This window comes from Microbacterium sp. NPDC091676, from assembly GCF_044756645.1.
Lineage (GTDB): Bacteria > Actinomycetota > Actinomycetes > Actinomycetales > Microbacteriaceae > Microbacterium > Microbacterium paraoxydans_D.
In genome coordinates, this window is the sequence record NZ_JBIVTI010000001.1 from 1,763,769 (window position 1) to 1,877,075 (window position 113,307).

Below are 113,307 nucleotides of genomic sequence, written 5' to 3' on the forward strand. Positions count from 1 at the left end.
CGGCACCCGTCCCGCCGATCCCGGTCTGCGCGACGGCGTCCGCGTCGGCGACGTCTCTCTCGACACCGGATTCACCGACCTCGAGCGCGACGCGGACGGCCGGGTGCGGCACACCCTCACCGCGCCCGACGGACGGACCGTCACGCTCTGGCAGGGCGAAGGCTTCGACTTCGTGCAGGTGTACACGGCGACGAACTATCCCGGCACCCCGCTCGCCGTCGCGATCGAGCCGATGACCGCCCCGGCTGATGCGCTCAACAGCGGCCGCGGCCTGCGTCGCCTGGCCCCCGGCGAGACCTGGACGCTGGAGTGGGGTCTGTCCTTCGCCTGACCGCGATCCGCACCGCCGGAGCACGCACACGGAAAGGCCCCGATCCTCGTCTCGCCGACGGGACCGGGGCCTTTCCCCTGCGTTCGGGACGCGCGACTACTCGCCCTGGTTCTCGCGCAGCTCCCGCCGGCTGACCGGCGTGCCGTCCGCGTGGGCCGCGACGAGGGCGGCGTCGTCGTGCTGCTCGCCCTTCCGCGCCCGGCGGCGTTCCCGCGCCCCCTCGACGAGGTTGTACAGAGTCGGCAGCACGATGAGCGTCAGCACCGTGGAGGAGACGAGTCCGCCGATCACCACGATGGCCAGCGGCTGCGAGATGAAGCCGCCGTGCCCGGTGATCCCCAGCGCCATCGGGGTGAGGGCGAGGATCGTGGCGAGCGCGGTCATGAGGATCGGACGCAGACGCTTCTCCCCTCCCGCCATCACGGCCTCCGCGGTCGACAGCCCCTTCTCCCGGTACTGGTTGACGAGGTCGACGAGCACGATCGCGTTCGTCACCACGATGCCGATGAGCATCAGCACGCCGATCAGCGAGGCCACGCCGAGCGGCACGCCCGTGACGATCTGCAGCAGGATGGCACCGGTCGCCGCGAACGGCACCGAGATCAGCAGCAGCAGGGGCTGGCGCAGCGACTTGAACGTCGCCACCATCACCACGTAGACGATGAGGATCGCGGCGAGCATGGCCAGGCCGAGCTGCGCGAACGAATCGGCCTGCTGCGAGGCGACGCCGCCGACCTCGGCCGAGGCGCCGTCCGGCAGGTCCGCCGCGGCGAGCGCCTCGGTGACCGACTGGGTGGCGACCGCGAGGTTGTCCGATGCGGGCGGCACGGTGACGGTCGCGGTGCGGCGTCCCTGCTCGGTGGTGATCGAGGTGGGACCGTTGCGCTGCTCGACCGTCGCGATGTCCTGCAGCGGCACGATGCCGGCCGCGGTGGGGATCGCGAGCTGCTGGAGGGCGGCGACGGTCGTCGGCGGCTCGGGGTTGACGAGGTACACGGTGAGGGCGGTGTCGTCGATCTCGACCGAGCCGATCTGCTGCGGACGCATCGTGTTCGACACGATCGACCCGACCGCGACCTCGGACAGCCCGACCTGGGCGGCGGCCTCGCGGTCCACGACCACGGCGATGTACGGCAGCGCCTCGGCGAGGTTGTCGGTCACCTGCCCGATGCCCTCGCGGCCGTCGAGCTCGTCCACCACGGCGGAGGTGGCGGTGGCGAGGTCGTCACCGCTCGCGGCCGACACGGTGATCTCGATGTCGCTGGAGCCGAAGCCGGCGGACGCCGCGACGGTGACCTCGCCGGCCTCGTCGCCGAGGCCGTCGATCGCGTCCTGCACCTCGGCGCGAAGCTTCTCCTGGTCGGCGTCGCCGTCGGTGAGGACGGAGTAGGTGATCCCGGCGCCGCCGGAGAACGCGTCGCGCAGCGCGGAGCCGCTCGACCCGATGGAGGCCTGCACGTGCTCGATGCCGTCGATGTCGAGGAGGGCCTCCTCGACGGGGACGGCGGCGTCGGACTTCGCCTGCAGGCTCGCCGTCGGCCCGAGGTCCTGCGTCACGGTCATGGTGTTCTGACCGGAGTCGCTGAGGAAGTTCACCTTCATCAGGGGGGCGGCGGCGAGCGTCCCGGCGAGGACCACCACCGCGAGCGCGACCGTGATGCCCGAGTGCTTCAGCGTCCAGCCGAGGATGGGGCGGTAGCCGCGCTGCAGCCTCGTCGGCGGGGCGGCCGGGTCCTCCGGGTCGATCGCGTTCCCCTGGTCGTCGAGGAGCGGCTTGCCGGGCTTGAGGAACCAGTACGCGAGCACCGGGACGATCGTCAGGGCCACGAAGAGCGACGCGACCATGGCGATGGTGACCGTCATCGCGAACGGACGGAACAGCTCGCCCACCATGTCGCCCACGAACACGATCGGCAGGAACACCGCCACGGTCGTGATGGTCGACGCGGTGATGGCGGCGGCGACCTCGCGCACGGCGAGACGGATCGCGTCGCCCTTGTCCGCGTCGCCCACGTAGTGGCGCTTGATGTTCTCGATCACCACGATGGAGTCGTCGACCACGCGGCCGATCGCGATCGTGAGCGCCCCGAGGGTCAGCACGTTGAGGGAGTAGCCGAACGCCTGCAGCCCGATGAAGGTGATGAGGACCGAGGTCGGGATCGAGATCGCGGTGACCAGGGTCGAGCGCACCGACATGAGGAACACGAGGATCACGAGCACGGCCATCACGAGGCCGAGCAGACCCTCCGTGGCGAGGGTGTCGATGGACTGCACGATGAACGGCGCCTGGTCGAACACGACCGTGAACTCCGCGTCCGGAAGCGCCTCCCCGATCTCGTCGAGGGCCGCGATGACCCCCTGCGAGACCTCGACCGTGTTGGCGGCGGGGAGCTTCGTGATGGAGATCGACAGGGCGTCCTCGCCGTCGACGCGGGAGATCGAGGTCACCGGGTCGGACACCTGCTCCACCGTCGCGACGTCGCCGATGGTGACCGCGGTGCCGACGAGCGGCAGGGCGGCGATCTCGTCGACCGAGGTGATCTTCGCTCCGGTCTGCACCGTGAGGGTCTCGTCGTCCTCGGTGATCTCGCCGCCGGGGAACAGGGTGCCGTTCTGCTGGAGTGCCGTGCTGATCGCCTCGCTGCTCTGTCCGGCGGCGGCGAGCTTCGCGAGGTCGGGGGTGATGGTGATGCGCTGTCCGACGCCGCCGACGATCTCGGCCGCGTTCACCCCGTCGACGTCCTCCAGATCGGGGATCGCGACGCTCTCGAGCTGCGCCTGGGCGTTGTCCGCGTCGTCGAAGCCGGTGACCGCCACCTGGATCACCGGGAAGTCGTCGATCGAGACCGAGAGCACCTGCGGCGTGACGTCCTCCGGGAGCTGCGAGGAGATGCGGTTGATCGCCTGCTGGATCTTCTGCTCCGCGGTCGCGAGGTTCGTGCCGTACGAGAACATCGCCTGCACGATGGACGCATTGGTCGTGCTCGTCGCGGTCGTGGACTCCAGGTCGGGCACGCCCTGGATGGCCGACTCGATCGGCGTCGAGACGTCGTTCTCGACCACCTCGGGCGAGGCGCCGGGGTACGTGGTCATGACCACGAGCGCCGGCAGCTCGAGGGACGGGATGAGCTCCTGCTTGAGGTTGGTCAGCGCGAGCCCGCCGAACACCGCGGCGACGATCGTCACGAGCGCGATGAGGGCGCGGTTCTTCAGGCTGAGGATGGCGAGTTTCGACAAGGCGGGGTCCTCGGTGTCAGGGGGTGGCGGTCGCTGCGGATGGGAGGGAGAGAGGTTCTCCGAGGATCCGCGCCAGTGCGAATTCGAGGAAGGACTGTTCGAGATCGACGTCGCGGATCTGCGTGCTCCACATGACGCCGTCGATGAAGATCATCGCCGCTCGGGCCCGGTCGGCGCCATAGGTCGGCTCCAGGAGGTCGACGAGGCGGTCGGACAGGTGACGCGCGAGCTCGCGCAGACGCGGATCGTGGACGGCTGCCGTGACGACGGCGCGATCCGCCTGCACGGCGTGTCCGTCGTGGATGCTGTCGTACACGAGCGCGGCGATGACGTCGGCCCCGGCCCCGCGCTCGGCGAGGGTCTGCCGCACCCCGTCGAGCCGGCATTCGATCTCGTCCGCGAGGGCCCGGAAGGCGGCGCCGCGCAGGTCGTCGAGGGTGTCGAAGTACTGGGTGGTCGCCCCGAGCGGCACTCCGGCGCGGGCGGCGACCATGCGGTGCGTGATGGCGTCGGCCCCGACCTCGACGATCAGCTCGGCGGTCGCGGTGACGATCTCCCGGCGGCGCGCTTCGGGATCACGTCGCCGACGCGCGCTCTCCGCCATCGCTCACCCCCTGGACATCCGTACATGTACGTTTGTACATTCGCTCCGATGTGAACTCCCTGGGAGCCCCGACGCTGTTCACCCTCTCTCCCGGGTGCGGGCTCGATTCCGCGCCCCGCGCGCCCACTCGCGGCCCCTTTTCGCACCCACACGGGGCCGGAGGAGCGGCATAGAGCTACAGCGCAGAGCCCAGCGCCAGACCCAGTCCCGCGGCGAGAAGACCGAGCACGAGCATGCCGACCGCGTCGAACACCGCGGCGCCGCGCTCGCCGTCCCGCCACAGCGCGACCGCATCGAGCATCGCGGTGCTGAAGGTCGTGTACCCCCCGAGCAGACCGGCCCCGAACACGAAGGCCGCGTCGGGCAGCGCCGTCGTCACGAGCCCCAACGCGAAGGAACCGGTGAGGTTGACGATGAGGATCCCCCACGGGAACCGTCGGCCGACGAGCCGGGCGACGCCGAGGTCGACGAGATAGCGCAGAACGGCGCCGACGCCCCCGGCGAGCGCGGCCGCGAGGAACAGCACCGGACTCACGACGCCCCTCCCCGGCGCGGGCGTCCCAGGCGGAGCCCTGCCGCGGCCGCGAGAAGACCGAGGACGAGGCTGCCCACGGCATACGCGGCGGCGAGGAGCGGAGCCGACCCCCACAGGGCCAGCGTCCCGGTCATGAAGGCGCTGTAGGTCGTGAAGCCGCCGAGGACGCCGGTGCCCAGCAGCAGCCGCAGCTCCGCGGAGGCCGGGAGCCGCGCCGCCACGACACCGATGAGCACGGCTCCGAGCACGTTCGCGAGCAGCACCGCGAGGGGGAACCCGCCCGGGTCGTCGACGACGAGCCCGAGGCCCAGACGCGCTGCGGTGCCGAGCGTGCCGCCGAGCGCGACGAGCAGGACACGACGGAGACTCACGCTGGCCACTGTAGTCGCCGCATGACAGCGCGATCGTCGGATGTCAAGGCGTTGGGGTGGGGGCGGGGAGAGGCGTTGACTGTCGGCATGAAGCCCCTCTGGAAGGTCGACCAGGACGCACCCCACGGCACTGCCTTCGATCCCGGCGCGCAGCACGACGTGCTGATCGTGGGGGCGGGCCTCACCGGCCTCTCCACCGCGGTGCTCCTGACCCGCGCCGGACTCGACGTCGTGGTCGTCGATGCGGGGGACGTGGCGGAGCTGTCGACGGGGGGCAACACCGGCAAGCTCTCCCTGCTCCAGGGGCAGCAGCTCGCCACGATCCGCGCGCACCATCCGGCGGCGCTCGTCCAGGCGTACGTCGATGCCAACCGGGCCGGCATGGAGTGGCTCACCGGTTTCGCCGACACCGCCGGCCTGAGTTACACCGAGCGCACGGACCACACCTACGCCCAGGGCCCGGACGGGCTCGAGGCGGTCAGGGACCAGCATGCCGCCGCGCGGGAGGCGGGACTGCCGACGCGTCTGCTCACCGCGGGAGAGCTGTCGACGCCGTTCCCCGTCGCGGGCGCGGTCGCGCTCGATTCCCAGGTGACGATCGACCCGGTCGCCGTCGCCGACGCGCTCGCGAAGGAGTTCCTCGCCGGCGGTGGCACGCTGCACACCGGCGTCCGCGTGATCGGCGCGCACGCCCTTCCGGAGCCCCGGGTGGAGACCACGGCCGGGCCGATGTTCGCCGAGCACATCGTCCTCGCGACCGGAACCCCGATCCTCGACCGCGGTCTGTACTTCTCCAAGGTCGCCGGGATGCGGTCGTACTGCGTCTCGTTCCGGGTCTCCGGCGGTGTGCCGGAGGGGACGTTCATCTCCGCCGACGGCCCCACCCGGTCGATCCGTCCGGTCTCCGCCGCCGACGGCCCGGCCGGCACGGCGCAGCTCGTCGTCGGCGGCAACGGTCATCCGGTCGGTCGCTCGGACGGCGAGAGCGCGGCGATCGACGACCTCGTCGCCTGGACCCGTCTGCACTTCCCGGACGCGGAGGAGACGCACCGCTGGTCTGCGCAGGACTACCAGTCGCACAACCTGATCCCCTTCGTCGGCGCTCTGCCGCGCGGCCTCGGGCGCATCCGCATCGCCACCGGGTACGCGAAGTGGGGGCTGTCGAACGCGCCTGCCGCGGCCCTGCGGCTCACGGAGGAGATCATCGGGACGAAGCGCCGCGAGCGTCCGTCCTGGATGCTGCGCCTCGGCACCCGACTCACCGTCCCCGCCGATCTCGCGCGCGGCGCCGTCGAGGGCGCGAAGGTGGCGGCCGCCGCCACGAAGGGCTGGGTCGAGGCCGAGACCACGCCGGTCCCCGTGCCGCAGCCCGCGGAGGGCGAGGGCGTCGTGGCGAATCGCGGCGGTCGCCCGGTCGCCATCTCCACGGTGGACGGCGTGACCCGAGCGGTCAGCGCGGTGTGCCCGCACCTCGGCGGCATCCTCGACTGGAACGACGCCGAGTGCACGTGGGACTGCCCGCTGCACGCGTCGCGGTTCGCCGCGGACGGTACCCGCATCGAGGGTCCGGCACTGAAGGACCTCCCTGAGATGCCGCGGACGGCCGGCGGCTCCTGACTCAGGACCGGGTCGGCGGCGCGTCCCAGCCCTGCTGCGGGCTGTCGCAGTCCTCGCGGAACACGTACTGCGACACGAGCTTGCGCTGACTGCTGGACCAGTCGATCGCCGGGCGACGCTGCTCCGGCGGCAGGTAGCCCAGCCGGTAGACGGCCATGAGCTCCAGGTCGTCGGGCACCCGCAGCAGCCGCACGATCTCGTCCCAGCGCCCCGGCACCTCCATCGGGAACGAGATGAACTGGATGCCCATGCCCAGCTCGACCGTGGTCAGCCAGACGTTCTCCATGGCCGCGCCCATGCTGAACACGGAGTAGAACGACGACAGCTGCCCTGGCCGGTACTCGCTGCGGTCGAGCATGACGCCCAGGAGCAGCGGCGATCCGGCGACGAGCTTGCGGTTCTCCGAGCCCAGGGTCTTCGGCACCCCGAACGTGTTCATCAGGGTCTGGCCGCGCTTGGTGAACACCTGCGACGTGAAGGGCCGAAGCGGCGCGGGGAGCTTGTCGAACAGCATGCCGCTGCGCTTCTCCTCCATCTCCTCCTGACTGAAGCGGAAGTACGGCTTGTACCGCTCGAAGAACGTGCCGTTCGACATGGCCTCCGTCATGCTCTCGCCGGAGATGCGCGCGATCTCGTCGATCGTGTCCCTGTTCTCGATCACGACGAAGCGCCACGGCTGGCTGTTGAGCTGCGAGGGTGCGCGACCGGCTGCTTCCAGGAGGATGCGCTGGTGCTCCTCGGAGACCGGGTCGGGCAGGAACGCTCCGTTGGTGGTCTTGCGGCGGCGGATGGCGTCAAGGAGTTCCATACGGTCACTTCCGGTCGGAGGGGAGGCGCGAGACCACGAGGCCCGCGAGGACGAAGGGGGCTGCCGTGAGGGCGACGAGCGGGTGCCGCCGGGTGTGCGTCCCGGCGTAGGGGATCGCGGCCAGGGGGACGGCGGCGGGGAGGAGGGCCAGGGCGGCGCGACGGGTGCGCGGCGTGCGGGTGGCGAGGCCCCCGATGACGGCGAGGGCGGTCGTCGCGCAGGTGAGGATGTAGAGGGCATGGTGCACCCAGCGGAAGCGGCGCGTGTCGATGAGCCGCGCGGCCACCGCGAGCCCGAGGGCGCAGTTCGCCGCATAGGCCGTCGCCGCCGCCGCGAAGGCTCCGGCTGCGGGGCGGTCGTCGGGCTCGCGCATGGCACGACCCTACGCCCTCCCCTCCTCCCCCGATCCACCCCCTTGCGTGCGAGCCACCCCCTTGAGTACGACCGCAGCGGGGTGGGTCGCACGCAAGGGGGTGGCTCGACGGATCAGAGGGAGGCTTCCGCGTAGATGCGGAGCGCGTCGCGGACGAACTCCGCGCCGTGCGTCCCACCCGCGGACGTCGCGTAGTTCGCGCCGAAACGGGGGTCCGCGACGTACATCTCGCCGAGTCCGATGACGTAGGCCTGGGCTACGGGGTCCGGCCCCTGCCGGAGCGCGGCGGCCGGAGTGCCGGGGATGCCCGTGAGCCAGGCCACGTGACGGCGCGCCAGCTCCTGCGCCTCGGCGGACGCGGGATCGATACCGCTCTCCGCCGCGGCGATCCAGTCGCGTCCGAGGTCGGACACGCGCTGCTGCCACTCGGCACGCTCGGCGTCGGTCATCCCTCGCCACCAGCGGTCGCCGTCGGCGTAGGCCTTCTTCCCCCAACGGTCCTCGACCTCCTGCTTGTACTGCGTGTGGTCGAAGCCGTCGAACATGTTCTCTGCCATGAGGTTCTCACCTCCTCTCAATGCCGTGATGGTGGATTCGACCGACGCGATCTGCCGCGCCAGCCTGGTCTGCTCCTCGCGCAGAAGCGCGAGGTGGGTCTCGAGCGCCGACGCCTCCGCCGCCCGGGTCCCTGAGCCTCCGCCCTGGGTCCCTGAGCCTGTCGAAGGGCCCAGCACCTCACCGATCTGCGGGAGTCCGAGCCCGAGCTCCCGCAGCAGGAGGATCCGCTGCAACCGCACGAGCGCCGCCGCGTCGTAGTGCCGGTACCCGTTGGCGGCGATCCGCGACGGCGGCAGCAGCCCGATGTCGTCGTAGTGCCGCAGCGTCCGGCTCGTCGTCCCCGCCAGTCGCGCGATCTCCTGGATCGACCAGTCCCGCTCACTCATCCCGCCTCCTTCCTGTCCTTCCCCTCCACGGTAGAAGTTGCCGTTACGTCAAGGTCAACCCCGTTCGAATCGCCCGATTGGCCCTATTTCCGGCCGAAACGGGACCAATCAGGCGATTCGAAGGAAAGGGGGGTGACGGGATCGAGATATATCGTGTTATCGTGACGGCAACACGATATATCGTGAATCCCTCGACACAGGAGAAGCAGACATGACCGAGAAGTGGCTCATCGCCCCCGGCGAGGAACGCGTCATCGACATCGCCTCCGCGACCCGGCTCAAGGTAGGCCTCGTCGGCGGACAGGTCGACGTCATCGCCCACGACGAACCCGGCATCCGGATCGAGGTGCACGGCGTCACCACGAAGGACCTCCGGATCGAGTCCCGCGACGGCGAGGTCGAGATCGACCACCCGCAGCTCGGCTGGGACAACTTCCTCGAGGTGTTCCGGAACTTCGGCTCCGGCGGCCCGCGCGCCGAGGTGAGCGTGGCCGTCCCGCGCAGCATCGCCCTGACCCTCGGCGTCGTGAGCGCCGGCGCCCTCGTCTCGGGCATCCGCAACGACACCCGTCTCAACACGGTGTCCGGCGACATCATCGTCGACACCCTCATCGGCGACCTCAGCGTGAACTCGGTCTCCGGCGACGTGCAGATCCGCAACCTCACCGGCTCGCTCAGCGCCAACAGCGTCTCCGGCGACGTGGCCGTCACGGGAGCCATCCGCAAGGCCACGGTCGACATCGTCTCCGGCGCGACGCTGGTGGACGCGGCGGGCGACGTCAACACGATCACCGTGAACTCGGTGTCCGGCGGCACCACGGTCCGGCTCGACGAGTCCCTCGCGGCGAACTACGTCATCCGTTCACTCAGCGGCCGTCTCCTCATCGACGGCGTCGAGCGCAGCTCGTCCGGTCCGAGCACCTACAACGGCACCACCGGTGAGCTCGCGGGACGCTTCGTCGACCTCCGTGCCAACTCCGTCTCCGGAGGGGTGACGGTCCTCCGCCGCGCTCCGCAGACGATCGAGAACGACCCGGAGTGGGAAGCATGAGTCCCGCGGTCTTCTCCCACGGCGACCTGCGGCTGTACCTGCTGTCGCTTCTCGCGGAGTCCCCGCAGCACGGCTACGGCATCATCCAGTCCCTCACGGATCGGACCGGCGGCACGTACACGCCGAGCGCCGGCACGATCTACCCGCGCCTGGCGAAGCTCGAGGAGGAGGGGCTCGTCACGAAGACCGTCGACGGACGCACGACGATCTACGCGATCACCGAGGCCGGACGCGCCGAGCTGGCCTCGCGCCAGAGCGACCTCGCCGACATCGAGGCGGGCATCACCGACACCGTCCGCCTCATCGCCAACGAGGTGCGCCAGAGCGTGCAGGAGGCGATGAAGAGCCTTCGCGCCGATCTGGCGACGGCCACCGAGGACGACAGAGCGGCGGCGAAGAACAAGCCGCGCACCGCGAGCGAGGATGCACGGCTGACCAGCCGCGAGGAGCTCCACCGGGCTGACGCGATCGTGAACGCCTTCCGCGCCCGCGTCCGCACCGCCCTGCGCACTCACGTCGCCCAGGGCGGCGTCCTCCCGTCGTCGGTGGTCACTGACCTCGAGAACGCGCTGGACCAGGCCGCCCGCAGCGTGACGGTGGCGCTGAGTCAGCCGGATTCCTGAGGCCCCCGAGGTACGGCACGAGGCCCCGTCGACATCCGTCGGCGGGGCCTCGTCGTGTGCGGATCACTCCGGCCAGATCTCCTTCTGCTCGTCCGGCACGGACTCCCCCAGAGGGACGACGAGCACGGAGCGATGCTGGCGATGCGCCAGCCGCGCGGCGACGGAGCCGGTGAAGAACTCCCGGATGGACTCGCCGATGCCGCGCTTGCGGGTGCCGACCACGATGAGCTGCGCGTCGAGCTTGTTGGCGAGCTGCTTGATGGCCAGCGCCGGGTCGCCGACGAGCTGCCGCGCCGTCCAGGTGACGCCCTTCCCGTCGAGCATGGTGGCCGCAGCCGCCTCGACGGCCTCGAACTCGGCGGCCCCCGCGTCGAAGTTGATGTCGATGGGAGCGGAGTGCACGTAGCCGTCCGGATCCTCATAGGTGACGAAGCGCGTGATGTCGACGTGGGCGACCACGAGCGGGGCGTTCAGCAGCCGGGCGAAGCGGACCGCCTCGTCGAGAACGTGCGGGTCCTGGTCGAGCTGCATCCCGACGATCACGGCCTTCTGCAGAGCGGCGTTCTGCGTGGCCTCATCGGACGGAGTGGAGGTGCTGTCGGTCATGGAGATCGCTCCCTTCGCCGGCCTGGCCGCGGCCAGGGTCTGTTCCCCGCGTGCTATCCTGAATGCTACTCTTACCGGCCTCGAGCCGGTGTCGTGAATGACTCGGGCGCCTGTCTGCCCGCAGCTTAACTCGTGAGGGGGTCTCAGGCATGGGCCGTGGCCGTCAGAAGGCGAAGCACACCAAGATCGCCCGCGAACTCAAGGCGTACAGTCCGTCGGTGAACTACTCGGCGCTGGAGCGCGAGCTCGCGCACTCGAGCGACTCCGACGAAGACGCCTACGTCGACAAGTGGGCCGACGAGTACGCGGACGAAGACGAAGACGAACTAGAGAAGGCGTAGCCCTTCGGTTCGGAACACCCGCACGGCTCGTGCGGGTGTTTCGTCGTTCCCGGGCGCCTGCGGGCGGGCCGCATCGCGCGCTGCCGCGACCACGCCTGCCGTCCGGAACCCGACGCCTCTGCGATGTCAGCGCTCCCTCGACACGAGTGGAATGCGTCACTATGCCGCTGATCCGCGTCTTGTGAGCGCAAACATTTTCTGATTTGATGTGCATGTGATCGACGGCGCACCCTCGCCGCGTCCCCGCTTCGGGCGATCCGCAGGAACATGACCTCAAAGAGGAGAACAGCATGGCACCCACCTCACGCACCCCCCGCGTCGCCGCGGTCGTCGCCCTCGGCGCGGTGTCGGCGTTCGGACTCGCGGCCTGCGCGCCGGCCGCATCCGGGGGCGGCGACGCCGGCGGTGAGCCCGTCACCATCGAGTACATGCACCGCCTCCCCGACGGCGAGGGCATGACCACGGTCGCGGAGATCGTCGACCGCTGGAACGAGGAGCACCCCGACATCCAGGTCAAGGCCACGAAGTTCGACGGCAAGGCCAGCGACATGATCCTCAAGCTCGAGACCGACATCAAGGCCGGGAACGGCCCGTGCCTCGCGCAGACCGGATACTCCGAGGTGCCGCAGCTCTACGTGAAGGGGCTGCTGGAGGACGTCGCCGCGGAGGCCGAGAAGTACGAGGACCACTACTCGGCCGGAGCGTTCAGCGGCATGCGGGTCGGCGACGCCATCGTGGGCCTCCCGCAGGACACCGGACCCCTCGTCTACTTCTACAACACCGCGGAGTTCGAGGCGCTCGGCCTCGACGCCCCGACCACGCTCGACGAGCTGACCGCCGCCTCCGCGACGGCCGCGGCCGCCGGCAAGTTCGTCACCGCCTTCACTCCGGACGAGGCGCAGAACTGGCTCTCCGGACAGGCCGCTGCCGCCGGAGACACCTGGTTCTCCACCGAGGGCGAGGAGTGGAAGGTGGACGCCGAAGGCGCCGGCTCGGAGCGGGTCGCCGCCTTCTGGCAGGGTCTGCTCGACGGCAAGCAGACGCTCGCGACCGAGCGCTGGGGCGAGGGCTTCACGGCGGCGCTGAACGACGGCAGCCTCATCGGCCACGTCGGCGCGGCGTGGGAGGCCGGCTTCCTCCTCGACTCCCTGGACGGCACTCCGGCCGAGGGGCAGTGGCGCGTCGCCCAGCTCCCCGACTTCGGCGCCGGGGCGATGACCGGCCCCGACGGCGGCTCCGGCGTCTCGGTCATGAAGGGCTGCGAGAACCCCGAGGCCGCCATGGAGTTCAACGACTGGTTCAACACGCAGGTCGACGACCTCGCCTCCCAGGGCCTCGTCGTCGCCGCGAAGGGTGAGGTGGAGACGCCCGAGAAGATGCTGCGTCAGTTCGGCGGTCAGGATGTGCTGGCCGAGCTCGGCACCGCCACCGGGAACCTCAACCCCGACTTCCCCTACGCCCCCGGCTTCTCGACCCTGGCGAACATGAACGAGACGGCCGCCGCGGCCGCCGCCGGCACGGCCTCGGTCGCCGACATCTTCACGACGGCGCAGGACACGGCGGTCGCGTCGCTCAAGGACCTCGGCCTCCCGGTCGCGGAATGACCGGACCGGACGGCATCATCGGATGAACGACGGCGGAGTGCACGGGCGATCGTGCACTCCGCCGTCGTCGTGAGAGCGAGAGGCACATCATGGCCACAGTGACCGAGACGAGGGCAGCGGCGCCGCTCCCTCCCGCGCGCCGCCCCGTCGCCCCGTCGACCAGGCGATCGCGGATCCGAAGGGAGGGGCTGACCGGGTGGCTGTTCATGGCGCCGTTCGCGCTGCTGTTCGCCATCGTCTTCCTCATCCCGATCATCGTGTCGGTCCGGTCGTCGTTCTTCGCGCAGGTGCCCGCCGGCGGCGGCCTGTACGGCGGCGGCGAGCTCGTCGACACCTTCGTCGGCCTCGACAACTTCGCCGCGGCGGCGACGGACGGCGCCTTCTGGGCCGGCATGGGACGGGTCGTGCTCTACGCGGCCTTCCAGATCCCGGTCATGATCATCGCGGCCCTCGCCCTGGCCCTGCTGCTGGACTCGTTCATCGTGCGGCGCCCCGCCCTGTTCCGCCTCGCCTTCTTCCTCCCGTACGCGGTCCCCGGCATCATCGCGGCGATGATGTGGCTCTACCTGTACACGCCCGAGGTGTCGCCCTTCCTGCCGTATCTGCCGGAGGGGACCGACCTCATGTCGCCGCAGACGATCCTCTTCTCGATGGCGAACATGACGACGTGGACGTACACGGGCTACAACATGCTCATCTTCCTCAGCGCCCTGCAGGCCATCCCCCGCGACCTCTACGAGGCCGCCCGCCTGGACGGCGCGACCGGATTCCAGATCGCGACCCGCATCAAGGTGCCGCTCGTGCGCGGTGCCGCCCTTCTGGCCGTGCTGCTGTCGATCATCGGCACGATCCAGCTGTTCAACGAGCCGGTCATCCTGGAAGCCGCGAACTCCTGGATGGGCAAGGACTTCACGCCGATGATGCTCACCTACAACACGATGATGGGCGAGCTGTCGCCGTCGGGCAGCGGTCCGGCGTCGGCGTACTCGCTGCTCATGGCCGGCATCGCGGGTGTGCTCGCGATCGTGTACGCACTGCTCCAGCGGCGGAAGGGCGACGCATGACCACCACACGACTCGTCACCGTGGCTCCGCCGGCGAAGCGGCGCTCAAGCAGGCCGCAGGCGGCGGACGCCCCTCCTCCTTCGATCGCCCCGGGCCCCGCCGCGCGCACGTTCGGCATCATCGCCCTCGTCGTCGCCACGCTGTACTTCCTCGTGCCGGTGTTCTGGCTCGTGGTCGCGTCGACGAAGAACAACACCGACCTCACGTCGACGTTCGGCTTCTGGTTTGCCGAGCCGAACCTCGCCGCCAACTACGACAGCCTCATGGGCTGGACGCAGGGCCTGTTCTGGCGCTGGGTCGGCAACTCCCTGTTCTACTCGCTCAGCGCCGGGGTCATCGGCACGCTGTTCGCCGTGATGGCCGGCTACGCGATCGCCAAGTTCGCCTTCCCCGGGAAGAAGCTCGCGGTCGGCATCATCATGGCGGGGCTCCTGCTGCCCGTCGCCCTGCTCACGGTGCCGCTGTACATCGAGTTCCAGGCGCTCGGCCTCACGAACACGGTGTGGGCGATCATCATCCCCTCGGCGGTCTCGCCGTTCGGCGTCTTCCTCGGCATGGTCTATGCACAGTCGTCGGTGCCGACGGAGCTGCTGGAGGCCGCCCGCATCGACGGCGCCGGTGAGGCCCGGATCTTCTTCACGATCGTGCTGCGGCTGCTGGGCCCCGCGATGGTGACGATCTTCCTGTTCATCTTCGTGGCCACGTGGAACAACTTCCTCCTCCCGCTCATGATGATCTCCAGCCCCGACCTCAAGCCGGTCACGCTCGGCCTCTACGGCATGATGAGCTATTTCTCCCCCGACAAGGGCGCCGTCATGCTCGGGGCGCTGCTCGGCGTGATCCCGCTCATCGCCCTGTTCTTCACGCTGCAGAAGTACTGGCGCTCCGGTCTCGCCGCCGGCGCCGTCAAAGGCTAGGCACCTCGACCGCGCACAGACCGGAGGCCGCCCGCGCGAGCCTCCGGTCGTGCGTGAGGAGCGGGCAGCCGAACACCGCGGCGAGCGCAACGTACGCGGCGTCGTAGGCGGTGAGGTTCGCCCGCAGCGCGAGGATCCGCGGCACCAGCGGGAGCGTCGGATGCAAATCGACCGGGAGGCAGGCGAGGTCGCCGGCCGCGGATTCGAGCGCCGCGGCGTCGAGGACACCGCCGCGTTCGAGCCCCCGCAGAGCGCTGGCCACCTCCACCGGCAACAGCTCCGGGGCAAGCAGAAACTCGTCCTCCAGCCGCGACCCCAGGACACCGGTCGACGTTCCGGCGCAGACCAGGTCGACGACGATCGAGGCGTCGACGACGATCACCGCCCGGCACGCCCCTCGTGCACGGCGGCGACGATGCTCTCCGGGGTGAGCGCGGTCATCTCCGGCTGCCGCGCTCGTCGGCTCAGGAACTCCGAAAGCGTCGGGCGCGAGGCGAGGCGGGCGAGCTCCGTCGACAGATACTGCTGAAGCGACTGTCCTCGCTCGCGCGCGCGTGCGGCGAGCACGGAATGCACGCCCGGATCGAGGTCGCGGATGAGGACGTTCGGCATGCTTACAGTATGCATTTACGGCTCCTTTCGTGACTACCCCTCGAGTATCGGGGACGGAGGCACGCTCTCCCGCCCCGGAACCGCGACCCGTGGGGAACCCGCGAAACGCCCCGCCGCGTGCAGAAGAGGCCCGGGGTGGAACCCCGGGCCTCTCGTGTGCAGAGGAACTCAGCTGCGTCGCCGTCGCCAGAGCCCCGCACCGAGGGCGCTCAGGGCGAGCGCGCCGACCGCGACCGCCAGCCACGTCATCCCCTCCGCGCCGGTCGTGGCCAGCGCCCCACCCGCGGCGGTCGCGGCCGCGGTGACCGTCAGATCCGCGCGGGCCAGCTCGGTGCCCTGGGTGTCCGTCGCGACGAGCGCATGGGCACCCGCGGGCGTGGCCGCCGGGATGAGGACGGTCGCGACCGCACTGCCGTCGGCGGCGATCGTCACCTCGCCCACCCTGACCGGCTCCGAGTGGAGCCAGAGCTGCACGACGGACTCGGGGTCGAAGCCGCGGAGCTGCACACGGAGGGAGTCTCCGGCCGCGGCGGTGCCGACCGACGGGGTGAGGACAGCGGCCTTCGCCGGCTTCGCCTTCTTGACCTTGAGGGCGGCGCCGGCCACCTCCGCGCCGGAGGCGTCCTTGACGAGGAACCGATGCTTCCCGACCGTCGCATCCGCGGGGATGAGCACGCGGGTGGTCAGCGCGCCGTGCGCATCGACCGTCGCGTCCGCGAGCCGCACGCCGTCCAGCCAGAACGAGACGGCGGCGCCGGGCGCGAAGCCCGAGAGCACGGCCTCGACCGTCTCCCCTGCGCGCACGGAATCCGCGCCGAGCGTGAGCACCGGATCGGTCTCCGGGGCGCATGCTCCGAGGTCGTCCCCTGGTCGCTTCTCCGGGGCGTGCCCCGCCTGCGGAGACGTGACGCCGTACACCGCCATCTCCGCCACGGCCGCGAACGGCGTGCCCGAGATCGACGAGGTCGCCGTCACCCGCACGTATCGCGCGGTCGTCGCCGCGAAGTCGACGTCCTGCCACTCCGCGACGTTCTTCCACTCGCCCGCCGCGACGTCGGTGAAGGTCTGCCCGTCGGCGGAGACGGCGACCTGGAAGCCCTTGATGGGGCCGTTCTGGTTCGCGCCCCGGCGCAGGTAGGAGATGCCGTCGACCGTCTCCTCGGAACCGAGGTCGAACGTGAGCACGTGCGGATACCCGGGGGCGTCGCTGCTCCAACGGCTGTGCCAGAACGTCCCGGCGTTGCCGTCGAGCATGTTCGCCGCCGTGCCGTCCTCACCCGCGGTCTCCTCGGAGCTCGCGGTCGCGGTGATCTGCGCGCTCGGGATGCGGGCGCGGGAGGCCACAACCGCCTCCTGCGCGGTCTGCACGGTCCGCACGTCGCAGTCGACGAGATAGGTGGCCGCGATCCCGATGCCGACGGTGGAACCCGCGGCCGACGCCGGTGCCGTCAGCAGCCAGTCGGTCGTCACGCTCTCGCCGGGGGCGACCTTCGCGAACAGGTTCGACGACCCGTCTGCGACCTCGACGGTGTAGCCCTCCGGGAGGTCGAGCTGCACACCGACGTTCTCCGCCAGGATGTCCTCGCTGTTGGTGAAGGTCGTGGTGAAGGGCGTCTGCGCCCCGGGACTCAGGGTCACGGCCTCACCGGACACCGTGGCGCAGGGGGTGCCGCCCTCCGTCGGACCGAGGTCGGTGACCGTGAAGTCGTCGAGGACGAAGTCGACGTCCGGGCCGCCGACGCGCTCCAGGCCGACCCACGTGTAGTCGCCGCAGCCCACGATCACGTCCTCCTGGAACGCGGAGGTCTCCAGGGCCTGCACGACGGGGGTGCGACGCAGGGTCGTCGAGGAGATCTCCCCGTCGAGCACGGCATCGGTGCCGGTCAGCCAGCGGTAGGCCCCGCTCGCGCCGGCCTGGTAGTCGAACCCGATGCGGTAGGTGTGCCCGGCCTGCAGCGGCACCAGTGTGGGGTCGGTCCGGTAGACGACGCCGGAGTTCTCGGAGTGGGACATCAGCGAGTGCTCCCCGGTGAGGGTGGAGTCCACCGCCAGGCCCGCGAGGGCTCCGCTGTCGAACGGCTTGGCCGTATTGCGCCAGTCGCTCGTCGTGTACGGGTCGTGCCGCCGCGAGATGCTCGTGCGCGGGTCGTCGATGCCGTTGGCGTCGCCCTTCACGAACGGGCCCCACCCGGGCTGATTGCCCTCGAAGTCGTTCGAGTACACGGTGCCGGCCGCGGCCGGAGCCGTCGTGTCCGCCATCACCCTGGCGTTGTCGATCCGCACCGCCGCGTCACCGGCGACCGCCGAGACCGACACGGTCACCTCGCCGGAGGCCGGCGCCAGGAACGACACCGATCCGCGCTGGTAGTACTGCCCGGCCTTCGAATCGGCGCGCATGTAGTTGTACGTCGGGGACAGGTTCCAGGTGCGGCTCACGACGCCGCCCCCGGTGTCGACCGCGACGCTCACGTCGCGTGTCGCCCTCGGATCGATCTGCACCTGCGCGGAGAACGCGTAGCGCTTCCCGGGGGTGAGCCCGGTGACGGTCTGCGAGATCCCGGAGGCGGACGAGCCGAACACCGCGACGTTGTCGCCCCGCGAGGCGTTCTTCGCCGCACCGAGGTCCGTGCGCTCGATGGTCACGTCTCCCCGCGGCTTCCAGCCGTCGAGCGTGCCCGAGTTGAAACCGGGATCGGTCAGACCCGCGTCGTGGTACTCGATCGGTGCCCGCTGCGCCCCGCCCTGGGGCACGACGACGTAGGCCGCCCCCTTCTCGCCGGAGAGTGTGAGCTCGCCGTCGACCGCGGTGACGGTGCGCACCTTCTCGCGGCCCTGGTCGCCCAGCGCGAACACGTCGAAGGTCGTGTTCCCGCGGAAGGCGTCCGTGAGGCCGAAGGTCTTCTCGCCGCCGGAAGCCGTGAAGAAGTACATCTTGTCCGCGTCGACGGGCGAGCCCGACTCGGCGCTCGATTCCAGCGACTGCCACGGCAGCAGGTAGGAGTCGCCCCGCAGGACGGTCGCGCCGTCCATCGTGACGACCCGGGTGCCGCCGTCGATCCGCGCCGCCACGTCGTCGGTGAACGTCGCCTCGACCCCCGACTCGTACGTCTGCAGGTCGAAGTGCTGCAGGAACTTCGTCGGCAGGCTCTGCGACCAGATGTTGCCGATGAAGCCGTCCCAGTTGCGGTTGCCCACCCAGCCCTCGGCATCGACGAGGCGCTGCTGGCCCAGCAGGACGTCGTCGTTCCAGACGTCCGCCTGCGCGTTCTGGATGAACCGCACCATGGTGGAGTTGATGCCCTTGTTGTCCTTGCCGCCGTAGGCGAGGTCGTTCGGCCAGTGCGACCAGACCGTGCTGTCGACGAACTTGTCGCCCCACTCGGTCGCGACCTCGAGGTCCATGGCGTTCAGCTCGTCCGCGAGCTCCTCGGCCACCCAGCCGTTGGAGTAGTACACGTCGATGTAGACGCCGCTGAGCCCCGGCACCTCGTCCCGCAACTGCTGGAAGCGGTCGAGCACGCGTCCGGTGCCGAGGTCGGTCTGCTGATTGATGTAGTACGACTGGTCGAGCCAGTTCCAGCCGGGCTTGTACGGCGGTGTGCCGTCGAGGATCGCCGCGTCGAACGCGTCCGCCTGCGGGTAGATCTCCGTGGCGTTGACGTGCACGCTCATGTCGGCGTTGAGCTTCGCCCCCTCGTCGACGAGGCGGTTGAGGTCGGCGAGGCCGCCGGCACGCTCGTTGTAGTTCCCGCCGTAGTCGGTGTTCGCGGAGTCGTGTCCCTCGCTGCCGAAGCCCTTGTTGAGCACCCACTGGCCGAGGCCGTCGGTCTGGTTCGCGATGCGCTTGGTGTTGTCGAGCACGAGGTCGAAGTAGTTCGTGGCGCTGGAGGCGAAGTTGAACGGGATACGGCTGACCACGCGGTCGGCCACCCGGTCGGCACCGAGGCGCGGGGCGTCGACCTCGCGGTAGCGGATCGCCGCGTCCTGCCAGTCCACGGTCTCGTCGCCGTTGCGGTCGGCGGTGAGGAGCACCGTGACCTTCGGCAGGGCGTAGGTCGTCACCCGGCTGTCGACGGCGGTGGTCGGATGGATGAGCCAGGTGTTCGAGCCGATCTCCGCGGTCCGGCCGTCGGCCGCGGTCACCCGCGTCGTGAGCCGTGTGTTCCATGAGGCGGTGCCGCCGGAGGCCTGCGTCGTCGCGTTCGTGATCACGCTGCCGGCGAGGGTCCCGTGGCCGAGGAACGCGAAGGCCGCGCCCTTCGTCCCGGTGGCCGTCGCCGCACCCACCGCGATGTGCTCATCGGCGTTCGTGGTGCTGTTCGGACTGATGACGGTGCGGTCGAGGACGGCGCCGTCCGCGGCCGTCGCGGAGAGGAACGCGTTGTCGGGGAGCGCCAGGGTGTTCACCGTGGCGGAGCCGTCGACTCCGGTGACGGCGAACTCGACCGTGCCGTCCGCCGCGACGCGGATGCTGCTGCGCACCGTGACGTCGATGCCGGTAAGGGTCGAGACGTAGTCGACGCCGGTTGCCGTCGCCGTGGAGGTGGTGGTCGACGCATAGGCGGTGCCGTTGATCGCCCAGGTGCGCGGGGAGCTCTTCTGCCCGCCGAGGCGCTCATCGCCCACGCGGTAGCCGAGGATCTGCGGGAACGCGGAGGAGACGGTGGCCGTGGTGCCGCCCGCGGCGATCTCGACGGTGTCCCCGGGCTCCGGCTGCTCCGGCGTCTCCGGCTCGGTCACGATCGGCGGGAGCTCCTCGTCGGAGAGTACCTGGATCTCGCCGGCGCCGCCGCCCGTGGTGCCCTGCGCGTCGATGATGAGGAGGGCGACGTACCGGCCGTCCTTCGCGGTCTCCAGCATGATGCGCTGCTTCTCGTCGTTCGCGGTGGGCGCGTGCAGCGTCGCCGCCGCGACGGCGGCGCCCCATCCCCCACCGGCCGGCGAGGTGCGCGCGGCGTCGGCGTCATCCGTGACGTACACCTCGACGGTCTTCGCCGCGACGCTCTGCCCGCGCTTGACCGAATAGTCCAGCGCCTTCACCGAGAGGGGCCGCTGCAGATCGAGCGCGATCCAGTGCGGGAAGGGGGCGTTGGCCGAGTACCGCGACGTCCACTGGGTCGAGTAGTCGCCGTCGAAGGCGCCGAGAGCCGTGCCGTCGAGCGCAGGCGGTGCCGGATACGGATCGGCTTCGCTGGACACCGCGTGCAGTCGGTAGTCCGCGTGCGGGACGGGGACGAGATCGGCGGCCTGCGCCGCGGTCGCAGGGAGGAGCGCTCCGCCGAGCGCGAGGGCCGTCGCCAGCAGGGAGCTGACGGCGACGGCGGTGCGCGGCGGTCGGGAAGGTGTCGACACGTCTTGCCTCTCGAACGGTGCGACGGCCGGAGGAAAGGACGCCCCGGTGCGTCGCAGATGGATCATCGATCCGAATCGATGTTTGCGCTATCACCGTAGAGCGAGCTTGCAGCTTAAGACAAGAGTCGCGCGTCAAGTCTGCGCAAACATTGGCCGAAGGTCACCACCCGATGCCCGAGGGCGGCTCAGGAGCCGATGAACTCCTCGGTCTCCCCGAAGGACGGCGCCTCCCGGATCTCCACGGTCGCACCGAGGCCGTCGGTGTCGAGTACCACGATCTCGTTGCGCCCGGTACGCCACAACGGCGCGGGGGCGTAGAGCGTCTCCTGCGGGCCCACGCTCCAGTAGCGTCCGAGCAGGAATCCGTTCAGCCACACCAGGCCCTTGCCGCCACCGGGGAAGGCGAGCCACGCGTCCAGAGGTTCGGCGACGTCCAGCGCGGCGACGGCGAGGCCGTCCGCCCCGCCCGCGGCAGCGGGGTCCGCCGCCGGCGCCGTCTGCGGCAGGAGGCGATGCGTCCAGCCGTTCACGAGACGGCGGCCGATCATCACCCCGCGCATGATGCCCTTGCCCTCGCCGGTGTACGGCCCGTAGTTGATGCGCCCGAGGCTCTCGACGACGAGCGCCAGCCGACCGGAGCCGCCGTCCACGGGGAGAGCGAGAGACGTCTCGCCGTCCCGCTCGAGCACACCGAGGCGGCGGTCGTCGAGGAAGACGACCGCACGATCGTGCAGGCCGTCGACCGTCAATGTCGCCTCGTCGGGGAACGACACGTCGGCCTCGTAGGCCACGAGGCCGTCCTCCGCTCCGAGCTGCTCGAAGGTCAGCGGGCGCGGCGAGAGCCCGCCCGCGGCAGGGGTCGCCCGGACCACGTCGAGCAGGCTCGCCCGCCGCTCCAGAGGCGCGGAGGACGCAGGCTGCCGCCGCGGCTGGTCGGGCACGGGCGGCAGTCCGTCCGCGTGGAAGGGGGCGAAGAGCGCGCGAAGCGCATGGAACTTCTCCCCGAGCGTGCCGTCCTCGCCGATCGGGGCGTCGGAGTCGTAGCTGGTCACCGTGGGCTGCAGCACGAGGTCGTGGTTCGCGCCGTTCCACAAGCCGAAGTTGGTGCCCCCGTGCGCCATGTAGAGGCTGACCGAGCCGCCCTCGTCGAGGAGCTCGCGGATCGTCCCGCCCATGCTGTCCGCCGACCGCACATGGTGCCGCTCGCCCCAGTGGTCGAACCAGCCACCCCAGAGCTCGCTGCACATGAGCGCCTCCCCGTGCCGACGCAGGGAGGCCGCCACCGGCACCCCGGTGCCGAACGTGAACGTCGTCATCGCGCCCGGCACGCTCCCGTGCGCGATCATGTCCGGGGTGATCCCGTCGGCCGTCGTCAGCATCTCCACCATGCCCCGTCGCCGGAGCCCGTCACGCAGGTGGGCGAGGTAGGCGGCGTCGCTGCCGAACGATCCGTACTCGTTCTCGATCTGGATCGCCACGATCGGCCCGCCGTACGCCGCCTGCAGGGGCACGAGCCGCGGGAGCAGCGCGTCGTACCAGGCGTCGACGGCGGTGAGGAACGCGGGATCGCTGGTCCGCAGCGCCGAGACCCTGCCGGTGAGCCAGAAGGGCAGCCCGCCGTTCGACCACTCCGCGCAGATGTAGGGACTCGGCCGGAGGAAGACGTCGAGGCCGACCTCTCCGGCCAGCCGCACGAAGCGCTCGACGTCCTGCCAGCCGTCGAAGCGGATGTCCCCTTCGACCCGCTCGTGGAAGTTCCAGGCGACGTAGGTGTCGACCGTGTTCGCGCCCATCGCGGCGAGCCGGCGCAGGCGGTCCTCCCACTGGTCGGGGTGCACGCGGAAGTAATGGATCGACCCCGACAGGATGCGATGCGGCGCACCGTCGCGGAGGATCTCTCCATCGCGCCAGGACAGGGCGGGAGCGCCGGAGACAGCGGCGTCTGTCGGCGCGGCGACGGCGGTGGAGGAGCCGTCGGAAGCCGCGGCGAGAAGGTCGGACATTGCACTCCCAGCTGAATTGTTTGCGTTCACATTATCGCATCGCCGAAGTCCGCGCTCCCTGGTTTTCCGCCGATGGATCGCTACCATTGGGCTATGTCCCCTCGCCGCCCGAAAGACGACCGCGCCCCCAGCCAGGTCGACGTCGCCCGCCTCGCCGGCGTCTCCACGCAGACCGTCTCGCGCGTGATGTCCGGGCAGGACAACGTGCGGCCGGAGACGGCGCGACGAGTGCTCGCCGCGGTCGAGGAGCTCGGCTACCGTGTGCACGCCGCCGCCGCCTCACTCGCGTCGGGGCGCACCCGTGTGCTCGGGGTGATCGTCGTCTCGACCGATCGCTACTCCTCCGCCGCGCTCGGCGTCGGCATCCAGCAGGCCGCGGCGGCGAACGGCTACACCGTGACCACGGCGGCGGTGGCCGACCACGCCTCGGACGACGCGTTCCTCGAGGCCTTCGATCGCCTGGAGCGGCAGGGTGCGGAGGGCATCATCCTCGGCGTGCCCATCGCCCTGGACACGCCGGCGATGCGGGCGCGCACCGAACGGACGCCCGCCACCCGCAGCGAGCGCACCTCCCTGGAGGAGGACGCCCCGCTCGCGGTCGACCAGCGCGCGATCGCCCGACTCGCCGTGGAGCACCTCCTCGACCTCGGCCACGAGACCGTGTGGCACGTCTCCGGCGACGACTACTGGACGGAGACGCAGCAGCGCAGCGAGGCCTGGGAGCAGACGCTCCGCGAGCGCGGCATCGTCCCGCCGCCGGTGATCCCGGCGGACTGGACCCCGGAGTCCGGATACCGGGCGGGGCGCACCATCGCCGCGATCCCCGAGGCTACCGCGGTCTTCGTCAGCAGCGACGAGATGGCGTTCGGCCTCATCCGCGCCCTGCACGAAGCGGGACGCAGCGTGCCGGAGGACATCTCCGTGGTGAGCGTCGACGACATCGCCCTCGCCGCCTACGCCTCCCCCGCCCTGACCACCGTCCGTCAGCCGTTCGAGGCGATGGGCCGCGCCGCCGCCCTGCGGCTCATCACCCAGATCGAGGGCCACGACCCGGTCGGCGAGATGCCCTCCACCGACCCCCAGCTCATCGTGCGCTCCTCGACCGCGCCGCCTCGCGTCACGACGCGAGAAAGCTCAAAGCCCCTGCGGCAACGATGAACATCGGTGCCGCAGCACCTGCGAGTCGGTCGGCACGTGTCCGCGGCCGAGCGATCAGCGTCACCAACAGCACGCCGAGCCATGCACTCCACAAGACAGAGAGACCCACGACGACGACTACCTCGTTTGTCGGTTTTGCCGGTCCGAGATAGTAGTACGTTGCGAACGCGATGTAAGCCAGTGCGAGCACGAGCATCGCCCATCTCCGCACCCTCGCTGGCGAGATTCTCACATCTTCACGCGTTGAAACCGCACCGGGCTCATGTACCGCAGCACGCATAAGTCCACCTCCGACAGTTCTGGGACGCGCAGACTGAGCACATGATGACGGCGCATGCCAACAGCATGACTGGGTTTCCACCAGCGAACGCACAGCCGCCGCAGCAGGCCAGAACTCCGCCCGTATTCAGATCGGAGCATGTACGACATGAGTGCTTGCCCGAAGGACATGCTTTTGCCGACGCCGCTCGCGCATCAAATTGCGCTCGACTAGCGACCGCTCCCCGCGCGTCGGGGCCGATCGAGTCGAGGGTCATGTTCTTCCCCTCCTCCGAGACCGCGAAGGTTGTCGTTGCGGACCGCACAACGATCCCGTCAGGCGAGAATTCCACGTGGCGGGCGTAAACGCGTGATGACATCAGTGCCGCCCCGAGCGCCACAATTGTTCCGTGGGCACTCGTAGCAATCGACATGCTCAAGGGGTCGCCGGGCATACGCTCCCCATAGGAAGCCTCGATTCGCTCCAGGTCGCGTTCGAAGAGCGGAAGGTACCGCGCACGCTCTTCGTCGGTCGCGGCACGCGCGTCCCTCGGGCGCCACTGCCACGGCACCTCGTCACCCACACTTCCCTGGACGGGAAGGCGTCTGTCAGCATTGGCAAGCTCAGGGAAAAGCACCGCCGCAGCAGCCCCAAGACCGATGCCGATGAATGATCGTCGCCTAACTTTCACCATTTCCTCCAATCGGGAACATCACTATCCAGTACGCAGACGCGAAGATTCCTCCATCGCATCGGGGAGCCGACGATGCCGCGGACCGACAAGCCGCGCAATACCGACGACAGTTCCGATGAGCATGATGACCACCCCCACCCACGCGTGCGGGATAAGGACCGTCGGAAAAATCAACGAAGGCACGAGAGCAACCAAGAAAGCGAGGTTGCGCGTCACCACGATCCCACTAGCCTGCGATTTGAGGACCGAGCCGAAGCACCCGCATTCAGTCGAGATACCCCGGACCATGACGCTGACCACCGATGCTGTGTAGATCGCGATTAACCCTGCAGACACGAAGGCCCAAGGCCCGACAACGCCGGCGACCAAGCACACACCGATGCCGACTTCCAAGGGCGGAAGAACCGCCGCAACCGGATGCACGAACGAAGCAGGAAGCACGCGAAATGCACCGATACTCTCGGCGAACTGGCCCCGGGGCTCTCGCAGCTTAATGATCCCCGTGACGATGAGCAGACCCCCAATGAGCGCCGAGAGGGTGAAGCCGAGTTGCGTCATGAGTTCTCCGTCGCCATCTAACGACTGACATTTCACATGTCACATTACGCTGTGTAGGACGGTACCGCTGTCCCCTCTTTGGGGGACAGCGCACCCTCGCTAGCGCACAGCCGCCCGAGGGCGCTGACGGCGATCGTCACCAGCGGCCGTGACGCCGCTCCCACTCGTCCTCGATCGTGCGGCGGCGACCGGCGATGATGCCCGCGGGCACCGAGACGACCAGCACCCCCGCCACCACGAGAAGCGGCACATGCCACCCGCCGCTGGTGTCGTGGAGAAGGCCGACGAGGAGCGGGAACACCGCCGCGATCGCGTAGCCGATGCTCTGCACGAAGCCGCTGAGGGCGACAGCGCTCTCCGGCGTACGCGCGCGGATGCTCAGGAGCACGAGGCTCAGCGGGAACATGATCGCGGTGAGCCCGAAGATCGCCACCCACAGCGGCAGCGCGACGGTCGGGAAGAGCAGCAGGCCGCCGAGCCCGACGAGACCGGCGACCACGGCCACGAAGAACAGGGGGCGGGTCGCCTGGAACCGCACGACGAGCACCGGCACGAGCATGGAGCACGGCAGCCCGACGAGAGCGAACAGCGAGAGCAGGAAGCCGGCGGTCGCCGGGGTCACGCCGCCGAGGTCGACGAGGATGGTCGGAAGCCAGGCGAAGGCGACGTAGGCCATGGTCGACGACGTGCCGAACACGAGGGCGAGCGCCCACGCCAGCGGCAGCCGCCAGAGCCGGCCGAAGACACGGGGACTCGCCGACTGGGTCGTGATCGGCCCTGTCGAGGCGGCGACCGCGTCGCGCACATCGTCCACGCCGTCGGTGGGGTCGGGGACCAGAAGCTCCGTCGGCACCGGGCGGTCGTCACCGCGGGAGCGCACCAGCAGCGTGACCCAGGGCACGAGCGCGAGGGCGGCCACCACGCCCCACATACCCAGCGAGATCCGCCAGCCGAGCGAGTCGGCGACGGGGACGGCGACCAGCGGCGGGAGGAAGGTCGAGACCGCGAGCGTCGTGGAGTACGCGGTCATCATGACGCCGAGCCGGTCGGCGAAGTACTTCTTGACCAGCGGCGGCAGCAGGACGTTGCCCGACCCCACGCCGGCGAACACGACCGCGGTCGCCGCGAGCAGACTCCAGGAGTCGGGGGCGAGGCCGCGCAGCAGCATGCCCGCCGCCATCAGCACGATGGCCACGACCGCCATCCGCTCCAGCCCGAACCGGCGCTCGAACAGGGGGGTCAGCAGCCCGAACAGCGCGAAGCACACGGGCGGAGCGGCGCCGATCAGACCCACGATCACGGGGGCCACCGGGAAGTCCTCGGCGACGTGATCGAGGACAGGAGAGAGCGAGGCGACGGCCGACCGCAGCGAGAACGCGACCAGCACGATCCCGATCAACGCGAGGGCGCGCCCCTGCCAGAGGGGTCGGCCCTGCGGCGCGCTCAGGGACCCGGACATCAAGAGGTCTGCGACCCCTCCACCCAGGCGAGGTATTCGTCGGTGACGGTGCCGGTGACGTAGCGGCCGTCGAAGCAGCTCATGTCGAGGTCTTCCAGCGCGGAGCCCTCGGTGATCGCGGCCTTCAGGTCGTCGACCTCCTGGTACACGAGGTGGTCGCAGCCCAGCTCCTCCGCGATCTCGGGGATCGTGCGGCCGTGGGCGATGAGCTCGTGCCGGGAGGGCATGTTGATGCCGTACACGTGCGGGTGCCGGACCGGCGGGGCGGCGGAGGCGAAGGTCACCGAGGCGGCACCGGCATCCCGGGCCATCTGGATGATCTCCTTCGAGGTGGTGCCGCGCACGATGGAGTCGTCGATCAGGAGCACATTCTTGCCCTGGAACTCCGTGGACATGGCATTGAGCTTCTGACGGACGCTCTTCTTGCGCACCGCCTGCCCCGGCATGATGAAGGTGCGGCCGACGTAGCGGTTCTTGTAGAAGCCCTCGCGGTACTCGATGCCGAGCTTGCGGGCGACCTCCATCGCGGCGGGGCGCGACGAGTCGGGGATCGGCATGACCACGTCGATCTTGTCCATCGGCACGTGCTTCGCGATCGTGTCGGCGAGCTTGTCGCCCATCCGCAGGCGCGACTCGTACACCGAGATGCCGTTCATGACGGAGTCCGGGCGGGCGAGGTAGACGTACTCGAAGGCGCAGGGGGCGAGGTGCGTCTCGGCGGCGCACTGCTTCGTGAACAGCTCGCCGTCGTTCGTGATGAACACGGCCTCGCCGGGCTCGACCTCGCGCACGACCTCGTAGTCGCCGTTCTCCAGCACGAGGGACTCGCTCGCCACGACCCACTCGTCCTTGCCCTCGGCCCCGGGGACGACCGACGGACGACGCCCGAGGATCAGCGGACGGATGCCGAACGGATCGCGGAACGCGAGCAGGCCGTAGTTGGCGATGACGGCGATCACGGCGTACGCGCCCTCGATGCGGTCATGCGTGCGGGCGACGGCCTCGAAGATCCGGTCGGGGTCGAGGTCGACGGTGGAGGTCGTGGCCTGCAGCTCACCGGCGAGCACGTTGAGCAGCAGCTCGGTGTCGCTCGACGAGTTCAGGTGCCGGCGGTCGCGCTGGGCCATGTCGGCGGCGAGCTCGCGCGTGTTCGTGAGGTTGCCGTTGTGGATGAGGATGATGCCGTAGGGCGCGTTCACGTAGAACGGCTGCATCTCCTCTTCACTGGACGCGGTGCCCTTGGTGGCGTAGCGGACGTGGCCGAGACCGACGTTGCCCAGCAGTCCGCGCATGTCGCGGGTGCGGAACGCCTCGCGCACCATCCCCTGAGCCTTGGCGTTGTGCATGACGCCGTTCGCCTCGGCGGTGGCGATGCCCGTCGCGTCCTGCCCGCGATGCTGCAGCAGCAGGAGGGCGTCGTAGATGTCCTGATTGACCGGGGCAGAGCCCACCATTCCGACGATGCCGCACATGGGCTCTTACTTCGCTCCGTCCGCGTAGGCGCCGACGAGGCGCACCGCTCCACCATCGACGCCCTTGGCGCCCTGTTCGAATTCGCCGGCCGGACGCGGGCCGAAGCCCACCGTGCCGACCTGCCAGGAGGGCATGCCCTCGGCGTTCAACGCCGCGATCGCGGCGTCCTTCCTGTCCGCCGCCACGACGGCGAGGAATCCGATGCCGAGGTTCCAGGTGCCCTCGGCGGACTCCAGCGTGGAACCGGCGATGTCGCTCAGCACGCGGAAGACCGGGCTCGGCGACCACGTGCTGCGGTCGACCTCGACCCAGCTCCCCTGCGGGAGCACGCGCGCGAGGTTGGCGGCGATGCCGCCGCCGGTGACGTGGCTCAGGGCGTGGACCCCGCCGGAGGCCTCGATCAGGCGCAGCAGCGGCAGCGTGTAGAGGCGCGTGGGCTCGAGCAGCGCCTCGCCCCAGGTCGCACCGAAGTCCTCGGCGTTGTCGCCGTAGGAGATCCCGGCACGGGTGATGATGTGCCGCACGAGCGAGTAGCCGTTGGAGTGCAGGCCGCTGGAGGCGACCGCGATGACCGCATCGCCGTCCTGCACACGCTCCGCACCGAGGATGGCGTCGGCCTCGACCACACCCGTCGCCGCGCCGGCGACGTCGTAGTCGCGAGGGCCCAGGAGACCGGGGTGCTCCGCCGTCTCGCCGCCGACGAGCGCGGTGCCGGTCGCGGCGCACGCCTCGGCGATGCCGCGCACGATGTCCGCGATCCGCTGGGGGACGACCTTGCCGCAGGCGATGTAGTCAGTCATGAACAGCGGCTTCGCACCCACCACGACGATGTCGTCGACGACCATGCCGACGAGGTCCTGGCCGATCGTGTCGTGCTTGTCGATGGCCTGCGCGATGGCGACCTTGGTGCCGACGCCGTCGGTGCTGGTCGCGAGCAGCGGACGCCGGAAGTCACGCAGGGCGCTGGCGTCGAAAAGACCGGCGAAACCGCCGACACCGCCGAGCACCTCGGGGCCGTGCGTCGCGCGCACGGACGACTTCATCAGTTCGACGGCGAGATCACCCGCCGCGGTGTCGACGCCGGCTTCGGAATAGGGGTTGGTGGGGGAGGCAGCCACCCGAACAGCCTACCGCCCGCGGGCGGCCACCCGGCCCGCCGCCCCCTTCCCGCCACACCGTCCGGAATCGATGATGGATCGTCCTCATACGTAGCGTAATCATCCGCGCATGTGAGAGTCTGTCGACGAAGCAGGCGGGTTTCGTCGTCCGGAGACCCCGGAGGGAACAGAGAGGTGGACAGTGCGCACGCAGAAGAGGAGAACGGAGCGACGACGCGGGAGGAGCCGCGGCATGGCGAGCAGCGCCATCGCCGTCCTGGCGCTGGTCGGACTCGCGGTGCCGCCGGCGGCGCACGCGGCGGAGCTGGACGCCATCACGGCGGTGACGGTGGTGGAGCCGACAGGCGACATCCATCTGTACGACACGCTCCGCCTCGAAGCGACCTGGGCCGTCCCCGACAGCGCGCAGCCCGGCGACACCTTCTCGCTGGCCTTCCCCTCGACGCCCCGCCTGGTCGGCGTCACCTCGTCGTTCCCGCTGCGGGATCCGGACGGTGCCGTCGTCGGCACCTGCACCGTCACGGCGAGCGCGATCACGTGCACGCTGAGCGACTACGTCCTCACCCACGACAACGTCCACGGGACCCTGTTCTTCCAGGCGAAGGCGGAGGAGACCACCGACGTCGACACCGTGACCTTCACCACCGGGGACGGGGATCCGATCACCGTGGAGATCCCCGGTGGCGGCGTCGGCCCGCAGCGCCCCGAGCCGGTGCCGACCGACGCGACCAAGTCGGGCGTGCAGACCACCGACGGGACCATCGAGTGGTACATCTGGGTGCCCGGACGCCTGCTCAGCGGAGAGCGCCCGACCCTCACCGACACCGCGACTCCCGGGCTGACCCTGCTGCCGGACACCGTGGCCCTCGGCTCGGTCGCCACCGACGCGTGGGCCGGCGGCCTGTTCGACCCGGCGGACTTCCACCCGCTCGCGGCGGGGTCGGACTTCGTCCTCACTCCGGGCACCGCGAGCTCGTCGTTCACCGTGGAGCTCACGGCGCCGGCGCAGGCCGACCGCCTGTATCGGCTGTCGTATCAGACCGAGCTGCCGACGGATGCGCACGACGGCCAGGTGTTCGCCAACACCGTCTCGGGGTCGAGCTTCACCACCACCACGGCGACCGTGACCGCGAGCGTGGCGGGCGGCGACGGCGGAGGGGACGGGCGCGGCGGGTTCTCGGTCGCGAAACGGATCGTCGGCGAGGGGGCATCCCTCGTCCCGGCCGATGCGACGTTCGCCGTCGACTACTCCTACCCCACCGCGGACGGTGCGGTGACCGGAACGCTCATGCTGCCCGCGGACGGCACCGCGCGCGACGTCGCGCAGATCCCGGTGGGCGCGGTCGTGACGCTGTCCGAGCACACCGCGGAGGCGGTGCCCGGTGTCGTGTGGGGACGCCCGCAGTTCCGCGGTGCCGGCGTGACCACGACCGAGGAAGGCGCACGGCTCACGATCGGCGCAGGGTCGGTCGTGGCCGTCGAGCTGACCAACCCGACCACGCTCTCCCCACCCTCCCCGAGCACGCCGCCGACCACCGCGGAGCCGCCGTCCCCGCCGACGCCGACGCCGCCGGCCGCTCCCCCCGCGGGGCTGGCCGCCACCGGCGGTGACGCGGGCGGTCTCATCGGGCTCACCGCGGGAGCGGTGCTCGCACTGCTGACGGGCGTCCTCCTCCACCGTCGTTCCGTCGCCCGCCGGACCTCCACGGCGACGCGCACCGGCGTCGACGGCTGACGCCCCGGTGACAGGAAGGGCCCAGTCCGACGGATCGGACCGGGCCCTCCCTCCAGGGATTCCGCGCCGCTCAGTTCCCGCCGGCGACGTTGTCGCGGGCGTCCTGCGCGCTGCTCTTCACCTCGTCGACGGCGTGGGTCGCGTCGTCGCGGACGTGCGCAGCGGCGCCGGCGGCCTCGTCCTTGACGGCGGCGAAGGCCTCCTGCGCCGGCTCCTTGAGGTCCTGCCCGATGGTCTTGGCGACGTCGGTCGCCTCATCGACGAGAGGCTGGGCCTTCTCCTTGATGTCCTCGGCCAGTTCCTTCTCCTTCGAGGAGGCGGGGATGACGGCCGCCACGACGAGTCCCGCGGCGAAGGCCATCAGACCCACCGCCAGCGGGTTGCCCTGCGCCTTGGCCACGGTGTGCCGTCCGGCGTCGGCGACCGAGGAGGAGGCATCCCCCAGTCGGTCCCCGGCGTCATCGGCGGCGCCCATGACCCGGTCGACCGCCGAGCGCACGGCGCCCTTCATCTTCTGCGTCTGCCGGTGCACGACCTTCGAGGGGGTGACCTTGTCGGCGAGGGCGTCGACATCCCTGCCGAACTCCGCTCGGGTCCGCTCGATGTCGGCGCGGATCGCGTCGGGTGAATCGCTCATTTGTTCTCCTCATTCCTCTTCACCGCATCGGGGATGCGCTTGAGGGTGTCCACGGTGCGCGGAGCCCCCTCGATGCTCTTCAACTGCTTGCGTCCCGTCACGAACAGGACGAGGGCGATCACCGCCCAGATGACGGCGACGATTACGGCCGACCAGCCGAGGCCGGTGACGTAGGCGCCGAGGGCCCACCAGAGGGCGACGGACAGGAAGAACACGGCCATGAGTGCGCCGTATCCCGCCCCGCCGAGCATCCCCGCCCCGCGGCCGGCACGCGTGGCCGACTGCTTGAGCTCGGCCTTGGCGAGCTCCAGCTCCTGCCGCATCAGCGTCGACAGGTCGGTCGTGACCTCGCTGAGCAGATCGCCGAGCGACGTGGTCTCGGCCTTCTGCTCCGAGGGTGTGGGGGCGGCGTCGGTCATGGTCGCCCCTCTTCATCGGATCCGCGGGTGGCGGCGTCGGTGCGGTCGTAGAGCGGGGTGTCCCCGTCGTCCACGGTCTCGCCGTGCGGCGTGACGCCCCACGGGGCGGTGCCGGCGTCGATCCCGCTCATGCCGTCCGGCGCGCCGGGCACGGTGCCGTCTGTGGGCAGCGGCGGCTGACCGAGGGTGGTGTTCTCTGCGGTTCCGGCACCTCCGACCAGGCCAGCCGCCCCCGCGCTCCCGGGGACTGCGCCGGGGGTGGTCGCCGCGGCGACGTCGGGACGCGGCGGGACCGCCGGTGCCGCCGCTCCCGCCACCGACGGAGAGCCGGAGCCCGATGCCGCGCCGGACGAGGCGGACTCCGCGGCACCCTCGGAGAGCGCCCTGGTCAGCCGGCCGGCGACGAGACCGGCGAGTGCGGCCACGGCGATGAACGTGCCGGGCTTCGCTCGCGCGTACGACTTCACCTCGGTGAGCAGCGACCCGGGGTCGCGGTCGCCGATCCAGCCGGCGATGCCCTGGATGCGCGTCGACGCCTGACGAACGAGATCGGCGGCGACACCGCCGTCGGAGCGCTCCGCCATCGTGCTCAGCTCCCCGCCCACGGACCGGAGTCCGTCCGCGACGCGGCGCTGCTGCACCGCCGCCTGCTCCGACAGCTCGGTCTTGGTCTGGTGGTACAGGTCGCGCACCTGATCCTTGGCCTCATGGGCGACGGCGCCCGCTTCGGCCTTCGCCGTCTCGACGACGTCCGCGGCCTGGCCCTTCGCCGTGTCGGCGACACCCGCGGCCTCGTGCGCGGCGGTCCGGACGGTGCCCGGAGACTCGGTCGTACCGCTACCCGCGGCACCTTCTGCATTGCTCTGCGACATCGTTCTTCCTCTCGACTCCCGCCGACGGCCGCCGACGTGTGAGCAGGTCTACCCCCGGCCTCGACGATCACCGTGAGGGTTGACGTGGCTCGCCGGGGGCATTACCGTGCCGGGGCTCCGCAGGGTCGCCGCACCCGCCTACGATGGGGGCCATGGCCGACAAGCCGCAGTGGCTCATCCGCGAAGACGCGAGCGTTCCGGTGCTCGTCGCGCTCGCGCTGCGCCAGCTGCTGGGCATCAGGGCGCCGCTGGATCTGCCGTCCCTGCGCGACCTCTCGGTGCGCGCCCCCGATGCGGCGGATGCCCCGCCCGAGGTCGAAGCGCAGTGGCGGGGGTACTGGGACATGACCGTGGAGCCCCGGGCTCATCACTCCGGTGTGCCGCTGGAGCTGATCGACGGCTTCGACACCCTGGTGGCCCTCCCGGCGAGCGGCGCCGAGGCGCTCTCCGCCGCGATCCGGCCGCATGCCGGAACCGCCCTCCGGTACGCCACCGCCGCGCACGACCGGTACGTCGGGTCGATGAAGAGCCACACCGGCGGGGACGCCTACCGGGCGTACGCGAGCGCGATCGCGGAGTTCGAGCGTGACATCGGACGCCGCGCGCACTCGTTCGAGCTGAACGTGCAGGTGTTGCCCCTGTCGCAGCGCGGGATCTGGTGGATCGGCGACCTCACGGTCGCGGTGACCGACGGGCTCCGCCGGGACGTCGTGGCGTTCGACTCCGCCATCCGTCCCGTGATCGCCGAGCTCGCCTAGGCGCGGTCGGTCGTCGTGTCATCCTCGTCGACCACGGTCTCCCGGTCGACCTTCACGACGCGGTCGTGGCGACGGGCGATCCGCTCGAGGATGAGTCCGGCCACGCCGCCGAGAGCCAGACCGATCGGCACGGTCCAGAGCAGCAGGAAGCCGAAGACCTGACCAGGCGGGTAGACGACATCGAGCGCCTGCGACTGCTCGAAGCTGCCGACCATCGTGAGGATGCCGGCGGCGATGACGCCCAGCACGACCCCGATGCCCATGAGAACGCCGTACCGCGGCACGCGGCGCACGGTCGCTTCGACGGTCTGGTGGGTGTCGTGGGAGGGCATGCCTCCATTGTCCCACCCTCTGCGGGCGTGCGCAGCCGCACGCGGAACCGCCCTCCCCGATCACCGGGGAGGGCGGTTCCGAAAGCCGCCGGACTCAGACCTCGGTCGTCGTCTCGGCCGGCTCCCCCCTCCGGGTGCGACGCACGATCAGCACCCCGCCCGTCGCGGCCAGCGCCACGACGACCAGCCCGCCCACGATCCAGGGCCACACCGGAGCTTCCTCCGTGGCGACCGGCGCGCTGATCGCGGTCACCGCCGCGTCCGCCGCGGCCTCCGGCTCGGACTCGTCCTCGGCGGGAGTGCCGCAGGCGCCGTCGACCGGGATCACGGCGGAGACCGGGTCGAGCTCCTCGCCCGCCTCATACGTGCCGAACGCGGAGGCACCGGCCGGGGTCAGCGTCGTAGGAACCGCATCGAGGGTCAGCGCGCCGTCGACGACGGCGGCGTCCGCGAGGGCGAACTCGGCGAGACGCACGCCCTCTTGCGCCACGGCCTCCCCGGCCTGAGTGGTCCCGGTCACGTCGAACACGAGGTAGCCGGTGTCGCCCGCGAGCTCGACGCGCGCGTTCGCCAGCGTCGTGTTCAGCGCCCCGTCGTGGCCCGTGAAGGCGATGCTGCCGCCGTAGGCGACCAGACCCGCGCGCGCCTCGTCGTCCAGGGAACCGGTGCCGTTCGACCACACGAAGGCGGGGTACTCGTAGGTCACGTCGGTGAGCGTCCAGCCGCCCCGCGCGATGCCCTCGATGTACGTGCGGAACGACTCCTTGTAGCCCCAGTGCAGGGTCGCCCCCTCGACCGTGCACACGCCGATCTCCGCGGTCGCTCTGGCGAGCGTGAACGCGAGACCGCGATCGACCGAGCCCTGGAAGGTGAGCGTGTGCTCGCCGTCTGCGAGCGTGGCCGGGAGGGCACCCGACCACGTCGCGACACCCGCCGCGTCGGCCGTCACGGTGCCGAGCAGCACGGGGGTCGAGTACACGACCACCTTGATGCCCTCCTCGTTCGCACGGAAGCCGGAGGCGGAGACCGTGGCCGTCTTCCCGGCGGCGAGCGCGGCGAGGTTCTCCTCGTCGACCTCGATGCCGGCCGCCGTCGGCGCGGTCGTCGGGAGCGTGGCCTTCGAAACGACCGCGGCGGCCGCGACCGTGCCCGTCGTGCCCGACGGAGCGGCGGCGACGGAGCCGATCGTGAACGAGACGGGGTTGAGCGTGGTGCCGTACCCCGAGAGGACGCGATCGCGTCCGGCGTCCGTGAGGGCGGCGGGTGCCGCCGTGTAGGTGACGGCGCCGCCGGCCGCCGTGCGGACGGCGCGGGAGAGGTCGAGGGTCGCGAACGGCACCTGCGCACCCCCGCTCGTCACGAACAGCGTGGCGGAGGACGCCGAGGTGATGCGGATCATCGGATCGGCGACCGTGACGTCGAGCACCCCGTGGTGGCCGGTGAAGCGCACGGCACCGCGGTAGACGACGCTGCCGCGTCCGGAAGCCGCATCGAAGTCGCCGCCCACGGTCTGCCCGAACTGGAACTGGCCGCCGGAACGCGTGGCGCCCCCGGAGACGGCGATCGTGCCCTGGGCGATCGGTCCGGTGATGTAGTTCGTGAACGAGGACGAGATGGCCCAGCGCAGCGACCCGCCGGGGACGCTCGCGGCCGGCTTCGTCGGAGTCACCGGGGGCTTCGGCGTGACCGGGGGCTTCGGCTCGGTCGGCTTCTCGCCGAGGAGTGCGCGCCACTGCGCGTCGGTGATCGTGACCGCTCCGCGCGCGTAGATGGTGTCGGCGGTCGGCGTCGTGTGCTGCTGCCACACGATCGCCTCGTACGTCTTCGACCGGTCGAGGTTCTTCGCCGCCGCGTTCAGGTCGACGGCGAAGGCTCCGAAGCCGATGTTCCGGACGTACTGCATGGCGAGGAAGCCGCCGTCTGCGGTCACGTCGGCCTCGGTCCCCGTCTCGATGAGCGCCACATAGGCGCCGGTGACCGCGCCGAGGTCGGCGGCGGTGACCTTCACCGTCAGCCCGTCCGCGGCGGTGGCGCCGGTGACGGCGGTCGTGACCGACGGTCCGGAGGAGGGCAGCAGGGCGTTCCACTGCGCGTCGGTGACGGTGACGGTGGAGCGTGCGTAGATCGTGTCCGCGCTGGGCATCGTGTGCTGCTGCCAGACGATCACCTCGTAGGCCTTGGATCGGTCCAGAGCACTCGCGGCCGCGGTCAGGTCGACGCTGAAGCCGCCGCCGGTGATGCCGCGCACGTACTGCATCGCGAGGAAGCCGCCTCCGGCGGTGACATCGGCCTCCGTGCCCTTCTCGATCAGCGCGGCGTAGGCACCGGTGACGGCACCGAGCTTCGTCGCCGCGGCCGTGACCGTGAGGCCGTCCGCGGCCGTCGCCGCCTTCACGGTGGTCGTCAGCCCCGAGGCGATGCGGTAGTCCAGAGCGACGCTGCGCTCCTGGTCAGCGTTGACGACACCGCCTGCCGGGTAGGTGTACACCCCGTAGGAGCCGGGCGTCGCCGGGGTGTCCTTCAGCGTCAGCGTGACCTGGAACGAGCCGTCGGCGGAGATGTCCACCCACTGCGCGCGGATCGCGCCCTGGTACTGCGTCGGGACCTGGGTCAGCACATCCTCGGCGAGCGCCCAGGCCTGTGCGCCGACCGAACGCGCCGAGGACGGCGCCCCCTGTGAGGGCTGCCACGTGGACGCGAAGTTGCCGAAGACCACGTAGGTGCCCTGGGGCAGGTTCGACGGGATCGGGACGCCGCGTCCGCCGACGTTCGCGGTCGGGTCGTACCCGGTGCCCTTGACGACGATCTCGTCGCCCGCCTGGAGGCGAGCGCCCGCAGCGGGCGTGGTGCCGTCGGCGAGGAACACCTCGATGGCGGCTTCGGCCGGCGCCGGCTCCGTCTCACCGGGCTCCGTCTCTCCGGGCTCCGTCTCCCCCGGAGTCGTCTCACCGGGCTCGGTCTCCCCGGGCTCGGTCTCCCCGGGCTCGGTCTCCCCCGGATCCGTCTCCCCCGGCTCCGTCTCGCCCGGCGCGGTGGGCGTCGTTCCGAAGACCGTGTCCCACTGCTCCGGCGTCACCGTGACGTCGCCGCGGCCGTAGATCGTGGCGGCTGTCGGCGCGGAGTGCTGCTGCCAGACGAGCACCTCGTACGTCTTCGTCCGGTCCAGGGACGCGACGGGCGCCTGCAGCGTGAAGGACGTGGCCCCCTGCTGCACGCTCGGGAAGGGCAGCGCGAACGCGGCGTACCCACCGCCGGCGGAGACGCCGCTCTCGGCACCCGACACGATCAGTGCGGCATAGACGCCCGACACGTCCGGCAGGCCCTCGGCCCGCACCTGCACGGTGAGGCCGGTGCTGTCGGCGGACGACACCGCCGCGGTGACGGTCGCCGCGGCAGCGTGCGCCGGCGGGCTCACCATCGCCCCGGCGGCGACGAGGACGAAGGAGACGAGGGCGGCGAGCAGGACACGCAGGCGTGTGCTCGCTGAGGGGGTATGTGCTGTGGCGTTCACGGTTCTCCGCGGCCCGCGGGGCGCGATCGATCGCGCACCCCTGCGGCGCCGCACGGCAGTCGGGCGAAGGTGGACTTTGGTTAGGCTCGGCTAAGCAAGCCGCCGATCCCGAGCGTAGAGGGGCGCCGGTGAAGGCGTCAAGTTTTAGGATAGCCTTGCCTAATGCGACGCGCTCCCGCCCTGCTTCTCGCCGCCGCCCTGGCTCTCGGACTGGCTGCCTGCGCCGGGTCGGACTCCGGTCCGGTGCAGACCCCTGCCGTCGACGACGCCTGCCCACAGGCCTCGATCCCTCTCGCGGATCTCGATCTGGTCGCCGACGTGCGCGGAGCCACGGGGCCCTCGACCGCATGCCTCGCGAGCCACGCGGTCGCCCCCGTCGACGACGACACCGCCCCGGCGCTCCCGGTCACCGTGACCGACAACGAAGGCCGCGAGGTCGAGATCACGGACACCGACCGCATCCTCCCGATCGACATCTCCGGCACGATCGCCGCCACGGTGTTCGCGCTCGGACTCGGCGATCAGGTCGTCGGGCGGGACGCGTCCACGCAGTTCCCCGGCACCGAGGACCTTCCGGTCGTCACCAAGACCGGGCACACGCTCAACCCGGAGGCGATCCTCGAACTGGCCCCGACCGTCGTGCTCACCGACACCACCATCGGCCCGAAAGAGGTCCGCCAGCAGCTACGGGATGCGGGCATCGCGGTCGTCGTCATCTCCAGCGACCGACGGATCGACACCACCGCCGCGCTCGTGACGGAGATCGCCACGGCCCTCGGCGTCCCGACGCGCGGCACGGCACTCATCGCCCGCCTCGACGCCGAGCTCGACGCCGCCATCGCGGAGATCGCCGAAGTCACCCCGTCCGCCGAGACGGACTGCGCACGCATGCTCTTCCTGTACGTGCGCGGGAGCGCCAACGTGTACTACATCTTCGGCGAGGACTCCGGGGCGGACTCCCTCATCGATGCGGTCGGCGGTGTCGACGTCGCGGAGGAGATCGGCTGGGAGGGCATGAAGCCGATGACCGCGGAGGCACTCGTCGCCGCGCAACCCGACGTGCTCGTGATGATGACGGACGGATTGGAATCGGTCGGCGGCGTCGACGGGCTCCTCGAACGCATCCCCGCCATCGCCGAGACCCCGGCCGGAGCGCATCGCCGCGTGATCGACATGGCCGACGCCGAGATCCTCAGCTTCGGCCCCCGGTCGGCCGACGTGATCAGCGCCCTCGCGCGAGCCCTGTACGCGCCGGAACCGGCCTCGTGACCGGCGAGGTCGTCACCCCGACGCCGACCCGGCATCGGGGACTGCGCTTCGCTACGGTCGTCGTCGCCCTCGTCATCGGCCTTCTCGTCACGGGCGTCGCGTCGATCACCAGCGGGCAGTACGACCTGTCCCCGACCGCTCTCGTCGGCGTCCTCCTGCGCGGCATCGGCATCGACACCGCCTGGGCACCGACCACGGCGACCGACTACGGCGTGATCTACAACCTCCGGCTCCCCCGCCTGGTCCTCGGCCTCCTCGTCGGCGCCGCGCTCGCGGTCTCCGGCGTGCTCATGCAGGCCATCTTCGGCAACCCCCTCGCGGACGCCGGCGTCGTCGGGGTGTCCTCCGGCGCGGCGCTCGGCGCGGCGGCCAGCATCACGTTCGGCCTGGCCACCTTCGGCATGTGGACCACGCCCGCCTTCGCCTTCCTCGGTGGCCTCGTGGCCGTCTTCTCCGTCTACCTCCTGAGCCGCTCCGGGGGCCGCACCGAGGTGGTCACGCTGCTGCTCACCGGCATCGCGATCAACGCCATCGCCGGCGCCGGCATGGCCTTCCTCACGTTCCTCGGCACGACCTCGACGCGCGAGCAGATCGTGTTCTGGCAGCTCGGCTCGCTGAACGGCGCCCTCTGGTCGAACATCCAGCTCGTCGCGCCGCTCGTGGCGATCGGGATCGTCGTCGCCCTGATCGTGGCGCCGGGTCTGGATCTCTTCGCCCTCGGCGAGCGCACCGCCCGGCATCTCGGTGTGCCGGTCGAGCTGCTGCGGATGGTCGTCATCGTCACGGTGACGCTGCTCGTCTGCGCCGCGGTGGCCTTCGCGGGGATCATCGGGTTCGCGGGTCTCGTGGTGCCCCACCTCATGCGCATGCTGATCGGCCCCGCACACCTCCCGCTCGTGATCGCCTCCGCCCTCGGCGGCGCCCTCCTCATCGCGGCCGCCGACCTCGTGGCGCGCACGGCCGTACCGCTCGCGGACCTCCCCATCGGCATGATCACGTCCCTCGTGGGCGGCCCGTTCTTCCTCTGGCTCCTCGTGCGGACGCGGCGGCGGTCGGGAGGATGGGCGTGAGCCCGCGCCTGCGGGGCCAGGGGCTCACGGTGCGCGTCGGCGACGGACGCGCCATCCTCGACGACGCGGCCATCGACATCCACGCCGGCGAGGTGCACGCCCTCGTCGGGCCGAACGGCGCGGGCAAGTCCACCCTGTTCGGCGTGCTCTCGGGAGACGTCGCTCCGGTGTCCGGCACCGTCCTCCTCGACGGCCGTGCCGTCGCGGGGACGCGCCCTCGCGATCTCGCCCGGCGACGGGCCGTGCTGCTGCAGGAGAACACCGTCACCTTCCCCTTCACGGTCGAGCAGGTCGTGCGGATGGGACGCACGCCGTGGGCGCGGAGCCCGGCCGCCGCGGAGGACGACAGCATCGTGGCGGCGGCGATGGCGACGACCGAGGTCACGGCGCTGCGGCAGCGCTCCGTCCCCTCGCTCTCCGGCGGTGAGCGCGCGCGGGTGGCGCTCGCCCGCGTGCTCGCCCAGGACACCGGGATCCTGCTGCTCGACGAGCCGACCGCGGCCCTGGACCTCAAGCATCACGAAGACGTCATGCGGGTGATCCGCAGGCGAGCGGAGGCCGGTGTCGCGGTCGCGGTCGTGCTGCACGACCTCAACGCCGCTCTCGCGCATGCCGACCGCGTCACTCTGCTCGCGTGCGGTCGGGTCGCCGCGACCGGTGCGCCGGAGGAGGTCCTCACGGCCGCACGGATCGAGGGGGTCTACGGGCAGCCCGTCGACGTCTTCCCGCACCCGCACACCGGGGTGCCGCTCGTCGTCGCCCGGCGCTAGGGGCGCAGCGGGAGGACTCCGGTGAGATCCGCGCGCGTGCCCGAGGCATGGATGCGTCCGGCCGTGGCGGCATCCGTCCACGCCTCCGCGCCGGTGGCGACCGCGATCCAGGTGGCGGCGTCCATCTCCACGACGTTCGGCGGCGTCCCGCGGGTGTGCCGCGGACCCTGGATCACCTGCACGGCTCCGAACGGCGGGACGCGCACCTCGACGCTGTTCCCCGGCGCCTTCTCGTCGAGCAGCTGCAGCAGGTAGCGCACGGCGGTGGCGAGCTCCGGCCGCGCCGGCTTCGTCCCTGCGGCCTCCGCCTCCCGCACGGCGCCGAGCGCCGCGCGCCCGTCGACGATGTCGATCTTCCTGGCCATCCCCCCACCCTAGATCCGCTGCAGGGGCCCCGGTCATAAGCTCGATGACATGAGCATGCATCCGCAGGGCGCCCGCGCCGACCTGCTCGCCGCCGCGGCCGACCACTCCTGGAGCGTGCCGATCCCTCCGCTCGCCGACCCGGGCAGCGCCCACGACGCCTCGGTGCTCATCCTCTTCGGCGTCCTCGACCGCATCCCCGCACCGACCGTCGATGCGGCCGTCGCCCGCGACCTCGACGTGCTGCTGCAACGCCGCGCGCCCACGCTCTCCTCGCACCCTGGTCAGGTCTCCTTCCCCGGTGGCCGCACCGAAGCGGCCGATGCCGACGCGGTCGCCACGGCGCTGCGCGAGGCCGAGGAGGAGACCGGTCTCGATCCCGCGGGGGTCGAGGTGCTCGCCACGCTCCCCGTGATCCCCCTCGCCGCCAGCAACCACCTCGTCACACCCGTCCTCGCTTGGTGGCAGTCGCCGTCCCGCGTCGTCGCGGTCGACCACGCGGAGACCGTCGAGGTGTTCCGCGTCCCCGTCGCCCAGCTCCTCGACCCGGCGACCCGTTTCACCTCGACCCTGTCCCGCGCCGGGCGCACGTTCCGCGGACCCGCGTTCGACGTCGACGGCACGATCGTGTGGGGTTTCACCGCCATGGTGCTCGACGCCCTGTTCGACGCCACCGGCTGGACCGTGCCCTGGGACGCCGCGGACGAGCGTCCCATCGCGCTCTGACCGGGACCCACCGAAACCCCGCGCACGGGCCTCGATAGGCTGGACGGGTGAAGATCCTCGTCCTCGGTTCCGGTGCCCGTGAGCACGCGATCATCCTGGCGCTGCGCGCCGAGTCCCCCGCGCACGAGATCCTCGTCGCCCCCGGCAACGCCGGCATCGCGCGGGACGCGACACCCGTCGCCCTCGACCCGCTGGACGGCGCCGCGGTCACGGCCTTCGCGAACGAGCACGCGATCGATCTCGTCGTCATCGGCCCGGAGGCTCCTCTCGTGGCGGGCGTCGCGGACGAGCTCCGCGGACGGGGCATCCCCGTCTTCGGGCCGGGCAAGGCAGCCGCGCAGCTCGAGGGCTCCAAAGCCTTCGCCAAGCGGGTCATGGACGCCGCCGGCGTGCCGACGGGCCGCGCGGTCCGCGCCGCCACGGTCGCCGAGGTCGAGGCCGCGTTCGACGGCCTCGGCGCCCCGTACGTCGTCAAGGCCGATGGGCTCGCCGCCGGCAAGGGCGTCATCGTCACCTCCGACCGCGCCGAGGCCCTGGCCCACGCGGAGCAGTACCTCCCGGCCGGCCCCGTGCTCGTCGAGGAATTCCTGTCCGGCCCCGAGGTCTCGCTGTTCTTCCTCAGCGACGGCGACACCGTGCGCGCGCTCAGCCCGGCACAGGACTTCAAGCGGGCTCTCGACGGCGACGCCGGCCCCAACACCGGCGGTATGGGGGCATACTCCCCGCTGCCCTGGCTCGCGGAGCAGTTCGGTAGCGAGCAGGCGTTCGTGGAAGAGGTCACCCGCGACGTCGCCCTCCCGGTCGTCCGGCAGCTCGACGCCGAGGGCACCCCGTTCATCGGACTCCTCTACGCCGGTCTCATCCTCACCCCGCAGGGCGTGCGCGTGATCGAGTTCAACGCGCGCTTCGGCGACCCGGAGACCCAGGTCGTGCTCCCGCGACTGGAGACCCCGCTGTCCCAGCTCCTCTTCGCCGCCGCCTCCGGGACCCTCGAGGACCAGCCGGAGCCCGTGTTCCGCGATGAGGTCGCGATCACCGTGGTCCTGGCGAGCGAGGGGTATCCGGAGGCGCCGCAGACCGGGCGTCCGATCGAGGGTCTGGACGATGCGGCCGCCGTGGAGGGAGTCCGCCTGGTGCACGCCGCGACCGCGAGCCCCGACGCACCGGGGGGTTCGCTCATCGCGACGGGTGGCCGTGTGCTGAACGTCGTCGCCGTGGCCCCGGACTTCCGCACCGCCCGCGATCGGGCCTACGACGCCCTCGGCCGCATCCGCCTCGAGGGCTCGCACCACCGCACCGACATCGCTGCCCGCGTCGCTCGCTGACCCACTTCAAGTAGCGCAAATGGCTGCATCCCGACCGGGAATGCAGCCATTTGAGCGACTCGAACGGGGTCAGAGAACCTTCGACAGGAAGTCCTGGAGGCGCTCGTTCTTGGGGGCGCCGAACAGGTCGGCGGGAGTGCCCTCCTCGACCACGACGCCGCCGTCCATGAAGACCGTGCGGTCGGACACCTCGCGCGCGAAGCCCATCTCGTGGGTCACGAGCACCATGGTCATGCCGCCATCGGCGAGGTCGCGGATGACCTGCAGCACCTCGCCGACCATCTCCGGGTCGAGGGCGCTGGTGGCCTCGTCGAACAGCATGATCTCCGGGTCCATCGCGAGTGCACGGGCGATGGCCACGCGCTGCTTCTGACCGCCGGAGAGCGATGCGGGCTTCGCGTCCGCCTTCTCCGACAGCCCGACGCGCTCGAGCAGCGAGCGGGCGCGGTCGCGGGCCTCGGCCTTCGTCATGCGGCCGAGCTCGACCGGCGCGAGCGTGATGTTCTCCAGCACGGTCATGTGCGGGAACAGGTTGAAGTGCTGGAACACCATGCCGATGCGCTGGCGCACCTCGTCCAGCTTCACGCTCTTGTCGGTGAGGTCGACACCGTCGATGATCACGTGCCCCGACGTCGGCTCCTCGAGCTTGTTGAGGCAGCGCAGCAGCGTCGACTTGCCCGAGCCGGAGGGCCCGATCACCGCGATGACCTCGCCGTCCTCCACCGCGAGATCGATGCCCTTGAGCACCTCGTTGTCGCCGAACGACTTGTGCAGGTCCCTGACCTCGATCTTGCTCATGCGTTGGCCTTCCTCTCCAGGCGGTTCGCGAGCAGCGTCAGCAGCGTGATCACGACGAAGTAGATGATGGCGACGATCGTCAGCACCTGCGCCGAGAGATACGTCGAGGCGATGATCTGGCGCGACACGAACGTCAGCTCGGCGAGACCGATGACGCTGATGAGCGAGGTGTCCTTCAGCGTGATGATGCCCTGGTTCACGAACGACGGGATCATGATCCGGAACGCCTGCGGCAGCACGACCTTGCGCATCGTCTTCCAGTGGCTGAGACCGAGCGAACGCGACGCCTCCGCCTGACCGGGGTCGACGGCCTGGATGCCGCCACGGATGATCTCCGTCATGTACGCACCGGTGTTCAGCGACAGGGTGATCGCACCGGCCACGAACGGGTCGAACTTGAGGTCGGGGATCAGCTGCGGGATGGCGAAGAACACGAAGAACGCCTGGATCAGGATCGGGGTCCCGCGGAAGACGTAGACATAGGCCGTCGCGATCCACCGGAACGGCGCGAACTTCGACAGGCGCCCGAAGCCGAAGATGATCCCGAGGATGAAGGCCGCGATGACCGCGACGATCGTGGCGAGGATGGTGAGCCACAGACCCTGCATCAGGGCCGGCCAGTACTTCACCGCGACCGAGATGATGTCGGTGGGCTGCGCCGCCTGCGCGTCGTCACCCGACGCGAGGTAGGTGTCCACGATCTCGTCGTACGCGCCGGAGTCCTGCAGGTTGGCGAGGCCGGCGTTGAACATCTCCAGGAGCTCGGCGTTCTCCCCCTTGTTGACCGCGAAGCCGTACTCGCCGCCGAGCGCGGGCTCGCCGACGAGACGGAAGCCCGACCCCTGCTGGATGCCGTAGGCGAGCACGGGGAAGTCCTCGAAGTAGCCGACGGCCTGCCCGGCCTTGACCGCATCGACCATGTCGGTCGTGTCCTGGTAGGGCGTGATGCGGAAGCCGTACTCGTCGGCGTTCTCCTCGGCGAAGGTCTGCCCCTGGGTGCCGGTCTTCACCGCGACGGTCTTGCCGTCGAGGTCGTCGAGGGACTCGATGTCGCTGGACTCGAGCACTCCGAGCTGCACGCCGCTGGTGAAGTACGGGTCGCTGAAGTCGAAGGTCTGCTGGCGCTCCTCGGTGATCGACATCCCGGCCATGACGGCGTCGACCTGGTTCGACTGCAGCGCCTGCACGGCGGCGTCGAAGCCGAGCTGGCGGATCTCCACGTCGAAGCCCTGGTCCTCCGCGATCGCGCGCAGGAGGTCCATGTCGATGCCGACCAGGTCGCCGGACTCGTTCGTGAACTCGAACGGCGCGAAGGTCGTGTCGGTGCCGATGACGTAGGTCTCGCCGTCGTCGGCCGCGGTGGCGGGCGCGGCTCCGGCGAGCAGCGCCCCGGCGGCGACGAGCGCGGCGAGAGCGGTCGCGCCGGCGGTGCGGCCGAACCGCCGCAGACGGCTCGGCGGAGAGGATGGATGGCGGCTCACGTCGAGTGCTCCTCGGGGTTCGGAAGGGCGGCCCGGCGGCCGCCGACCATCCACCCTAACCCTGCACCTCCCGCGCACCGGAATCTCGGCGGGACGCCCGACACCGCCGGAACCCGCGTGGATACCGGCGTGTCGGGGTCATCGCGGTCACGCCGGAGGGGTCGCGGCGACGACCTCGTCCTTCCGATCCTGCCCGCGGAGGAACAGCGAGGCGACCAGCGCGATCAGGATCACGCCGGCGGGCAGCAGCAGCGTCTCGGACATGCCGGCTGCGAAGCCCTCGGCGACCTGCGGCGGCAGCGCGCCGCTGCCCGTGCCGGCCGGAGCGTCGGCCAGACCGGGGAGGTTCGCCTCCAGCCGCGACTGCATGAACGCGGCGATCGAGGCGGAGCCGATGACCGAGCCGATGGTGCGGGTGGTGTTGTAGATGCCCGCGCCGGCACCGGCCTGCCGCGGCGGCAGCTTGCGCGTGGCCGTGGTCGCCAGCGGCCCCCACATGCCCGCATTGCCGATGCCCATCAGCGCGGACGGCAGCAGGAACATCAGGATCGGGGTGTCCATCGTGGTCAGGGCGGAGTACCAGACCAGGGCGCCCGCGACGCAGATCAGGCCGGGGACGAGGATGATGCGCGGGTCGACGCGGTCCAGGATCTTCCCGGCGACCGGGGCGAGCACGCCCGACAGCACGGCCATCGGGATGAGCAGCATCGCGGCCTCGGTGGGGGTGAGGCCGCGCGCCGTCTGCAGGAAGAACATCATCGGCAGCGACATGCTCGTGACGGTGAAGCCGACCGCGGCGATCGCCACGTTCGCGCCGGAGAAGTTCCGATCGCGGAAGAGCGCGAGCGGCACGAGGGGCTCGCTGCGGGTGCGCGCCTGCTGCACGATGAAGAGCGCGAGCACCACGACGCCGGCGATGATGAGGCCCCAGACCGAGATCGGCCCCACGATGGTCCCCCAGTCGTACTTCTCGCCCTCCTGCAGCCCGAAGACGATGAGGAAGAGCGCGACGGCGCTGAGCACGACGCCGACGACGTCGAACCGGTGCGGGTGCGTCTTCAGCTTCGGCACGAGGATCCAGGCGAGCACGAAGGCGACGACGCCGACCGGGAGGTTGACGAAGAAGATCCACTCCCACCCGAAGCCGTCGACGAGCAGACCGCCCGCGAGGGGACCGACGAGCGTGGCGACGCCGGCCGTGGCACCCCAGAGGCCCATCGCCGCGCCGCGCCGGTTCGGCGGGAACGTGCGGGTGATGACGGCCATGGTCTGCGGCGTCATGAACGCGGCGCCGAGCCCCTGGACCGCGCGGGCCGCGATCAGGCCCTCGAGCGTCTGCGACAGTCCGCACCAGAGCGAGGCGAGGGTGAAGACCGCGAGTCCGATGAGGTAGATGTTCTTCGGCCCGAAGCGGTCGCCGAGTCGTCCGGTGATGAGCAGCGGCACGGCGTAGGCGAGCAGGTAGGCGCTGGTGACCCACACGACGTTGTCGAGGTTGTTCGTGTCGGGGTCGAGGGCGGCCTTGATCGCCGGGTTCGCGACGGAGACGATCGTGGTGTCGACGAGGATCATGAAGAACCCGATGACGAGCGCCCAGAGCGCCGGCCACGGACTCTTCGGCGCGTGACCGGCGGCGAAGGGCCCCGTCTCGGGCCCCGAGGTCTGGCGGGAATCGGTCATTGCTGTGCAGCCTTTCGCTGAGCGCGGTAGCGGTCGGTGTCGTCGAAGGCGTCGGGGCCCCAGCGGAGCTCGTCGCCGTCGAGGCGGGTGAGGAGGGAGTCGAGCCAGCGGAGCTCCGCGTCGAGCAGCGCCTCCTGCCGTTCGATCTCGACGAGGACCTGCGGCGGGACGCCCTTGGTGCGGGCGGCGTCGAGGCCGTCGTGGTGCAGCGCGTACGAGGCGACGAGGGCCTCCCGTCGCTCCTGCAGCAGTGCGACGGCGTCGTCGCGGTGGAGGTTGTGCGACTCGGCGAGCGCTACGCGGGCGTCGGTCTCACGGTCGATGCGGGGGAGGGCACGACGCACCCACGCGACCACCGCCTCCCGACCGGCGTCGGTGAGGGTGTAGGTCGTCCGCTCCGGTCGGTTGCCCTCGCGATCCGTGCCGACCTCGTCGAGCAGACCGGCCCGCTGGAGCCGGGCGACCGTGTGGTACAGCGTGCCGTTGGTGACGGTGATGAGCCGGTCGTCGTGACGCGCGCGGAGCAGGCGCACCATCTCGTACGGATGCATGTCGCTCTCGCGGAGCAGCGCGAGCACCATCACCCCGAGGGGCGTGAGTCCCGCCACCACATCCCTGCTCTTCCCCACGCCGCTCCCAATCTGCTGTCGCCCCCGCTAAATAGTCCACATGGACTATACACCCGCCCCTCCTCCGCCGAGACCCCGATTTTCCGGCGAGACCCCGGGGTCCCGGCGCGCTCACCCCGGGGTCTCGACGCGAACGCGGGGTCTCGGCGCGGAAGAGCACGCATCACCGGGATAATGGGCGGGTGAGCACACCGTCCGCAGGAAACGCGCAGGCCATCCCCGGGTGGCGACACCTCTACTCCGGAAAGGTCCGCGACCTCTACGCCTCGGAGGACCCGGCGGACACCCGCATCCTCGTCGTCGCGTCCGACCGGGTGAGCGCCTTCGACGTCGTGCTCTCCCCCGGCATCACCGACAAGGGTGCCCTGCTGACCCGCCTCAGCCGCTGGTGGTTCGCCCAGCTCGACGCGCCGAACCACCTCACGGACGGCGACCTGCCGGAGGAGGTGGCCGATCGCGCCATGCTCGCCCAGTCGCTCGAGATGCTGCCGATCGAGTGCGTGGTGCGCGGGTACATCACCGGCTCCGGTTGGGCCGAGTACCAGGAGCACGGCACCGTGTGCGGCATCGCCCTGCCGGCAGGGCTGCAGAACGGCGACCGTCTGCCCGAGCCCCTGTTCACCCCGGCCTACAAGGCGCCGATGGGCGAACACGACGAGAACATCACGTTCGACCGCGTCGTCGAGCTCGTCGGGGCGGACCGGGCGGCCGAGCTCCGCGACGCCTCGCTCGCGATCTACCGTCGGGCCGCGGCCATCGCCGAGGAGAAGGGTCTCATCCTCGCCGACACGAAGTTCGAGTTCGGGACCGACGCCGACGGCACCCTGCGCCTCGCCGACGAGGTGCTCACGAGCGATTCCTCCCGGTACTGGGACGCCGAGGCCTGGCGCACGGGATCGACCCCGGCCGAGCGGATGGCGAGCTTCGACAAGCAGATCGTGCGCGACTGGCTCGCGGCGAACTGGGACAAGCAGGGCGAGCCCCCCGTGCTGCCCGAGGAGGTCGTGGCCCGGACGGCCGCCCGGTACCGGGAGCTCATCGACCGCCTCGGCGCCTGACGCCGCGCTCCCCGCGGCCGCGGGACGCACAGGGAAAACTCAGGAATCGGTAGTGTTGCTCCAGCACTCCGCCCCCGATCCCGAACCCTGAGGAGCCCGCATGGCTTTGTGGAAGCTGCACGGAAACGGCCGCACCGTCGAGCCCGGCGCCGTCGTCACCCCCGAGGAACGTCTGTCCTGGCCCGCGACCATCGCCATCGGTGCGCAGCACGTCGTCGCCATGTTCGGTGCCACGTTCCTCGTGCCGACGCTCACCGGCTTCCCGGTGTCGACGACCCTGCTCTTCAGCGGCATCGGCACGCTGCTCTTCCTCCTCATCACGAAGAACCAGCTGCCGAGCTACCTCGGCTCCTCGTTCGCCTTCATCGCCCCCATCACCGCGGCTGTCGCGGCGGGCGGCACCGGCTCGGCCCTCGCGGGCGTGGTCGCGGTGGGCGTGCTCCTCGCGGTCGTCGGCCTCGTCGTGCAGTTCGTCGGCCTGCGCTGGGTCGACGCGCTGATGCCCCCGGTCGTCGCCGGCGCCATCGTCGCGCTCATCGGCTTCAACCTCGCCCCCACCGCCTGGAGCAACTTCGCGCTCGACCCCGTGACGGCCACGATCACCCTCGTCGCGATCATCCTCTTCGCCGTGCTCTTCCGGGGCTTCCTCGGACGGATCTCGATCTTCCTCGGCGTCGCCGTCGGCTTCATCTGGGCCGCGTTCAACGGCTCGTTCGAGGTGCCCAACGCGCTCCGCGGCGACAAGACCCCCGCCGAGCTCATCGCGGACGCCCCGTGGATCGGCCTCCCGCACTTCCAGTTCCCGGACTTCGTCGAGCCGGGGACCTGGTCGACCATCGCGATGTTCCTGCCCGTCGTGCTCGTGCTCATCGCGGAGAACGTCGGTCACGTGCGCGGCGTCGCGACCATGACCGAAGACCCCGCGATCAACCGGCACACCGGTCGCGCCCTCATCGCCGACGGTGTCGCGACGACCATCGCCGGTGGCTTCGGCGGCTCGGGCACCACGACCTACGGCGAGAACATCGGCGTCATGGCCGCGACACGCGTGTACTCCACCGCCGTGTACTGGGTGGCGGGTCTGTTCGCGATCCTCCTGGCGTTCTCGCCCAAGGTCGGCGAGGTGTTCAACTCGATCCCCGCGGGCGTGCTCGGCGGGGCGACGACGGCGCTCTACGGCCTCATCGGCATCATCGGCATCAAGATCTGGGTGGACAGCCGGGTCGACTTCTCGCGTCCGGTCAACCAGTACACCGCAGCGGTGTCCCTCGTGATCGGCATCGCCGGGTTCACGATGCAGCTCGGCGACTTCGCCTTCGGCGGGATCGTGCTCGGGACGGTCGCGGCGCTGCTGATCTACCACCTGGGTAACCTCATCGCCCGCGCGCGCAAGACCGGTGCCGACGACCCGAGGCCTCTCGAGCCCGTCGGCCCTCTCGGCGGCGACCCCGCGTAGGTTCCCGCCCCGCGCGTCCGCGCGCTCCCGCCCCCGCTGCGTGCGGGACGGCTTTGGCCCCTCCCGCACCTCGCTGAGGCCCGTTTTCGCACTCGCACCGGGTGCCGGACGGGTGCGCGAGCCCGGGGTGTGCACGGTCCGGACGGAAAACGCCCCCTCCTCTCACGGGGAGGGGGCGTTTTCGCGCTCGCACCGGGCCTTGGGTCGCCGCGTCGCGTACGGGATCGAAATGGGGCCCTCCCGGGCTGCGGGAGGTGCACTTTTGCACTCTCCAGACAGGAACCGTCCCGGCCGGCGCGGTGCCCGCGGGTCCCCCCCGGTGCCGGGTCGAAAAGGGGCGCTCCCGACGGGCGGGAGGGACGTAATTGCACTCGCACGCGGGATGTTCCCGCGTCCGAGGGTGCGGGATCAAAAACGGGCGCTCCCGGCGGGCGGGAGGAGCGTTTTCGCACTCTGACGCGGGGGGCGCTCCCGGGATCAGAGCGTGCGGGATCAAAGACGGGCGCTCCCGACGGACGGGAGGAGCGTTTTCGCACTCGAACGCGGGATGTTCCCGCGTCCGAGGGTGCGGGATCAAAAACGGGCGCTCCCGGCGGGCGGGAGGACCGTATTCGCACTCTCACGCGGGGGGCGCTGCCGGGGTCAGAGCGTGCGGGATCGGAAAGGGGCGTCTGAGGAGTGCGGGAGGGGTGTTTTTGCACTCCGCACGCGGAGGGGCGGGGCGGAGGGGCGGGGCGGGGCGGGACGGGGGTCAGGCGATCGTGGCGAGGAGGGCGTCGGCGGAGAGGGTCGCGCCGGTGTCCGCGCGCGGGGTGAGGGTGCCGGCGCGGTGCGCGGCGACCGTGGTCTCCATCTTCATCGCGTCGAGCACGGCCACCGGGTCTCCCTCGGCCACCACGGCCCCGTCATCGACGAGCCAGCGGACGAGCGTGCCCGGCGCGGGGGCCCGGAGCTCGGACGGGTCCGCCGACGGCACGGGGGCCACGACCTCTCCCGCCGGACGACCGATGCCGGCCAGCAGCTCCGCGGGCAGACCGAGCATCACGCGGCGGCCGTCGATCTCCACCGGGAACCGCTGCAGCCCGGAGACCGGGGCGACCGCGGGGCGCGGCTGCGCCTCCAGCGTCGGGAGCAGCACGGTCTCGATCCACTGGGTGTGCACGGCGAAGGTCGCGGTCGCGAACGCGGGGTCGTCGATGGCAACGAGGTCGAACGGGATCACGGTCGCCGGACCCTCGACGGCGAGCTCCCGCAGCGCCCGACGCGCACGGACGAGAGCCGCGTCGCGGGTGTCCGCGTGAACGATGAGCTTCGCGATCATCGAGTCGAACGCGGGCTGCACGGTGTCTCCGGCCTCGATGCCGCTGTCCCACCGCACGCCGGGTCCCCCGGGGATGCGCAGGCCGTCCACCCGTCCGGGGCTGGGCAGGAACCCGCGGCCGGGGTCCTCGGCGTTGATGCGGAACTCGAACGCGTGCCCGGTCGGCGCCGGGGTCTCGGTGAAGGACGGCCCCTCGCCGAACGCGATGCGGAACTGCTCGCGGACGAGGTCGGTCCCGGTGACCTCCTCGGTCACCGGGTGCTCGACCTGCAGCCGGGTGTTCACCTCGAGGAAGGAGATCGTGCCGTCCGCGGCGAGGAGGAACTCGACCGTGCCGACGCCGCGGTACTGCACCTCGGCGCAGATCAACCGTGCCGCGTCGTGGAACGCCGTCCGCTGCGCCTCCGTGAGACCGGGCGCGGGCGCCTCCTCGATGAGCTTCTGGTTGCGGCGCTGCATCGAGCAGTCGCGGTCGCCCACGACGACCACGCCGCCGCGCCCGTCGCCGAGCACCTGCACCTCGATGTGCCGCGGGCTCTCCAGGAAGCGCTCCACGAAGCACTCCCCGCGACCGAACGCGGCGGTCGCCTCGCGGGTGGCCGCGTCGAACGCGTCGGCGACCTCCGCCAGCTCGCGGACGACCTTGAGCCCTCGACCTCCCCCACCGAACGCGGCCTTGATCGCGATGGGCAGGCCGTGCTCCTCGGCGAACGCCACCGCCTCCTGCGGCCCGGACAGCGGCTGATCCGTGCCCGCGGCGAGCGGAGCCCCCACGCGCTGCGCGATCCGGCGCGCGGTCATCTTGTCGCCCAGCGCGTCGATGCTCTCCGGCGAGGGTCCGATCCAGACGAGTCCGGCGTCCTCGACGGCGCGCGCGAACGCGGCGCTCTCGGAGAGGAAGCCGTAGCCCGGGTGCACGGCGTCGGCGCCGCTGCGGCGGGCCGCGTCGATCAGCGCCTCGACCGACAGATACGTCGTCGCCGCGGTGTCGCCGCCGAGGCCGATCGCCTCGTCCGCGAGCCGCACGTGCAGGGCATCCGCGTCCTGATCGGCGTAGACGGCGACCGACGTGTAGCCGGCCTCGGCGCACGCGCGGATCACGCGGACCGCGATCTCGCCACGGTTGGCGATCAGCACAGAGGTCATGAGGTCTCCTTGACGGTGAAGCGCACCCGCACGCCCGGCGGAAGCTGGGCGGCGAGGTCGAGGCTGCGATCGGTGAGGGCACCGATGATGGGATAGCCGCCGGTGAGCGGATGATCGGGGAGGAAGAGCACGGGCTGACCGTCCGGCGGCACCTGGATGGCCCCGGTCACGGCACCTTCGCTCGGCAGCTCGCCGCCGACCGCCCGTTCCAGGGGCACGTCGCCGTGCAGGCGGATGCCCACCCGGTCCGAGCGCGGCGTGACCGTCCACTCCTGCGCGGTGAGCGCCTCGACGCCGGCGGCCGTGAACCAGTCGTCGCGCGGGCCGAGCGTGATCTCCAGCGCGACCAGCTCCCCGGCCGCCGGAAGCGCGCGCGGCACCGGGTCCGGCTCGACGGCCGACACGGCGGCGTCTCCGAGGGGGAGAAGATCGCCGGCGGCCAACGGCGCGGGACCCAGCCCGGCGAGCGTGTCGGTCGCGCGGCTGTCGAGCGCCGCCGCCGGAGCGAAGCCGCCGCGGACGGCGATCACGGATCGGAGACCGCGCTCGGGATGGCCCAGCGTGAGCTCGTCGCCGTCGACGGTCGCGAACGGCACTCCGGGGAGGAGCGTGCGCTCGATGCCGTCGATGTCGGTGAGCGTGAGCGAGCCGGTGGCCCCGGTGACGGCGGCCACGCCCGCGCCGTGGAAGCGCAGGGCGACCCCGCCGACGCTCTCCAGCACGGCCGCCGTCGGCGTGTTGCCCACGGCCCGGTTCGCCGCGCGCATCGCGACGCGGTCGGCGACGCCGGAGGCCGAGACGCCCAGCGCCGCGAAGCCGGGGCGACCCGCGTCCTGCACGAGGAGCTGCAGCGAGGATCGCACGACCTCGACCGCCGGACCGTCCCCGCGATGGGCGACCCGCGTCGCGTCGGCCGATGCCGGCGACGCCGCGACCGACTCCCGCTCCGCACGCACGAAGCGCACGCGGCGGCCCGGGGCGAGCAGAGCCGGCGGGTCGCGGTCGATGTCCCACATCTCCAGGGCGGTCCGGCCGATGAGCTGCCAGCCGCCGGGGCTCTCCCGCGGATACACCCCGCTGAACGCCCCGGCGAGCGCGACGGAGCCGGCGGGCACCCGGGTGCGGGGCGACGACCGCCGCGGCACGTCGAAGAGGGGGTCGCCGCTCACGGCATAGCCGAAGCCGGGAGCGAAGCCGGAGAAGGCCACGCGCCAGTCGGCGGCGAGGTGACGGGCCACCAGTTCCTCCGCCGAGACGTCGAGGAGCGCGGCCGCCTCGTCCAGATCCTCCCCGTCGTAGCGGACCGGGATGGTGACCTCGCCCGCGTCGGGCAGCGCCGCGGCGTCGACCTCGGTCGCGGCGAGCGCCTCGGCCAGCGCGGCGGCGGAGGTGCAGTGCGGATCGAAGCGCACGAGCACCGTGCGGGCGCCGGGGATGCGCTCGAGCACACCGGGCGCGTCGCTCCACGCGAGGTTCAGCCGCATGGCCTGCTCGAGGTCGTCCGCCTCGACGAGCAGCGCGCTGTCGGAGGCCGTGAGGATGCGCATCAGACCCGGTACTCCGCATCCGGGACATCGGTGACGAACATGTGGCCCGGGGCGTGGGTGACGGCGAACGGCGGCTTCGACGCCATGATCGCCGCCTGCGGGGTCACGCCGCACGCCCAGAACACGGGGATCTCGCCGGGGCGGATCTCGGGGGCGTCGCCGAAGTCGGGCACCATCACGTCGGCGATGCCGAGGGCGGCAGGGTCGCCGACGTGCACGGGCGCGCCGTGCACGGCCGGGGTGCGCCCGGAGATCTGCACGGCATCGGCCACGCGGTCCGCGGGGATCGGTCGCATCGAGACCACCATCTCGCCGCGCAGCCGTCCGGCCGGGGTGCAGTCCACCGCCGTGCGGTACATCGGGACGTTGCGCCCGAGCTCCTGATGACGGATCGGGATCCCGGCCTCGACGAGCCCCGTCTCGAACGTGAAGCTGCAGCCGATGAGGAAGGCGACGAGGTCGGGATGCTCGTCCCACGCCGCCGTCGCGTCGGACACCTCCTCGACGAGCGCGCCGTCCCGCCAGATGCGGTACCGCCCGATGTCGGTCCGGATGTCGCTGCCCGGCGCGAGCCGCGACTCCACCTCCCCCTGCTCGATGACCTCGAGGACGGGGCAGGGCTTCGGGTTGCGCTGCGCGTAGAGGAGGGTCTCGAAGGCCCAGTCCGCGGGCACCGCGATGAGATTCGCCTGGGTCAGCCCCGGGGCGACGCCGCTGGTCGGCGCGGAGTGGCCGGCCCGGTGCGCCGCACGGGCGGCGCGGGCCTCGGCGAGCTGGGTGGGAGTCGCGAGCACGGTCATGTCAGGCTCCGGCGAACGGGGCGATGGTGATGCCCTCCGCCTGCAGCAGGCGCTTCGTCTCCGCGGCCATCGCCACCGAGCCCGGGCTGTCGCCGTGCACGCAGATCGACTGCGCGGACACGGCCACGTCGGTGCCGTCGATCGCCCGGATCACGCCGTCCGCGGCCAGGCGCACCATCCGCTCGGCCACCGCGGTGGGGTCGTGCAGCACGGCCCCCTCCTCGGTGCGCGAGACGAGCTGACCGTCGGGCTGGTACGCGCGGTCGGCGAAGGCCTCCGCGGCGACCGCGAGTCCGGCCCGTTCGGCGACGTCGAGCACGACGCCGCCGGCGAGGCCGAGCAGCACGAGCGAGGGGTCGATCGCCTTGATGGCCGCCACGACGTCCTTCGACTGCCGCTCGTCGCGGGCGATGGTGTTGTAGAGCGCCCCGTGCGGCTTGACGTAGGAGACCCGCCCGCCGACCGCCGCGGTGAGCCCGAGGAGCGCACCGAGCTGGTACTCCACGTGCGCCTGCAGCGTGGCCGAGTCGATGTCGACCTTCGTGCGCCCGAAGTTCTCGTAGTCGCGGTACCCGGGGTGGGCGCCGATCACGACGCCGCCGGCGACGGCTGCGGCCAGGGTCTCCCGGATGCCCTCCGGGCTGCCCGCGTGGAACCCGCACGACACGTTCGCGCTCGTGACGATCTCGAGCATGCTCGCGTCGTCGCTGACGATCCGGTCGGGGACGTTCTCGCCGAGGTCCGAGTTCAGGTCGATGGTCGCCATGTCACGCTCCGATTCCGAGGAAGGCGAAGATGGGGCCGATCGAGACGGCGCCCATGTACCAGGTGAGGGCGGTCACGACCGTGCCCGCGATGAGCAGCCACATCGGGTACTTCCGGTCGCCGAGCAGGTCGCGGCGGAACCAGCCGATGTACATGAACACCGTCAGGCCGATGGGCAGGATCAGGCCGTTGAAGCCGCCGACGAAGACGAGGATCGCGGCCGGGGCGGTGCCGATCGCCAGGTAGACCGCCAGCGACACGACGATGAACGCGACGGTGGCGAGCTGCAGCGGCCAGCCCCCGCGGAGCTTCGCGGTGAAGGTCGAGAGGAAGGTCGCCGACGTGTACGCGGCACCGATGACCGAGCTGATCGCGGCGGCCCAGAAGATCGCGCCGAAGATCCGCAGACCGGCGTCGCCGAGCACCGCACCGAACGCCTGCCCGGCCGGGTTGGCGGCCTGCGAGGAGAGGTCGAGCGCCACGCCGGAGGCCACCACGCCGAGGATCGCGAGGAACAGCACGTAGCGCATGATGCCGGTGACCAGGATGCCGTTGGCGGCGGCGCGCATGACGGGCTTCGCGTACTGCGGGCCCACGTGGCCGGAGTCGAGGTAGCGGTGGGCGCCGGAGTAGGTGATGTAGCCGCCGACCGTGCCGCCGACGATCGTCGTGATGGTGGCGAAGTTGAGCTGGTCGGGCACGAAGGTCTGCCGCAGCGCGTCGCCGACGGGCGGCTGGGCGATGAGGGCGACGACCAGGGTCATCACGATCATGCCGACGCCGAGGATGATGAGGACGACGTCCATCACCTTGCCGGCCTTCTTCACGAGGAAGATGATGATCGCGAGGGCCGCCGTGAGCGCGCCGCCGACCTTCGGATCGATGCCCAGGAGGGCGTTCAGGCCCAGGCCGCCACCGGCGATGTTGCCGATGTTGAACGCGAGCCCGCCGATGACGACGAGGACGGCGATGACGTGCCCGGAGTAGGGGATGGCGCTGTTGGCGAGCTCGCCGGCGCGCTTGCCGGACGAGGTGATCATGCGCCAGATGTTCAGCTGCACCGCGATGTCGACGAGGATCGACACGAGGATCGCGAACGCGAACGCGGCCCCCATCTGGGCGGTGAACGTCGCGGTCTGGGTGATGAAGCCGGGGCCGATGGCGCTCGTCGCCATGAGGAAGATGGCGCCGATGACGGCACTGCGGCCGGCGCGCTTCTTCGCGTGGGCGGCGCGGGCTTCGTCCTCGGGGGTGAGGGCGGGGGCGGACTGCTCGGACATAGGGGGGTCCCATCGTCGTTGGTGGGTGTCGGGTGACCCCCAGTGTAGAACGGACAGAACCCGATTGTTCAACAATCATGTTTCCGTCGTGCTACAGCGCGGTTGCTTTCGTGTGATCATCGGCACGATCTCCGGCGCCGACCGCCCCTACGATGAAGGCATGAACCAGCAGGGCCCGCTCGCCGACGTGCTCCGTCAGCGCATCATCGACGGCGACGTCGCCCCGGGCTCGCGGCTGTCGGAGTCATCGCTGGCCGAGAGCTTCGACGTGTCGCGCAACACCCTGCGTGAGGCGTTCCGGGTGCTCGCGGAACAGGGGCTCGTCGCGCACATCCCGCACCGCGGCGTCTCGGTGGCCTCTCCCTCGATCGCCGACGTCATCGACATCTACCGCGCCCGCCGGGTCATCGAATGCACGGCCCTCCGGCAGTCCGAGCCCGAGCATCCCGCCGTGCAGCGCATGACCGACGCGGTCGCCGCGGCCGAGGCCGCCGTCGCCGGCGTCTCGGCCGACGACGCCTCCGCGTGGCGCGCGGTCGGCAGCGCGAACATGGCGTTCCACGTCGCGCTGGTCGACCTCGCCGACAGCCCTCGTCTCGCCCGCACCTACCGGAACGTCGCGGCGGAGCTGCGGCTCGCGTTCCTCAAGATCGACGACCCCCGCGCCCTGCACGAGCCGTTCGTCCGGAAGAACCGCGCCGTCCTCGACACCTTCCTCACCCGCGGCGCGGAGGCCGGCGCGGCGGAGCTGGAACGGTACCTCGTGCAGTCGGAGCGGGTCGTGCTCGGCGCGTTCGCGCGGATGCAACTCGACTGAGCACGGCGGCTCAGGACGCGTCGGTCCGCAGTGCCGCCGTCGCCCGCGGCCGGGGTTCGCCCCCGTGCGGCGTCGGCACACCCGGGAGGGCGGCGGTCGGCTCCGGGAGATCGTACCGGCGGTGCAGCCAGCGCCGCGCGTCCTCGAGCGGATAGGTGTCGCCGAAGACGCAGTACTTCACGAACACCCCCTCCAGGGTGCTGCGGAGCATGACCTCCTCCAAGGCCGGATCCTCGGCGCCTCGAGCACGGAAGACGGCGCGCACGGCATCCTCCGCGGCCGTCGCGCCGTCCGCGTAGCGCTGCTCCGACTCCGCGAAGAGCCGGTGGGTGAGCGGCTGCTGCTGCATGGCGAGCACCGCGCGCTGCAGCGGCATCGCGAAGGCCGTCGCCCCGATCGCCCCGTCGATGATCGCGGCGAGCATCTCGTCGGGCGTCCCCTGCACCTGCGCGAACCCCAGCACCGTCTCGAACCACCGGTCGATCACGGCGGCGATGAGCTGGTCCTTGCCGCCGAAGTGGTAGTTCACCAGCCCCTGGGCGACGCCGGCGCGCCGCGTGATCTCGGCGATGCCCGCCCCGGCGACGCCGCGTTCGCTGAACACCTCGATCGCCGCCTGGAGGATGTTCTCCCTGGCACGCTCGCGCGCCAGACGGTTCTGCGCATCCGATCGCGCCATGCGGTGTCCACCTCCCGGGTCGTCCGGCGGAATTCCCTCACGGGCCGTCTCGGGATAGGTTAATCACTGAATGCTCGTTCAACCTATGGAGGGTGCGAGCACTCGCGGCGCGGGGGCTCGCCGCAGCAGGCCACGGACGCGTCTTCCTCCGAGGGAGGGGGTGGCGGAGACGCGTCCGTGGTCCTCATCGACATCCGGCGTACGACGACGGACCGACGACCAGGCCCGGTCGTCGATCCCCGGTGCCGACGTCCGACCGAGCGGCGACGGCACCTTCGACGTCGACCGGCGGGGACGGTTTCTGACCTGAGTGCAGAAAGCGCGTGAGGGGCCGTGTCGCGCCTTGACCCCGTCGAAACGGCGACGTTAGCGTGAGCGGGCTTCGGCCCCTCGGTGGCAGCGATGCTCACCGTTCCGGCCGGAGTCCGCACGCCCACCGGACGCGCGGCACTGCTCAGATCGAAGAGGATCTTCCATGCGATTCACCAGAAAACTCGCGCTCGCCGCCACCGCGGCGGCCGCGCTCAGCCTCAGCGCGGTCATCCCCGCCACGGCCGCATCCCCCGACGACTCCGCGCCCTCGTACCAGGAGTTCGCCGCGTCGACCTATCGGGACATCGACGGCGCCTACGTCGTCAACGGCGACGAGGTGATCTCGGGCAAGAAGGAGCTGCGCGCGTTCTACGACCGGCTGATCGGACCCGAGACCCGCAACGACGGCCTCATCGTCAACACGGTCAACAACATCGACGACAAGTGGTCGGCCTCGCAGGCGGCCAACCTCACCTACTGCGTGAGCACGAAGTTCGGCAGCCGTCACGCCGACGTCGTCCGGGCGATGGAGGGCGGCGCGGCGCTCTGGGAGTCCGCGTCGTCGAAGGTCGACTTCCGCTACGTGAGCAGCGCCGACGCCAACTGCACCACGCGGAACAACGCCGTCGTCTTCTCCGTCGAGCCCGTGGCCACGACGCAGTACATCGCCCGCGCCTTCTTCCCCAGCACGCCGGCCCGGCAGCAGAACGTCCTCATCGACGACTCGATCTGGAGCGCCGGAGCGTGGACCCCGACGAACGTGCTCGGCCATGAGCTGGGCCACGTGCTCGGCTTCCGCCACGAGCACACCCGCCCGGAGGCGGGCACCTGCTTCGAGGACAACAACTGGCGTCCGCTCACGCCGTACGACTCGTCGTCGATCATGCACTACCCGCAGTGCAACGGCAGCTCGGCCGATCTGTCGATGACCAGCGTCGACCGCAGCGGCGTCGTCTCGCTCTACGGGAACTGACGCCCTCGTCGCCGAGGTGCAGGACCCTCGAGGCCCGGTCGTCCGCGATCGGGCCTCACCCGTGCCCGCGGTCGGAGCGGTTCAGGCGGACCCGCGGACGACGAGCTCCGTCGGGAGGATGGTCGTGCGCGGCGGATCCTCCCCCGCGAGCCGGGAGAGCAGCACCTGCGTCATCGCCTCGCCCTGGGCGTACATCGGCTGGCGCATCGTCGTCAGGGGCGGGTCGGTGGTGAGGGCCACCGACGAGTCGTCGAACCCCACGAGGGCGATGTCCTCGGGCACCCGCACCCCGGCACCCCGCAGCGCCGTGAGCGCTCCGCGGGCCATGAGGTCGCTGGCGACGAAGATCGCGTCGGGCCGCCCTCCCGCGAGCAGGCGGCGGGCGGCGTCGGCACCGCTGGCCTCGCTGTAGTCGCCTTCCTCCTCGGCGACGGGTGCCAGGCCGGCCGCGGTCAGCGCGGCGCGGAACCCCTGCACGCGGTCGGTCGACGACGGCATCGTGAGGGGCCCGGTGATCGTGGCGATGCGGGTGCGTCCGATGTCGACGAGGCGCTGCGTGGCCGCGCGCGCTCCGGCGACGTTGTCGACGTCGACCACGTAGTCGCCCTCGGCCCGGCGCACCGGACGGCCGCCGTAGACGACGGGCACGGCATCGGCGATCCGGTCGACGAACGCGTCGCTCGTGTGGTGCGACACGATCAGCGCGCCGTCGACGCCGCCGTTGCGCACGAAGCTCGTCATCTTGTCGCCGGGGTCGTCGCTGGCGATCAGGAGGTTCAGCAGGTAGTCGGAGCTGCGGAGGGCACCGGTGATGCCGGCCACGATCGCCGCGAAGAACGGGTCGCCGAAGAAACGCGTCGTGTCCTCGGGGACGATGAGGGCGATGGCATGCGTCTGCCGGGAGGCGAGCGAGCGGGCGGCCCGGTTCGGCACGTAGTTGAGCTCGTCGATCGCGGCGCGCACGGCGGCGAGCGCTTCGGGGCTGACCGCCGTCGACCCGTTGACGACCCGCGACACGGTCGACCGGGACACGCCGGCGGCCGCCGCGACCTCCTCGATGGTCGCCCGGGGCGACATCACCGCATGCTCTCTTCCATCGCCCCATTCTCATCCACCCGGAGCCAGGCCGTGAAAATCCCCGCTTCGAATCGCCCGATTGGTCCCATTTCGGCCGCAGATGGGGCCAATCGGGCGATTCGAACGCTCAGAGGGAACGCGCGGCGATGATGCGGGCGTACTCGCGACCGGAGTCCTTGACCGTCCGCTCCTGGGTGTCGTAGTCCACGCGGACGATCCCGAAGCGCTTGTCGTACCCCCAGGCCCACTCGAAGTTGTCGAACAGGGACCAGTAGAAGTAGCCGCGGACGTCCACGCCACTGTCCCTGGCGTCCAGCACGGCGTCGAGGTGCGCGCGCAGGAACGCGGTGCGGTCGGCGTCGGGCACCCTGGTCTCCCCGCCCTCCCCCACGACGGTGTCGTCGTAAGCCGCGCCGTTCTCGGTCACCGAGAGCACCACGCCCGCGGGCTCGGCGTACTCGGTCCAGAGCCGCTGCAGGAGTCGCGTGAGTCCCTCCGGCTGGACCTCCCAGCCCTGGGCGGTCCGCGGCAGTCCGCGCTCGACGGCGTGGATGCCCTCGTGCGAGGGATACGGGCTCCGCGTCACGTGCGCCGTCTCCGGGCCGCTGGACACCGCCGCGTCGTCGGGACCCGTGCCGGACACGAGGTCGCCGTGGTAGTAGTTCACGCCCTGCGTGTCGATGGGCTGGGCGATGGTGTCGAGGTCGCCCTCGTGCACCGCCGCCTCGAACCGCGCCACGGCCTCGGGGTCCACCGCGCGGATGTCCTCCACGGTGTCGGCGGGGTAGGCGCCCCGGTAGATGGGGTCGAGGAACCACCGGTTGAACTGGCCGTCCAGCCGCCGGGCGGCGTCCACGTCCGCGGGGTTCTGCGGGTCGGCGGGATCGGCCACCGTGTGGTTCAGCGTGATGCCCAGGTTGAGGGAGGCGTCGCGGCCGCGGAGCTCCCGCACCGTCGCACCGTGCGCGAGCAGCAGGTGGTGCGAGGCCAGCAGCCCCTCGGCGACGTTGGTGTGCCCTGGCGCGTGCTCGCCTCCGGTGTAGGAGAGGAAGGACGAGCACCACGGCTCGTTGAGCGTCGTCCACACGTTCACGCGGTCGCCGAGGGCGTCGTGCATGGTGCCCGCGTACTCCAGGAAGCGGTCGACGGTGTCACGGTTCGTCCAGCCGCCGACCTCCTGCAGCGCCTGGGGCATGTCCCAGTGGTACAGCGTGAGCCAGGGCAGGATGTCGGCCGCGAGGAGCTCGTCGACGAGGCGGCTGTAGAAGTCGACCCCCGCCCGGTTGACCGCGCCGCCGTCGGGGCGCACCCGCGACCACGAGGTGGAGAAGCGGTACGTCTGGAGTCCGAGCTCCTTCATCAGCGCCACGTCCTGCGGATACCGGTGGTAGTGGTCGCACGCCACATCCCCGTCGTCGCCGCCGACCACGGCCCCCGGCACTCGGCAGAACGCGTCCCAGATGGAGGCTGTCCGTCCGTCCTCGAAGGCGGCGCCCTCGATCTGGTAGGCCGCGGTCGCCGCGCCGAAGAGGAAGTCCGAGGGGAAGGCACGCGTCATAGGGGTCATCCTTTCACCGCGCCCGCCATGATGCCACTGACCAGCTGCCGCCCTGCGATCACGAAGAGCACGAGGAGCGGAAGGGTCGCGAGCACCGCGCCGGTGAGCACGATCGAGTAGTCGATGTAGTAGCCGGACTGCAGCTGGCTGAGTGCCGTCTGCAGCGTCGGGTTCTGGGGGGAGAGCACGATCAGGGGCCAGAGGTAGTCGGTCCAGGCGGTCATGAACGTGAACAGTCCGAGGATCGCCATGGCCGGCCGCGCCGCGGGCACCCCGACGGTGAGGAAGGTGCGGAACTGGTTCGCGCCGTCGACCCTGGCGGCCTCGATGAGCTCGTCCGGGATCACGTCCACGAGGTACTGCCGCATGAAGAACACCCCGAACGCCGTGACGAGGGTCGGCACGATCACCGCCCCGATCGTCCCCGTCCACCCGAGTTCGCGCATCAGCATGAACAGCGGGATGATGCCGAGCTGTGTGGGGATGGCCATCGTCGCGATCACGAACACCATGAGGCCGTCCCGCCCGCGGAAGCGGAGCTTCGCGAACGCGTAGCCGGCCAGGGTCGAGAACGTGACGACGGAGATGGTGATGATCGTCGAGATGAGGAACGAGTTGCCCAGGGCGAGCCAGAACGGGATCGCGTCGAACACCTTCGCCGCGTTCGCGAGGAAGTTGCCGCCGGGGATGAGCGGCAGGGTCTCGCCGCGGGTCGCGTTCGTCCCGCTCGCGACGACGAACGACCACCACAGCGGGTAGGCGCCGCCGATGACGAAGGCCGCGAGGAGGCCGTAGGTGAGGAAGCCGGGGCGGCTGCCGAGACCGGCGCTCCCGCTCGCGGTGCCGCGCCGGCGGCGGATCCGCTCCGGCACGCTGAGGGCCTGGGTGGCGGTCATCGCGCCTCCTCCTTCCCGGTCGGGCGGATGCGGCGCCGGGCCGCGCGGTTCTTCGGGGCGTCTCCGGTGGCGATGCGCCGGGAGACCAGGAAGTTGATGAGGCCGATCGCGACGATCAGCAGGAAGAGCAGGATCGCGACGGCCGAGGCCTCGCCCAGGTTCCGGCGGAAGAACGCCAGCTCCCAGAGGAACAGCACGGTCGTCTGGAACTGCCGGTCGCTGCCGCCGATGCCGCCCGCGGTGGAGACGTCGAACAGCCGCGGTTCGGCGAAGATCTGCAGACCGCCGATGGTCGCCGTGATGATGACGAAGATCAGCGTGGGACGGATGGTGGGGATCGTGATGGCGAAGAACCGCCGCACCGCCCCGGCACCGTCGAGCGCGGCCGATTCGTAGAGGTCGCGGGGCACGGCCTGCATCGCGGCGAGGAGGATGAGGGCGTTGTAGCCGGTCCAGCGGAAGTTCACCATGACGGCGATCGCGATGTGCGACAGGAACGTGTCGTGCTTCCACTGCTGATCGGCGATGCCGACGAGGTTGAGCAGGTTGTTGGCCAGCCCGTCCGCCTCGTTGAAGATGCTGGAGAAGATGATCGCCACGGCCACCGGGGTGACCACGAACGGGATGAGGACGCTCATCCGCCAGAACGTGGGCGTCCGCAGTCCGCGGTCCAGCAGGTACGCGATCACCAGGGCGACGGCGAGCTGCGGGATGGCGGAGAGCAGGAAGATGCTCAGCGTGTTCCGGATGGAGTTCCAGAACATGCCGTCGCCGAGGATCGCCGCGAAGTTGCCGAAGCCGACGAACGGCCCCTCGCCCTTCAGCAGGTCCCACTCGTGCACCGCGACCCACACCGTGTACAGCAGCGGGAAGAGGCCGATGAGCCCGAAGAGGAGGAAGAACGGGGAGATGTAGAAGTACGGCGAGGCGCGGTGGTCGAAACGGGAGACGCGGGTGCGCCAGGAGCGTCGCGGCGGAGCGTCCGCCGCAGCGGGGGCGGCGGCCTGCGGCTCCGCCGGCGGGGCGGTGAGGGTCATGGGCGTGTCCTTAGCCGGGCTTCGACAGGCTCAGCCACCCACTCGGGGCGCTGCGCGTCCACACTGGGTCGCTGAGCCTGTCGAAGCGAGATGATCAGCCGACGAGGTCGTTCAGGAGGCCGATCGCCTGGTCCCAGGCGCCCTGCGTGTCGGTCTCGCCGCGGTCGAGCGCGCTCAGCGCCGGGCCGAAGACGTTCTCCTGGATCACCGAGTCATCGGCGCCCTTGAACTGCGCGACGACGCCCTTGGCGCGCTCGGCGAGGATGGCACCGGTCGGCGCGTCGTTGAAGAACTCGTTGGGCGTGGCCTCCTCGGCGAGGGACTCCTGCGCCTTGATGGTCGACGGGAAGTTGCCCGCGGCGGCGGACTGCTTCACCTGCTGCTCGGGCTGCGTCAGCCAGTCGGCGAGCTCGGCCGCGGCCTCCTTGTGCTCCGACGACTCCGGGATGGAGAGGAACGCGCCGCCCCAGTTGGCCGCACCACCGGGGAAGACGTCGGCGAAGTCCCAGCCCGTCGACGCGTCGCCGCCGCCGGCCTCGACCTGTCCCTGCACGACGCCGAGCATCCAGCCGGGGCAGACGAAGGTGGCGAAGGTGCCGTCGACGAACGACTTGCCGCCGTTCCAGTCCCATGCGGTCTGTGCCGCGGACTGGCCGCCCTCGGTCGCGGCGCCGAGGAGCTCGAAGCGCTCCTGGAGCTCGTCGTTGCCTTCGACGTTCAGCTCGCCGTCGGCGGTGTAGTAGCCCTCGTCGAGCTGGTTCACCATGGCGTTCCAGACGAAGCCGGAGTGGTCGTACCACGCCTTGCCGGTCTTGGCCGTGTAGTCGGCGCCGACCTGGAAGTAGTTCTCCCAGTCGCCGTTCAGAAGCTCGGCGACGGACTCGCGGTCGCTGGGCAGGCCGGCGGCCTCGAACGCGGCGCCGTTGTAGCAGATGCCGCTCGGGCCGATGTCGGTGCCGTAGCCGATGACGCGGCCCTCGGCGTCGGTCGCCTGGCCGTACTTCCAGTCGACCCAGTCGTCCTTGCGGTCCTCGATGCCGTAGTCGCGCAGGTCGACGAAGGTGTCCGAGACGTCCATGATGGCGCCGAGCCAGCCCTCCTCGATCGCGACGATGTCGCTGAGGCCGGAGCCGGCGGCGATCTTGGTGAAGGCGTCGGTGCGGGCGTTGCCGCCGGTGTCGATGTTGGTCGCCTCGATCGTCACGTTCGGGTGCGCCTTCTCGTACTCCTTGTAGAGGTCGTCGTAGCCGAAGGTGCCGAAGGTGGTGACGGTCAGTGTGACCTTCTCGTCGGCGCTGCCGCCGGTGTCGCCGTCGCCGCCGGTGCTGCCGGAGCAGCCGGCCAGGGCGAGGGCGGAGACGGATGCCACGGCTGCTGTCGCCAGGATCCGGGTGCGGGCACGTGAGTTCACGGTTCACTCCTTTGTGGGTTCGTGCGGATGGTGCTTCGGGAGGTCGTGGGAGCGCTCCCACGAACTGTCGTGAACTCTATGGGAGCGCTCCCACGATGTCAAGAGCTGCACCCTGGGGCTCGTCCCGGCGCAACCGGCGTACCCTTGTCCGGTGCCCGAAGCCACGCTCTCCCCTGCCCTCACCCGCGCCGAATCCCTGATCCGCAGCATCCCGGACTACCCGGAGCCCGGCATCATCTTCCGCGACATCACGCCGCTCCTCGCCGACGCCGAGGCCCTCCGCGTGACGACCGAGGCGATCATCGAGCCCTTCGCGGGGCAGTTCGACGTGGTGGCCGGCATCGAGGCACGGGGCTTCATCCTCGCCGGGGCCGCCGCCATCGCCGCAGGGGTCGGGCTGATCCCGATCCGCAAGGCCGGCAAGCTCCCCCGCCCCGCCGCCTCCGTCGACTACGCCCTCGAGTACGGCACGGCGACCATCGAGATGCACGACGACCTGCCCGCGGGCTCCCGGGTCCTCCTCATCGACGACGTGCTCGCCACCGGAGGAACCCTGGCCGCCGGTCGCCAGCTCGTGGAGCGTCTCGGCAGCCACGTCGCCGGCATCTCGGTGCTCTTCGAGATCGACGGCCTCGGTGGCCGCGAGGCGATCGGCGACCTCCACACCGTCTTCCACTCCTGACCCCCCTCACCCCCTCCCTGACCCCGAGACCCCGGTTCCTCGCCGACACCCCGGCGGAGCGGCGTGCACAGGACGGGGTCTGGGCGGGAGGCCGGGGTCTCGGCGGAGTATCGGCGGGGCGTAGACTGGGGGTGCCCGTCCGCCCGCGACTCTTGGAGCCGTCATGCCCACCATCGTCGTCGACGTCATGCCCAAGCCCGAACTGCTCGACCCGCAGGGGAAGGCCGTCTCCGGCGCCTTCGCCCGCCTGGGCGTCGAGGGCTTCAGCGACGTCCGCATCGGCAAGCGCTTCGAGCTCACGGTCGAGGGCGAGGTCACCGACGAGGTCCTCGCCGAGGCCCGCCGCCTCGCCGACGAGGTCCTGTCGAACGCCGTGATCGAGGACGTCGTGGGCGTCGAGGTGGCGGAGTGACCGTCCGCATCGGCGTCGTCACCTTCCCCGGCTCGCTGGACGACGTCGACGCGCAGCGCGCCGTCCGCATCGCCGGAGCCGAGCCGGTCGCCCTGTGGCACGGCTCGCACGACCTCGAGGGCGTCGACGCCCTCGTCCTCCCCGGCGGGTTCAGCTACGGCGACTACCTCCGCGCGGGCGCCATCGCCGCCCTCTCGCCCATCATGAGCGAGGTCAAGGACGCCGCCGCGAAGGGCATGCCCGTGCTCGGCATCTGCAACGGGTTCCAGATGCTCGTCGAGGCGCACCTGCTGCCCGGCGGCCTGATCCGCAACAACCACCAGCACTTCGTGCGCCGCGACCAGAAGCTCACGGTCGAGAACGCCGACACCGCCTGGACCAACGCCTTCCGCAGCGGCCAGGAGATCGTGATCCCGCTGAAGAACGCGGACGGCGGCTACATCGCCGACGAGCAGACGCTCGACCGCATCGAGGGCGAGGGTCTCGTGGCGTTCCGCTACGCCGGCGTGAACCCGAACGGCTCGCTGCGCGACATCGCGGGGCTGACGAACGAGGCGGGCAACGTCGTGGGGCTCATGCCGCACCCCGAGCACGCCACCGAGCCCGGTTTCGGTCCGGACACCGCGGTCGCGATGCGCAGCGGCGTCGACGGCCTCGACTTCTTCACGAGCGCGATCGCCGCCGTCGCCCGCGTCGCCGCCTGACCCCTCCGTCGACCCACCCCTCTGCGGGCGTCCCACCCCGTTGCGGGCGCGCGGAAGGGGCCGGGGCGACCGCAAGAGGCCGGGCCGACAGGCGAGGTCAGGGGAGACGGAACGGGTTGTCGCCCACGGCCGCGAGCAGATACCAGGCCGTCGTCCCGGTGTGCAGGCTCGCGTAGTAGAGGTCGCCGAAGCCGGAGTCGAGTCCGTCGGTCGAGGTCGCCACGATCCCCTTGCCGTCGCCGTTCGGTGCGTCCCGCTGCACCAGGCGGATGTCGGCCAGCAGCTCCTCCGCACGAGCCTGGTCGCCGGCGGCCGCACGCTCCTGCAGCGCCAGCGCGAGGTGCCCGCTGCCCTCGAACCAGACCTTGGACACGTCCGCGTCGCTGATCGACGGGCCCCGATACGGGCCGTCCTGGGCCACGAGGTGCGCGAGCGTCCAGTCGACGGCCCAGCCGTATCGGGCGTCCCCGGTGCCGAGCAGGCTCCACGTCTGCGCGTCGAGCGGGATGGGCCGGGTGTTGATCGTGCTGCCGTCGAGCAGCGTCCCGGTGTCCACGTGCCCGTCGGCGCTCTGCATCGCCGCGACGAATCCCGCGGCCACCGCCGCACGCTCCGCCCACACCTCGTCGCCCGTGAGCGGGGCGAGCTGCGTGAAGAACCCGGCGATGTCGCTGTTGTGCTCGGTGGACTTCCACTCCAGCGGCACCCCGGCATCGGTCTGCCCGCCGGTGTAGCCGTACGGCGCCCGCGTCATGTCGGCGGTGTTGTCCTGGATCCACTCCGCGATGCGCACCGCGCCGTCGAGGTAGGCCGTCTCGCCGGTGGCGTGGAAGAGCCGGGCGAGCGCCATGCCCACCCAGGCCTGGTTCCCGGTGAAGGTACCGGGTCCGGTGATCTCCATGCGCCCCTGCCGGATGCCGTGCGGCTCGTATGACGTGCGGACGCGGCCGTCCCCGACGGGGTCGTTCTCCTGCACGAAGAGGAGGGTGTCGGCGACGGCCCGCGCGCGGCGCAGGTCTTCCGGCAGACCGCGGGCCGTGTAGGCGATCACGACGAGGGCGTCGTCGTACACGAAGGAGGGGGTGAAGTCCCACGACGGCGTGGTGAAGAACCCGCCCTGGTAGCTGCGCGGCAGGCAGCGGCCCTCGCCGTCGCAGAACTCGTCGACCCGGGCGTCCAGGAACTCGTACGCGAGCGCCACCGAGGCAGCGGGGTCGTTCACCGGATCCGCCGGGGGCTGCGCACGGGCGCCGAACGCGTCCGACACGGCAGGGGCGGCGCCGGCGAGCACGGCACCGACGACGAGTGCGGCGACGACCGCCCAGGGCGCGGATCGGCGGGCGGAAGCGGACATCACGACCTCTCGACGACAGGACCCCCGGGGGACATGCCGCGAGCGACACGGGGGGATGCTCGCCACCCTGTCATGACAGGAGGCGCGGGGGAAGTGTCTTTCGGCCACATGCGCGTGTACCAAAGCGACCGGATGCGTGCAAGGCGTTTGCCGGACCCGGAGGGCGACGCGCACGATGGTCCTCCCGTCCCCGACCTCCCGGAAAGGACACCCATGTCCCGCGACCAGTACACCTTCACCGACCCGGTCGAGCTCTACGCCGACATCCAGCCGCAGAAGCAGCACATGCGCGAGCCCGGTCTCGACGCCGACCTCACCCCGAAGGCCGACCTCGGCGAGGAGTCGTACCGCGGCACCGGACGGCTGACCGGCCGCAAGGCGCTCATCACCGGCGGCGACTCGGGCATCGGCGCGGCCACCGCGATCGCGTTCGCGCGCGAGGGCGCCGACGTCGCGATCTCCTACCTCCCGGAAGAGGAGGAGGACGCGAGCCGCATCGCCGGCATCCTCCGCGAGGCGGGCGCCACCGTCGCCACGATCCCCGGAGACCTGCGCGACCCGGAGTACTGCCGCACCCTGGTGGCCGAGGCCGTCGCGGCGCTCGGCGGACTCGACATCCTCGTCAACAACGGCGGCAAGCAGGTCTTCCAGGAGTCCCTCACCGATGTGACGGACGAGCAGTTCGACGACACCTTCAAGACGAACGTGTACGCGATGTTCTGGATCACGAAGGCCGCCCTCCCGCACCTCCCCGCCGGCTCGACGATCATCAACACGACCTCGATCCAGGCCTACTCGCCGTCGGACATCCTCGTCGACTACGCCTCGACGAAGTCGACCATAAACGCGTTCACCAAGGGCCTCGCCCAGCAGCTCGCGCCGAAGGGCATCCGCGTGAACGCCGTGGCTCCGGGACCGATCTGGACCCCGCTGCAGCCGAGCGACGGGCAGCCGCAGGAGAAGATCGCCCAGTTCGGCCAGGACACCCCGCTCGGCCGGATGGGTCAGCCCGCCGAGCTCGCTCCCGCCTACGTCTTCCTCGCCTCCCCGGAGTCGAGCTACGTGCTCGGCGAGACCCTGAACGTCAACGGCGGCATGCCGACGCCCTGACCCTCATCCCCTGTCGACCCACCCCCTTCCGTTCCTCCCGGCCCGTTCCGGCCGTCGGCAAGGGGGTGGGTCGGACGGAAAGGGGGGGTCGGCGGGAGGGGCGAGAGAGGGTGCCGAACCGTTTCGATACCTGTGGTGGCGGGACTGTAAGCGTTTGCAGTAGCCTGATCGCATGGCACAGCTCGAACAGATCGCAGCCCCCGGTTCCGAGTGGTGGCGCAGCGCCGTCATCTACCAGATCTACCCCCGCTCCTTCGCGGACGCCTCGGGCGACGGCATCGGCGACCTGCCGGGCATCACGAGCCGCCTCGACGCGCTGCAGGAGCTCGGCGTCGACGCGATCTGGCTCAGCCCCTTCATGACGAGCCCGCAGCGCGACGCCGGCTACGACGTGGCCGACTACCGCGACGTCGACCCCCTGTTCGGCACGCTGGCCGACTTCGACGAGATGCTCGAGGCCGCGCACGCCCGCGGCATCCGCGTGATCGTCGACCTCGTCCCCAACCACTCGTCCGACCAGCACCCCTGGTTCCAGGAGGCGCTCAAGGCCGCCCCGGGCAGCCCGGAGCGCGCGCGCTACATCTTCCGCGACGGCCGTGGCGAGAACGGCGAACTGCCCCCGAACAACTGGGAGTCGGTGTTCGGCGGCGGCATGTGGCAGCGCGTCACCGAGGCCGACGGCACCCCCGGCCAGTGGTACCTGCACATCTTCGACGCCACGCAGCCGGACTTCGACTGGAACAACGAGGAAGTGCAGGAGGAGTTCCGCTCGATCCTGCGCTTCTGGCTCGACCGCGGCGTCGACGGTTTCCGGGTCGACGTGGCCCACGGCATGATCAAGACCGAGGGCCTGCCCGACTACACGCCGCCGACGGACGCCGACTCCATGGGCGGCGGCGAGTCGAACGTGCCGTACTGGGGTCAGGACGGCGTGCACGAGATCTACCGGGACTGGCACAAGGTGCTCGCCGAGTACGACGGCGACCGCGCCCTGTGCGGCGAGGCCTGGATGCCGACGCTGAAGGAGACCGCGCTCTGGGTGCGTCCGGACGAGATGCACCAGACCTTCAACTTCCCCTACCTGATGACGGCGTGGGACGCGAAGGCGCTCGGCGACGTGATCCGCGAGTCGCTGGACGCGTTCGGCGCGGTCGGCGCCCCCAGCACCTGGGTGCTGTCCAACCACGACGTCGTCCGGCACGCCACGCGCCTCGCCCTCACGATCGACAACCCCCAGGGCGAGGGCATCGGCCCGAACACTCCGGACAAGCCCGACACCGCCATCGGCCTCGCCCGCGCCCGCGCGGCCACCACACTGATGCTCGCACTCCCCGGCTCGGCCTACCTGTACCAGGGCGAGGAGCTCGGGCTGCCCGAGGCCATGGAGATCCCGGACGAGTACCGCCAGGACCCGACGTGGTTCCGCACGAACGGCGAGCGCTACGGCCGCGACGGCTGCCGCGTGCCGCTGCCGTGGGAGGCGGAGGCTCCCGCCTTCGGCTTCAACGACACCGGCCTCTCGTGGCTCCCGCAGCCCGCGGACTGGGCGGCCTACGCCCGGGATGTCGAGGAGGTCGACCCGGCGTCGACCCTCGCCCTGTACAAGCGCCTGCTCGCCGGCCGTCGCGAGTTCGGGTTCGGCACCGGGTCGCTGGTGTGGGAGGACGCCGGTCCCGATGCCGTCGCCTTCCGCCGCGGCGAGGTGCACGTGCTGGCGAACCTCGGCGCGGCTCCGCTCGACCTTCCGGAAGGCGCGGTCGTCCTGCTCCGCAGCCAGCCGTTCGACGGCCCCGAGGTGCCCGTCGACACCGCCGTCTGGTACACCAAGGCCTGACACCCGCTGCGCCCGTGGCGCGCTCCCCCGGGGCGCGCCACGGGCGTCTCCGATCCGAAGGACAGACGATGGCGAGCATCGACGAGGTCGCCCGGCTCGCCGGCGTCTCCACCGCGACGGTCTCCCGTGCGCTGAGCGGCCGGGGGCACGTCTCCGAGTCCGCGCGGGAGCGCGTGCAGGCGGCCGCCGCCTCCCTCGGGTACGTGGTGTCCTCCCGCGCCTCGAGCCTGGCGTCGGGGCGCACGCGCAACATCGGGGTCGTCGTGCCGTTCCTCGACCGCTGGTTCTTCAGCACGGTGCTGTCCGGGGTCTCCGCCGCACTCATGCGGGCGGGCTACGACATCACGCTCTACAACATCACCGCCGACAAGGACGTGCGCCGTCACGTCTTCGACACGTTCCTGCGCCGCCAGCGTGTGGACGCCGTGATCGCCGTGTCCATCGAGCTGGACGAGGACGAGACCCAGCAGCTCCTCGACCTCGGGCTCCCCGTGATCGCGATCGGCGGGCCCAACCCGAAGCTCGACACCCTCACCGTCGACGACGTCGCCGTGGCCCAGCTCGCGACGGAGCACCTGCTCGGGCTCGGACACACGGAGATCGCCCACATCGGCGCGAACCCCGAGTTCGACATCGACTTCCACATCCCCACCAACCGTCGGCTCGGCTTCGAGCGGGCGCTGGCCGCGGCCGGCATCCCCCTCAACCCGGCGTTCCTGGAGCCGGCGGACTTCACGGTCGAGGGCGGCTATCGCGCCGCGAAACAGCTCCTCGGGCGTCCGGGGCCGCGTCCCACCGCGGTGTTCGCCGCCTCGGACGAGATGGCGATCGGGGCGCTCCTCGCCGCCCGCGACCTCGGCTTCGCGGTGCCGGGCGACCTGTCCATCGTGGGCATCGACGGCCATGAGCTCGGCGAGTTCTTCCGCCTCACCACGGTCGACCAGTTCCCGCTCGGGCAGGGCGAGCGCGCGGCCGACGCGGTCCTCGCGAAGCTCACCGACCCCGACGCCGTGCGGCCGCCCGCCGCCCTGCCGTACGAGCTCAACGTCCGAGGCACGACGGCGCGACTCGTCTGAGCCGACCGGGGATCAGGCCGCGGTCGCGTCCTGCCAGGTGCGGTAGCCGCCGTCGAGATTGCGCACCTCGCGCCCGTGCTGCCGCAGCAGACGGGTGGCGATGTGACCGCGCAGGCCGACCTGGCAGTGCACCACGAGAGGGCCGTCCGGCAGTTCGTCGAGGCGGTCGCGCAGGTCGTCGAGCGGGATGTTCCGCGCGCCGGGGATGGCGCCGTTCGCATGCTCGGCCGCGGAGCGGACGTCGATGAGGGCGGCTCCCGCCTGCAGGACGTCGTCGAGCTCGTGCCACTGGAGGGTCGGCGTGGTGCCGCTGCGCGTGTTCTCGGCCACGTAGCCCAGGATGTTCACGGCATCCTTCGCGGAGCCGAACTGCGGAGCATACGCGAGCTCCAGGTGCGCAAGCCCCGAGGCGGTGACGCCCGCCTGCAGCGCCGTCGCGATGACGTCGATCCGCTTGTCCACGCCCTCACGCCCCACGATCTGCGCCCCGAGGATGCGGTCGGTGGCGGGGTCGGCGAGGAGCTTCATCGACAGGGTCTCCGCGCCCGGGTAGTAGCCGGCATGCGACGCCGGATGCACGTGCACGGCGAAGAACTCGCGGCCCGCGGCACGGAGCTGCTTCTCGCTCCATCCGGTCTTCGCGGCGGCGAGGCCGAACACCTGCACGATGCCGGTGCCGAGGGCGGGGCGCGCCGACTCCTCCCGACCCGCGATGACGTCGGCCACCATGCGGCCGTGGCGATTGGCGAGACCGGCCATGGTCACCAGCGCCGCACCGCCGCCGACGAGGTCGGTCTTCTCGACGCCGTCGCCGACCGCGAAGACGTCGGGCGCACTGGTGCGGCAGGCCTCGTCGACGGCGATCCCGCCCGTCTCGCCGAGACGGATCCCCGCGGCGCGGGCGAGTCCGGCCTCGGGCACGACCCCGGAGGCGTCGACGAGGAACTCCGCGGGGAGGGTGGCGCCGTCGCTCAGGGTCACGGAACCCGCGGCCGTGGCCACGACCTCGACGCCGAGCCGCACGTCGACTCCGCGGCGCCGGACCTCGGCGGCCAGAGGGGCGGCCATCTCCGGATCCAGCGGGGCGAGCAGCTGGGCACCGCGTTGCACCAGGGTGACCGCGGCGCCTCGGGCGACGAGGTTCTCCACGGCCTCGAGCCCCGTGTATCCGCCGCCCACGACGGCCACCGGGAGTCCGGGACGCAGGGCGGCGTCGATCGCATCGGCGTCGGCCACGGTCCGCAGGCTCCGCGTCGGGAGGGCTCCGGTGGCCTCGTCGCCGCGGGGCCGGGCCCCGGTGGCGAGCACGAGACGGTCGTACGGGTGGGTGCTCCGGCGGCCGCTGTCGAGATCGACGACCTCGACCGTCTTGCGCGCGGTGTCGATGCCGACGACGTCGTGCCGGACGCGGACGTCCAGCCGGAAGCGGCGGTGCAGCGACGCCGGGGTCTGCAGCAGGAGGGCGTCGCGCTCCTCGATCACACCGCCCACGTAGTAGGGCAGGCCGCAGTTGGCGTAGGAGACTTCGGGCCCGCGCTCGAAGACGACGATGTCCGCGGACTCATCGAGCCGCCGGAGCCGGGTCGCCGCCGACATGCCGCCGGCGACGCCACCGACGATGACGACGCGGAGCGGCGCGCTCATCGGCCGAACAGCCGGGACAGGAGACCGCCCTTGGCCTCGTCCTTCGGGTGGCCGGTGCACCAGTCCGACGCCGGCACGGTGCGGCGGACGGCGTCGACGTGCTGGCCGCACCCCGCCCAGGTGGTCTTCCCGCAGGTACGGCAACGGACTGCTCGACACATGTGTTCTCTCCTCACTCGATACCCCGGTGGGTATCCAGACACTATACCCCCGGGGGTATAGTGGAGCGCACAGCCGGCCTTCAGGGAGGGACCATGACCACCGTCGACACCGACACGCAGCGCAAGATCGCCAACCGCCTCAAGCGCGCACAGGGACAGCTCGGCGCCGTGATCGCCGCGGTCGAGAGCGGCGGCGACTGCCGAGCCGTCGTCACGCAGCTCGCCGCCGTGACCTCGGCCCTGGACAAGGCCGGGTTCCAGATCATCGCCTCCGCCATGAAGACCTGCCTGGAGGACCCCGCGCAGGACGACGCCGTCCCCCTCCCCGACCTGGAGAAGCTCTTCCTCACCCTCGCCTGAACGCGACCCGGCCCCGTGCGGCCACCCCGGCCCGCTGCGGACGATCGCAACGGGCCGGGGCGCACGCAAGGGGCCGGGTCGGCGAGGGATAGGGGGGGGTCAGGGGACGAGGAGACCCGTGGTGGCGGTGCGCGCCGTCTCGAAGCGGCGCTGCACGTCGGGCCAGTTCACGAGGTTCCAGAACGCCTTGACGTAGTCCGCCCGCACGTTGAGGTAGTCGAGGTAGTAGGCGTGCTCCCACACGTCGAGCTGCAGCAGCGGGATGACGCCGAGCGGCGCGTTGCCCTGCTGGTCGAAGAGCTGGAAGATCACCGGGCGAGCACCCACCGAGTCCCAGGCGAGCACCGCCCAGCCGGACCCCTGCACGCCGAGGGCCGTCGCGGTGAAGTGCGCGCGGAAGCCGTCGATGGACCCGAACGAGTCCGCGAGCGCCGCCGAGAGCTCGCCCTCCGGAGCCCCGCCACCCTCGGGCGAGAGGTTCTGCCAGAACACGGAGTGGTTGATGTGGCCGCCGAGGTTGAACGCGAGGTCCTTCTCGAGCTTGTTCACCGCTCCGAGGTCGCCGCTGTCGCGGGCCGCCGCGAGCTGCTCCAGCGCCGTGTTCGCGCCGGTCACGTAGGCCTGGTGGTGCTTGGAGTGGTGCAGCTCCATGATCTTGCCGGAGATGTGCGGCTCCAGTGCCGAGTAGTCGTAGGGCAGCTCGGGGAGCGTGTACGGAGTGGACATGGTGGTTCCTTTCGTGACGGGGTCAGAGGGCGGTGTCGGGGGACAGGGCGTGGAATCGGCGGTCGATGTAGACGAGCGGGCGGGCGGGGCGGCCGGTGAGGACCTCGAGCACCTCGGCGATCACCACGGTCGACGAGCCGACGGGCACGGTCTGGATCGCCCGGCAGCGCAGCGCCACACGGGCCTCCGCCAGGTGCGGCTCGCCGGTCGGCAGCGTCGTCCAGCCCTGCTCAGGCGTGAAGCGCTCGGAACCGCTCACCGCGAAGCTCTGGGCGAGCGCGGAGTGCTCGTCGTCGATGAGGTGCACGACGAAGGTCTCGGCGCCGAGGATGGCCCCGGCGCTGCCGGTCGCCCTGGTCACCGAGAACACGATCGCCGCCGGATCGACCGCGACCGACGACACGCTCGACGCCGTGAGGCCGACGGGGCCGTCCGGACCCTGCGCCGTGATGATGGCGACACCGGCGGGGTGGGTGCGGAACGCCGCCTTGAGCCCCTCCCCGACCGGCGTGGGCACCGGAGCGGCGGGGTGCGGGGTGGTGTTCGGGTCGCGGGTCATCGGGTGCTCTCCTCGAGAGGGATGGGGGTGGGGGTCGCGTGGGCGTGCATGGCCGCGCGGTCGACGAGCTTCGTGCGCTCCCGGCCGCGGACGGCTCCGGCGCGGCGCTCGGCCTCGTCGATGCGCAACCAACCCTCCCAGTCCACCACGCCGGGGAGGTCCAGGGGCGGGTCCCGGTCGATGCGGGCGGACGGCGTCGCGGCGAGGTCCTCCACGAGATGCTGCACGGTCTGCGCGGCGTCGGACTTGGTCGAGCCGATGAGCCCGATCGGCCCGCGCTTGATCCAGCCGGTCGCATAGAGGCCCGGCACGGGCGTGCCGTCGGCATCGAGCACCCGTCCCTCCGCATTCGGCACGACGCCCCGTGCCGCGTCGAACGGCACGCCGGGCACGGGCGAGGAGAGGTAGCCGATCGCCCGGTACACGGCGCCGACCTCGTACCGCACGAGCTCGCCGGTGCCGACCATGCGGCCGAGCGGATCGGAGGCCGTGCGCTCGAACTCGATGCCCTCCACGCGGTCCGTGCCGAGGACGCGGACGGGGCGATGCCGGAAGTGCAGGTGGATGCGCCGGGAGGCCCCGGCGGACGGACGCTGCGCCCATTCCGTGAGGGTGCGCACGATGATGCGGCGCTGCGAGAACTGCTCCAGCATGCGCGAGGCATGGTCGTCGAGCTCGAGGTCGGCGGGATCGACGATCACCTCCACGTCGTGCTGCTCCCCGAGCTCGCGCAGCTCCAGGGCCGAGAAGCGCGCATCCGCCGGACCGCGACGGGCGAAGAGGTGCACGTCGCGGACCCGGCTCGCGGCGAGCGCGTCGAGGATGTGATCGGGGGTGTCGGTCGACTCCAGAGCCGCGGCGTGCTTCGCGAGGATGCGCGTGACGTCGAGGGCCACGTTGCCTGCCCCGAGCACGGCCACGGACTCCGTCTCCAGGCTCCAGCCCCGCGCGACGTCGGGGTGCGCGTCGTACCAGGCCACGAACTCCGCGGCGCCGAACGATCCGGGCAGGTCGGCTCCCGGCACGTCGAACACCACGTCGCGGTCGGCTCCGGTCGCGATGACGACGCCGTCGTACGCCCGGCGGAGCTCGTCGACCGTCACATCGACGCCGACCTCGACGTTGGCGCGCAACCGGATGCCGGGCTGGAGGAGCACGTCGTGCAGCGCATCGATGATCTTGCGGATGCGCGGGTGGTCGGGGGCGACGCCGTAGCGGACGAGCCCGTACGGAGCGGGGAGCTTCTCGTACAGGTCGATGGCCGCCTCCGGCACCTGCGCCCGGAGGAGGTCGGCGGCGTAGATGCCCGCGGGGCCCGCGCCGACGATGGCGATGCGCGGGGTCACTCGTGCACCTCCTGCGGCGGGAGCGCGGCGATGAGGGGGTGGTCGTGACGGATGAGTCCGGTGCGGGCGGCACCGCCGGGCGAGCCGATCTCGTCGAAGAACTCGACGTTGGCCTTGTAGTAGTCCTGCCACTCGTCGGGCAGATCGTCCTCGTAGTAGATCGCCTCGACGGGGCACACCGGCTCGCACGCTCCGCAGTCCACGCACTCGTCGGGGTGGATGTAGAGCGACCGCTCCCCCTCATAGATGCAGTCGACGGGGCATTCGTCGATGCAGGCCTTGTCCTTGAGGTCGACGCACGGCAACGCGATCACGTACGTCATCGCGACTTCTTCTCTGTCCCACTCACGCCCTCCACCGTAAAACCTCAAGCGCACTTGAGGTCAAATCGAGGCCGAGACCCCGACCTCTCCCCGAGACCCCGCCTCCGCCGCGCGGATACGACGGGGTCTCGGCGGCGAAGCGGGGTCTCGGGGAATCAGGAAGGGGAGATCTCGAACGAGGCGGGGAGGAGGTGATCCTCGCGGGAGCTGGGGCCGACGAGGAGGGTGAAGGCGCCGGCCTCCACGGTGCGGACCCCGGCGGCGGTCACGATCGTGCAGTCCGCGACCGGGACCTCGATCCGCACGCGCGCACTCTCCCCCGGCGCGAGGTCGACCTGCCGGAAGGCCTTGAGCTCGCGATCGGTCCAGCTCACGCTCGTCACCTCGTCCCGCACGTAGGCCTGCACGGTCTCGCGGACGGGCCGGTCCCCCGTGTTCGTCACGGTCACGTGCCCCACGACGGTGTCGCCGAGGCGCAGCTCCGTCTGCTCCAGCTCCAGCTCCGCGTACGCCACGGTCGTGTACGACCGGCCCTCGCCGAAGGCCCACGCGGGCGCCTGGGTGAGGTCGGCGTAGCGGTCGCCGTGCTGACCGCGGATCTGGTTGTAGTAGGTGGGCTGCTGGCCGACGTGCCGCGCGAACGAGATCGGCAGCCGGCCCGAGGGCTCCACGGCACCCGTGACGATGTCGGCGAGCGCCCGCCCGCCCTGCATGCCCGGGCTGGCCGCCCAGACCACCGCCGCCGCGCGCTCCGCCGAGGGCGGGAGCACGAGGGGCTTCGAGGCCAGCAGCACCACGACGACGGGCTTCCCGGTCTCGATGAGCGCGTCGAGCAGGGCGTTCTGGCCGCCGATGAGCTCCAGGGTGGCCGTGGACCGCCCCTCGCCCACGAGCTCGATGCGATCGCCGACCACCGCGACCACGACGTCGGCGGACTCGGCGGCGGCCACCGCCTCCGCGATCAGCGCAGGATCCGGCGGGCACGGCTGCACCACGGGAGGACGCGGCTGGTTGTCCGGGAAGTGCGTGCCGCGGGGGTCATCGGCGAGCGTGAGGATGTCGGCGCCGCGCGCATGCGTGACCGTCCACGCGTCCACCGCACGGAGGCCGTCGAGCACGGTCGTGATCATCTCGCGGGGCTGTCCGTCGAGCCAGCCCGCCTGGCCCGAACCGCCGGCCCAGTCGCCGAGCTGCGTCTGCGCGTCGTCCGCGAGCGGCCCGGCCACCGCCACCCGCAGCGGCGCCGCGGCATCCAACGGCAGCAGTCCGTCGTTCTCCAGGAGCACGAGCGAACGGCGGGCGATCTCGAGGTTGAGGTCTGTGTGCGCGGCGCTGCCGACCACGGCGGACAGGTCCTCGCGCGGCAGCCGGGGGTCCTCGAAGAGCCCGAGCTCGAACTTCAGCGTGAGGATGCGGGAGACCGCGTCGTCGAACGCGTCCTCCGGCAGCAGCCCCCGGGCGACCGCGTCCAGCGCCCCCTCGAAGAACCCGGGGGTGGTCATCACCATGTCGTTCCCGGCGCGCACGGCCGCGGCCGCGGCATGGGTGAGGTCGGGCTGCACCCGCTGCTCCCACACCATCCGGCCCACGTTGTCCCAGTCGGTGATGAGGGTGCCGGTGTAGCCCCACTCGCCGCGGAGCACGTCGCTGAGCAGCCACTCGTTCAGCGTGATCGGCACCCCGTCTGTCGTCTGGTAGCCGAGCATGAACGTCCGGCAGCCCTCGCGGGCGACCCGCTCGAACGGCGGCAGGAACCAGGAGCGCAGCTTGCGCGGGGAGATGTCCGCCTCGCTCGCGTCGCGTCCGCCCTGCGTCTCCGAGTAGCCGGCGAAGTGCTTGGCCGTCGCGAGGATGGCCGTGGGGTCGTCGAGCCCGTCGCCCTGATAGCCGCGCACCATGGCCGAGGCCAGCTCGCCGATCAGGAACGGGTCCTCCCCGAACGTCTCCCCGACCCGCCCCCAGCGCAGATCGCGGGCGATGCACAGCACGGGCGAGAACGTCCAGTGGATGCCGGTCGCCGCGACCTCCTCGGCCGTCGCCCGCGCCACGCGCTCGACGAGCGCGGAGTCCCACGAGGCGGCCATGCCGAGCTGCGTGGGGTAGATCGTCGCCCCCGGCCAGAACGAGTGCCCGTGGATGCAGTCCTCGCCCACCAGGAGCGGGATGCGGAGCCGGGTCTGCGCCGTGAGCTCGTTCGCCCGCAGGATGCGCTCGGGAGAGGTGTGCAGGATCGATCCCGCGTGACGGCGGGCGATGTGGTCGTCGATGTCGTCGCGGGCGTCGAGCTGGAGCATCTGCCCGACCTTCTCCTCCACCGTCATGCGGCTGAGGAGGTCGGCCACGCGCTCGGGGATCGAGAGAGCGGGGTCCTGGTACGGGAGCTGCGTGGTCAGAGTCTGAGAGGTCATCACTTCTGGTTCTGGTTCTGGTTCGTGTTCTGGTTCGAGGAGTCGGCAGGGTCCGAGCGGTCGGACGAGGTCGCCGACGATACGGGATCCGGGGCCTTCTTCGGCAGGGGCACGCTGCGGACGGCCGTGACGGCGTCGTTCACGTTCAGCCCCTTCTTCTTCATCGCCCTGGCCCGCTCGCCCGCCGAGCGCAGCCTCGGATTGACGTACTCGTCGATGCCGAAGTTGATGAGCGAGAGCGCGACGCCGATGATCGCGATGCAGAGCCCGGCCGGCACGTACCACCACCACAGTCGCGGGAACGCGCCGTTCTGCTGCGCCCAGAACAGGATGGTCCCCCAGTTCAGGTTGCTGACCGGGATCACCCCGATGAAGGCCAGCGTCGTGAGACCGAGGATGGCTGCCGTCACGGTGCCGACGAAGCTCGAGGCGATGAGCGCCATGAGGTTCGGGAGCATCTCGACCGTGATGATGCGGCGCAGCGGCTCGCCGTTCGCGCGCGCGGCCTGGATGAAGTCGCGGTTGCGCAGCGACATGGTCTGGGCGCGCAGCACGCGGGCGCCCCACGCCCATCCGGTGATCCCGAGCACCGCGGCGATCACGATCAGCGGCGGGTTCTCGAACTGCGAGGCGATGATGATGATGAGCGGGATGCCGGGGATCACCAGGAACACGTTGGTCAGCGCCGAGAGCGATTCGCTCTTCCAGCCGCGCACGTAGCCGGCGATCACACCGATCGTGATCGCGATGATCGTGGCGATGAACGCCGCGAGGAAGCCGACGACGATCACGCCTCGGGTGCCGTAGATGATCTGGCTCAGGACGTCTTCGCCCATGTGCGTCGTGCCCAGCCAGTGCTCCCAGGAGGGCGGCTGACGCAGCGCCGTGCGGTCCTTCTGGGTCGGTCCGTACGGGGCGATCCACGGCGCGAAGACGGCGATGAGCACGAACGCCCCGAGGATGAGGAGCCCGGCGATCGACTTGGGGTTGCGGAACATCGCGAACGCCTGCGCGAGCTGCGACCAGAACGTCTTGCGCGGCGGCGCTCCCGCCGGCGGTGTGCGCAGCGTGGCGGTCTCTGGCATGCCGGAGACGACGGCCGATCCGTCCGGCGCCGTGTTCGCTGCGGTGGTGGGAACGGTCATGTCAGGACTCCATCTGGCGCGTGCGCGGGTCGAGGTAGGCGTAGACGACATCGGCGAGGATGTTGGCCACGAGCACCGACAGCGTGATCACGAGGAACACGCCCTGCATCAGGGCGAAGTCCTTGGCGTTGGTCGCGTCGAGCAGCAGCTTGCCGACACCCGGATAGCTGAAGACCATCTCCATCACGATCGTGCCGCCGACGATGAAGCCGATCGACAGCGCGAAGCTCTGGATCTGCGGCAGCACCGCGTTGCGGGCGGCATAGCCCCAGAGCACCCGCTTGTTGGGCATGCCCTTCGCCTGTGCGACCGTGATGTAGTCGTCGTCGAGCACCGTCAGCATCATGTTGCGCATGCCGAGCACCCATCCGCCGAGCGAGGCGACCACGATGGTGAGGGCCGGGAGAGTGCCGTGCATGATCACCTGGCCGATGAAGTCGAGACTCCATTCCGGCGACTGCCCCTTGTCGTAGGCGTGCGATGAGGGGAACCACTTCAGGGTCGAGGAGAAGATCGCGATCGCGATGAGTCCCAGCCAGAAGTACGGGATCGTGTTGAAGAACGTCGTCACCGGGATGATCGCGTCGAGCCTGCTGCCGCGCTTCCATCCGACGACGGCTCCGAGCAGCGTGCCGATCGCGAAGGAGATGATGGTCGCGATGCCGACCAGCCCGAGTGTCCAGGGCAGGGCGGCGGCGAGCACCTCGGCGACGGGCCGCAGACCGTGCAGGGTCGAGATGCCGAGGTCGCCGCGCAGCAGCATCCCCCAGTACTCGAGGTACTGCTGCCAGATGGACTTGTCGGTGTCGATGCCGAGGAGCACCCGCAGGGCCTCCGCCGCCTCGGGGCTCACGTTGCGGTTGCGCGCGAGGTACGAGCTGACCGCGTCGCCCTTCATGAGGCGGGGCAGGAAGAAGTTGATCGTGATCGCCGCCCACAGCGTGAACAGGTAGAACGCCGCGCGACCGGCGAAGAAACGCCAGGGCACCGGCCGCCTGGTGCGGTCCGCCATGGTCGCCGTGGTGCCGACCTCCAGGGCATCGCGGGCGACGAGGTCGTTGTCGTCGAGCTGGGGGAATGCGGTGCTCACAGCGCGCCTCCGTTCGATGCCGCTGCGGCGAAGTGCTTCTCCGGATCGGGAGAGGCCGCGCGCAGCTCGCGGGTGTACGGATCCTGCGGGTTGAGGATCACATCGTCGGCGGTGCCGTACTCGACCACGCGCCCCTGGTTGAGGACCATGATCTCGTCGCTGAAGTGCCGGGCGGTCGCCAGGTCGTGCGTGATGTAGAGCACACCGAGTCCTTCCTCGCGCTGCAGGTCGGCGAGCAGGTTCAGCACGCCGAGCCGGATGGAGACGTCGAGCATCGACACCGGCTCGTCGGCGACCAGGAGCGAGGGACGCGAGGCCAGGGCGCGCGCGATGGCCACACGCTGCCGCTGACCGCCCGACAGCTCGTGGGGGCGGCGGTCGATCACCGCGTCCGCATCGAGGCGCACCCGGTCGAGGAGCCGACGCACCTCGTTCTCGGTCTCCTTCTTCGGCACCACCTCGTCGAGGCGGATCGGACGCTCCAGGTGGTAGCGGATCGAGTGGTACGGGTTGAGTGAGGCGAACGGATCCTGGAACACCATCCGTAGCTGCTGGCGGTACTTTCGCAGGCCTTTGCCGCGGCGCGGGATGGGCGTGCCGTCGAGCAGCACCTCGCCGCTGGTCGGGGTCTCGAGCTGGGTGAGGATCTTCGCGATCGTGGACTTGCCGCTGCCGGACTGGCCGACCAGGCCGATCGTCTGGCCGGACGTCAGGGTGAAGCTCACGTCGTCGAGGGCTTTGATCTGCCCGGCACCTCGGACGTTATACGCCTTCGTGACGTGGCGGAACTCGAGGGTGGTCATCGCACCAGCACCCCTCTCTCCCCGGTGAGCCGGGGGAACGACGACAGCAGCGTCTTCGTGTACTCGTGCTCCGGCTGCGTCCAGATGCGCTCGGCCGTATCGAGCTCGATGATCTCGCCTTCGCGCATGATCGCGATCCGGTCGCTGATCTCCAACAGGAGCGGCAGGTCGTGGGTGATGAAGATCACCGAGAAGCCGAACTCGTGCCGCAGCTGGGAGATCTGCTTGAGGATCTCCCGCTGCACCAGCACGTCGAGCGCGGTCGTCGGCTCGTCCATGACCATCAGCTGCGGACGCAGCGCCAGGGCCATGGCGATCATGACGCGCTGACGCATGCCGCCGGAGAGCTCGTGCGGGAAGGAGCGCACGCGCTGGCGGCCGACCTTGACGATCTCGAGCAGCTCCTCGGCCTCGGCACGCCGCTGCCTGCGGTTCATGTCGGGGCGGTGGATCTCGAACACGTCCTCCAGCTGCGAGCCGATCGTCGCGACGGGGTTGAGGGCGTTCATCGCGCCCTGGAACACCATCGACACCTTGTCCCAGCGGAATCGCTGCATCGCGTCGACGTCCAGCGCGTTGATGTCGATGTCGGTGCCGGTCGCGTCGTGGAAGGTCACGCTGCCGCCGGTGATGACAGCCGGAGCGCGCAGCAGGCGCTGCACCCCGTAGGCGAGCGTGGTCTTGCCGCATCCGCTCTCCCCGGCGAGGCCGAGGATCTCGCCGCGCTGCAGTTCGAGGGTGACGTTCTTCACCGCCTCGACGGGCGGATCGACGTCGTACACGACGGAGAAGTCGCGCACGGTGAGCAGGGGGTCTGGCATGGGGGTGTCCTTCGTGGGGGGCGGGCCCTTCGACAGGCTCAGGGACCCAGAGGGGTGGCCCTTCGACAGGCTCAGGGACCCAGTGGGTGACTGAGCCTGTCGAAGTCCCGGCTGTGGGTGGCTGAGCCTGTCGAAGTCCTACTCGGCGGGCTTCAGCTTCGTGAGGATCTGCACGATGTTCGGCTGCGTCGGGTCGGCGGACGCGTAGGTGTCGTCCTCCGACGGCCAGCCGACGTAGTTGCGCGTGTTGAACTCACCCAGCAGCGGGTGGGCGCCCAGCGGGATGGCCGGCACCTGCTCGGAGAAGATCGTCTGCAGCGTGTCGATCGCGGTGGTGCGCTCCTCGTCGGACGAGGCGTTGGCGTAGGTGTTCAGCGCGGCGGTCGCCTCCGGGTCGTCGAAGCGGCCGAAGTTGAAGCCGGCCTTGCCCTCGGGCGAGATCCAGCGCGGGTCCATGGTCGACGTGTACAGGCCGTACGCCGTGCCGCTGTCCTCCAACCAGTGGATGATCGCGGAGAACGTGCCGTTGTCGCGGGGATCGGCCCAGCCGCCCCAGTCGGGCATGTCGATCTTGACCTCGGCGCCGATGCTGTCCTTCACGTCCTCGGCGATGAGCTCCTGCGCGGTGTTCCAGTCGCTCCAGCCGGAGGGGACGGAGAGCGTGAACGAGACGGGCGTGCCGTCGGGGTCGATCAGGGCGTCGTCCTTCCAGGTGTATCCGGCGGTCTCCAGCAGGTCACGCGCCTTCTCGGCGTCGACCTTGTAGTCGACGCCCTGGAACTCGGGCTGGATCTCGTCTTCGAGGATCGACGACAGGCCCGTGACCGACCAAACGGGCTCGCTGGCACCCTCGCGCGCGATGTCGACGTAGGCGTCGCGGTCGATCACCCAGGCGAGCGCCTGACGGAAGGCGGGGTCGTCGAACGGCTTCTGCTGCAGGTTCATGAACAGCGTGGCCGAGCCGGTGGTCGGCGAGGCGAGGAACTTGTTGTGCTCGGGGTCGGCCGAGAGGAACTGCTCCTCGATCTGCGGGATGAACGCCTGCGCCCAGTCGGCGTCGCCGTTCGCGAGGGCCGTGGTGAGGGCGGTGTTGTCGCCGTACGAGACGTAGTGCAGCTCCGGCACGGCGAGGTCGCCGCCCCAGTAGTCGTCGCGCGCGTCGAGCGTGACCGACTCGGTCGACCAGTTCGCCATCGCGTAGGGGCCGGTGCCGACGAGGTCGTCGCCCTTGACGGGGTCGGTGGCCGGGTCGTCGAAGTTCTCCCAGATGTGCTTCGGGACGATCGGCACGTGCAGCACGCGGGCCTGGTTGACGTACTTGGAGTCGCCGAAGCTCAGCACGACCTTGTCGCCGTCGACCTCGGCGCCCTCGAACTTGAGGCCGGCGGTGTCGAGGGCGGGGATCGAGGCGGTCTCGAAGGAGAAGACGATGTCGTCGGCCGTGAACGGCTCGCCGTCGCTCCAGGTGACGTCGGCGCGGGGGACGACCGTGAGCTGCGTGTAGTCGTCGTTCCACTCGAGGCTCTCGGCGAGCCACGGCGTGGTACCGCGGTCGCCCGTCTGGTTCACCAGGGCCAGGGTCTCGAACACGACCTTGGCGTAGCCGTACTTCGACGCGGCGGAGTCGCCGACGAACGGGTTGTTCGACTCGGTGGTGATCGCGCCGTCCGGCTTGGCGATGGTGAGGGATGCGGATCCGGCGCCGTCGCCGTCGCCGGATCCACCGCCTGCCGAGCATCCGGCAAGCGCCGAGACGCCGAGGACGGCGACGGCGCTGGCGGCGATCAGGGTTTTCGTGAGCTTCATTGCTTCTCCTTGGGCACGGGTCCTTGTGCGGCGTGGCGGCCGACGGATCGCCTCCGGCCGCTGTTTTGCTTACTGTCGAGAAAGTAAGCTGTGGAGAGGTTACCGAGGAGTAAGTTGGTTGGCAAGCAGAGCGGGACGACGGGAGGTGGGCTCATGACGGACGACGTGCACACGGTGCGGGTGCGCCCGGCGACGCGGGAGAAGCGCGAGCAGATCCTCAAGGCGGCGGTGGAGATCTTCGGCAACAAGGGCTCCACGAACGGCACGCTCGCCGACGTCGCCGAGCAGGTCGGCATCACGCACGCGGGCGTGCTGCACCACTTCGGGTCGAAGCAGAAGCTCCTCCTCGAGGTGCTCGCCTACCGCGACCAGGCCGACGTGGCCGACCTCGCCGAGAAGCACATCCCCGACGGCCCGGAGCTGTTCCTCCACCTCGTCCGCACGGCGTTCGCCAACGAGAAACGGCCGGGCATCGTGCAGGCCTACACGGTCCTCTCCTCCGAGTCGGTGACCGACGACCACCCCGGCCGCGAGTACTTCGAGGACCGCTACACGACCCTGCGCCGGGAGGTGACGGCGGCGTTCGGCGAGCTGTGCGCCCAGGAGGGTGTGACCGAACCCGCGACCATCGCCGCCGCCTCGGCCGCCATCCTCGCCGTGATGGACGGCCTGCAGCTCCAGTGGCTCCTGCATCCCGAGGTGATCGAACTCGGCGAGACGAGCGAGTTCGCGATCCAGGCGATCGTGAACGCCGTGCTGCATCCGGGACCGGCCCTGGAGTCCTACGCGCGCCCCTGACCCTCCCGGCTAGGCTCTGGCCATGACGATCGACCTCGAAGCGCTCTACATCGACCTGCATCAGCACCCCGAGCTCTCGTTCCAGGAGACGCGCACCGCCGGCATCGCCGCCCAGCACCTGCGCGACCTGGGCCTCGAGGTCGAAGAAGGCGTCGGGGTGACCGGCGTGGTCGGGGTTCTCCGCAACGGCGAGGGTCCGGTGGTGTGGGTGCGCGCCGACATGGACGCGCTCCCGGTCGAGGAGCAGACGGGCCTCGCCTATGCGAGCACCGCGAGAGGCGTCGACCCCGCAGGCACGACTGTTCCCGTCATGCACGCGTGCGGCCACGACATGCACGTCACCGCGATGATCGGCGCCGTGGAGAAGCTCGTGGCCACGCGCGCGGAGTGGTCGGGCACCCTCGTCGTGCTCATCCAGCCCGCCGAGGAGTACGGCGCCGGTGCGAGGGCCATGCTCGACGACGGTCTGCTCGCCCGCTATCCGAAGCCCGACGTGGTGCTCGGTCAGCACGTCACCCCGCTCCCCGCCGGGATCATCGGTGTGCGCAGCGGCACCCAGATGGCCGCGTCGGACGGTCTCACCGTCACCCTGCACGGCCGCGGCGGCCACGGCTCCCGACCGCACGCCACGATCGACCCGGTCGTGATGGCAGCCGCGACCGTGATGCGCCTGCAGACGATCACCTCGCGCGAGATCGACCCGCAGGGGGTGGCCGTGGTGACGGTCGGCTCGATCCACGCCGGGCTCAAGAACAACATCATCCCGGCCGAGGCGAAGCTGGAGCTCAGCCTCCGCTACCCGAACGAGGACGTGCGGGAGAAGGTGCTGTCGAGCGTCGAGCGGATCGTGCGCGCCGAGGCGATGGCCTCCGGCGCGGAGCGCGAGCCGGAGATCCACACGCAGCACACCCTGCCCGCCACGATCAACGACGAGGAGGCGACGGCGCGGGTCTCGTCGGCGCTGCGTCGGGCGCTCGGGGAGTCGGCCGTCGTCGACCCCGGCATGTTCACCGGCAGCGAGGACGTCTCCTGGTTCGCCCGCGACGCCGAGGTGCCGCTCGTGTTCTGGTTCTGGGGCGGCGTCGACCCCGCCCGGTTCGCCGAGGCCGTCGCGGCGGGGACCGTGGAGAAGGACATCCCCACGAACCACTCGCCGTTCTTCGCGCCGGAGATCCATCCGACGATCGAGGTCGGCGTCACGGCGATGTCCGCCGCCGCCCGCGAGTTCCTCGCCTGACGCGGGTCGGGCTGCTCAGACCTCGACGATCCCCGGCGCGGGCGGAGGCGGCGGTGCGAGCTGCCGCTGCGGCACGCCATGAGCTTCGCGGTGCAGCCGCTCCATGCGGGTGTCGAGTTCGGCAGCGGCATCGGCGGCATCGCTGAGGCTGTCGACGAGATGCGCCGGCACCTGGTTGGAGAACTTGTAGTAGATCTTGTGCTCCAGGCTCGCCCAGAAGTCCATCGCGATGGTGCGGAACTGCACCTCGACCGGCACGGACAGCGCGCCCGTCGAGAGGAAGACGGGGACCTCGATGATGGCGTGCAGGCTCTTGTACCCGTTCGGCTTCGGGGTCGCGATGTAGTCCTTCACCGTGCGGACGGTCACGTCGTCCTGCGCGGTCAGCAGATCGAACAGCCGGTAGACGTCGGCGACGAAGCTGCAGGTCACCCGCACTCCGGCGATGTCGGTGATCTCGGCACGGATGCGGTCGAAGTCCGGGTCGTCGATGCCCTTCCTGGCGATCTTCTCGACGATGCTGTCCGGCGACTTCAGACGGCTCTTCACGTGCTCGATGGGGTTGTACGCGTGATCGTGGGTGAACTCGTCGCGGAGGATCGAGATCTTCGTCTCCACCTCGCGCATCCCGAACTCGTACTCGCGGAGGAAGCGCTGCAGCTGGTCGCGGAGCTCCTTCGCCTCGGAGATCAGGTGCTCGTCGACGGGGATCACGCTCATGGGGACGACGTTATCGATCCGTGATCGGAAACCCCTGTGGATTCGAGTGCGTGACGCGGGCGTCCTCGAGGTGCTGGCCGGAGAGGAGACCGGGGAGGCCGCGCCCCTGGCGGGTGGTGAACAGCAGCACGATCGCGACGAGGATCAGCACCGAGGAGAGCGCGTCGAACACCCCGCCGAGCATCCCGAGAGCCGTGAGTCCGCCGATGCCGCCCGCCCAGCGCAGCAGCCGGGCGAGCGCGGCCGGCAGCCGCGACCCGGTGTAGCGCAGCTGCACGGCGAGGTCTCCCACCGAGCGGCCGGTGACGAGGATGATCACGAGCCACAGCGCACAGGCCGCCGCCGTGCTCACCGTGCCGGCGAGGGTGCCGTCGAGAACGGCCTGACGGTCCTGCACGACGTACTCGAGCCAGAGCTGCACCGCGACGCCCGCGGCGAGCACGACGAAGCCGTTCGCGAGTCCGTCGCACAGCATCGCCAGCGCGCGGCGACCACGGGTGACCGGGCGCGGCTCGTCGGCATCCGCCCGCGCCTGCAGGCCGCGCAGCGACCGGGGCACCACCAGCGCGAGCACCGAGCCGAGCACGGCTCCGGTGGTGTTCGTCATCAGGTCGCCGACGTCGAAGAAGCGGTAGGCGCACGGGTACAGACCCCAGACGCCGGTGAGCTGCGTGGTCTCCACGAGCAGCGAGAGGCCGAAGCCGGCGAGGAGCGCGGTCGGGAGGCCGCGTCCGCCCAGCACGCGGAGGAACGCCCCGAGCGGGACGAACAGCAGCACGTTGAACACGAGTTGGAGCAGGGCGGGCTGGCGCAGCGGGTTGCCCGGCGCCGCGAACGCCTTCTGCACGTCGCGCACCACGGACATCGGGTCGGTGATCGCCCCCACGCAGCGGATGGCGTCCGGGTCGGGCAACGGCAGCAGCGTGTACGTCCAGATGGCCCAGAAGTAGACGAGCGCCGCGAGCCAGAGCAGCGTGCGGCCGAGCGAGAGGCGTCCGCGGCGGCGGTAGCTGATCGCGACGAAGGGCACGAAGAGGACGACGCCCGCAGCCAGGCCGATCGCCACGGCGATGACCCCCAGAACCACCTGATCCCCCACTGACGCAAGGATACCGGCAGGCCGTGAGGATTCCGTGAGGGAGCGCCACCGGGCCGTAGGGATTCCGTGAGGATCGCGTGAGGGCGCCTCCGGTCGGCGTAGTGTCGCCGGACGTGTCAGAACAAACGAGGCCGACCCCGGACGCGCCGCCGCGCGCCAAGCGCATCCTGCTCGGCGACCCGCTGACGAGCGCCCAGGTCGACGACCAGCTCCTGCCCAAGCGGATGGCGCTGCCGATCTTCGCCTCGGACGCGCTGAGCTCGGTGGCCTACGCCCCGCAGGAGCTCGTGATGATCCTGCTCATCGGCGGCCTCACGTTCCTGTCGTTCACCCCGCTCGTCGCGGCGGCGGTCGTCGTGCTGCTGGTCGTGGTGGTGCTCAGCTACCGGCAGCTCATCAAGGCGTACCCCTCCGGCGGCGGCGACTACGAGGTGGCGTCGAAGAACCTCGGCGAGGTCCCCGGGGTGATCGTGGCCGCGGCCCTCCTCGTCGACTACGTGCTCACGGTGGCGGTGTCGGTCGCGTCGGGGGTGGACAACATCATCTCGGCGGTACCGGCGCTCGACCCGCTCCGCGTGGAGCTCGCGGTCGGCTTCGTCGTGCTCATCATCATCGTGAACCTCCGCGGGGTGCGGGAGGCGTCGCTCGTGTTCGCCATCCCCACGTACGTGTTCATCGGCTCGGTCGGCGTCATGATCGTCACCGGGCTCCTCCGGACCGCGCTCGGCGACGCCCCGATCGCGTCCAGTGCGGACTTCGCCGTGCAGGCCGAGAGCCTCAGCCAGGCGGCCGTGCTGCTGCTCATCCTCCGGGCCTTCTCCAGCGGCTGCTCCGCGCTGACCGGGGTCGAGGCCGTGTCGAACGGCGTCCCCGCGTTCCGGGCCCCGAAGGTGCGCAACGCCCAGTCGACCCTCGTGCTCATGGGGACGATCGCGATCTGCCTGTTCTCCGGCCTCACGGCCCTCGCCCTCATCGCCGGCGTGCACTACGCCGAGAACCCCTGCGACCTCATCGGCTTCGACTGCACGACCCCGCAGCCGAGCCTCATGGCGCAGATCGCCGCGGCCACGTTCGGCGGCGGCAGCATCCCGTTCTTCATCGTGCAGGCGGCCACGGCCTGCGTGCTGCTCCTCGCGGCGAACACCGCCTTCAACGGCTTCCCCCTGCTCGGCGCCGTGCTCGCCCGCGACGGCTACGCCCCGAAGTCGCTGAACACCCGCGGCGACCGGCTCGTGTTCTCCAACGGCATGATCCTCCTCGGGATCGCCGCGATCGCCGTGCTCGTGGTGTTCCAGGCCCGGTTGACGACGCTGATCCAGCTCTACATCATCGGCGTCTTCGTCTCCTTCTCCCTCGGTCAGATCGGGATGGTGCGGCACTGGCGACGGCTGCTCCGGGCCCCCGTCCCCCCGAACGGCGAGGGTGCCGCGGACCGGCGTTCCGCGCGGGTGGGGCTGCTCATCAACTCCGCCGGGGCGACGCTGACCGTGCTCGTGCTCGTGATCGTGACGATCACGAAGTTCACGCACGGCGCCTACCTCGTGTTCTTCGCCATCCCGGTGCTCGCGTTCCTCATGATCGGCGTCAAGCGGTACTACCGGGACGTCGAGCACGAGATCGCCATCGACGACACCACCCGCTTCGGCGCCTCCGGCGACGTCGCCATCGTCCTCGTGAACCATCTGCAGAAGCCGGTGATGAAGGCCATCGACTATGCCATCGCCGCCAAGCACGACAAGACCCTCGCCGTGCACGTGGCCGTGTCGCAGGACGACGCCGCCCGCCTGCAGCAGGAGTGGACCGACCACCTCGTGCCGGTGCCGCTCGTGATCGTCGAGTCCCCGTACCGCTCGTTCGCACAGCCCGTGACGCAGTTCATCCGGCAGTACCGCGAGAAGCACGGCTCCTCCGTCGTCACGGTCTACCTGCCGCAGTACATCGTGGGGCACTGGTGGGAGAACTTCCTGCACAACCGGCGCGCCCGCCGCCTCGCGAACCAGCTCATGCTCGTGCACGGGGTGTCGATCACCCTGGTGCCGTGGCTGCTCGATTCGTCCGAGCTCATCTACGGCCGGCGCTCCCGTCCGCTGCCCGGTCAGGAGAGGGCAGGACGACCCGTCGTGGTGGCCGGGCGCCGGGCGCACCGCCCCGCCGGGCCGCCATCCGAGTCCTGACGGCGGCGGTCAGGTTCCGGCGAGGACCGCGCCGAGGATCGTCGCGGCCTCGGGGAAGCGGGACGGGTCGGCGCTCGCGTAGTTGAGCCGCACGTAGGAACCGGACGGCTCCGCGGGGAACCACTCGCTCCCTGGGGCGATGACGAGGCCGCGGGCCGCGCACTCCCGGACGACGGCTGCGGCGTCGGTGCCGTCGGGCAGCCGCAGCCAGAGGTTCAGCCCGCCGACCGGTACGGCCTCCACCAGCGCGGTCGGCGCCTGCGCGGCCAGGCACGACAGCAGCAGGTCGCGCCGCGAGCGCAGCTGCTCCCGGAAGCCGCGGAGGTGTGTGCGCCACGCCGGCTGCGTCACCACGTCGAGGGCGGCGGCCTGCAGGAGCCCGCTGACGTACATCGACTCCGCCGCGCGATCGGCGAGGATGCGATCCCTGGCGGGACCGCGCGCGATCACCGCCGCCACCCGCAGCGACGGCGAAACGCTCTTCGTCAGCGAGCGCAGGTACACCACATGACCGTCGTGGTCGGAGGCGGCCACGGGGCGGGGGTCGGCGTCGATGCCGAGGTCGTGCGCCCAGTCGTCCTCGATGAGGAAGGCGCCGTGGCGACGGACCGCGTCGAGCACGGCCTCCCCGGTCGCCGCCGGCCACTGCGCGCCGGTGGGGTTCGCGAACGTGGGCTGCGCGTAGAACGCCCGGGCCCCCGTCTCGGCGAGCGCCCTGTCGACCGCGTCCGGATCCGGGCCCTGCGGACCGGAGGGGACGGGAACGAGCACGACCCCCGCCTGCTCCGCCGCGAGCAGGGCGCCCCAGTAGGTCGGCGACTCGATGAGCAGCGGCCGGCCGACGCCGACGACCGCCCGGAAGATCGAACTCAGCCCGCTCTGGCTCCCCGAGATGACGACGGCGTCGCGGGCGGTCGGCACCGTGATCCCCGCCGGGGCCGCCGCGGCCAGCTCCGCCGCGAACCATTCCTGCAGCCCGGGCTCGCCGGCCGCGGGCGAGCGGGTGAGGGCGGACGCGGTCCGGGAGGCGCGCACGAGGGCCTGGCGGACGAGCCGCTCGGGGAGGAGATCCGGAGCGGGATACCCGGAGTGCAGCCCGATCGCGTCCGGCGAGGTCGGGCGCTGTGCCGAGGAGAGACCGTCCAGGCGCACGGCGGCCGCTCCGAGCGCCCCGGCCTGCCAGCCGTAGTCCGCCGGCAGGACCGTGCGCGCCGCGCGGACGAAGGTGCCGACCCCGGGTCGCGCCTCGACGAGCCCGAGGCGGACGAGCTGCTGCACCGCCTTCTGCACGGTCACGGGGCTCGCGGCGTACGCGGCCGTGAGCGCGCGGTTGGAGGGGAGGCGGGCGCCGGGAGCGGCGGCGGCGATCCAGGTCCTGAGGCCGGAGACGATGCGCGCGGTGCTATCCTGACTCATGAAAGAACACAGTAGCGTTATCCGTCCGAACGGAACACTGCTATCCCGCGCCGCCGGTCCCGGTTGGGGGCTGCTGGGCGTCGTCGCCTTCTCGTTCACGCTCCCCTTCACGCGGATCGCGCTCGGCGGCGGACTCTCGCCGCTGTTCATCGGCTCCGCCCGCGCGGTCGTCGCCGCCGTGCTCGCCGCGGTCGTCCTCCTCGTCACGCGTCAACAGCCGCCGAACCCGATCCAGTGGGCCCGCCTGGCGGTCGTCGCGCTCGGCGTGGTCGCCGGCTTCCCGCTGCTGACCTCGTTCGCCATGACCACGACACCGGCGAGCCACGGCGCGGTGGTGATCGGCCTCCTCCCCGCCGCGACCGCCGTGGCCGTCGTGCTGCGCACCCGCGAGCGCCCGTACCCCTCGTTCTGGATCTTCGCGCTCCTCGGCGCCGCAGCGGCCCTCGTCTTCGCGACGCTGCAGAACGGCACGCCCGGCGCCCTCCGCCCCGCCGACCTCCAACTCTTCGGCGCCGTGATCGCCGCGGCCGTCGGCTACGCGGAGGGCGGCCTGCTCGCCCGCGAGCTCGGCGCCTGGCAGACGATCTCGTGGGCCCTGGTGCTCGCCGCCCCCGTGATGCTCGCGGTGGCCGTGGCCGCCGGGGTCGCCGCCCCGCCCGTCGCCACCCCCACCGCATGGCTCGCGTTCGCCTACCTGGCCGCGGTCAGCATGTTCCTCGGATTCTTCGCCTGGTACCGCGGCCTCGCCATCGGCCCGATGGCACAGGTGAGTCAGATCCAGCTCGTGCAGCCCGTCATGGGCATCACCTGGGCCTCCTTCCTCTTCCACGAGGACGTCGGCGGGGCCACGGTGCTCGGCGGGCTCGCCGTCGTCGTGTGCGCCGGGCTCGCCGTCCGCACCCGCAGCTCTCGTCCCACCCCCATCCCCACCCCCACCCGACAGGAGGCGCCGTGCGTCACACCCCCCGCTACCTCATGACCGACCCGGAGGAGGTCAAGCGCCTCATCCGCGCCCACCCGTGGGCGACGTTCGTCTCGCCGACCTCCGCCGGACTCGTCGCCTCGCACTATCCGGTGCTGCTCGACGAGGACGAGGACGACATCGTGCTCGTGAGCCACTTCGGGCGTCCGGACGACGAGCTGCACGAGCTCGGTCGGCACGAGGTCCTGGTGATCATCCAGGGACCGCACGACTACGTGTCCTCGAGCCTCTACGCACCCGGAGACCTCGTCCCGACGTGGAACCATGTCACCGCGCACCTCTCCGGCACCCCCGAGATCCTGACCGCGGAGGAGAACTACGCCATGCTCACGCGGCTCACCGACCACTTCGAGGGTGGGCAGCCGCACGGGCGGAGCCTCGCGGAGGACGAGCCCGGCACCCGGCGGGCGGCGAAGGGCACGGTGGGCCTTCGACTCCGGGTCACCCGGTTCGACGCGCGCGCCAAGCTCAGCCAGAACAAGGCTCCCGAGGTGCGCGAGCGCATCGCCGCCCGGTTCGACGCCGACCACCCCGCCCTGGCCGCCGAGATGCGTCGCGTCTGACCCCCGTTCGAATCGCGCACTTTGCTCCCTCTCGGCCGGATTTGCAGCAAAGTGAGCGATTCGAAACGGGGTCAGAGGACGAGCGTGGCGAGGACGACGGTGGGCACCGCGGCGACGGCCCCCCAGAGCGCGAAGCGACCCCAGCGGATCTCGACCCCGAGCGCCGTCACGCGATGGTGCCAGAGGAGTGTCGCGAGCGAGGCCCACGGCGTGACGAGGGGACCGAGGTTCACGCCGATCAGCAGGGCCATCAGGGCGACCGGGTCCCCTGCCGCGGGTTCGAGCACGAGGTAGGCGGGGAGGTTGTTGATCGCGTTCGCGCTCACGGCCCCGAGCGCGGCGAGCCGGAACAGGTCGCCGAGAGAGTCGCCGTCCGCGGTCGCCGAGGTCAGGAAGTCAAGCAGCCCCTGCGCGTGCGCGGTCTCGACCAGCACGAACAGCGACGCGGCGAGCGCGAGCGCCTGCCACGGGACGAGCGAGAGCCGCAGGGCCCGGCGACGACGGACGGCGAAGAGCACGATCAACGCGAGAGCCGCCACCGCGGCCGGGATCCACACGACGGGGGTGAGCGCGAGCAGCGGCATCAGCACGACGAGGATGCCGGTGGCGCTCCAGAACAGCGTCGGATCGGCGGGCCGCCGGGGCACGGGGGTCTCGTACGTGCCGAAGACCGTGCGCCGATGCAGGACGGTGAGGATCGCGACGGGCACCAGGATCCCCACGAGCGTGGGCGCCCAGCTCAGCGCGATGAACGCCCCGGGTCCTTCCCCCATGGCGGGCGCGGCGAGCAGGTTCGTGAGGTTCGACACCGGCAGCGCGAGCGACGCGGTGTTGGCGAGCCAGACGGTGGCCAGGGCGAACGGCAGCGGGGAGACGCCGATGCTCTGCGCCAGCACGACCACGACAGGGGTGACGATCACGGCGGTCGTGTCGAGCGAGAGGAACACGGTGCTCACCACGGCGAGCACGACCACCAGCGCCCACAGCACCACCACGCGGCCGCGACCCCAGCGCGCGAGGCGCTGCGAGACGACGTCGAACACCGCCGCGTCACGGGCGAGCTCGGCGACGATCGTGATCGCGACGACGAACCCCAGCACCGGCGCGATCCGTTCCCCGAGCGCACCGGCGTCCGTGCGCGGCAGGAACCCCGTGAGCACGCACCCGAGCGCGACCACCACGAGCCCGGCGACGATCCACGTCCCCGTCCCGATCCGCATCCTTCTGATCCCCACCTCGTGAGCATAGGGCCGGCACCGCCTTTCGAATCGCGCACCTGGCTGCATCGGCGGCGGGTTGGGGACCAGGTGCGCGATTCGAAGGCCGTCTCCGTGAGCAACCCGCATGCATCCGGGGGGTGGGCGTAGGGGAAACGTGAGGATCGGCGGATGCGGCGGGGCGGCGCAGTTGGATCGAGGACGTGCTCGACATCATCTACCTCGCGCTGACCCTGGCGCTGTTCGCCCTCGTGTCCCTCGTCGCCAAGGCGGTGGACCGCGCATGATCGTCTTCGAGATCCTCGCCGCCGTCCTCGCCGTCGCCGCGGTCGTCTATCTGGTCGTGGCGCTCGTCGCCCCGGAGCGCTTCTGATGGACGCGGCCCTCCTGTACGGCGTCCTCCAGATCACGGCCGTCGTGGTCGTGCTCGTGCTCCTCTACCGCCCCCTCGGCGACTACATCGCGCACGTCTACACCTCCGGGCGCGACCTGCGCGTCGAGCGGGGGCTCTACCGGGTGATCGGCGTCGACCCCCGCTCCGAGCAGACCTGGCGCGCCTACGCCCGCAGCGTGTTGCTGTTCTCGCTCGTCGGACTCCTGCTCGTCTACGGGCTGCAGCGGCTCCAGGCCTTCCTCCCCGCCGCGCTCGGGCTGCCGGCCGTGCCGGAGGGTCTCGCGTTCAACACGGCCGCGTCCTTCGTCGCGAACACCAACTGGCAGTCGTACTCGCCCGAGCAGACCATGGGCTACACGGTGCAGCTCGCGGGCCTCACGGTGCAGAACTTCGTCTCCGCCGCCGTCGGCCTCACCATCGCCATCGCTCTCGTCCGCGGGCTCGCGCGCCGGGGCTCCGCGACGATCGGCAACTTCTGGGTCGACCTCACCCGCGGCCTGGGGCGGCTGCTCCTCCCGCTCGCCCTGATCGGCGCGGTGGCCCTGCTCGCGGGCGGCGTGATCCAGAACGTGGACGGCTTCACCGATGTCGCCACGGTCTCCGGCGGCACGCAGACGATCCCCGGCGGTCCGGTCGCGTCACAGGAGGCCATCAAGCTGCTCGGCACCAACGGCGGCGGCTTCTTCAACGCCAACTCCGCCCATCCCTTCGAGAACCCGACCGGATGGACGAACCTCCTCGAGGTGCTGCTCATCCTGGTGATCCCGTTCGCCCTCCCCCGCACGTTCGGCCGACTGGTCGGCGACCACCGGCAGGGGTACGCGATCGTCGCGGTCATGGGCACCCTGTTCCTCGCCTCGCTCGCCGCGCTCTCGGCTCTGGAGCGGGCGGGACGCGGCGCCGCGCCCGAACTCGCCGGGGCGGCGATGGAAGGCAAGGAGCAGCGCTTCGGCATCCTCGGCTCGACCCTCTTCGGCAGCGCGAGCACCCTCACCTCGACGGGGGCCGTGAACTCGATGCACGACTCGTACACCGCACTCGGCGGCATGATGCCGATGCTGAACATGATGCTCGGCGAGGTCGCTCCGGGCGGCGTCGGCTCCGGTCTGTACGGGATGCTCGTGCTCGCGATCGTCGCGGTCTTCGTCGGCGGGCTGCTCGTCGGCCGCACCCCGGAGTGGCTCGGGAAGCGCATCGGACCGCGGGAGATGACCCTCGCGAGCCTCTACATCCTCGTGGTCCCGGTGCTCGTCCTCGGCGGTACGGCCCTGAGCTTCGCGATCCCCGGGATCCACGAGGACGTGGAGTCCACGAGCATCCTCAACCCCGGCGTGCACGGCATGAGCGAGGTGCTCTACGCGTTCACCTCCGCCGCGAACAACAACGGCTCCGCGTTCGCAGGGCTCAGCGCGAACACCCCGTGGTTCAACACCGCCCTGGGCGTGGCGATGCTGCTCGGGCGCTTCCTCCCGATCGTGCTCGTGCTCGCCCTCGCCGGGTCGTTCGCCGCGCAGGAGCGGGTGCCGGCCACGACCGGCACGCTCCCCACCCACCGGCCGCAGTTCGTCGGCCTGCTCCTCACCGTGAGCGTCGTCGTGACGGCCCTCACCTACTTCCCCGTGCTCGCACTGGGACCGCTCGCCGAAGGACTCTGACCATGACCCTCCTCACCACCCCTCCCGAACAGCAGGACGCCCCGGCGCCGCGCACCGCTCGCCGGGCGCGCTCCTTCGGCGGCGCCCAGCTCGCCGAGGCGCTCCCCGGCGCCCTCCGCAAGCTGAACCCCGCGACGCTCGTGCGCAACCCCGTGATGCTCCTCGTCTGGGTCGGCGCCGCGTTCACGACCGTCCTCGCGATCGCGGAGCCCTTCCTCGGCGGACCCGCTCCCTCCGGCGGCACCCCCGTCCCGGCGGCGTTCACCGGGGGCATCGCGATCTGGCTCTGGCTGACCGTGTTCTTCGCGAACGTCGCGGAGTCGGTCGCCGAGGGACGGGGCAAGGCCCAGGCCGCGAGCCTGCGGAACACCCGCACCCAGACGATGGCGCGGCGGGTGGTGGGCCCTTCGACAGGCTCAGGGACCCAGGGCCTTGGCTCAGGGACCCAGGGGGGCGCCGAGTGGGTCGCTGAGCTCGTCGAAGCGCCGACGGAGACGGTGTCGTCGGCCGAGCTGCAGCGCGACGACCTCGTGATCGTCACCGCGGGCGAGCTGATCCCGGGCGACGGCGACATCGTCGCGGGCATCGCGACGGTCGACGAGTCGGCCATCACCGGCGAGAGCGCCCCCGTGGTCCGCGAGTCCGGCGGCGACCGCAGCGCCGTCACCGGCGGCACCCGGGTGCTGTCGGACCGGATCGTCGTGCGCATCACGTCGAAGCCCGGCGAGACGTTCGTCGACCGCATGATCGCCCTCGTCGAGGGGGCGAGCCGACAGCGCACCCCGAACGAGATCGCCCTGAACATCCTCCTCGCGAGCCTGTCGATCGTGTTCGTCGTGGTGGTCCTCGCGCTGAACCCGATCGCGTCGTACGCGGCGTCGCCGGTGAGCATCCCCGTCCTCATCGCCCTGCTCGTCTGCCTCATCCCGACCACGATCGGCGCACTCCTCTCCGCCATCGGCATCGCGGGCATGGACCGACTCGTGCAGCGCAACGTGCTGGCGATGTCGGGGCGGGCGGTGGAGGCCGCGGGCGACGTCACCACGCTGCTCCTCGACAAGACCGGCACCATCACCCACGGCAACCGCCGCGCCCACGCCGTGCTGCCGCTCACCGGGGTGGACGCCGCGGAGCTGCTGCGCACCGCCGCCCTCTCCTCCCTCGCCGATCCGACTCCGGAGGGCGCGTCGATCGTCGAGCTCGCCGCCGCCCGCGGGATCCGGGTCGAGGCCCCGACGGACGCCGTCGTCGTCCCGTTCACCGCGCAGACGCGCATGAGCGGCCTCGACCTCGCCGACGGCACGCAGATCCGCAAGGGCGCCGCCTCGGCCGTGGCGGCATGGCTGGGTCAGGGGGCGGGCGACGAGCTCACGACCCTCACCGACGACGTCGCCTCGAGCGGCGGCACGCCCCTCGTCGTCGCGGTGCAGGGCCCTTCGACAGGCTCAGGGACCCAGCCGGACTCGGGCCCTTCAACAGGCTCAGGGACCCGTCCCGTGGAAGCGCGGATCCTCGGGGTCGTGCACCTCAAGGACATCGTCAAGGACGGCCTGCGCGAGCGGTTCGACGAGCTGCGCAGCATGGGCATCCGCACGGTCATGATCACCGGAGACAACCCCCTCACCGCCCAGGCCATCGCGGCCGAGGCGGGCGTCGACGACTACCTCGCCGAGGCCACCCCGGAGGACAAGCTCGACCTCATCCGCCGCGAGCAGGAGGGCGGGCGCCTCGTCGCGATGACCGGGGACGGCACGAACGACGCCCCCGCGCTCGCCCAGGCCGACGTCGGCGTCGCGATGAACACGGGCACCTCCGCCGCCAAGGAGGCGGGCAACATGGTCGACCTCGACTCCGACCCGACAAAGCTCATCGACATCGTCCGCATCGGGAAGCAGCTGCTCATCACCCGCGGCGCGCTGACGACGTTCTCGCTCGCGAACGACATCGCGAAGTACTTCGCCATCATCCCGGCGATGTTCATGGGGGTGTTCCCCGGACTCGCGGCGCTGAACGTCATGCAGCTGCACTCCCCGGCCTCCGCGGTCACGAGCGCGATCATCTTCAACGCCATCGTGATCGTGTTCCTCATCCCGCTCGCGCTGCGCGGCGTGAAGTACCGGCCGGCGAGCGCCTCGCAGATCCTGCAGCGGAACCTGCTCGTCTACGGCCTCGGCGGCGTCATCGCCCCGTTCGTGGGCATCAAGCTCATCGACCTCCTCGTCAGCCTCCTCCCCGGCTTCTGACCGGGCTCGAAAGGAACGCCATGTCGTCCACCACCCGCACCACGATGCGCACCGCCGGTGTCGCCGTCCGCGCGATGCTCGTCCTCACCCTCGTCCTCGGCGTCGGGTACACGCTGCTCGTCACCGGCATCGGCCAGCTCCTCCTCCCCGCACAGGCGAACGGCTCGATGCTCCCCGGCGACCGGGGCAGCGCGCTCATCGGGCAGTCCTTCACGGATGCCGAGGGCGAGGCCCTGCCGGAGTACTTCCAGTCCCGGCCCTCGGCAGCCGGCGAGGGGTACGACGGAGCAGCGTCCGGCGGCAGCAACCTCGGGCCGGAGAATACCGACCTCGTCGCCGCCATCGCCGCCCGGAAGGCCGAGATCGCCGCGAGGGAGGGCGTCGATCCGTCCGCGGTGCCCGCGGACGCCGTGACCGCGTCCGGCTCCGGTCTCGATCCTCACATCAGCGTCGCGTACGCCCTGCTCCAGGTGCCGCGGGTGGCCGCCGCCCGCGACCTGCCGGAAGACGAGGTCCGGGCGCTGGTGGAGTCTAGGATTCAAGGGCGGGACCTGGGGTTCCTCGGCGAGGAGCGCATCAACGTCGCGGAGCTGAATCTCGCACTCGACGACCGGGAGGGTGCATGAGCGCAGAGCGGCCGCCGTGCCCCGCGACGGACCGGAACCGCCGCGGGCGACTGCGCGTCCTCCTCGGCGCCGCGCCGGGCGTCGGGAAGACCTTCGAGATGCTCGCCGAGGGCCGGAGACTCCGTGACGAGGGCCGCGACGTGGTCATCGCGATCGTCGAGACCCATGGTCGTGCGGCCACGGCTGCCCTCACGTCCGGTCTGCCCGAGGTGCCGCGCCGGGAGGACGCCCACCGCGGGGTCGTCCTCTCCGAGCTCGACCTCGACGCGGTGCTCGCCCTCGGCCCGGAGATCGCGCTCGTGGACGAGTTCGCGCACACGAACGCCCCCGGCTCGCGGAATCCGAAGCGCTGGCAGGACGTCGAGGAGCTGCTCGACGCGGGGATCGACGTCGTCACCACCGTGAACGTGCAGCACATCGAGTCGCTGAACGCGGTCGTGGAGAAGATCACCGGCATCGCCCAGCGCGAGACCATCCCGGACGCGGTCGTCCGCGCCTCCGACGAGATCGAGGTCGTCGACCTCGCACCGCAGACGCTCCGCGACCGCCTCGCCGCCGGCCTGGTCTACCCTGCGGAGCGCATCGACGCCGCCCTCTCGCACTACTTCCGGCTCGGCAACCTCACCGCCCTGCGGGAGCTCGCCCTGCTGTGGCTCGCCGACGAGGTCGACAGCGCGCTCCGTAGCTATCGCGCCGAACAGGGCATCGCCGGGGCGTGGCAGGCACGCGAGCGCGTGGTCGTCGCCCTCACCGGCGGCCCGGAGGGAGAGACGCTGCTGCGCCGCGGGGCCCGCATCGCCGCCCGGTCCGCCGGCGGGGAGCTGCTGGCCGTGCACGTGACCGCCCAGGACGGGCTGCGCGACGAGACCCCCGGCGCCCTCGCCGCGCAGCGCTCCCTCGTCGAGTCGCTCGGCGGGACGTACCATCAGGTCGTCGGCGACGACATCCCGGCGACGCTGGTGGAGTTCGCCCAGGGCGCCGACGCCACGCAGCTCGTGATCGGCGTGAGCCGGCGCGGCCGCCTCGCCGCCGCGCTCACCGGGCCGGGCATCGGCGCCGAGGTCATCCGCCGCTCGGGCGACATCGACGTGCACATCGTGACCCATGCCGCGGCGGGCGGCCGGCTCGCCCTCCCCCGCATCACCGGCGGTGCGCTCGGCTGGCGGCGTCAGGCCCTGGGCTTCGGCGTGGCCCTGGTGTTCGGGCCGCTGCTCTCGTGGCTGATGTTCACGTTCCGCAGCCCGGAGTCGATCACCGCCGAGGTGCTCGCCTACCAGCTGCTCGTCGTGGTGGTCGCCCTCATCGGCGGCATCCGGCCCGCCGTGTTCGCGGCCGTGCTCTCCGGCATCACCCTCGACTTCCTCTTCGTCGCCCCGCTGTTCACGATCACGATCGCGCACCCCCTGCACGTGCTCGCGCTCACCCTCTACGTCATCATCGCGATCCTCGTGAGCCTCATCGTCGACCAGGCCGCCCGCCGGGCGCGGACCGCGCAGCGGGCGACCGCCGAGGCGGAACTCCTCGCGGCCGTCGCCGGGAACGTGCTCCGCGGCGACAACGCCGTGCTCGCCCTCGTCAGCCGCACGCGGGAGGCGTTCGGGCTGAGCGGGGTGCGGCTGCTCACCCCGTCCGGCGACGTGCTGGCGAGCGACGGCGAGCCCGTGCCGGACGGCCGCGCCACGACCATCCCGGTCGGGGTCGCGTCCGGTGGGGGCCCGCGGGCCGTGCTGGAGCTCAACGGCGAGCCGATCGCCGGTCCGGAGCGCCGCCTGCTCGACGCGATCGTCGCCCAGCTCGCCGCCGCCATCGAGCACACCGACCTCCGCGCGACCGCCCGGGAGGCGGAGGCCCTCGCCGAGACGGACCAGGTGCGCAGCGCCCTGCTCTCCGCCGTCAGTCACGACCTGCGACGGCCGCTGGCCTCGGCGGTCGCGGCGATCGGCGGCCTCCGCGGCGCGCACGGCCTGTCCGCCGAGGACCGCGCGGAGCTGCTGGAGACCGCGGACGAGAGCCTCGCGACCCTCTCCGCCCTCGTCACCGATCTCCTGGACGTGAGCCGCGTGGAGGCGGGGGTGCTCGCGGTCTCGGCTCAGCGGATCGACGCGGCCGGCCCCGTGCTCGCCGCGGTGGACGAGCTCGGCCTCGGTCCCGCCGCCGTCGAGCTCGCCCTCGACCCCGACCTCCCGCCGCTGCACGCCGACCCCGTGCTGCTGCAGCGGGTGCTCGTGAACGTGCTCGCGAACGCCCACCGGCACGCCCCCGCGGGCAGCCGCGTGCTCGTGTCGAGCAGCCGGCTGGGGGATCGGGCGGAGCTCCGGATCGTCGACCGCGGCGCGGGGATCGCCCCCGAGCGGCGCGATGCGATCTTCCAGCCGTTCCAGCGCTTCGGCGACACCGACAACACGACCGGGCTGGGGCTCGGACTCGCCCTCTCCCGCGGATTCACCGAGGGCATGGGCGGTAGCCTGACACCGGAGGACACCCCCGGGGGCGGACTCACCATGGTCATCTCCCTGCCGCTCGCCGCAGGGACCGCCGACACGGAGGGCACGCAGTGAAGCTCCTCATCGCCGACGACGACCCGCAGATGGTGCGGGCGCTGCGGATCACCCTCGCGGCGCACGGCTACGAGGTCGTCGTGGCCGCCGACGGCGCCGCCGCGATCGCCGCCGCGGCGCAGACCCATCCCGACCTCATCATGCTCGACCTCGGCATGCCCCGGCTCGACGGCATCGAGGTGATCCAGGCCCTCCGCGGCTGGACGAGCGTGCCCATCATCGTCGTGTCGGGGCGGACCGGGTCGGCCGACAAGGTGGAGGCGCTGGACGCCGGGGCGGACGACTTCGTCACGAAGCCCTTCCAGGTCGACGAGCTGCTGGCCCGGCTGCGGGCGCTCTCCCGCCGCGCGGTCGCCGCGAACGGGGAGTCCGTGGTCGCGTTCGGGGATGTCGTCGTCGACCTCGCGACGAAGACCGTGACCCGTGCCGGCACCCGTGTGCACCTCACGCCGACCGAGTGGCGGATGCTCGAGCACCTCGCGCGGCACCCGGGCGCGCTGGTGACCCGGCAGGATCTCCTCAAGGAGATCTGGGGCAGCGCGCAGGTGTCCGACTCCGGCTACCTCCGGCTGTACATGTCGCAGCTCCGCAAGAAGCTGGAGCAGGAGCCCTCGGCGCCCGTGCACCTGCTGACCGAGTCGGGCATGGGGTACCGGCTGGTCCTCTAGCGACCGAGCGGGGCGCGGTCGCGCGTGCCGGCGAGGCGACGCCGCCGGAGGACCGCCACGACGCCGACGACGACGAGCAGGACCGCGACGATGATCGCGGTGACGGCGGTGGCCGTGCTCTCCGGCTCACCCGTGAGCCGCCCGACCGCGAGCCAGCTCAGGCCCCAGGCGGTCGCGAGCGCCGGAGCGAGGCGGCCGGTGAACCAGGCCGACGCGACACCGATCACCAGCACGACCACGAGCACGGCGACGGCCCAGGCGTCGGGGGCGTCCGCCCCGAGGCCCGGGACGGTCTGCGTGAGCCAGGCGGCGGTGTTGGCGACCGTCGCGATCGTGACCCAGCCGAAGTGCAGGCCGTTCGCCCCGTCGGTGAGGAGGCGGTCGGCGAGGCCTCGGGCGGGGAACCGACCGAGGAGCACGATAACGCGGGCGAGCGTCGCGAGCAGCAGCGCGATCACGAGCACGGTGAGCCACAGCGTCAGATACCGTGCGGTCACGAGCCAGAGGCCGTTGAGGACCATCGAGAGGGCGATCCAGCCGCCGACCGCCTGCTGACGCTCGTCCTGGCGCTGGGCGGGGAGGGCCTGCCACACGGTGTAGGCGAGGAGTCCGAGGTAGATGAGCGACCAGATCGAGAAGGCAGGCCCGGCCGGGGCGAGGTACGAGCCCTCCGCCGAGAGCGCACCGTTCTGCAGCTCGTCGACGGAGTCCCCGCCGAATGCTCCGGCACCGATGGCCGCGGCGATCAGCATGAACACGGCGGCGGCGATCACGAGGCTCTGGCGGGCGATGCCCTTCGTCGAGGTCTCCATGCCCGCACCCTACGCGGGGCGGGTGCGGAAGGCAGTGGCCTTGACAGGACGTCCCGGTTTCGCTAACCAAGTTAGCGAGTCGGGGCGTCAGGCCGGAGCGAGAGCGGCGTCGATCAGGACCTCGGCGGCGCGGCGTGCGTGCACGGCGGCCTCCGGGTCCGCGCCGATCGCCGCCGTGCTCTGCGCCCCCTCGGCGAGGAGCGAGAGCTGGGCAGCCAGCCCCGCCGGGGCGCCGGTGGCCGCGACGAGCTCCGCCATGTACTGCTGGAACGACGCCTTGTGCGCGCGGACGATCGCGGCGACCTCGGGACTCGTCCCCCCGAGCTCGCCGAACGCGTTGATGAACGCGCAGCCCCGGAACCCGTCGCTGCAGAACCAGTCCTCCAGGTAGCCGTAGACCGCGAGGAGGCGGGACCGCGGGTCGTCGCCGCTCTGCGCGACGGCGGCGGTGAGCCCCTGCTCCCATTCGGCGTGCTTCCGGGTGAGCACCGCCGCGACGATGTCGGTCTTCGCCGGGAACAGCGAGTACACGCGCCGCAGCGACACGCCGGCGGCGGACCGGAGCTCATCCATGCCGACCGCCGCGTAGCCCTTGCGGTAGTAGAGCTCCTCCGCGGCGGAGAGGATGCGTTCGCGGGCCTCGTCTTCGGTCATGTCCAGAAGTCTACTTGACACGAGAACGTACGTTCTCTAGATTGATCACATCAGGCGAGAACGATCGTTCTCACCGACATCGAAGGGAACACATCATGGGTTACATCACCGTCGGCACCGAGAACACCACCCCGATCGAGCTCTACTACGAAGACCAGGGCAGCGGCCAGCCGGTCGTCCTGATCCACGGCTATCCGCTGAACGGCCACAGCTGGGAGCGCCAGACCCGCGAGCTCCTCGCCCAGGGGTACCGCGTCATCACCTACGACCGCCGCGGCTTCGGCCAGTCCTCCAAGGTCGGCTCCGGTTACGACTACGACACGTTCGCGGCCGACCTGAACACGGTGCTCGAGACCCTCGACCTCCGCGACGTCGTGCTCGTCGGCTTCTCCATGGGCACCGGCGAGCTCGCCCGCTACGTCGGCCGCTACGGTCACGAGCGCGTCGCGAAGCTCGCCTTCCTCGCGTCGCTCGAGCCCTTCCTCGTGCAGCGCGACGACAACCCCGAGGGCGTGCCGCAGGAGGTCTTCGACGGGATCGAGGCCGCCGCCAAGGACGACCGCTACGCCTGGTTCACCCAGTTCTACAAGGACTTCTACAACCTCGACGAGAACCTCGGCACGCGCATCAGCCAGCAGGTCGTCGACGCGAACTGGAACCTCTCGGTCACCAGCGCGCCGGTCGCCGCGTACGCCGTGGTCCCGACCTGGATCGAGGACTTCCGCGACGACGTGAAGGCCGTGGCCGCCGCCGCCAAGCCCACCCTGATCCTGCACGGCACGAAGGACAACATCCTGCCGATCGACGCGACCGCCCGCCGCTTCCGTCAGGCCGTCCCGGAGGCCGAGTACGTCGAGGTCGAGGGCGCCCCGCACGGCCTCCTCTGGACCCACGCCGACGAGGTCAACGCCGCGCTCACGCAGTTCCTGGCCCGGTAACCCCGTTCGAATCGCCCGAATCGCCCCATTTCCCCCGGAGATGGGGCCATTCGGGCGATTCGAAGCGGGTCAGCGGGAGCGCCAGAGCAGCCAGACGAAGTACGGGGCGCCGATCAGCGCGACCACGAGACCCGCCGGGAGCTGCGCGGGGGCGATCACCGTCCGGCCGATCGTGTCCGCGATGCCGACGAGCAGCCCGCCGAGGAGCACCGCCGTCGGGATCACCCGCGAGTGCCGTGCGCCCACCAACGCCCGCGCGGCGTGCGGCGCCACCAGCCCCACGAAGCCGATGACCCCGATCGCCGTCACGCTCAGCGCCGCGAGGACGGCCGCCACCAGCAGCAGCGTCAACCGGACGGGCTCCAGCCGGATGCCGACCAGTCGCGGGGTGTCCTCATCGAGCGACAGCACGTCGAGCTCTCGGCGACTCATCACCACGAACGGCACCGCGATCACGAGGACGATCGCCAGCGGGACGACCTGCTCCCACACCCGCCCGTAGGTCGTGCCGGAGAGCCAGGTGTAGATCTTCGGGGTGTCCCACGGGTTCGACCGCAGCAGGAGGAAGGTCGTGAGGGAGACCGTGAAGTACGAGACCCCGATGCCGATCAGCAGGAACCGGTCCGCGTTCAGGCCGCCCCGCCACGACAGCAGGTAGACGAGGGCGAAGGCGAGCAGCGAGCCCGTGACGGCCCCCACGATCATCCCGCCCGCCGACGACGTGATGCTCGTGATCACCAGCACCGCGCCGAGACCGCCGCCGCCGGTGACGCCGAGGATGCCCGGGTCGGCGAGCGGGTTGCGGCTCACCCCCTGGATCACGGCGCCGGAGAGCGCGAGCGCGGCGCCGGCGACCACGGCGGCCACGATCCGCGGCGCGCGCTCGTCGAGGGCGAAGGCGATGGGAGCGGGAGCCTGCCCCTGCAGCCACAGCGCGATGTCGCCGGTGAGCAGCCAGGTGTGCCCGGCGAGCAGTCCGAGCAGCAGCACCCCGACCACGCCGAGGGCGACGAGGGCGAGGGTGATCCGGAAGCGCAGGCGGCTGCGCACCCCGAAGCGCACCCGTGGAGGCTCGCGCGTGGGTCCGGCGTCACGGAGGCGGCGGGCCATGAGCACGAGCACGATCGCGCCGAGCAGCGTCGTCGCGACGCCGGTCGGGATGAGGATCGCGGCCTCCGCGCCGATCAGCGCGCGCAGGAGGGCGTCGGAGAGGATGACGACGAGGGCGCCGAGGAGCCCCGACGCGGGGATCAGCAGCACATGGCGGTTCAGGCTCGGCACCACCCGCGTCAGCAGCCGCGCGAGCACCGGCGCACACAGCCCGACGAAGCCCATCGGTCCGGCGAGCGTCACCGCGACCGCCGTGAGGGTGACCGCGAGGAGGATCCCGATGGTCCTGGTCGACCGGATCGGCACGCCGAGCGACGAGGCGGTGTCGTCCCCCAGGGTGAGGATGTCGAGGCGCCGCGCGAGCACGAGGGCCAGCACCGTGACGACCACCACGACCGGAGCCGCCTGGAGGAACGCGGTGAGTCCGAGCTGCGACAGGCTCCCGCTTCCCCAGGCGAGCAGTCCCTTGGTCTCCTCGTCGAACAGGATGAGCAGCGTCGAGGTCGCGGCCTGGAAGGCGAGCGCGAGCGCGGTGCCGGCGAGGATGAGGCGGGTCGTGGACGACCCCGCCCCTCCGGCGAGTCCGAGCACGATGCCCGCGGCGACGATGCCGCCCGCGAACGCCACCGCCCCGGAGGCCCACACCGGCACCGCGATCCCGAACGCGGCGAGCGCCGTGACGGCGAGGTAGGCCCCGGCGGTCACGCCGAGCGTGTCGGGCGACGCGAGGGCGTTGCGGGCGAGGGACTGCAGCAGGATGCCGGCGACCCCGAGGGCGATGCCCACCGCGACACCGGCGGCGAGCCGCGGCACCCGCGACCCCCAGAGGACGTCGGCGTCGGCGAACACCGCGCCGCTCGTGCCCTGGGTGAGGTGCCAGCAGGCGACCGCTACGAGCACGACGGCGAGAGCGACGAGCACGCCGACGCCCGTCCACACCGCGGGCTTCCGCCCCTCCGCCTCCACGGGGACGGCGGATGCCGGGGCGTCGGGCTCCGCGGTCGCCGTCGCGTCGTCGAGGCGGAGGGTCTCCGTCACTTCGAGAGCACCTCGAGGTAGCCGTCGATGATCTGCGCGGTCGAGCGCGGGCCGCCGAAGGTCCAGATGCCGGCCGGGAACGCGGTCAGGCGGTCTTCCGCCACCGCGGGGAGCGAGGTCCAGGCGGGGTTGTCGGCGAGGGCGTCGACGAAGCTCTCCGAATCCGGGTCCGCGGTGCCGGTGTAGAACAGGTTCGCGTCGCCGACCGTGGTCATGCCCTCGACATCGGTCTGCCCGAGGCCGTACACGGGGTCGACCTCGCCGGTCCAGGCGTTCGTCAGCCCGAGCTCCTCGCCCACCTCGCCGACGAGCGAGCCCTGGCCGAACGGACGCAGCGCCACGTTGCCGCCGTCGACCCAGCCGTCGAAGAACACGAAGTCGGTCGTGGCGAGGTCGCGGTCGGCGAGCTCGGCCTTCGCGGTGTCGAGGTGATCCTGGAACTCCTCGGTGACGACGTCGGCCCGCTCCTCGCGGCCGGTGGCCTGGGCGATGAGGTCGAAGGTGTTCAGCATCTTGGCGATCGGGTCCTTCGCATCGGCGCCGATCGTCGCGAGCACGGGCACGTCGTAGGCCTCGAGCTGCGCGACGATGGGGTCGTCCGCGGCATTGACCTCGACGATCACGAGGTCGGGATCGGTGCCGAACAGCGTCTCCAGATTCGGCTCCTGGCGGGTGCCCACGTCCACGACGCCCTCCGGCAGCTCCTCGGCGGTGACCCAGGTGCTGTAGCCCTCGGCGTCGGCCACCGCGACCGGCGTCACGCACAGCGACAGCGCGTCCTCGATCTGCTGCCACTCGAGCACCGCGATGCGCGCGGCCGGCTTGTCGAGCTCGACCGTGCGGCCGAGGTCGTCGGTGACGGAGACCGCCCCGGTCGAGGTGCTCGTGGCGTCGTCCGTGCAGCCCGCGCTCGTCGAGGTCGGGGCGTCCGATCCCTGGGCGGACGGCGTCTGCGTGGTGCCGCACCCGGCGAGCGCGAGGGTGAGGGCGCCGCCGAGGGCGAGCACGGCGAGGGGGGTCTTCTTCATCGGTGGTTCCTTCAGGGGGTCGGGATCAGGAGGCGGAGGGGGCGCGGAGGCGACCGTGGTGGCGGCCGCGCGGACGCACCCGCACCAGGCCGGTCTCCTCGTCGAGGGCGGTGTCGATGCGCAGGCCGTACACGTGCGACAGGTTCTCGCCGGTGAGGACCTCGGCGGGAGCCCCCGCCGCGTGCACCCGCCCTCGGTGCATCAGCACGACGTCGTCGGCGACCGAGGCGGCGTGGTCGAGGTCGTGCAGCACGACGCCGAGCGCGGTGCCGTGGTCGTCGGCGAGCTCCCGCACCAGGTCGAGGGTCTCCACCTGGTAGCGCAGGTCGAGGTGATTGGTCGGCTCGTCCAGCAGCAGCACCCCGGTGTCCTGGGCGAGCGCGGTCGCCAGCCACACGCGCTGCAGCTCGCCGCCGGAGAGCTGGTCGACCGGACGGGCGGCCATGGCGGACAGCCCGGTGAGGGCGAGGGCACGCGCCACGGCGGCGCGGTCGGCGTCGCTCACGCCGGAGAAGCGTCCGCGGTGCGGGTGCCGGCCGTAGGCGACGACGTCGGAGACCTCGATCCCGGAGGGGTGCGGCCGGGACTGCGACAGCATCGCGACGGTCTTCGCGAACTCCTTGGCGGAGAGCGTGGCGGCGTCGCGCGACTCCGCGCCGCCGACGCGCACGGTCCCCGCATCGATGCGGTGCAGCCGCGCGAGGGCGCGGAGGACGGTCGACTTGCCGCTGCCGTTCGGACCGATCAGCGCGGTCACCCGACCCGGCGCGAGGCGCAGGGAGACGTCGTGCACGACGCGGGTGCGGCCGTAGCCGAGGTCGAGGGATTCCCCCTCCAGACTGTGACGATCGATGGCCTCGGTCATCTCAGCCCCGCATCGCGACGCCGCGGCGCCAGTAGCCCATGAAGGCGACCTGCGCGCGGTCGACCCCGAGGTCCTTCACGAGGTGCCGACGCAGTGTCGTCACGACGCCGCTCTCGCCCGCGATCCAGAAGTAGCGGCCGGCGGGGTCGTCCTCCCGGGCGATCTCCTCCCCCAGCCCCGAGTACTCCGGAGTCTCCCAGAGGAGGTCCTCCCCCTCGATGTCGGTGACGCGGATCTCGTCCCCGGCGTCGTCGTCGCCCAGGTGCTCGAGCACCGCGGGGATGAGGCGGAGGCCGTGCGGCTCGCCGGCATCGCGCGGCAGCCAGTGCACGTCCACCCCGGCCGGCGCGTCGATCGCGAGCACGTCGGCGGGCGACGGCACCTCGATGAACGCCGTGCCGCGGAGGTCGCGCGGGGCGTCCTCCAGGATGCGGGCGATGGCGGGGGCCGCGGTCTCATCCCCGACGAGGACCACCGAGGTCGCCGTCCCGGGGGCGTACTCCGCTCCGCCGTGCGCCACGACGCCCCGGCGCGGGCCGACCAGCCACAGCTCCTGGCCCACCGCGGCCGTGCTCGCCCAGCGCGAGGCCGGACCGGTGAGCCCCGGCTCCAGGTGCAGCACGAAGTCGATGTCGACCTCGGTGTGGCCGTCGTCGTCGACCCGCAGCTCGCGCACGGAGTAGGTGCGCATCGAGCCGCGCTCCTCCTCCGGGACGGACAGGTACGAGCCCCACCAGTCGTACGTCGACCGGTCGATCTCGGCGAGCACGCCGGACGCGGGCGGGAAGACGAGCTTGACCCGGCTGTCGTACACCTCCCCCGGCGTTCCCAGCTCGCTGAGCTCCTCGCCGCCGAGCGTCACCCGCACGAACGACGGGGAGACGCGGTCGACGCCGCGCACCTCGGCGCGGGTGAGGATGTAGGTCGGACGCTCGGTCGTGGTGGATTCAGCGGACATGATGCCTTCCGATGGGGGTGACCATCGGCTTGCCGGAGACCGGGTCGATGGTGATCTGGTTGGGGAGGCCGAAGACCTCCTGCACGAGTTCGGCGGTGACGATCTCCTGCGGGGCGCCGATCGCGTGCACGCGACCGTCCTTCATGGCGACCAGCTCGTCGGCATAGCGCGCGGCGAGGTTGAGGTCGTGCAGCACCATGACGATCGTGGTGCCGCGGGCCACGCTGAGGTCGGTGAGCAGGTCGAGCACCTCGACCTGGTGGGCGACGTCGAGGAAGGTCGTCGGCTCGTCCAGCAGCAGGATGTCGGTCTCCTGCGCGAGGGCCATCGCGATCCAGACCCGCTGCCGCTGGCCGCCGGAGAGCTCGTCCACACTGCGGTCGGCGAGGTCGCTGATGCCGGTCGCGTCCAGGGCGTCGGCGACGACCTCGTAGTCATGCGCACTCCACCGCGACAGCGCCCGCTGATGGGGATGGCGCCCGCGACCGACGAGGTCGGCGACGGCGATGCCCTCGGGGGCGACGGGCGACTGCGGCAGGAGGCCGAGGATGCGCGCGACCTCCTTCGTCGGACGGGCGTGGATCGACTTCCCGTCGAGTACGACCTCCCCGTCCCCCGGGGACAGCAGGCGGGCGAGGGCGCGCAGCAGCGTCGATTTGCCGCAGCCGTTCGCGCCGACGATCGTGGTGATCTTCCCCGGCGCGATCTGCAGGTCGAGGCCCTCGACCACGGTGCGGTCGCCGTACGAGAGGGTGACCCCCTCGGCGGACAGGCGGTGGGCGGCGGTCACAGCGAGCCTCCGGTGCGGTTGGTGCGGATGAGCAGATAGATGAGGTACGGCGCGCCGACGACGCCGGTGACCACGCCGACCGGGTAGCGCGCGCCGAGCGCGAACTGGGCGATGAGGTCGCCGCCGAGCACGAGCACCGCCCCGACGAGGCCGCTGGGCAGCAGCAGCGTGGCGCCGGGA

Annotated in this window: 101 protein-coding genes (2 of these 101 running past the window's edge); 39 read left to right on the forward strand and 62 right to left on the reverse strand. The window is 71.2% G+C overall.

Annotated features, from left to right (window positions below):
* Window positions 1–331, forward strand: the end of a protein-coding gene (locus ACIQID_RS08650; RefSeq protein ID WP_400283854.1) for an aldose 1-epimerase family protein. Its footprint begins 566 nt before the window's first position; 331 of the gene's 897 nt are visible here — the last part of the coding sequence; its start codon lies off the left edge, out of view; it ends in the stop codon at window positions 329–331.
* Between the two features lie 96 nt (window positions 332–427).
* Here the strand turns inward: ACIQID_RS08650 and ACIQID_RS08655 are convergent, their stop codons facing one another.
* The 4 genes from ACIQID_RS08655 to ACIQID_RS08670 all read right to left on the reverse strand — a co-directional run bounded on the left by ACIQID_RS08655 (window position 428) and on the right by ACIQID_RS08670 (window position 5,078).
* Complete coding sequence (locus ACIQID_RS08655) at window positions 428–3,568, reverse strand: efflux RND transporter permease subunit (RefSeq protein ID WP_400283857.1); 3,141 nt, start codon at window positions 3,566–3,568, stop codon at window positions 428–430.
* 16 nt (window positions 3,569–3,584) lie between these two features.
* Window positions 3,585–4,172: a TetR/AcrR family transcriptional regulator gene (locus ACIQID_RS08660; RefSeq protein ID WP_400283860.1), complete on the reverse strand. Its 588-nt coding sequence runs from the start codon at window positions 4,170–4,172 to the stop codon at window positions 3,585–3,587.
* A 175-nt stretch (window positions 4,173–4,347) separates the two neighbouring features.
* Entirely contained in the window at window positions 4,348–4,707 is a 360-nt protein-coding gene (locus tag ACIQID_RS08665) for a fluoride efflux transporter FluC (RefSeq protein WP_400283863.1), read from the reverse strand.
* Window positions 4,704–5,078 (reverse strand): fluoride efflux transporter FluC, encoded by a 375-nt coding sequence (locus ACIQID_RS08670; RefSeq protein ID WP_400283866.1) that lies wholly within the window; start codon window positions 5,076–5,078, stop codon window positions 4,704–4,706. The genes ACIQID_RS08665 and ACIQID_RS08670 overlap by 4 nt, the downstream gene beginning before the upstream one ends.
* 87 nt (window positions 5,079–5,165) lie before the next feature.
* Here ACIQID_RS08670 and ACIQID_RS08675 point away from each other — a divergent pair, with 87 nt between their 5' ends.
* Entirely contained in the window at window positions 5,166–6,695 is a 1,530-nt protein-coding gene (locus ACIQID_RS08675; protein WP_312673931.1) for an FAD-dependent oxidoreductase, read from the forward strand.
* Window position 6,696: 1 nt separating this feature from the next.
* Here ACIQID_RS08675 and ACIQID_RS08680 read toward each other — a convergent pair whose 3' ends face one another.
* The 3 genes from ACIQID_RS08680 to ACIQID_RS08690 form a co-directional block, all read right to left on the reverse strand.
* Window positions 6,697–7,503, reverse strand: a complete 807-nt coding sequence (locus ACIQID_RS08680) for a nitroreductase family protein (protein ID WP_312673933.1) — start codon at window positions 7,501–7,503, stop codon at window positions 6,697–6,699.
* A 4-nt stretch (window positions 7,504–7,507) separates the two neighbouring features.
* Window positions 7,508–7,876: a hypothetical protein gene (locus ACIQID_RS08685; protein ID WP_312673935.1), complete on the reverse strand. Its 369-nt coding sequence runs from the start codon at window positions 7,874–7,876 to the stop codon at window positions 7,508–7,510.
* A gap of 113 nt (window positions 7,877–7,989) precedes the next feature.
* On the reverse strand, window positions 7,990–8,820 hold the full coding sequence (locus ACIQID_RS08690; RefSeq protein WP_400283871.1) for a MerR family transcriptional regulator: 831 nt from the start codon (window positions 8,818–8,820) through the stop codon (window positions 7,990–7,992).
* 211 nt (window positions 8,821–9,031) lie between these two features.
* Here ACIQID_RS08690 and ACIQID_RS08695 point away from each other — a divergent pair, with 211 nt between their 5' ends.
* A complete protein-coding gene (locus ACIQID_RS08695; RefSeq protein WP_025104702.1) occupies window positions 9,032–9,871 on the forward strand; it encodes a DUF4097 family beta strand repeat-containing protein in 840 nt (279 codons plus the stop codon).
* A complete protein-coding gene (locus ACIQID_RS08700; protein ID WP_400283874.1) occupies window positions 9,868–10,494 on the forward strand; it encodes a PadR family transcriptional regulator in 627 nt (208 codons plus the stop codon). Before ACIQID_RS08695 ends, ACIQID_RS08700 begins: the two co-directional genes overlap by 4 nt.
* Before the next feature lie 63 nt (window positions 10,495–10,557).
* On the opposite strand, the gene ACIQID_RS08705 is transcribed toward ACIQID_RS08700, so the two are convergent.
* Complete coding sequence (locus ACIQID_RS08705; protein WP_025104704.1) at window positions 10,558–11,100, reverse strand: universal stress protein; 543 nt, start codon at window positions 11,098–11,100, stop codon at window positions 10,558–10,560.
* Window positions 11,101–11,249: 149 nt separating this feature from the next.
* On the opposite strand from ACIQID_RS08705, the gene ACIQID_RS08710 reads away from it, so the two are divergent.
* From ACIQID_RS08710 to ACIQID_RS08725, 4 genes are all read left to right on the forward strand, one after another.
* Window positions 11,250–11,441, forward strand: coding sequence for a DUF3073 domain-containing protein (locus tag ACIQID_RS08710; RefSeq protein ID WP_025104705.1), 192 nt, complete (start codon window positions 11,250–11,252; stop codon window positions 11,439–11,441).
* A 290-nt stretch (window positions 11,442–11,731) separates the two neighbouring features.
* Window positions 11,732–13,045, forward strand: coding sequence for an ABC transporter substrate-binding protein (locus ACIQID_RS08715; protein WP_400283878.1), 1,314 nt, complete (start codon window positions 11,732–11,734; stop codon window positions 13,043–13,045).
* A gap of 89 nt (window positions 13,046–13,134) precedes the next feature.
* On the forward strand, window positions 13,135–14,109 hold the full coding sequence (locus tag ACIQID_RS08720; protein WP_400283881.1) for a carbohydrate ABC transporter permease: 975 nt from the start codon (window positions 13,135–13,137) through the stop codon (window positions 14,107–14,109).
* Complete coding sequence (locus ACIQID_RS08725) at window positions 14,106–15,026, forward strand: carbohydrate ABC transporter permease (protein ID WP_400283884.1); 921 nt, start codon at window positions 14,106–14,108, stop codon at window positions 15,024–15,026. The genes ACIQID_RS08720 and ACIQID_RS08725 overlap by 4 nt, the downstream gene beginning before the upstream one ends.
* Here ACIQID_RS08725 and ACIQID_RS08730 read toward each other — a convergent pair.
* The 4 genes from ACIQID_RS08730 to ACIQID_RS08745 all read right to left on the reverse strand — a co-directional run bounded on the left by ACIQID_RS08730 (window position 15,016) and on the right by ACIQID_RS08745 (window position 22,993).
* Window positions 15,016–15,408, reverse strand: coding sequence for a type II toxin-antitoxin system VapC family toxin (locus ACIQID_RS08730; RefSeq protein WP_400283887.1), 393 nt, complete (start codon window positions 15,406–15,408; stop codon window positions 15,016–15,018). The two genes, ACIQID_RS08725 and ACIQID_RS08730, sit on opposite strands and share 11 nt — an antisense overlap.
* Window positions 15,405–15,638: a FitA-like ribbon-helix-helix domain-containing protein gene (locus ACIQID_RS08735; protein WP_071327784.1), complete on the reverse strand. Its 234-nt coding sequence runs from the start codon at window positions 15,636–15,638 to the stop codon at window positions 15,405–15,407. The genes ACIQID_RS08730 and ACIQID_RS08735 overlap by 4 nt, the downstream gene beginning before the upstream one ends.
* A 168-nt stretch (window positions 15,639–15,806) precedes the next feature.
* Window positions 15,807–20,990 carry an endo-alpha-N-acetylgalactosaminidase family protein gene (locus tag ACIQID_RS08740; RefSeq protein ID WP_400283891.1) on the reverse strand — a complete coding sequence of 1,728 codons (5,184 nt, stop codon included), beginning with the start codon at window positions 20,988–20,990 and terminating at the stop codon, window positions 15,807–15,809.
* A gap of 185 nt (window positions 20,991–21,175) precedes the next feature.
* Window positions 21,176–22,993, reverse strand: a complete 1,818-nt coding sequence (locus ACIQID_RS08745) for a beta-galactosidase family protein (RefSeq protein ID WP_400283894.1) — start codon at window positions 22,991–22,993, stop codon at window positions 21,176–21,178.
* A 93-nt stretch (window positions 22,994–23,086) separates the two neighbouring features.
* Here ACIQID_RS08745 and ACIQID_RS08750 point away from each other — a divergent pair, with 93 nt between their 5' ends.
* Window positions 23,087–24,151, forward strand: a complete 1,065-nt coding sequence (locus tag ACIQID_RS08750; protein WP_312673945.1) for a LacI family DNA-binding transcriptional regulator — start codon at window positions 23,087–23,089, stop codon at window positions 24,149–24,151.
* A gap of 974 nt (window positions 24,152–25,125) precedes the next feature.
* Here the strand turns inward: ACIQID_RS08750 and ACIQID_RS08755 are convergent.
* The 4 genes from ACIQID_RS08755 to purM all read right to left on the reverse strand — a co-directional run bounded on the left by ACIQID_RS08755 (window position 25,126) and on the right by purM (window position 29,712).
* The gene (locus ACIQID_RS08755; protein ID WP_400283897.1) at window positions 25,126–25,662 is read right to left on the reverse strand and encodes a MauE/DoxX family redox-associated membrane protein; all 537 of its coding nucleotides are present in this window, start codon (window positions 25,660–25,662) and stop codon (window positions 25,126–25,128) included.
* A gap of 136 nt (window positions 25,663–25,798) precedes the next feature.
* On the reverse strand, window positions 25,799–27,121 hold the full coding sequence (locus tag ACIQID_RS08760) for an MFS transporter (RefSeq protein ID WP_331201750.1): 1,323 nt from the start codon (window positions 27,119–27,121) through the stop codon (window positions 25,799–25,801).
* Window positions 27,121–28,593, reverse strand: a complete 1,473-nt coding sequence (gene purF, locus ACIQID_RS08765) for an amidophosphoribosyltransferase (RefSeq protein ID WP_071327787.1) — start codon at window positions 28,591–28,593, stop codon at window positions 27,121–27,123. Before purF ends, ACIQID_RS08760 begins: the two co-directional genes overlap by 1 nt.
* A gap of 6 nt (window positions 28,594–28,599) precedes the next feature.
* A complete protein-coding gene (gene purM / locus ACIQID_RS08770; RefSeq protein ID WP_312673949.1) occupies window positions 28,600–29,712 on the reverse strand; it encodes a phosphoribosylformylglycinamidine cyclo-ligase in 1,113 nt (370 codons plus the stop codon).
* A 232-nt stretch (window positions 29,713–29,944) separates the two neighbouring features.
* Here purM and ACIQID_RS08775 point away from each other — a divergent pair, with 232 nt between their 5' ends.
* On the forward strand, window positions 29,945–31,447 hold the full coding sequence (locus ACIQID_RS08775) for a DUF5979 domain-containing protein (RefSeq protein WP_400283902.1): 1,503 nt from the start codon (window positions 29,945–29,947) through the stop codon (window positions 31,445–31,447).
* A gap of 70 nt (window positions 31,448–31,517) precedes the next feature.
* Here ACIQID_RS08775 and ACIQID_RS08780 read toward each other — a convergent pair whose 3' ends face one another.
* From ACIQID_RS08780 to ACIQID_RS08790, 3 genes are read right to left on the reverse strand one after another with little or no spacing between them, the layout of a single operon-like run.
* Window positions 31,518–32,084 (reverse strand): DUF3618 domain-containing protein, encoded by a 567-nt coding sequence (locus ACIQID_RS08780; protein ID WP_144881447.1) that lies wholly within the window; start codon window positions 32,082–32,084, stop codon window positions 31,518–31,520.
* Entirely contained in the window at window positions 32,081–32,503 is a 423-nt protein-coding gene (locus ACIQID_RS08785; protein ID WP_331201748.1) for a phage holin family protein, read from the reverse strand. The genes ACIQID_RS08780 and ACIQID_RS08785 overlap by 4 nt, the downstream gene beginning before the upstream one ends.
* Window positions 32,500–33,375 carry a hypothetical protein gene (locus ACIQID_RS08790; protein ID WP_400283906.1) on the reverse strand — a complete coding sequence of 292 codons (876 nt, stop codon included), beginning with the start codon at window positions 33,373–33,375 and terminating at the stop codon, window positions 32,500–32,502. Before ACIQID_RS08790 ends, ACIQID_RS08785 begins: the two co-directional genes overlap by 4 nt.
* 152 nt (window positions 33,376–33,527) lie before the next feature.
* On the opposite strand from ACIQID_RS08790, the gene ACIQID_RS08795 reads away from it, so the two are divergent.
* Window positions 33,528–34,133 carry a zinc-binding alcohol dehydrogenase gene (locus tag ACIQID_RS08795; protein ID WP_400283909.1) on the forward strand — a complete coding sequence of 202 codons (606 nt, stop codon included), beginning with the start codon at window positions 33,528–33,530 and terminating at the stop codon, window positions 34,131–34,133.
* Here ACIQID_RS08795 and ACIQID_RS08800 read toward each other — a convergent pair.
* Together ACIQID_RS08800 and ACIQID_RS08805 are read right to left on the reverse strand one after the other, a co-directional pair.
* A complete protein-coding gene (locus ACIQID_RS08800) occupies window positions 34,130–34,465 on the reverse strand; it encodes a potassium transporter Trk (RefSeq protein WP_312673959.1) in 336 nt (111 codons plus the stop codon). The genes ACIQID_RS08795 and ACIQID_RS08800 overlap by 4 nt on opposite strands.
* Window positions 34,466–34,559: 94 nt before the next feature.
* A complete protein-coding gene (locus ACIQID_RS08805; RefSeq protein ID WP_400283913.1) occupies window positions 34,560–37,976 on the reverse strand; it encodes an HtaA domain-containing protein in 3,417 nt (1,138 codons plus the stop codon).
* A gap of 162 nt (window positions 37,977–38,138) precedes the next feature.
* On the opposite strand from ACIQID_RS08805, the gene ACIQID_RS08810 reads away from it, so the two are divergent.
* From ACIQID_RS08810 to ACIQID_RS08820, 3 genes are read left to right on the forward strand one after another with little or no spacing between them, the layout of a single operon-like run.
* Window positions 38,139–39,245, forward strand: coding sequence for a hemin ABC transporter substrate-binding protein (locus ACIQID_RS08810; RefSeq protein WP_400283916.1), 1,107 nt, complete (start codon window positions 38,139–38,141; stop codon window positions 39,243–39,245).
* Entirely contained in the window at window positions 39,242–40,315 is a 1,074-nt protein-coding gene (locus ACIQID_RS08815) for a FecCD family ABC transporter permease (protein WP_400283919.1), read from the forward strand. Before ACIQID_RS08810 ends, ACIQID_RS08815 begins: the two co-directional genes overlap by 4 nt.
* Window positions 40,312–41,085 carry a heme ABC transporter ATP-binding protein gene (locus ACIQID_RS08820; protein ID WP_400283923.1) on the forward strand — a complete coding sequence of 258 codons (774 nt, stop codon included), beginning with the start codon at window positions 40,312–40,314 and terminating at the stop codon, window positions 41,083–41,085. The genes ACIQID_RS08815 and ACIQID_RS08820 overlap by 4 nt, the downstream gene beginning before the upstream one ends.
* On the opposite strand, the gene ACIQID_RS08825 is transcribed toward ACIQID_RS08820, so the two are convergent.
* Window positions 41,082–41,450, reverse strand: a complete 369-nt coding sequence (locus ACIQID_RS08825) for a sterol carrier family protein (protein WP_312673968.1) — start codon at window positions 41,448–41,450, stop codon at window positions 41,082–41,084. The two genes, ACIQID_RS08820 and ACIQID_RS08825, sit on opposite strands and share 4 nt — an antisense overlap.
* Before the next feature lie 49 nt (window positions 41,451–41,499).
* On the opposite strand from ACIQID_RS08825, the gene ACIQID_RS08830 reads away from it, so the two are divergent.
* Both ACIQID_RS08830 and purD read left to right on the forward strand, forming a co-directional pair.
* Complete coding sequence (locus tag ACIQID_RS08830) at window positions 41,500–42,174, forward strand: NUDIX hydrolase (RefSeq protein WP_400283927.1); 675 nt, start codon at window positions 41,500–41,502, stop codon at window positions 42,172–42,174.
* Between the two features lie 47 nt (window positions 42,175–42,221).
* Window positions 42,222–43,499, forward strand: coding sequence for a phosphoribosylamine--glycine ligase (purD, locus tag ACIQID_RS08835; RefSeq protein WP_400283930.1), 1,278 nt, complete (start codon window positions 42,222–42,224; stop codon window positions 43,497–43,499).
* A gap of 69 nt (window positions 43,500–43,568) precedes the next feature.
* Here purD and ACIQID_RS08840 read toward each other — a convergent pair whose 3' ends face one another.
* From ACIQID_RS08840 to ACIQID_RS08855, 4 genes are all read right to left on the reverse strand, one after another.
* Complete coding sequence (locus ACIQID_RS08840) at window positions 43,569–44,297, reverse strand: amino acid ABC transporter ATP-binding protein (protein WP_312673973.1); 729 nt, start codon at window positions 44,295–44,297, stop codon at window positions 43,569–43,571.
* Window positions 44,294–45,778, reverse strand: a complete 1,485-nt coding sequence (locus ACIQID_RS08845) for an amino acid ABC transporter substrate-binding protein/permease (protein WP_400283934.1) — start codon at window positions 45,776–45,778, stop codon at window positions 44,294–44,296. Before ACIQID_RS08845 ends, ACIQID_RS08840 begins: the two co-directional genes overlap by 4 nt.
* 147 nt (window positions 45,779–45,925) lie before the next feature.
* On the reverse strand, window positions 45,926–47,458 hold the full coding sequence (locus ACIQID_RS08850) for a DHA2 family efflux MFS transporter permease subunit (RefSeq protein WP_400283937.1): 1,533 nt from the start codon (window positions 47,456–47,458) through the stop codon (window positions 45,926–45,928).
* Window positions 47,455–48,087, reverse strand: coding sequence for a PadR family transcriptional regulator (locus ACIQID_RS08855; RefSeq protein WP_400283940.1), 633 nt, complete (start codon window positions 48,085–48,087; stop codon window positions 47,455–47,457). Before ACIQID_RS08855 ends, ACIQID_RS08850 begins: the two co-directional genes overlap by 4 nt.
* A 182-nt stretch (window positions 48,088–48,269) precedes the next feature.
* On the opposite strand from ACIQID_RS08855, the gene ACIQID_RS08860 reads away from it, so the two are divergent.
* Both ACIQID_RS08860 and ACIQID_RS08865 read left to right on the forward strand, forming a co-directional pair.
* Window positions 48,270–49,145 carry a phosphoribosylaminoimidazolesuccinocarboxamide synthase gene (locus ACIQID_RS08860; protein ID WP_400283943.1) on the forward strand — a complete coding sequence of 292 codons (876 nt, stop codon included), beginning with the start codon at window positions 48,270–48,272 and terminating at the stop codon, window positions 49,143–49,145.
* Between the two features lie 100 nt (window positions 49,146–49,245).
* Entirely contained in the window at window positions 49,246–50,601 is a 1,356-nt protein-coding gene (locus ACIQID_RS08865; protein WP_400283946.1) for a uracil-xanthine permease family protein, read from the forward strand.
* Window positions 50,602–51,352: 751 nt separating this feature from the next.
* Here the strand turns inward: ACIQID_RS08865 and ACIQID_RS08870 are convergent.
* The 5 genes from ACIQID_RS08870 to ACIQID_RS08890 are packed head-to-tail and all read right to left on the reverse strand — an operon-like array spanning window position 51,353 to window position 57,460.
* Entirely contained in the window at window positions 51,353–53,068 is a 1,716-nt protein-coding gene (locus ACIQID_RS08870) for an acetyl/propionyl/methylcrotonyl-CoA carboxylase subunit alpha (RefSeq protein ID WP_400283949.1), read from the reverse strand.
* Entirely contained in the window at window positions 53,065–54,615 is a 1,551-nt protein-coding gene (locus tag ACIQID_RS08875; protein WP_400283952.1) for a carboxyltransferase domain-containing protein, read from the reverse strand. The genes ACIQID_RS08870 and ACIQID_RS08875 overlap by 4 nt, the downstream gene beginning before the upstream one ends.
* On the reverse strand, window positions 54,615–55,415 hold the full coding sequence (locus ACIQID_RS08880; protein WP_400283955.1) for a putative hydro-lyase: 801 nt from the start codon (window positions 55,413–55,415) through the stop codon (window positions 54,615–54,617). Before ACIQID_RS08880 ends, ACIQID_RS08875 begins: the two co-directional genes overlap by 1 nt.
* A gap of 1 nt (window position 55,416) precedes the next feature.
* Window positions 55,417–56,181 carry a 5-oxoprolinase subunit PxpA gene (locus ACIQID_RS08885; protein ID WP_312673987.1) on the reverse strand — a complete coding sequence of 255 codons (765 nt, stop codon included), beginning with the start codon at window positions 56,179–56,181 and terminating at the stop codon, window positions 55,417–55,419.
* Between the two features lies 1 nt (window position 56,182).
* Window positions 56,183–57,460 carry an NRAMP family divalent metal transporter gene (locus ACIQID_RS08890; RefSeq protein WP_331201736.1) on the reverse strand — a complete coding sequence of 426 codons (1,278 nt, stop codon included), beginning with the start codon at window positions 57,458–57,460 and terminating at the stop codon, window positions 56,183–56,185.
* Window positions 57,461–57,620: 160 nt separating this feature from the next.
* Between ACIQID_RS08890 and ACIQID_RS08895 the strand changes: the two genes are divergently transcribed.
* A complete protein-coding gene (locus ACIQID_RS08895) occupies window positions 57,621–58,277 on the forward strand; it encodes a GntR family transcriptional regulator (RefSeq protein WP_136050690.1) in 657 nt (218 codons plus the stop codon).
* Window positions 58,278–58,287: 10 nt separating this feature from the next.
* On the opposite strand, the gene ACIQID_RS08900 is transcribed toward ACIQID_RS08895, so the two are convergent.
* Entirely contained in the window at window positions 58,288–58,956 is a 669-nt protein-coding gene (locus ACIQID_RS08900) for a TetR/AcrR family transcriptional regulator (RefSeq protein ID WP_400283960.1), read from the reverse strand.
* A gap of 475 nt (window positions 58,957–59,431) precedes the next feature.
* Here ACIQID_RS08900 and ACIQID_RS08905 point away from each other — a divergent pair, with 475 nt between their 5' ends.
* Window positions 59,432–60,241: a M57 family metalloprotease gene (locus tag ACIQID_RS08905; RefSeq protein WP_312673991.1), complete on the forward strand. Its 810-nt coding sequence runs from the start codon at window positions 59,432–59,434 to the stop codon at window positions 60,239–60,241.
* Between the two features lie 81 nt (window positions 60,242–60,322).
* On the opposite strand, the gene ACIQID_RS08910 is transcribed toward ACIQID_RS08905, so the two are convergent.
* From ACIQID_RS08910 to ACIQID_RS08930, 5 genes are all read right to left on the reverse strand, one after another.
* Window positions 60,323–61,318, reverse strand: coding sequence for a LacI family DNA-binding transcriptional regulator (locus ACIQID_RS08910; RefSeq protein ID WP_071327811.1), 996 nt, complete (start codon window positions 61,316–61,318; stop codon window positions 60,323–60,325).
* A 127-nt stretch (window positions 61,319–61,445) separates the two neighbouring features.
* Entirely contained in the window at window positions 61,446–62,876 is a 1,431-nt protein-coding gene (locus tag ACIQID_RS08915; RefSeq protein ID WP_400283965.1) for a GH1 family beta-glucosidase, read from the reverse strand.
* A gap of 5 nt (window positions 62,877–62,881) precedes the next feature.
* Complete coding sequence (locus tag ACIQID_RS08920) at window positions 62,882–63,772, reverse strand: carbohydrate ABC transporter permease (protein ID WP_025103981.1); 891 nt, start codon at window positions 63,770–63,772, stop codon at window positions 62,882–62,884.
* Entirely contained in the window at window positions 63,769–64,809 is a 1,041-nt protein-coding gene (locus ACIQID_RS08925) for a sugar ABC transporter permease (protein WP_312673995.1), read from the reverse strand. Before ACIQID_RS08925 ends, ACIQID_RS08920 begins: the two co-directional genes overlap by 4 nt.
* Window positions 64,810–64,903: 94 nt before the next feature.
* Window positions 64,904–66,220: an ABC transporter substrate-binding protein gene (locus tag ACIQID_RS08930; RefSeq protein ID WP_312673996.1), complete on the reverse strand. Its 1,317-nt coding sequence runs from the start codon at window positions 66,218–66,220 to the stop codon at window positions 64,904–64,906.
* A gap of 151 nt (window positions 66,221–66,371) precedes the next feature.
* Between ACIQID_RS08930 and ACIQID_RS08935 the strand changes: the two genes are divergently transcribed.
* The 3 genes from ACIQID_RS08935 to purQ all read left to right on the forward strand — a co-directional run bounded on the left by ACIQID_RS08935 (window position 66,372) and on the right by purQ (window position 68,018).
* Window positions 66,372–66,902, forward strand: a complete 531-nt coding sequence (locus ACIQID_RS08935) for an adenine phosphoribosyltransferase (protein ID WP_268777872.1) — start codon at window positions 66,372–66,374, stop codon at window positions 66,900–66,902.
* A 163-nt stretch (window positions 66,903–67,065) separates the two neighbouring features.
* Window positions 67,066–67,314 carry a phosphoribosylformylglycinamidine synthase subunit PurS gene (gene purS / locus ACIQID_RS08940; protein ID WP_312673997.1) on the forward strand — a complete coding sequence of 83 codons (249 nt, stop codon included), beginning with the start codon at window positions 67,066–67,068 and terminating at the stop codon, window positions 67,312–67,314.
* On the forward strand, window positions 67,311–68,018 hold the full coding sequence (gene purQ, locus ACIQID_RS08945; protein WP_312673999.1) for a phosphoribosylformylglycinamidine synthase subunit PurQ: 708 nt from the start codon (window positions 67,311–67,313) through the stop codon (window positions 68,016–68,018). Before purS ends, purQ begins: the two co-directional genes overlap by 4 nt.
* A 97-nt stretch (window positions 68,019–68,115) precedes the next feature.
* Here purQ and ACIQID_RS08950 read toward each other — a convergent pair whose 3' ends face one another.
* Window positions 68,116–69,372: a hypothetical protein gene (locus ACIQID_RS08950; RefSeq protein WP_400283972.1), complete on the reverse strand. Its 1,257-nt coding sequence runs from the start codon at window positions 69,370–69,372 to the stop codon at window positions 68,116–68,118.
* A gap of 213 nt (window positions 69,373–69,585) precedes the next feature.
* Between ACIQID_RS08950 and ACIQID_RS08955 the strand changes: the two genes are divergently transcribed.
* The 3 genes from ACIQID_RS08955 (at window position 69,586) to ACIQID_RS08965 (ending at window position 73,392) form a co-directional block, all read left to right on the forward strand.
* Entirely contained in the window at window positions 69,586–70,482 is an 897-nt protein-coding gene (locus ACIQID_RS08955; protein WP_400283975.1) for an SDR family oxidoreductase, read from the forward strand.
* Window positions 70,483–70,654: 172 nt separating this feature from the next.
* Window positions 70,655–72,316 (forward strand): glycoside hydrolase family 13 protein, encoded by a 1,662-nt coding sequence (locus ACIQID_RS08960; RefSeq protein WP_331201727.1) that lies wholly within the window; start codon window positions 70,655–70,657, stop codon window positions 72,314–72,316.
* 68 nt (window positions 72,317–72,384) lie between these two features.
* Window positions 72,385–73,392, forward strand: a complete 1,008-nt coding sequence (locus ACIQID_RS08965) for a LacI family DNA-binding transcriptional regulator (RefSeq protein ID WP_331201726.1) — start codon at window positions 72,385–72,387, stop codon at window positions 73,390–73,392.
* A 12-nt stretch (window positions 73,393–73,404) separates the two neighbouring features.
* Here the strand turns inward: ACIQID_RS08965 and ACIQID_RS08970 are convergent, their stop codons facing one another.
* Both ACIQID_RS08970 and ACIQID_RS08975 read right to left on the reverse strand, forming a co-directional pair.
* Window positions 73,405–75,036: an FAD-dependent oxidoreductase gene (locus tag ACIQID_RS08970; protein ID WP_400283979.1), complete on the reverse strand. Its 1,632-nt coding sequence runs from the start codon at window positions 75,034–75,036 to the stop codon at window positions 73,405–73,407.
* Entirely contained in the window at window positions 75,033–75,197 is a 165-nt protein-coding gene (locus tag ACIQID_RS08975) for a hypothetical protein (RefSeq protein WP_167627850.1), read from the reverse strand. Before ACIQID_RS08975 ends, ACIQID_RS08970 begins: the two co-directional genes overlap by 4 nt.
* Before the next feature lie 93 nt (window positions 75,198–75,290).
* Here ACIQID_RS08975 and ACIQID_RS08980 point away from each other — a divergent pair, with 93 nt between their 5' ends.
* Window positions 75,291–75,557 carry a metal-sensitive transcriptional regulator gene (locus ACIQID_RS08980; RefSeq protein WP_025103992.1) on the forward strand — a complete coding sequence of 89 codons (267 nt, stop codon included), beginning with the start codon at window positions 75,291–75,293 and terminating at the stop codon, window positions 75,555–75,557.
* A gap of 99 nt (window positions 75,558–75,656) precedes the next feature.
* Here ACIQID_RS08980 and ACIQID_RS08985 read toward each other — a convergent pair whose 3' ends face one another.
* The 10 genes from ACIQID_RS08985 to ACIQID_RS09030 form a co-directional block, all read right to left on the reverse strand.
* Window positions 75,657–76,283: a superoxide dismutase gene (locus tag ACIQID_RS08985; protein WP_062633094.1), complete on the reverse strand. Its 627-nt coding sequence runs from the start codon at window positions 76,281–76,283 to the stop codon at window positions 75,657–75,659.
* Window positions 76,284–76,305: 22 nt separating this feature from the next.
* Window positions 76,306–76,842, reverse strand: coding sequence for a flavin reductase family protein (locus ACIQID_RS08990; RefSeq protein ID WP_331201723.1), 537 nt, complete (start codon window positions 76,840–76,842; stop codon window positions 76,306–76,308).
* A complete protein-coding gene (locus ACIQID_RS08995) occupies window positions 76,839–78,188 on the reverse strand; it encodes an FAD-dependent oxidoreductase (protein ID WP_400283985.1) in 1,350 nt (449 codons plus the stop codon). Before ACIQID_RS08995 ends, ACIQID_RS08990 begins: the two co-directional genes overlap by 4 nt.
* Window positions 78,185–78,511 carry a ferredoxin gene (gene fdxA / locus ACIQID_RS09000; protein WP_025103996.1) on the reverse strand — a complete coding sequence of 109 codons (327 nt, stop codon included), beginning with the start codon at window positions 78,509–78,511 and terminating at the stop codon, window positions 78,185–78,187. Before fdxA ends, ACIQID_RS08995 begins: the two co-directional genes overlap by 4 nt.
* A 155-nt stretch (window positions 78,512–78,666) precedes the next feature.
* Complete coding sequence (locus tag ACIQID_RS09005; protein WP_400283989.1) at window positions 78,667–80,919, reverse strand: glycoside hydrolase family 3 N-terminal domain-containing protein; 2,253 nt, start codon at window positions 80,917–80,919, stop codon at window positions 78,667–78,669.
* Entirely contained in the window at window positions 80,919–82,064 is a 1,146-nt protein-coding gene (locus ACIQID_RS09010; protein WP_400283992.1) for an ABC transporter permease, read from the reverse strand. Before ACIQID_RS09010 ends, ACIQID_RS09005 begins: the two co-directional genes overlap by 1 nt.
* A gap of 1 nt (window position 82,065) precedes the next feature.
* Window positions 82,066–83,154: an ABC transporter permease gene (locus ACIQID_RS09015; RefSeq protein ID WP_312674018.1), complete on the reverse strand. Its 1,089-nt coding sequence runs from the start codon at window positions 83,152–83,154 to the stop codon at window positions 82,066–82,068.
* A complete protein-coding gene (locus ACIQID_RS09020) occupies window positions 83,151–83,957 on the reverse strand; it encodes an ATP-binding cassette domain-containing protein (RefSeq protein WP_331201719.1) in 807 nt (268 codons plus the stop codon). Before ACIQID_RS09020 ends, ACIQID_RS09015 begins: the two co-directional genes overlap by 4 nt.
* Entirely contained in the window at window positions 83,954–84,778 is an 825-nt protein-coding gene (locus ACIQID_RS09025; protein ID WP_312674021.1) for an ABC transporter ATP-binding protein, read from the reverse strand. The genes ACIQID_RS09020 and ACIQID_RS09025 overlap by 4 nt, the downstream gene beginning before the upstream one ends.
* Window positions 84,779–84,916: 138 nt before the next feature.
* Complete coding sequence (locus tag ACIQID_RS09030) at window positions 84,917–86,584, reverse strand: ABC transporter substrate-binding protein (RefSeq protein ID WP_400283997.1); 1,668 nt, start codon at window positions 86,582–86,584, stop codon at window positions 84,917–84,919.
* A 153-nt stretch (window positions 86,585–86,737) separates the two neighbouring features.
* Here ACIQID_RS09030 and ACIQID_RS09035 point away from each other — a divergent pair, with 153 nt between their 5' ends.
* Window positions 86,738–87,382: a TetR/AcrR family transcriptional regulator gene (locus tag ACIQID_RS09035; protein ID WP_312674023.1), complete on the forward strand. Its 645-nt coding sequence runs from the start codon at window positions 86,738–86,740 to the stop codon at window positions 87,380–87,382.
* A 22-nt stretch (window positions 87,383–87,404) separates the two neighbouring features.
* Window positions 87,405–88,619 carry an amidohydrolase gene (locus tag ACIQID_RS09040; RefSeq protein WP_400284001.1) on the forward strand — a complete coding sequence of 405 codons (1,215 nt, stop codon included), beginning with the start codon at window positions 87,405–87,407 and terminating at the stop codon, window positions 88,617–88,619.
* Between the two features lie 15 nt (window positions 88,620–88,634).
* Here the strand turns inward: ACIQID_RS09040 and ACIQID_RS09045 are convergent, their stop codons facing one another.
* Window positions 88,635–89,339, reverse strand: a complete 705-nt coding sequence (locus tag ACIQID_RS09045) for a GTP pyrophosphokinase family protein (protein ID WP_312674026.1) — start codon at window positions 89,337–89,339, stop codon at window positions 88,635–88,637.
* 10 nt (window positions 89,340–89,349) lie between these two features.
* Window positions 89,350–90,438 carry a VanZ family protein gene (locus ACIQID_RS09050; RefSeq protein ID WP_400284005.1) on the reverse strand — a complete coding sequence of 363 codons (1,089 nt, stop codon included), beginning with the start codon at window positions 90,436–90,438 and terminating at the stop codon, window positions 89,350–89,352.
* A gap of 224 nt (window positions 90,439–90,662) precedes the next feature.
* Here ACIQID_RS09050 and ACIQID_RS09055 point away from each other — a divergent pair, with 224 nt between their 5' ends.
* Window positions 90,663–92,612, forward strand: a complete 1,950-nt coding sequence (locus tag ACIQID_RS09055; protein ID WP_400285726.1) for an APC family permease — start codon at window positions 90,663–90,665, stop codon at window positions 92,610–92,612.
* 9 nt (window positions 92,613–92,621) lie between these two features.
* On the opposite strand, the gene ACIQID_RS09060 is transcribed toward ACIQID_RS09055, so the two are convergent.
* Window positions 92,622–94,028 (reverse strand): PLP-dependent aminotransferase family protein, encoded by a 1,407-nt coding sequence (locus ACIQID_RS09060; RefSeq protein ID WP_400284008.1) that lies wholly within the window; start codon window positions 94,026–94,028, stop codon window positions 92,622–92,624.
* Between ACIQID_RS09060 and ACIQID_RS09065 the strand changes: the two genes are divergently transcribed.
* Together ACIQID_RS09065 and ACIQID_RS09070 are read left to right on the forward strand one after the other, a co-directional pair.
* Entirely contained in the window at window positions 94,027–95,007 is a 981-nt protein-coding gene (locus ACIQID_RS09065) for a DMT family transporter (RefSeq protein ID WP_400284011.1), read from the forward strand. The two genes, ACIQID_RS09060 and ACIQID_RS09065, sit on opposite strands and share 2 nt — an antisense overlap.
* Window positions 94,980–95,573 (forward strand): FMN-binding negative transcriptional regulator, encoded by a 594-nt coding sequence (locus ACIQID_RS09070; protein WP_400284014.1) that lies wholly within the window; start codon window positions 94,980–94,982, stop codon window positions 95,571–95,573. Before ACIQID_RS09065 ends, ACIQID_RS09070 begins: the two co-directional genes overlap by 28 nt.
* Window positions 95,574–95,644: 71 nt before the next feature.
* Here the strand turns inward: ACIQID_RS09070 and ACIQID_RS09075 are convergent, their stop codons facing one another.
* Window positions 95,645–96,793, reverse strand: coding sequence for an SLC13 family permease (locus tag ACIQID_RS09075; RefSeq protein WP_400284017.1), 1,149 nt, complete (start codon window positions 96,791–96,793; stop codon window positions 95,645–95,647).
* A gap of 280 nt (window positions 96,794–97,073) precedes the next feature.
* Here ACIQID_RS09075 and ACIQID_RS09080 point away from each other — a divergent pair, with 280 nt between their 5' ends.
* The 6 genes from ACIQID_RS09080 to ACIQID_RS09105 are packed head-to-tail and all read left to right on the forward strand — an operon-like array spanning window position 97,074 to window position 104,934.
* Window positions 97,074–97,163, forward strand: coding sequence for a potassium-transporting ATPase subunit F (locus ACIQID_RS09080; protein ID WP_036292752.1), 90 nt, complete (start codon window positions 97,074–97,076; stop codon window positions 97,161–97,163).
* Window positions 97,163–98,839: a potassium-transporting ATPase subunit KdpA gene (gene kdpA, locus ACIQID_RS09085; protein ID WP_400284021.1), complete on the forward strand. Its 1,677-nt coding sequence runs from the start codon at window positions 97,163–97,165 to the stop codon at window positions 98,837–98,839. The genes ACIQID_RS09080 and kdpA overlap by 1 nt, the downstream gene beginning before the upstream one ends.
* A gap of 2 nt (window positions 98,840–98,841) precedes the next feature.
* On the forward strand, window positions 98,842–101,082 hold the full coding sequence (kdpB, locus tag ACIQID_RS09090; protein ID WP_400284024.1) for a potassium-transporting ATPase subunit KdpB: 2,241 nt from the start codon (window positions 98,842–98,844) through the stop codon (window positions 101,080–101,082).
* A gap of 20 nt (window positions 101,083–101,102) precedes the next feature.
* Window positions 101,103–101,708, forward strand: coding sequence for a potassium-transporting ATPase subunit KdpC (kdpC, locus tag ACIQID_RS09095; RefSeq protein ID WP_400284027.1), 606 nt, complete (start codon window positions 101,103–101,105; stop codon window positions 101,706–101,708).
* A complete protein-coding gene (locus tag ACIQID_RS09100) occupies window positions 101,705–104,266 on the forward strand; it encodes an ATP-binding protein (RefSeq protein WP_400284030.1) in 2,562 nt (853 codons plus the stop codon). Before kdpC ends, ACIQID_RS09100 begins: the two co-directional genes overlap by 4 nt.
* Window positions 104,263–104,934, forward strand: a complete 672-nt coding sequence (locus tag ACIQID_RS09105; protein WP_060922829.1) for a response regulator — start codon at window positions 104,263–104,265, stop codon at window positions 104,932–104,934. The genes ACIQID_RS09100 and ACIQID_RS09105 overlap by 4 nt, the downstream gene beginning before the upstream one ends.
* Here the strand turns inward: ACIQID_RS09105 and ACIQID_RS09110 are convergent.
* On the reverse strand, window positions 104,931–105,746 hold the full coding sequence (locus ACIQID_RS09110; protein ID WP_400284033.1) for a TspO/MBR family protein: 816 nt from the start codon (window positions 105,744–105,746) through the stop codon (window positions 104,931–104,933). The two genes, ACIQID_RS09105 and ACIQID_RS09110, sit on opposite strands and share 4 nt — an antisense overlap.
* An 87-nt stretch (window positions 105,747–105,833) precedes the next feature.
* Window positions 105,834–106,400 (reverse strand): TetR/AcrR family transcriptional regulator, encoded by a 567-nt coding sequence (locus tag ACIQID_RS09115; protein WP_400284036.1) that lies wholly within the window; start codon window positions 106,398–106,400, stop codon window positions 105,834–105,836.
* A gap of 95 nt (window positions 106,401–106,495) precedes the next feature.
* Between ACIQID_RS09115 and ACIQID_RS09120 the strand changes: the two genes are divergently transcribed.
* A complete protein-coding gene (locus ACIQID_RS09120) occupies window positions 106,496–107,338 on the forward strand; it encodes an alpha/beta fold hydrolase (RefSeq protein WP_292790322.1) in 843 nt (280 codons plus the stop codon).
* Window positions 107,339–107,407: 69 nt separating this feature from the next.
* Here ACIQID_RS09120 and ACIQID_RS09125 read toward each other — a convergent pair whose 3' ends face one another.
* The 6 genes in view from ACIQID_RS09125 to ACIQID_RS09150 are tightly spaced (at most 25 nt apart) and all read right to left on the reverse strand, a layout consistent with a single transcriptional unit that may run on beyond the window.
* Window positions 107,408–109,486 carry an iron ABC transporter permease gene (locus tag ACIQID_RS09125; RefSeq protein ID WP_400284041.1) on the reverse strand — a complete coding sequence of 693 codons (2,079 nt, stop codon included), beginning with the start codon at window positions 109,484–109,486 and terminating at the stop codon, window positions 107,408–107,410.
* A complete protein-coding gene (locus tag ACIQID_RS09130) occupies window positions 109,483–110,514 on the reverse strand; it encodes an iron-siderophore ABC transporter substrate-binding protein (RefSeq protein ID WP_331201706.1) in 1,032 nt (343 codons plus the stop codon). The genes ACIQID_RS09125 and ACIQID_RS09130 overlap by 4 nt, the downstream gene beginning before the upstream one ends.
* Before the next feature lie 25 nt (window positions 110,515–110,539).
* On the reverse strand, window positions 110,540–111,379 hold the full coding sequence (locus ACIQID_RS09135; RefSeq protein ID WP_312674049.1) for an ABC transporter ATP-binding protein: 840 nt from the start codon (window positions 111,377–111,379) through the stop codon (window positions 110,540–110,542).
* Window position 111,380: 1 nt separating this feature from the next.
* Window positions 111,381–112,337 carry a siderophore-interacting protein gene (locus ACIQID_RS09140; RefSeq protein WP_400284046.1) on the reverse strand — a complete coding sequence of 319 codons (957 nt, stop codon included), beginning with the start codon at window positions 112,335–112,337 and terminating at the stop codon, window positions 111,381–111,383.
* The gene (locus ACIQID_RS09145; protein ID WP_136051913.1) at window positions 112,327–113,127 is read right to left on the reverse strand and encodes an ABC transporter ATP-binding protein; all 801 of its coding nucleotides are present in this window, start codon (window positions 113,125–113,127) and stop codon (window positions 112,327–112,329) included. The genes ACIQID_RS09140 and ACIQID_RS09145 overlap by 11 nt, the downstream gene beginning before the upstream one ends.
* A protein-coding gene (locus ACIQID_RS09150) for a FecCD family ABC transporter permease (protein ID WP_400284049.1) crosses the window boundary here: on the reverse strand, window positions 113,124–113,307 show its 3' portion. It continues 890 nt past the right edge of the window; only the last 184 of its 1,074 coding nucleotides appear in the window; its start codon lies beyond the right edge, outside the window — the gene reads right to left on this strand; the stop codon is at window positions 113,124–113,126. Before ACIQID_RS09150 ends, ACIQID_RS09145 begins: the two co-directional genes overlap by 4 nt.

Bases quoted from the DNA above. Each gene is read 5' to 3' on its own strand.
- ACIQID_RS08720 (WP_400283881.1), top strand. From the start codon at position 13,135: ATGGCCACAGTGACCGAGACGAGGGCAGCGGCGCCGCTCCCTCCCGCG.
- ACIQID_RS08990 (WP_331201723.1), bottom strand. From the start codon at position 76,842: ATGACCCGCGACCCGAACACCACCCCGCACCCCGCCGCTCCGGTGCCC.
- ACIQID_RS09080 (WP_036292752.1), top strand. From the start codon at position 97,074: ATGATCGTCTTCGAGATCCTCGCCGCCGTCCTCGCCGTCGCCGCGGTC.
- ACIQID_RS08780 (WP_144881447.1), bottom strand. From the start codon at position 32,084: ATGAGCGATTCACCCGACGCGATCCGCGCCGACATCGAGCGGACCCGA.
- ACIQID_RS09040 (WP_400284001.1), top strand. From the start codon at position 87,405: ATGACGATCGACCTCGAAGCGCTCTACATCGACCTGCATCAGCACCCC.
- ACIQID_RS08825 (WP_312673968.1), bottom strand. From the start codon at position 41,450: ATGGCCAGGAAGATCGACATCGTCGACGGGCGCGCGGCGCTCGGCGCC.
- ACIQID_RS09130 (WP_331201706.1), bottom strand. From the start codon at position 110,514: ATGAAGAAGACCCCCCTCGCCGTGCTCGCCCTCGGCGGCGCCCTCACC.
- ACIQID_RS09060 (WP_400284008.1), bottom strand. From the start codon at position 94,028: ATGAGTCAGGATAGCACCGCGCGCATCGTCTCCGGCCTCAGGACCTGG.
- ACIQID_RS09140 (WP_400284046.1), bottom strand. From the start codon at position 112,337: ATGTCCGCTGAATCCACCACGACCGAGCGTCCGACCTACATCCTCACC.
- ACIQID_RS08840 (WP_312673973.1), bottom strand. From the start codon at position 44,297: ATGAGCAAGATCGAGGTCAGGGACCTGCACAAGTCGTTCGGCGACAAC.
- ACIQID_RS09025 (WP_312674021.1), bottom strand. From the start codon at position 84,778: ATGCCAGACCCCCTGCTCACCGTGCGCGACTTCTCCGTCGTGTACGAC.
- ACIQID_RS08675 (WP_312673931.1), top strand. From the start codon at position 5,166: ATGAAGCCCCTCTGGAAGGTCGACCAGGACGCACCCCACGGCACTGCC.
- ACIQID_RS08915 (WP_400283965.1), bottom strand. From the start codon at position 62,876: ATGACGCGTGCCTTCCCCTCGGACTTCCTCTTCGGCGCGGCGACCGCG.
- ACIQID_RS08830 (WP_400283927.1), top strand. From the start codon at position 41,500: ATGAGCATGCATCCGCAGGGCGCCCGCGCCGACCTGCTCGCCGCCGCG.
- fdxA (WP_025103996.1), bottom strand. From the start codon at position 78,511: ATGACGTACGTGATCGCGTTGCCGTGCGTCGACCTCAAGGACAAGGCC.
- ACIQID_RS08695 (WP_025104702.1), top strand. From the start codon at position 9,032: ATGACCGAGAAGTGGCTCATCGCCCCCGGCGAGGAACGCGTCATCGAC.
- ACIQID_RS08790 (WP_400283906.1), bottom strand. From the start codon at position 33,375: ATGTCGCAGAGCAATGCAGAAGGTGCCGCGGGTAGCGGTACGACCGAG.
- ACIQID_RS08690 (WP_400283871.1), bottom strand. From the start codon at position 8,820: ATGAGTGAGCGGGACTGGTCGATCCAGGAGATCGCGCGACTGGCGGGG.
- ACIQID_RS08810 (WP_400283916.1), top strand. From the start codon at position 38,139: ATGCGACGCGCTCCCGCCCTGCTTCTCGCCGCCGCCCTGGCTCTCGGA.
- ACIQID_RS08685 (WP_312673935.1), bottom strand. From the start codon at position 7,876: ATGCGCGAGCCCGACGACCGCCCCGCAGCCGGAGCCTTCGCGGCGGCG.
- ACIQID_RS08975 (WP_167627850.1), bottom strand. From the start codon at position 75,197: ATGTGTCGAGCAGTCCGTTGCCGTACCTGCGGGAAGACCACCTGGGCG.
- ACIQID_RS08920 (WP_025103981.1), bottom strand. From the start codon at position 63,772: ATGACCGCCACCCAGGCCCTCAGCGTGCCGGAGCGGATCCGCCGCCGG.
- ACIQID_RS08680 (WP_312673933.1), bottom strand. From the start codon at position 7,503: ATGGAACTCCTTGACGCCATCCGCCGCCGCAAGACCACCAACGGAGCG.
- ACIQID_RS09035 (WP_312674023.1), top strand. From the start codon at position 86,738: ATGACGGACGACGTGCACACGGTGCGGGTGCGCCCGGCGACGCGGGAG.
- ACIQID_RS08865 (WP_400283946.1), top strand. From the start codon at position 49,246: ATGGCTTTGTGGAAGCTGCACGGAAACGGCCGCACCGTCGAGCCCGGC.
- ACIQID_RS09055 (WP_400285726.1), top strand. From the start codon at position 90,663: ATGGCGCTGCCGATCTTCGCCTCGGACGCGCTGAGCTCGGTGGCCTAC.
- ACIQID_RS08750 (WP_312673945.1), top strand. From the start codon at position 23,087: ATGTCCCCTCGCCGCCCGAAAGACGACCGCGCCCCCAGCCAGGTCGAC.
- ACIQID_RS09110 (WP_400284033.1), bottom strand. From the start codon at position 105,746: ATGGAGACCTCGACGAAGGGCATCGCCCGCCAGAGCCTCGTGATCGCC.
- ACIQID_RS08890 (WP_331201736.1), bottom strand. From the start codon at position 57,460: ATGTCCGAGCAGTCCGCCCCCGCCCTCACCCCCGAGGACGAAGCCCGC.
- ACIQID_RS08700 (WP_400283874.1), top strand. From the start codon at position 9,868: ATGAGTCCCGCGGTCTTCTCCCACGGCGACCTGCGGCTGTACCTGCTG.
- purS (WP_312673997.1), top strand. From the start codon at position 67,066: ATGCCCACCATCGTCGTCGACGTCATGCCCAAGCCCGAACTGCTCGAC.
- kdpB (WP_400284024.1), top strand. From the start codon at position 98,842: ATGACCCTCCTCACCACCCCTCCCGAACAGCAGGACGCCCCGGCGCCG.
- ACIQID_RS08705 (WP_025104704.1), bottom strand. From the start codon at position 11,100: ATGACCGACAGCACCTCCACTCCGTCCGATGAGGCCACGCAGAACGCC.
- ACIQID_RS09065 (WP_400284011.1), top strand. From the start codon at position 94,027: ATGAAAGAACACAGTAGCGTTATCCGTCCGAACGGAACACTGCTATCC.
- ACIQID_RS08785 (WP_331201748.1), bottom strand. From the start codon at position 32,503: ATGACCGACGCCGCCCCCACACCCTCGGAGCAGAAGGCCGAGACCACG.
- ACIQID_RS08850 (WP_400283937.1), bottom strand. From the start codon at position 47,458: ATGACCGATTCCCGCCAGACCTCGGGGCCCGAGACGGGGCCCTTCGCC.
- ACIQID_RS08950 (WP_400283972.1), bottom strand. From the start codon at position 69,372: ATGTCCGCTTCCGCCCGCCGATCCGCGCCCTGGGCGGTCGTCGCCGCA.
- ACIQID_RS08660 (WP_400283860.1), bottom strand. From the start codon at position 4,172: ATGGCGGAGAGCGCGCGTCGGCGACGTGATCCCGAAGCGCGCCGCCGG.
- ACIQID_RS08875 (WP_400283952.1), bottom strand. From the start codon at position 54,615: ATGCGCATCCTCACGGCCTCCGACAGCGCGCTGCTCGTCGAGGCGGAC.
- ACIQID_RS08885 (WP_312673987.1), bottom strand. From the start codon at position 56,181: ATGGCGACCATCGACCTGAACTCGGACCTCGGCGAGAACGTCCCCGAC.
- ACIQID_RS08910 (WP_071327811.1), bottom strand. From the start codon at position 61,318: ATGTCGCCCCGGGCGACCATCGAGGAGGTCGCGGCGGCCGCCGGCGTG.
- kdpC (WP_400284027.1), top strand. From the start codon at position 101,103: ATGTCGTCCACCACCCGCACCACGATGCGCACCGCCGGTGTCGCCGTC.
- ACIQID_RS08880 (WP_400283955.1), bottom strand. From the start codon at position 55,415: ATGACCGTGCTCGCGACTCCCACCCAGCTCGCCGAGGCCCGCGCCGCC.
- purF (WP_071327787.1), bottom strand. From the start codon at position 28,593: ATGTGCGGCATCGTCGGAATGGTGGGCTCTGCCCCGGTCAATCAGGAC.
- ACIQID_RS09045 (WP_312674026.1), bottom strand. From the start codon at position 89,339: ATGAGCGTGATCCCCGTCGACGAGCACCTGATCTCCGAGGCGAAGGAG.
- ACIQID_RS08960 (WP_331201727.1), top strand. From the start codon at position 70,655: ATGGCACAGCTCGAACAGATCGCAGCCCCCGGTTCCGAGTGGTGGCGC.
- ACIQID_RS08985 (WP_062633094.1), bottom strand. From the start codon at position 76,283: ATGTCCACTCCGTACACGCTCCCCGAGCTGCCCTACGACTACTCGGCA.
- ACIQID_RS09010 (WP_400283992.1), bottom strand. From the start codon at position 82,064: ATGACCGTTCCCACCACCGCAGCGAACACGGCGCCGGACGGATCGGCC.
- ACIQID_RS08775 (WP_400283902.1), top strand. From the start codon at position 29,945: ATGGCGAGCAGCGCCATCGCCGTCCTGGCGCTGGTCGGACTCGCGGTG.
- ACIQID_RS08980 (WP_025103992.1), top strand. From the start codon at position 75,291: ATGACCACCGTCGACACCGACACGCAGCGCAAGATCGCCAACCGCCTC.
- ACIQID_RS09120 (WP_292790322.1), top strand. From the start codon at position 106,496: ATGGGTTACATCACCGTCGGCACCGAGAACACCACCCCGATCGAGCTC.
- ACIQID_RS08905 (WP_312673991.1), top strand. From the start codon at position 59,432: ATGCGATTCACCAGAAAACTCGCGCTCGCCGCCACCGCGGCGGCCGCG.
- ACIQID_RS08725 (WP_400283884.1), top strand. From the start codon at position 14,106: ATGACCACCACACGACTCGTCACCGTGGCTCCGCCGGCGAAGCGGCGC.
- ACIQID_RS09030 (WP_400283997.1), bottom strand. From the start codon at position 86,584: ATGAAGCTCACGAAAACCCTGATCGCCGCCAGCGCCGTCGCCGTCCTC.
- ACIQID_RS09005 (WP_400283989.1), bottom strand. From the start codon at position 80,919: ATGACCTCTCAGACTCTGACCACGCAGCTCCCGTACCAGGACCCCGCT.
- ACIQID_RS08895 (WP_136050690.1), top strand. From the start codon at position 57,621: ATGAACCAGCAGGGCCCGCTCGCCGACGTGCTCCGTCAGCGCATCATC.
- ACIQID_RS08760 (WP_331201750.1), bottom strand. From the start codon at position 27,121: ATGTCCGGGTCCCTGAGCGCGCCGCAGGGCCGACCCCTCTGGCAGGGG.
- ACIQID_RS08710 (WP_025104705.1), top strand. From the start codon at position 11,250: ATGGGCCGTGGCCGTCAGAAGGCGAAGCACACCAAGATCGCCCGCGAA.
- ACIQID_RS08900 (WP_400283960.1), bottom strand. From the start codon at position 58,956: ATGGCGCGATCGGATGCGCAGAACCGTCTGGCGCGCGAGCGTGCCAGG.
- ACIQID_RS08715 (WP_400283878.1), top strand. From the start codon at position 11,732: ATGGCACCCACCTCACGCACCCCCCGCGTCGCCGCGGTCGTCGCCCTC.
- ACIQID_RS08925 (WP_312673995.1), bottom strand. From the start codon at position 64,809: ATGACCCTCACCGCCCCGCCGGCGGAGCCGCAGGCCGCCGCCCCCGCT.
- ACIQID_RS09075 (WP_400284017.1), bottom strand. From the start codon at position 96,793: ATGCGGATCGGGACGGGGACGTGGATCGTCGCCGGGCTCGTGGTGGTC.
- ACIQID_RS08745 (WP_400283894.1), bottom strand. From the start codon at position 22,993: ATGTCCGACCTTCTCGCCGCGGCTTCCGACGGCTCCTCCACCGCCGTC.
- ACIQID_RS09100 (WP_400284030.1), top strand. From the start codon at position 101,705: ATGAGCGCAGAGCGGCCGCCGTGCCCCGCGACGGACCGGAACCGCCGC.
- ACIQID_RS09020 (WP_331201719.1), bottom strand. From the start codon at position 83,957: ATGACCACCCTCGAGTTCCGCCACGTCACGAAGGCGTATAACGTCCGA.
- ACIQID_RS08955 (WP_400283975.1), top strand. From the start codon at position 69,586: ATGTCCCGCGACCAGTACACCTTCACCGACCCGGTCGAGCTCTACGCC.
- kdpA (WP_400284021.1), top strand. From the start codon at position 97,163: ATGGACGCGGCCCTCCTGTACGGCGTCCTCCAGATCACGGCCGTCGTG.
- ACIQID_RS08970 (WP_400283979.1), bottom strand. From the start codon at position 75,036: ATGAGCGCGCCGCTCCGCGTCGTCATCGTCGGTGGCGTCGCCGGCGGC.
- ACIQID_RS08735 (WP_071327784.1), bottom strand. From the start codon at position 15,638: ATGCCGAACGTCCTCATCCGCGACCTCGATCCGGGCGTGCATTCCGTG.
- ACIQID_RS08795 (WP_400283909.1), top strand. From the start codon at position 33,528: ATGGCCGACAAGCCGCAGTGGCTCATCCGCGAAGACGCGAGCGTTCCG.
- ACIQID_RS08965 (WP_331201726.1), top strand. From the start codon at position 72,385: ATGGCGAGCATCGACGAGGTCGCCCGGCTCGCCGGCGTCTCCACCGCG.
- ACIQID_RS08755 (WP_400283897.1), bottom strand. From the start codon at position 25,662: ATGACGCAACTCGGCTTCACCCTCTCGGCGCTCATTGGGGGTCTGCTC.
- ACIQID_RS08870 (WP_400283949.1), bottom strand. From the start codon at position 53,068: ATGACCTCTGTGCTGATCGCCAACCGTGGCGAGATCGCGGTCCGCGTG.
- ACIQID_RS09135 (WP_312674049.1), bottom strand. From the start codon at position 111,379: ATGACCGAGGCCATCGATCGTCACAGTCTGGAGGGGGAATCCCTCGAC.
- ACIQID_RS08800 (WP_312673959.1), bottom strand. From the start codon at position 34,465: ATGCCCTCCCACGACACCCACCAGACCGTCGAAGCGACCGTGCGCCGC.
- ACIQID_RS09115 (WP_400284036.1), bottom strand. From the start codon at position 106,400: ATGACCGAAGACGAGGCCCGCGAACGCATCCTCTCCGCCGCGGAGGAG.